We start from the raw sequence: 115343 nt of genomic DNA on the forward strand, positions 1-115343 counted from the left end.
TTGTTTAACCAATGAAACTTGAGGTTTTACAAGTCGAGGAATAACTCGTTCGGGTTTAGGTAAAGGCTCAGGTTTGAGTACCTCTTCAAGTGATTTTCCAAACTGTAGCTTTCCCAGTACATTTTCTGCAGCTGCACGACTAAATTCGTGATGGATTAACTCATCATTTTGAAAAATGCCGTAATGCGTCCCAAGACTATTATTGCTAATTCTATTAATTTTGAAACTCATTCTTTAAACCGGCCTTTTAAACACCTAACTTTCCAATAACGGGCGCAGACATGTGGGGCATAATGGCGAAGCTGCCCCGCATAACACAAACATGCCTGTCTTGTTAAGTAAGTACTCAGCCACTACGTTTTGAATAGTGCCAGCGTCAGGTTAACCGATGAATGTCTAGTGCCCCTGTTCACGCCATGGAATGCACGGCAACAGGCAGCGATGAGATCGTACTAAGAGAGCCTCTATATGTGTTTGCCGCAGGTGATACCTGACGATGACCATGACAGATGAAGTTAGGAGGTTTAGCTTAGGGAGTTGGACTGACTGCTAGCGCAGCCAGCGAATAACTATTACCTATTGACAGGAGTTGGGCTCATATGTGTTAGCCACGTTTTTCGACTTTCCACGGCGGTGACAAGCGGTTCTCGCCAGCCCAGAACAGTTTAATTTTGTTGCCTGAAGGGTCTTTTAACACAGCCTCTTTCCATAAATACCGCTGTTCTGTAGGTAGTTGCTCGAAAATAACTCCCTTTGCAACTAATGATTCTGCGAGCATATCTAGTTTTTCGGTCTCGAAGTATATGATAGCACCATTTTTAAACTCTTCTAATTCCAGAGAAAGAGAAAAAGTCGAGTTACCTTTAGGGCAGGAAAACCTCGCATAGTGCGGTGTATCTACGATTTGAATAAAACCAAGAACCAGATAAAACTTTACGGCTTCTTCCATATTTTTTACTGGAAGAGTGACTTGGTTCATTTCCATTTAAACCTCCAAGTGGCTAAACCCCCACTAAGGGGCGAGAATACATGGGCTAAAATTAGGAACGAAGTGACGCAGCCCATGGGTTAGCGTCCCAGCGAGATAATTGGAGTCCCCAACCCAAAGTACCGCAAACATGCCTGTCTTGTTTAGTCTTTTTGCAAACGTAATAATGACTGTCTTGTTTAGTACGTTTGGAGCCTAAAATATGCGAGCTCTCCGTTACTGCATTCTTTCGCATCTTGGTCTGTTGTATAAACACAAATTTGCGATTAGTCTGCGTAAGTCTGTTGGCTGCCCCCATTCAAAAGAATATATTATATGGCTATGGATAGTAATTTCTTCATCTGACTTCCTTGTTTCATTTTAGACTGTTTGCTCGTGACTAAAAGGCGTGTATTCGAACTGAAATATGCCTGTCTTGTTTAGTCATTCTTATTCATGTTCATCTGCCTATCCTTAACTCTCTATAGAGTAAATTGAGATAGGCAGTTACACAAAATTAGTTACAGTCTCCTGTCTTTTTTTAGTCATTTTAGTCACCGATTCGTATTGATACTCCCAAAGATGCCTGTCTTATTTAGTCTTATCGTAATTAGATGCTTGCTGTATGGGATTCATATTTAGTCCTGTGCGTAACTCTAAGATATGGGGGCGCAGACACGCGTGCAATGGACATAAACGTGCCTGTCTTGTTTAGTCTTCAAGGCTGTCCAAACCACGAAGTGGTTGATGTTGCTTGGCCTTGTTAGGTGCTTGCTCTACCCTGATTTTGATTTATACGGGGGTGTTTTGGTCGCCACTCTTTTTCTCTTTTTTGAAAAGAACCTTGAACTTCAATTCACCGATTATTTTTAATTCTACCATCAGTGAACACTACGATTCACTTCATTCTTGTTTGCTAAATCAACGAGGCCAACCATCAAAGTTTTCCGCTTGGAATAAGCCAAAATTTATAGTTAATGGAACATGCTTCGACTTAGTATTCCCTCTAATTCGTGCGACATTATTGTACAATTTACGAAGCAGAACAAACCATTGATTTTAAAGACTTTTATTACACCTAACGCCGTTATAACCCGCCGGAACGGAGTTGGTTTGTTTGCGCTAGCGTAGCGTTTAAGCGCAAACGAAGCAACGCAGTGGAGGTCGGGTTGATAACTTTGTTATGTCTTTCTTATCTTCTCGTATGTCGTTTAACGGCTACTAATGTTTGCCATATTAAACTTGCAAAAATTATATAGAAAAGGAGACTAACAAAATCCATTCCAGCTTTAAGTATCTTACTAAAGGGTAATATATTTTTAGATACGTTATTTACGAAGCTAGATATGTTCTCCAAAACCCCATTAATGCTTGGATGCATTTCATATAAAATATTATTTTCGTAGCCTAATATCAAGAGATAGTAAATAATTGATATTGCAATCAAATAAAGAATCGGCTTAACATAGCTTTGCCCATAATTTGATATTTTTTCATTCAAAAAAAGTATCACTTTTTCTTGAGTTTTATTTGTGCCTTTAAGTTCTTCTTTGTACTTTTTCATTTCATAAGAAAAATACTTATTAGCTTCGATATAGTTATGAATTTTATCAAATGAACTTTTTACAATCCTGAACGTTTCTCTATTAGAATTCTTTTCGTTAATGTTGGTGTTCAAGAAGTTTGGAGCTTCTTTTAGGTTTATATTTTCAATGTCTAACCCAGTATAAAAATTTGTATTCCTAAAGTTTACAAAACTAAGAAATGTAGCATAAGTAAATTTGGCTGCATCTTCATTTTCAGAGTCAACACTGTCACCAAAAGAGCATTTTTCAAATCCGACAAAATCATCGAATATACTTTTCTTGATATTGAAATTTCCAAACTTGGTTTCAAATGTATCAACAACTTTAACAAAATTTGTATTGAAAATTTCAAAATCTGAAACAATGTTTTGCTTAAATTCGAACTTTGATTCAAAGACAGTATCTTCCATGAAAAATGATTGAATATTGCACCGATTAAGAATGAATTTATCTTTCAAAATACAATCCATTAAATGGAGCGATTCAATATTTAAATCAATATCATAAGTATTGTTAAAAATTGGAGATTTAAATTCAACACTTCCGAATTTTATGCCCTTTTCAAATCCACAGTCATTAAAAAGCGGACTATCTATTACATATTTCCCATCATCTTCGGAACATGAGCTGACCTCTTCATGAAAAATACAGTTTTGATAAAGCACTCCATTAACATTCTTTAGAACTGGAGCATTAAAAACACTCCACCGCTCATGAAATATGCAATCCTGAAAAAAGAACTCTGGCTCACTCAATTTAATATAACTTGTAAAAAAATGACAGCTATCAAAATGTATTTGTTTTAAGGCATTTAATATCTTTGCATAATTTATCGATGATTGGATGTCAGGTTTAGGGAATGCAACTCCAGAAAAATGACAAAAACCATTACTATCAATTGTATTCTCGGCAACATATTTTTCTAATGCATTATAGAAAACTGATCGAATTTTGAAAAAGTCTAATTTCTGCTTAGAGCAATGCAATATACATTTATCATTATCTTTATAACTGCTTAGATTGCACTCATGGTGACTGCATTCGCTCATTGCTGAACCTCATTGGAATCTATATTTTCTCTTTTAAACATAACGCCACGCTAAGCGGCAAAAAATTGTTGGCTAAAATTAGCGAGGAACGAGCAAAAGCCAACTGTTGTTTGTCCGTTCTTGAGCGCCTTGTTAGGCATACTTTAAACCGATTTTCTAACAATGATTGGGCAACCACCACCTTGAGGCTCCCAATAAATAGTAATATGTGCGTTTAACCCGTTATTCTCAGTTACATTAATGTGAGCCATAGCCAAGTCATTGTTTATTGTAGTGCGTAGCTCCCCTTGGATTAAAGGACCCTTATTTTTGTTTTCGATAACTAAATACATAGTTTGAAATGGCTTTGACTCTAATTCAATTGGCGCTGTTACAATAAAATTGCCATAGCCCTGTTCTACGAGTTTAACTTGGTTAGCAAACTTAGCCTCATCAACTTTGCATTCGCTCGCAAAAGTTGTTGAACTGAGCATCAAAAATATAATTCCGCAGATAGATTTCATTGTATGCCTAACGGCCCGCATAACGGGCAAAAATACGTAGGCTATAATACCGAGCGAAGCGAAGGGAGCCTACGTGTTTTTGTCCCAGCGAGCCCGCGAGCGAGTTTATGCGTTTGTTAGCTTTCATGCTTTTTCAAACCAGAAGTGCATGCTTTTCAGAGCCGCCGATTCACGTTCAGATAGTGGAAAGGATTTAAGTCTCTCTAGTACTATTCCGATTTCTTCTTTTCCACACTTTTCTACGAAGTAGAATACTAGCTCCTCTACGCTTACGTCCCAAGTCGGGAGACAAACTCTAAGCATTTCCAATGGTTCTAGTTTAACTTTAGGTTTGATTTTAAAAAGCATTAAACCAGCATTATTTTGACGCGCAAATGATTCCGGACATGACTCCATGAGGAATATTGAGAATAGCCCGTCAAAAAGAGCTTTAGACTTCGCTTTTCTGAGTTTGTTTTGCAGCTCTCTTCTCTCTGGTTTGTTGGTTGAACCATATTTGTCAGAGTAGGAAATAACTAGTTCTGAAACTTCCGTTTTGTTCAATATTACTCCTGAAAGCTAACGCTAAGCTAAGCGGCGCAGTTGCGTGGGGCATAATGGCGAAGCCGCCCCGCGTAACTGCGTCCGAACGACCGAAGGGAGTGACTTGAGCGCCTTGTTAGGCATGTCCAGATAATACCTTGATTTGCGATATGTCCGTTACCCGAATGTGAGTTTGATAATAGTACTTACCTGAAGGTCTACCTTGAGACATAAAATTGATTCTAATCTGTTTAGCTTGTCCAGTTACTGAGATGGATTTGTTTATGAAATATTCCTGCGGCTCTCTTCCATATTTTGCAACGAATTCCGGGACAATACTGGGGTGAATAGCGACGGTTACTGCACGCGGGTCACGGTAATCCAATTCTGTATTTAGGTAAATAAATGGTCCTTGGTTACCAGCAGCCTTGATATTAAGAACATACTCTCCTTTAACTCCATTTGGCGCTGACTCCGCAGCACTTCTGATAATTTCCATTGTGTCGGAGTAACCAGATTGGGTTGTTTGTTGCTGTGCAGGTTGAGTTGAACTGCAGCCAGTTAAAACCAAAATAAATGCTATTAAAACTACTCTCATATTTATCTCCTTATAAATGCCTAACTTTTAAATAAGGGGCGCAGGCACGTGGGGTATAATGGCGAAGCCGCCCCGCGTGTATGCGTCCCAGCGAACGAAGTGAGTGACTTAATTTTTTTGTTATACACGTGCCAAATCAACCTTTCTTTGAGAGATTATGAATAAAATTATTGGTGCATACATCGCAAATGCTAAAAAAATAGCCTTTGGATTCCAGAGTACGAAAAAAGGCATGTATAAATGATAAAGGGGATAATTAAGACTAAATGCAACGATTTCCGCCCCACTAAAGCCTTGGCACTCGAAGCCCATCAATAAAGCATCTGTGGCATAACAACCAACAAAGTGAGATGGTTTTCCGCCATACTCCAAAAGCGTAAAGACTAAAACTTCACAGGCTATTAGAAAAGCAACGAACGCAAAATAGCATAAGCAGAGTTTTCTAATGAGTAACCAATATTTGATATTCATCTAAGTTTATAACAGTTTACTCGTCCCCAAACCGTCATGCTAATCCACACCATTTTGGGGCACTTCTCCTTTTTTCTTCTTACAACTCTAAACCATAACCAACAGAGAAATAAAGAAAAATCCGTAATGTCGTTTTTAGCTCATTTATTAAAAACACCAAATCGGCGATCAGGTGCTTTTGGTGTATTCACGCAAGCCCAGAAAAGAGATATGCCTGTCTTGTTTAGTCATTACTAGTGGGCGTAAAGTTCTTGCCTAAAATTAGTGGATTAAAAACATGCCTGTCTTATTTAGCCACATTAACCACGCAGTTTGAAACCTACTTTAAGCAGGCCGCTGGCAAAGTGATTCACCTAGAGCAATACGCACACAATCAACACCAGCAACGGGTTCAAGGCCGACAAAGTGCAATGCGATTATTAGGTTAGCCTTGCAGTTTAATAGAGAGTAAGATGGCCACAAAATATATACATCTGTACACAAACATGCCTGCCTTGTTTAGTCTACCAATCCAAAGTACCGCAAACATGCCTGTCTTATTTAGTCCTAGAGCAATACGCACACAATCAACACCAGCAACGGGTTCAAGGCCGACAAAGTGCAATGCGATTACTCGGTTAGCTTTATAGCTTGCAAGACAAGCACAAAATATAGACATCTGTACACAAACATGCCTGTCTTGTTTAGTATGGTAGGGTGAAACATCAGAGTTTCCGAAAGTTATTATAAGCTTTGGCTTAACAACGCTTAAAATTGCCTCATGTACTGGCCAACATATTTCAGCTAATGAAAAGTTAATATCTGTAGCTTCGCGGCTCTGTAAGAATATTAAATTACTCGCACACACATCTCTGGTGTTGATCCCAAGGCTTTCAAATATCCATTGAACTCTTTTTTGAAGAGGGGCTTCGCCACTTGCCCACACACCTTTATGATTCTCCCAACTCTCATCCAAGTAGGCGTTAGTGGTATTTGCAAGCATTGAACTAATACTTTGTTCAACTGGCTTTCCGTTTGCGCCACCTGGATTGAAACCGAGCAAGTAAACATCACTAGGCTTTAGTGTTTCATGACTACTATAGAGAACGCTTCCTGGTTCCTCTAGATATTCAGACAGCGCTTGTTTAGCAATAATAGGTATTTCATTTTTGGTCATTTTTGCCTCGAAAAAAAGTAGAAAAATTTAAGCAGTACAAAAACGCTATCGCAGCACGTTCTTCTTCGCTCCAACTAACTAGCCACACGGTTATCGTATGTCTTTATATTCATTTTTAGTTGCTGCGAATATGTTTTGAGTTTTGCCGCGTTGCCACTTGGTATTAAAGACAAGACGAACGAGTCTGATCCATCGTCAATGCCAATAATTTCTAACACCATGCTTTTTGCACAGGTTGAGAATAAAAAGCCAGATTCACAGACACAAACATGCCTGTCTTTTTTAGTCGCTGGAATATAGCCTTTCTATAAGAGACTCTGACAGGTGGGCATGACGACGCAATGTGCCTAGAGAAATGAACAAATGAGCCTGTCTTGTTTAGTACCGATTCGTATTGATACTCCCAAAGATGCCTGTCTTATTTAGTCTTTGCACAGGTTGAGAATAAAAAGCCAGATTCACAGACACAAACATGCCTGTCTTTTTTAGTCGAATTTGGAGCGCAGCGGAAAATTTGTCCGACAGCAGCGCATTGTTATGTGAGTTCTTCACTGTCAATCTCCTGCGCTAGAAAGGCTTTTTCAACCTCAATTAATAAGTCTGTCATTTGTTCAAGAATGCTATCAAACGCTTTGATCAGCTCGTCGTCTTTTATTCCAAGGCGTGCAATCGTTTTCTCATACTTTGAACCACGCCTATGTGCTACACCTGTCGATCGAACGCCTTGCAACCCTCCCAAGAAGGTTGCTGCGTCAAATCTCACACCACCATTATTTAGAAACTCCGCAAGTAGCTTAATAGATCCATTTTCATCAATAGAAACATGCTTTTTAAGCTCTTTAACATTAATGGAGTCAATTGTAACTTTTACCAGTGATAGTATCTGTGTATCAAATTCTGACTGTTCATTTTTAGTTAAGGAATGCAGGGTTTTTAAACAGTGTGCATCAGCTTCGGCGAGCGGCAAAAAAAGTGGCCAGCCTTTATCTCTTGACCAATGATTCTGAAACCTTTCAAAATATGATTTGAAAACCAAATCTGGGCTTTCCGCATCAGCAAAGGCTCCGAGCATACTTCTTTTAAAATAGGTACCACTCATAGCTCGCCCTTCTGGAGCAAGATTAAAGCTTTTCCAGTAAATCTGCTCGGAGTGAGGTATATCTCGGCCAAGATCACCTAAAAAAACACAAACGTGTCCCGGCGAGTTATTGTCAAAGCGCAATCTCCAATACCCATGCTTATGGATTGCACTATCTTGTACCTCATACTCTGATGAAGACCCAAAATACTTTTGAAGCACTGCTTTATCGAAGTAAACCGGAGTTAAATAATGAGGCGCACCTTTATTTTTTCCGAAATAGTCGGCTAACAAAGAAGGATCACAGGAGTGGAGATGATGATCATGAGCATCACCTTCGATAATGAATGATTCATAGCTCTTCTCTACATCGAATGGGCTGTAGTACTCTTCTTTTCTTGGAGAGCAATAAAAAAGTTTTTTTCCTAGCACTCTAGTGAAAGTGCTATAGCCCTCTACGTACGAGCTATCCCAAAACCTAGTGTATGAAACGAAAGGATCATTCACATGCTCATCCGGCAACCGTTCACTTGTAACTTTGTGGCGCGAATTCTCAAAAAATAACAACAGGTTCATTTGCCTAGCAGACATAAATGCTTTCAAGAATGATTTTCTTATAAGAATTTCATCATCTGAATACCTTACAACCTGAATTTCAGTTCCATTGTCATCATAAACAACATATTTATGATTAACCGTGTCATGGTAAAGCTCGAGGTATAATACTAATTCTTGTAATATTTCTCTGTACGGCTTTCTTGTGCCATGAAAATCTCTATAGATAACAAGCGGTAGATATTCGGAACTATTTGGCTCATACCAGATATTATCTTTGCCACTCGATACTATTGACGGGCCTCCACTACCAGGAAGCAAATCCCACCCATAGCCTTCCATTGCTTTTTGGGTATTATCTGGTGAAACTAAGCAGGAGTATAGCGAGCCATCCTCAGATTTATCTTCTTTATTTAGGTTCTTATAAAGCGGAACCCAAGTGCCCTCACCCAATTCATTAAGTATGAAATCTAAGAAATCGTCCATATCTTTAGGCATTCTAATTATTTTTCCATTCTTGATGGTTACTTTTCACATAACTTTTAAATAAGGGGCGCAGGCATGTGGGGCATAATGGCGAAGCCGCCCTGCGTGTATGCGTCCCAGCGACCGAAGGGAGTGGCTTGAGCGTTTTGTTATAAGGCGATGTTTCTACGAATATAATGCCAAGACCACAAAGAACCGACCACACCTAGCCCACCATAAATACTTAAAAACAAAAATGATTGAATGTCTATTGATGCCAAGTTTTTGCTAAACAATACGATTGGTGTTGCGCAACCAAGAATGAATCCAATACATAAAAATACTAGAAAACTAAACTTACTTGACCAAGCGTTTTTAAGCCATAGCTTTATGAGTGGATAAGCTAATATTGAGCCCATAACAAATGCAATGGGAAATGCTAAAGCTCCAAAGATGAAGGCGGCACTGCCATATGGCAAGCTTAAAATAGTCAAACTTAATGTGACAAATAGAGAAGACTGGAAACTACAGATTAGTATGTGTCTGAACATCCTTCTAGCCTTATAACTTTAAGCTAAGCGGCGCAGTTGCGTGGGGCATAATGGCGAAGCCGCCCCGCGTAAATGCGTCCGAACGACCGAAGGGAGTGACTTCAGCGCTTTGTTAGAAGCAGAGCCTATTCCCTTGGCATTTTTAAAAACTGATAAAGCCAGCATACGATTGATTATTAACACAAACAAGTGAAACAACAGCGCAGAGATGGTTTTGATTTGACTGAAGCAAGCCGCCATTTGAACTGTCGGACGCATTGGCGCTTGCTGACGTTGAATAAGAACTTGGCGATAAAGCGCCTAATGCGCAACCTTTGAAGTTAGTGCGGCGAAGTTAAAACCACCAAAAGCCAGAGCGATTTTTAAAACAACAGGTGAGGGTAGTTGAACTGATTTTTTATTAAGCCAAACGTAGTTTAGGCTGACGCCTTCTAACAGCTTACTCATCCCCGAACCGACATGCTTTTCCATACCACTTTGGGACAATTTCTCCTTGTATTTAAAACTACTTTAACCACAACCAACAGAGAAATAAAGAAAAAAACGTAATGTCGTTTTTCGCTCATTTATTAAAAACACCAAATCATCGTGCAGATGATTTTGGTGTTTTTCACGCAAGCCAAACAAAAAAGCCAGCATAAGCTGGCTTTCAAAACACAAAAAAACTTTCGTCCTAACTAAAAACTACTTCCCTTGCCTAGCAGCCAGCTTCTCCAACTGCTCATCAGTAGCAGGAAGCTGGTGCTTCTCTTTCCACTCTGAATACGGCATTTTGTATACCACTTCACGTGCGGCTTCGTAGTCGATATCAGCGCCCTGCTCGCTCGCAGCGGCCGAATACCATTTTGCCAAGCAGTTACGGCAGAAATCGGCCAAAATCATCAGGTCGATGTTCTGAACGTCTTTATTTGCGTCTAAGTGTTCTACTAAGCGGCGGAATACCGCTGCTTCTACTTCGGTTTGCGTTTGCTTATCCATTATCCAATACCTCTAAAAAAGCGTTTTTCGTTATGGCCTAAATGTATGGCTTAAACGTGTGGGTTAAAGAGTAAAACCCAACCCGTTACAGTCTTTAAAACCTAAAACGAAAAAAGGGAGCCAAGCTCCCTTTTTACTTAAACATAACTAACTAGGTTTAAAACCTAATTGATATTACTCTGCGTCGTCAGACTTAGGCGCAGGCTTTTCTAGAAGCTCTTTAATGCTTAAACGTACACGGTTCTGGCGATCGATTTCCATAACCTTAACGTCAACCATTTCACCTTCTTTAAGGTAGTCTGTAACCTTGTTCACACGCTCGTGAGCGATTTGTGAAATGTGAACAAGACCTTCTTTACCTGGAAGTACTTCTACAAACGCTCCGAAGTCTACAATACGTGTAATCTTACCGTTGTAAGTCTTACCAACTTCAATTTCAGCCGTTACTTGCTCAATCTTGCTAATAGCGATGTCTGCTTTCGCACGCTCTGTCGCGAAGATTTTGATAGTACCGTCGTCTTCAATCTCGATGTTAGTGTCAGACTCTTCAGTAATTTGACGGATCATTGCGCCGCCTTTACCGATAACGTCACGAATCTTGTCTTGGTCAATCTTCATTGTGTAAATGCGTGGAGCAAATTCACTTAGCTCTTCACGGTGACCGCCAATCGCTTCGTCCATTACGTTAAGAATGTGCAAACGTGCTTCTTTTGCTTGTTTAAGCGCAATTTGCATGATTTCTTTAGTAATACCTTCAATCTTAATGTCCATTTGAAGTGCAGTAATACCGTCGGTAGTACCCGCTACTTTAAAGTCCATGTCGCCAAGGTGATCTTCGTCACCAAGGATGTCTGAAAGTACAACAAAGTTGTCGTCACTCTTAACTAGGCCCATTGCGATACCCGCAACAGACGCTTTAATTGGAACACCTGCATCCATAAGCGCTAGTGAAGTACCACATACCGACGCCATTGAAGATGAACCGTTTGATTCTGTGATTTCAGAAACCACACGTACTACGTACGGGAATTCTTCTTCACTTGGCATTACTGCTTGAATACCACGCTTCGCTAGACGACCGTGACCAATTTCACGGCGCTTAGGCGAACCAATCATTCCGGTTTCACCAACACAGTATGGAGGGAAGTTGTAGTGAAGCATGAAACGGCTGTCGCGCTTACCTTGAAGCTCGTCAATCATCTGTGCGTCACGCTCTGTACCAAGAGTCGCTGCAACAATTGCCTGAGTCTCACCACGAGTAAATAGTGCAGAGCCGTGAGTACGAGGAAGAATACCTGTTGCTACGTCTAGTGCACGAATCATTGCAGGCTCACGACCGTCGATACGTGGCGCGCCAGAAAGGATGCGTGAACGTACAACGTCAGATTCAAGATCGTGAAGAAGATCTAGTACTTCTTTCTTGTCTTGTTCTTCGTCTTCAGCAAGGATAGCTTCAAGTGCTTTCTCAGTTACTGCCGTTACTGCGTCTTTACGCTCTAACTTGTCAGAAATCTGGTAAGCCGCTGTCATTTCAGCTTCAGCTAGTGCTTTAACTTTGTCTTTAAGCGCAGTGTTTTCTGCTTCTGGTGCCCAGTCCCACTTCTCAGTGCCAACTTCAGCAGCAAATTCGTTAACCGCGCTAACCACGGTTTGAAGTTGCTCGTGACCGAACATTACCGCACCTAGCATAGTTTCTTCAGAAAGCACGTCAGCTTCTGATTCAACCATAAGTACTGCACCTTCAGTACCCGCAACAACAAGGTCAAGCTGGCTTTCAGCTTGCTCTTCTGCGCGTGTATTTAGAATGTATTCGCCGTTGCTGAAACCAACACGTGCCGCACCAATTGGGCCGTTGAATGGAATACCAGAGATAGCAAGGGCTGCAGAAGTACCAATCATAGAGATGATGTCTGTAGGGATATCTGGGTTAGCAGACATTACAGTAACAACAACTTGTACTTCGTTTTTGAAGCCTTCTGGGAATAATGGGCGAATTGGGCGGTCGATAAGACGCGCAGTCAATGTTTCGCCTTCAGATGGACGACCTTCACGCTTGAAGAAACCACCTGGGATTTTACCCGCAGCGTATGCTTTTTCTTGGTAGTTAACTGTTAGAGGGAAGAAGTCTTGATCTGGCTTGGCTTCTTTTTTACCAACTACTGTTACCAGTACAGACGTGTCGTCCATGCTCGCAAGAACCGCAGCTGTCGCCTGACGAGCAATTACACCCGTCTCTAGAGTTACAGTATGCTGTCCATACTGAAATGATTTAGTAATAGGAGTCACTATTTGTCCTTTAATTTCAATCTTTATTTTATCGCTTTTAAACGCGGCGCATAGTATAACTTTGAAGTGGCGTTAATGCCATTCCCAAATGCAGCCCCACGTGGAATTTGTCGCATTATTTTGTAATCAACTCGGTAATTTACCGCTACCACCTATAGCACCATGACTATATGAAATATCTGTGAAATTTCAAATATTGACTATATTTTCATCATACTGACATAAAACAGCGTATGCTAGAACAAAACGTAAGCTAAACAAGAACGCACATGTCATCTTACATAAAGGTTACAGTAAGTGTATTTATCACAATAAGAACGTCTAATATTAAGGCTTGTTGACCCTTGCACTAGATTAATGGTCACCAGCCTCAAGTGTGCTAAAGGAGATAACCATGTTGGTACTTCGACTTAACAAAGCAGGCATGCCACAAGAGTGGATAGATGTTGAACAAGCCGCAAAGCTTTACAGTCAAGATAAGGTGTTGTTTGAACTAGGTAGTGATGGGATAACGCTTAAAGGGGGGTGGAATCACCAAGGGTTGCAAAGTCAACTAACCCTTTCAAGCATTATTGCCTGTGATGGAAAAGTTACTGACCTGTCGGGTAAAGTGGCGCTCACTAATCGGTATTTGTTCCGCCGCGACAGTTATCTATGTATGTACTGTGGCCAAACATTCACGCCCAAACAGCTAACTCGCGACCATATTATCCCCCGCTCTCGCGGCGGGAAAGACGTGTGGACAAATGTAGCTACCGCTTGCCAGCGCTGTAACCATGCCAAAGGGGCTAAAACGCCTGAAGAGGCCAATATGCCGCTTTTAGCCGTGCCATTTAGACCTAACGTTTACGAGCGTTTCTATTTGATGAACAGGCGCATATTAGCCGACCAAATGGCATTTTTAGAAGGGCACTTTTCTCATCAACGAAATTGGACATGCCACGAATAACAGGCAGCGGCCGAAGTTGATCAACCGACCGCCCTCAAATGCGTTTTTATAAGCCTGTACTTGACGTCGTTTGTTGGTCTGTTGTCGTCGCAGACGGGGAAATGTTGGTGTTAAATTCGCTTTGTTGTTGCATTAACATCGCTTGTTCTTCCTTTTGCGCTCTAAACCACAGGCTTAGCCAATCTGAACACATCTTGTGTTCAAGTTCATGAGCTTCCACAGTTGGGCAAAACAAACTCACCTTTACCACTACTTTGGCTAGTTCGTTCGTTTTGATTTCCACTTCTGGGGCAATACGAATAAACTCTTGTTCTAAATGACGTTCAATCAGGCCTTTATAGCGCTCTGCTACGTCGCGAAAGTATTCGCAATGAGCTTGTGCGCGAGCGTGAAACGCCGGTAACAAGCTATAGGCATTGACTGTAGGCTCATTCACTATTTCAAAAGAGTGCAGACGATAACGACGCATAAAGTTAAGGTTGCGTACGGTTTGGGTTACGAGCTGGCTATTAGGCACATACACGTGCTTTCCTGTGTAGTTGAAGGTCTCGGGATCAACTTCTAACAACGCCGTTTTAGCCCAGTCCATTTCCACCACTTCACCAATAATTTTATTCATTTGGATCCAGTCCCCTACTCTAAAGGGCCGGGCGCCAAGGTAATAAATGAAACCCATGAAGCACTGAATAAACTCGCGGGTAGCAAGCACAATTGCAACCATGAATGCAGCGATAGATATAGCAAGCGTTTGTATTTCAGAGCTCCACACCATCATCAATACAATGATGATAAAGGCGTTCCCTAACTGCTCTAAAATATTAATCTGGTTTCTTCTATCTTCCCCGCGCTGAGAGCTGATGCGCCTTATCAGCAACAGCATACCTTTTTTGATGAAGTGCAATACAATTAAAAGTAGTAGTGATGTTAGCAGTTTATACTCATTGGCAAACGCAATAAGCTGATTCCATAACTGCGTGGGGTCTATCACAATCTCCATGTATGCTCCGTCTGTGCTACGAGGGTAAATCTTTGAATAAAAATAAAAAAGCGCCGACGAATGTCAGCGCTTTTTATTATGAAGCATGTAAACTCGTGGCACAATGCCGACCAGTTATAACTGCAGTCATTTAGTCACGAATTTGACCTTCACCGTTCACAAGGTACTTCTCTGAAGTCAGTGACTCTAAGCCCATTGGGCCGTAAGCATGCAGTTTGGTTGTAGCGATACCAATTTCCGCACCTAAACCAAGCTGGCTACCGTCAGAGAAACGAGAAGAAGCGTTTACCATTACCACACTCGCGTCTACCGCGCGCTGGAATAGCTTACCTTTCTCGGCATCTTCGGTAATGATAACCTCGGTGTGGTTACTACCGAACTGAGCAATATGGTCTACTGCCCCTTCGAAGTCATCAACAACGCGAATTGCGATTTCTAAACCTAGGTACTCTTCACCGTATGCGTCTTCTGCAATTACGTCAGCGCCATCGAAATATTGGCTACCTTTTTGGTTAACGTGAACCTTCACGCCTTTTTCTTTGAAGGCATCTGCCACTTTAGGTAAGAAATCACCCGCTACCGCTTGGTGAACGACTAAACCTTCTAGAGCATTACACACACCAGTACGCTGTGTTTTACCGTTTAGAAGAATGGCTAACGCCTTTTCTAAATCAGCGTCTTTATCCACGTATAAATGACACACGCCTTTAAAGTGCTGAATTACTGGTACTTTTGCGTTATCAGTAACGTAATTAATAAGACCTTCACCACCACGAGGGATAATTACGTCAATGTAATCACGCTGCTCCATCAACTCTTGCATAAGCGCACGATCTGGATTTGGAACCACGGTTACCAAAGCTTTCGGCAAGTTGTGCTTTTCGAGTACGTCTTGCATTAACTCAGCAATGGCTAAGCTGGTATCAAGCGCTTCTTTACCACCACGTAATATAACTGCATTACCCGATTTGAAGCACAGCGCTCCTGCATCGGCAGTAACATTAGGTCGTGCTTCGTAAATCATGCACACAACGCCAAGAGGAATACGCATCTTTTTGATTTCGATACCGTTTGGACGTGTACCGATAACGCGCTCTTTACCTACCGGATCGTCAAGCTCTACAATAACTTCAATCCCTTCTGCCATAGATTCGATACGCTCTTCATTAAGAATTAAGCGGTCGATCATTGCAGCGTCTAAATTGTTGTCTTTCGCTCGCGCTACTTCTTTTTCGTTTACTTCAATTATTTTGCTTTTATTTTCACGAATAGCCGCGGCCATATCAGTTAACACCGCGTTTTTCTGGCTCTCACTTAAAATCGCCAGTGTACGTGCAGCTTTTTTCGCCTGTTGTGCTAACTCTGTAATAATACTCATTCTTTCTCCAGATTTGCTATGTGCTGATCAGAAATAATTGGCCCCGTTTTTTCTTCAAACTCGTGGGCAAATTCGTCGTTTTCCTGATTCGCAATGAAATTCAATAAACAGCTACTGTAATTCGATTTCGCTTTCACCAGCTTAGTACCGTCTTCTTTACGTACTAATATGGTGTCGCCGACCGAGAACTCACCTTTCACGTCAATAATTTCGCTGCTGGTAAGCTGCTCTGCGTCGCTGTGTAGAGAGTCATCGAAATCTCCCTCTACTATAACCTCGCCCTGCGCGTTTGACGTATGGCGCATCCAATGCACGTTTTCTTGCATTGGCTTGGCGTGAGGTTTGAAATGCGTACCCGGGTTTTCACCCGACAACAGCATATTAAACGACAGCTCAGTAAAGCCGTTAATAATATATGTATCTATACCATGCGAAACGGCTTTTTCCGCCGCTTCAATTTTTGTGCGCATGCCGCCGGTGCCTACACCGCCTTTAACCGCACCACCAGCCATGTCATAAATGCTTTGGTCGATGGTATCAACCGACTTGAGCATTTTTGCGTCGTCATGTTCGTGGGGGTTCTTATCGTACAACCCATCGATGTCTGAACAGATAATCAGTGCGTCTGCTTCAGCTGCCGACGCTACCATGGCTGACAAGTTATCGTTGTCACCTACTTTCAATTTATCAGTAGTGACCGTGTCGTTCTCGTTCACGATAGGTAGAATATTGTTATCCAATAAGCTAAATATCGTTTCACGGATACTCACGTACCGCTCTCTGTCGCGCAAGTCGGCGTGAGTTAGAAGCATCTGTGCCGAAGGGAAGTCAAACAGTCTGTCCCATGTGGCAATCATTTCGGTTTGGCCTGCAGCTGCCATTGCTTTTTTAACCGCAATATCAGATTTTTCTTGCTCTGGAAACAAATGCGCGCCAGCTGCGACTGAGCCAGAAGACACCAATACTACCTGTGTGCCGTTGGCTCTGCATCGCACGATAAACTGTGCAATACTCAGCAAATAGTGACTGCTACAACCTTGCTGGTTGGGCGATATTAATGCACTACCTACTTTGATGACTACGCGTTTCCAATTAGGATGACTCATAATAAACTTTTTAACCTTAAGATTGTTGATTCGCTAATTCTTCACTGGCTTGCGCAAACGTTGCCTGTACGTTTTTCGATGGGTTCTCGCCGAAACGGCTTACCCCATAAAGTGTTAACGTACTTACCGCAAACCCTGGAATAATTTCATAAATAACGCTGCTTAACGTTTTACCGTCAGCTAAAACCGGGGCATAAATCCAAAACAGCACGGTTACCGCACCACTCACCATACCTGCCATGGCCGCTTTCGCTGTTAGGTCCTTTTTATACAGACAAAACAGGACTAATGGACCAAATGCAGCACCAAAACCGGCCCAAGCGTTACTTACTAAAGATAAAATTGTATTTGACGCGTCCATAGCTAGCAGTAGCGCAACAACTGCAACCCCCGCTACACCATAACGCCCGATTGTTACCGTTTGCTTTTCGCTAAGTGTTTTTTGTGGTGACTTTTTATTCACCAATACGCGATAAATGTCTTCCGTTAATGAACTCGCACTAACAAGTAACTGTGACGAAATTGTACTCATAATCGCTGCCAAAATAGCGGCCATCAAAAAACCACTAATAAGTGGATGAAACAGCAATTGAGAAAAAATAATAAAAATTGTTTCAGGGTCGTCTACCGCTAAGCCAAACTGATTGGCATAAGCAATACCGACAAACCCGGTCGCTAAAGCGCCTATGATTGTCACTGTCATCCACGACATGCCAATGTTGCGCGCAGTGCTAATAGCGTTAACTGAACGAATAGCCATAAAGCGAACAATAATGTGTGGCTGACCGAAATAACCTAAGCCCCACCCTAAACTTGATAACAAACCTACGATGGTCAGTGTTTCAAGAGACGCCGAAAAATCCGGTACAGATTGATAAGCTGCACTTGTCATCTGCGAAACACTATCGAATTCAGTAAAAGCAACAATTGGCACCAGTACCAGTGCAACGAACATGATACAGCCTTGAACGAAGTCGGTAAGACTCACCGCTAGGAAGCCGCCTAGCAATGTGTAAGACACCACCACACCCAGCGTGATAAACAAGCCAAGTTGATAGTCTACTGAAAATGCACTTTCAAAAAGCTTCCCACCCGCTACAAGTCCTGCTGACGTGTACAGTGTAAAAAACAGTACAATAATTACCGCAGACACAATACGTAAGCTCGCGTTGGGCGTATTAAAGCGTTTTGCAAAAAACTCAGGCACGGTTAACGAGTCGTCAGCTACTTCGGTATAAACACGAAGTTTGGGCGCGACTAAAAGATAATTGGCTAATGCACCCGCTACTAACCCTATTGCAATGTATACGGCATCGAAACCGGTTAAATACATTGCGCCAGGAAGGCCCATTAACATCCAACCTGACATGTCAGATGCACCCGCTGATAGCGCGGTAACTTGAGGGCTTACTTGTCGCCCTCCTAAGATGTAACCAGAAATATCACTGGTAGATTGTCGGTAAGCAAACAACCCTATCCCTAGCATTGCGATAAAATATACTGCTAGTGACAGGTAACTTTCCATTGGCATAACGTGGGTTATTTCCTCTATTGCTCTCGAAAACTCTATATTGATTATTGCGAGAGGTCGCTAAAGACCTTTAAATGAAATTAGTGCGTTTGCCTGTGTGAGTAACAAAGGCGCCTTTCAAAAACGCTTTAGTAAAAAACCATTTTAGAAATTTTTAAACGCAAAATTCAATCGAGCAATAATCATTAGAGTTCAAACAATATAAGGATTTGAAAAAATATTTCAAGTTTAATTTTTATACAACTTGATTTAAAACACATTCATAGGCTTTTCTGTACCAACAATGTTTCACATAACATTTCACTTTTTTAAAATTAAATAACCCTTATTATTCAACAAGCTACAGAGTTGGCGTAATGCATGAAACATTTTAACTTTGCGCAAAATGGTTATAAATCACCCCACTTTACTTCTAGCTAAAACATTTTTAGGGTAAACCCATCACTCATTGCTCTTAGTAGAAATAACATCCAAAAGAAGCTTTTCTACAGGCAGTAAGTGCGTGATATGTGTACAATCTTCACCGGCCAGCGATCGCACACGATTTAGCGTGTTTTCGAAAGCTTCCCCCTGGTTTTTAATAGCAAATAGTTTCGGGTGAATATAATATTTTCTGCAAACCGCTGGCGTATTGCCTAGTTCAGCTGATACGGTTTTACTTAATGTGCTTTCCCACTTTTTAGTTTTTGAACTTGCTACACGTTCATATACGTTGGGCATCACCGTTAGGGCAAAACGGCTCGACGCCCAAGTCCTAAAGTCCTTACAACTAAATTGTTCGCTCAGCTTCTCATGTATAAACGCGTTCACATCTTCGCTCGTTACATCGTGCCATTGTTTACGGTTATCTTGATAGCGAAATAAGCAATAACCTTGTTGTTGTGCGCAATCACATATTAAAGACGCCAATTCTGGGTCATTCACTTTCAGGGTTCGCGGTTTGCCATGTTTTCCTATGTACGCAAGTTCTACACTGTCGTCGCACTGCGCCTGAACGTGTTTGCGTCGCAGCGTCGTAAGCCCATAGGTGTTGTTCTCTTTACTGTATTGCGTATTCCCTACCCTAGCGCCGGTGTAGTCTAATAAAAGACAAACAAGCGCGCATGCGCGCTCTAGCGTCCAGGAAGATTGAGAAATGAGAGAAATGCAATGCTCTCGAAACGTTGGAAGGGCATTGCCAAAAGCAATCAACCGCTCAAACTTTTGTACCTGCTGTTGCTCATGCCACTTCTCATGATAAATGTATTGCTTACGGCCTTTTTCATCGTACCCAATCGCCTGAACACTCGCCTTACTGTCGCGGCTGATAAAGGTATCGCGCCAATTCGGTGGGATAACTAGTTTCTTTATGCGGTTTATCACACGTTGACCGGTAACTTTCTTACCACTGGCGTACCGATAGTAAAGACGTTTATTTCCGCACGCAATGCGCTTAATTGATAGGTGGCTATCATCTTCATGCACATTACAATAGCCTTTTATCCGGTTCTTCAAAGCATTCTCCCTTTTAGCGCGTTCCGTATTAATACAGGTTTATGGTTTTATGAACCGCCTGACTGTGAATACAAATTACAAGTTATACAGAAGAATTGATCACATCATCTTTTAATAGTGCGCCTGCTTTCGATTATTACTCGCTAAATACGCTGTAACGTTTTTTCACTGCCCGTGTAAAATAATCTCAATAAGGTAATGTTAACATTAGCACCCGCATGGCTTAGCGGGTAAATCTCTGTGCTTCCCACCTAAACTTATACCTAAAAACCTTCTTTAACCCCTTTTAGCAATGCAATTAAAGTCGTTATAAAACAATCTGTTAAAAGATTAAAATAACTGATTTAAACTAAAGTATAAAGCGCACAATACGTTCATAGGAATGCAACTTGTATAGATAGATACATTAGAGAAAACTGTTAGCTGTTACCGTGTAACGTAAGTCTTTTTACCACTGTGAAACGTTTAGCGAAGAGACGTTGAAACTAGGGTTTGCTAGGCACACGGTTTAAATTGAAGTAAGGATTTAATAATGAGTATTCAAAATTCAGACAATGAAAATTTCAGAGCCAGCGTTGTTTCTAACGATGAACTACAAGTAGTAGCGGTGTTCACTTCTAAACAAAAAGTGAACGAAGTTATCAATCTTGTACAAGATGAAACATCAGTGGAAACCTCTCAAATTGAAGTGGTGGAAGCGGGCGATGCAAAAATGAGTGAAAAGCTTGAGCGCAACAGTGCATCTATCGGTAAGAGTATGTGGTCGTCTCATTTACTGCTTGGTGCTGTAGGCTTAGTTGTCGGGCTAATTGCTGCGTTTCTGCTTACGCAGTTTGGCCCTGCTTTAACGCAGCTAAACCCTCTGTTTACCTATATCGCACTAATAAGTCCGGGCTTATTCATCGGTTTGTTTGTGGCCGGTTTGATTGGACTGCGCCCTGACAGAAATGAAGTAATACAGACAGTTCGTCATGCGGTTAGATATGGTAAGGTTGCACTTGTTATTAACTTAAAGAAAACGCAATCGGCTTCGCAAGTCACTAAGCTACTTAAGCAACATTCAGATAATGTTGTCGAGTCTATTCGCTAGTCGGGTTTGTCAGCCACGCATCACCTTGGTAAAGCAAAGGAGCGATTATGCTAAACCATGCTTATCATGTATTGGATGATAGATGATAGATGATAGATGTTAGGTGTTAGATGTTGGGTGTAGTGTACGCTACTTAGCAATTATCTTAAGAGGCAATATACGAACCATTGGCGTATATTGCCTTTCGCGTTATTCAAAACCTTATTATTACTGTTGTAGAAACTGGGCATCAATTGTATGGATTTAATATTTTTTGATTTAGACGGGACATTATTGAACAAGTCCTCTCAAATCTCATCGTTTACCAAAGAGACCTTAGCACTACTCGGTGAAAAAGATATCGCCTTTACCGTCGCGACAGGGCGCACTATGCATTCTGCTCAGTTCGTATTAGAGGGGCAGTCTTTCTTGCTGCCTCATATTTACAACAATGGTGTCGCAATTTGGGACCCGTCGGGCAATGCCCTTACGTTAGAAAACCTTTTAGCGCCAAGTGAAGTTAACCTTATTATTGAGCATGCAGTCAAAAACAATATTACGCCATTTATCAATACGGTGAATATGGACAGCCCTAATCACGAACATGTGATTTATCATTCGACACCTAAATACCAAGTAGAGCGTGATTTAATTGAAAAATATTTTTCTAGAACTAAGGCGAAACTTGCCACTATTGAATCACTTCCGGCAACCGCGCATATAACCAATATCAGCATGATTGGAGATGCAGCGCTTGTATACGATATGTATCAACAATTAAACATGCATGATGAACTTATCGCCTACTCTGGCCCAGCAATAGAGGGTGACGAGTACCGTTGGATGGATGTGCACCACAAGCTAGCGAGTAAAGGCAGTGCCGTTGAGCTTTTGAGAAACCAGCTTGGCGCCAGCAATGTGATTTGCTTTGGAGATAGTGACAACGACTTAAGTATGTTTGAACTTGCGGATGAAGCCTACGCGCCATCGAATGCTAAACCTTATATCAAAGACGCAGCAACATCCGTTATTGGCCACCACGATGAAGACGGCATAGCTCGCTTTTTAAGAGAGCGTTTTTCACTCTAGGTAGTGATAGAACGTAAAAGCACCGCTTAGGCGTAAAGTAACGAACACGCTACGCAACTTTCGTTATACCGGCCCAGTCGAGATTCTCTAACTGGGCCACTAGCATGAATAATTACCAGTCGATAGGCTCTCGGTCTTTTAGAAATTGACCGTGCGGGCCGCCCTCCTCGATGGTCGCTAACCAAATAGCAGTGTCAGCCCCTTCCTTAGGTGTCTTAGGCGCATCGCTGCCACCCATTCTGGTGTGTACCCAACCTGGTGTCATACTATTAACTTTGACATTGAGCGAGCCGCTATCGGATGCTTCGTCTACCACTGCTGCCATCTTCACTGTTAACGCGTTCAACGCGGCTTTCGACACCGCATAGCTAAGTGGCCCCTTTAACCCTTCAGCAAAACTACCGTAGCTTGAACTCACGTTAATAATTCTACCAAACCCACGGTCGATCATTTGGGGAAGGGTTTGCTGAATAAGGGTAAGCGGCGCATTCACATTAACTTGCATAGACTTGGCAAGCGTCTCTGCGTTAACCTCATCCCAGGGTGTATCATCTAACACCCCAGCGTTATTGATTAAAATATCTATGGGGCCATACACGGCTTCTGTACGAACGAGGGCGTCTACAATAGCCGTTTCGTTGTCTAAGGGCATTTCTATAATATGAAGGTCTCCGCCAACGGTATCTTTTTTCGCTTCAAGACCTGATTCTTCGTCTCTACACCCCATTAGCACTTTGTAGCCTTTCGAGAGCATTCCCTTTACTATTTCCAAACCTATTCCGCGATTGCCACCGGTAATTAAAACGTTCTTCGTCATTGCCAATACACTCCTTGCTTTCACGCTTGGGGCAGTTTTGCCTCAAAACGATTGGATAGATAAAAACAAAGTGGGAACACCACGCTCCACACTAGGGCGATGAAAATATAAGAAAACAGTATGCTCGCACCAAGCTCAACGGCACCAAATTTAGCGCCGGCAATGTAACTAAGTGGAGCGAATACAGCGCCTGCGATAGAAGCAAGAACAGGGCGGCCTTTGAACACGGTCAAACTGTGATATACGGTGCCGGCAAACGCAACCCAAAGCAAACTCAGCCAAATAGGAATGGGCCAAAAAGAAAGCAGCGCCTTTGTCTCGTTGAAAATGAAAAGACCACTGTAAGTGAGCAGTGCGTCAACTAGCGTGCCTAACACAAATACCGCGCTCATCAGCTTAATATCTTCTATGCGTTTTGAAGACAAAAAGAGCCAAAGCGCAATCAAGCCCAAAACAGGTATCACGGCTTGGTTCTGAAATAGAATAACGAGCCACCAAATCCCCTGAAACCAGGCGAAGTTTACTACTTTAATTACTGCACTATCTTTCATTTAAAACACTCATATTTTCATTATCAAAGCATACGTTAGCCAGAACGTGTTAGTTCAAACCTATTACCTTAAAAAGTAAACGAAAACACTGTTAGGCAAGTATAGATGCATAGGCTATTTACTTTTTCCAATTACAAAGGATGTGTCTAACGTGAAAATGGTGAAGTATTACGTACTAGGTGCAATTGCAGCCTTAGTATTAACGTTTATCTTACCGATAATCGTATTGAAATTGCTGTTTGGATGGGTTGCTTTTTCACTAATAGCAGTCAGTAGCGCATACTTGCTGAACTACCCTAGCCTCTTTCGTAAACGCGAAGACGGCTCTATTCCATTTTATATTCGCTGGGTTTTCATTCCTTTTCTATTAGGTACTGGGCTTTACAATGCGTATGCGCGCCGAACAGATAAAGTACCGCCGCTTCAAAAAATCGAGCCCAATTTGTTTTTGGGCTGTCGAATGTCAAGTAAACACGTTCCTTTGCTTAACAAAAATAATATCGACGCTATTTTAGACGTGACAGCTGAATTTGATGGCCTTGACTGGACGGCCTACCAAGAAGATTATCGCTATTTAAATATTCCCGTGCTGGATCATACAAGCCCCACACCTGAACAGTTAGTATTGGCCATTAACTGGCTAAACCAACAAATATCGGCAAACAAAAATGTGGTTGTTCATTGTGCGCTTGGTCGTGGCCGCTCTGTATTAGTCGTTGCCGCCTATTTGCTTGCGAAGAATCCAGACTTGACCGTAGAGCAAGCACTTTCACAAATAAATCAAATCCGTCAAACGGCAAGGTTGAATAAACGCCAATTGGCATCGCTTCAAAAAGTAAGAGACGGCGGGTTGTTGTCACTTCAAAAGAAACTAACGCTTATCGTCAACCCCGTATCAGGTGGTGGAAAATGGGCGCAGTATAAAGAAGATGTATTATCTCGGCTTAACGAAAAATTTGAAGTTACCGTAAAAGAAACCACACCGGACGTTGACGGAAAAGCTCTAGCAGAAGCGGCAAGAGATGACGGCGCTGACATTGTAATAGCGTGTGGTGGAGACGGTACCTTAACCGAGGTGGCATCGGCGCTAGTTAATACAAACGTTACCATGGGCATCATCCCTTTTGGTACTGCGAATGCGTTAAGCCAGGTATTGCACGGCTATATCAGTAAAGTAATGCCTGTTAGTACCGCTTGCGACATCATCATCGAAGGGAATACGCTTAACATTGATACCGCCACATGCAACGACCGTGTAATGCTGTTGGTAGCAGCGGTAGGCTTTGAAGAAAAAATGATTTCATCTGCCGACCGTGAAGAAAAAGATATGGGTGGGCAATTCGCCTATTTAAAAGGTTTATGGAACGCCATATCCAACAACGAAAACATGACTTTTAGCGTTGAAATAGAAGGTCGCGAAGCCGAGAATTTTGAAACTCCAAGCTTTGTTATTGCTAATGCAGCGCCGATGACTACAGCACTCGCCCAAGGTGCAGAGCAACCTAATATTACAGATGGCAAGTTAGACTTAACATGGCTTGAGCCACAAACCACATCCGACAAACAATTTTTGTCGCTAGCAGAGCTTGTGTTAAGCCCTGCTGATGCAAAAAAACAATCAGATTCTATACGTCATGAACGCGCAGCAACTATCACTTTAACGTTTGATAAACCGACAGCCTATGCCGTAGACGGCGAAATTTATGAAGGGAACTCACTTACAATAAAAACCGTTCCTCGCAGTCTTACAGTGCTGACAAATTTTAGCAATAAGGATTAAGTAGTCCATGGCAGAACAAAGTAATTTGGATGAAATAACCACGTTTCTTAACGATAAATTTTCTGGCGAAACTGAATACCTTCAAGCCACTCACGAAGTACTTCAAGATATTGTTCCTATATACAATGCCAATGCGCACTACAAAGCGTTTGATATTGTTAGACGCCTCTGCCTTGCGGAGCGAATTATTAACTTTACTGTCTCGTGGATGAATAGCGAAGGTAACATTGAAGTAAATCAGGGGTGGCGTGTACAACACAACTCAGCGATGGGGCCATATAAAGGCGGTCTACGCTTTCACCCTACCGTAAATTTATCCGTGCTTAAATTCCTAGCGTTTGAACAGTGCTTTAAAAATGCATTGACCGGGCTGCCAATGGGTGGAGGAAAAGGCGGCTCAGATTTTAACCCTAAGGGGCGTTCAGATCGTGACATCATGTTGTTTTGCCAAGCATTTATGCGTGAGTTGCAACGACATATAGGCGCAAATACCGATGTACCCGCAGGCGACATTAATGTGGGGGCAAGAGAAATCGGGTATTTATATGGTGAATACCGCAGGTTAAATAATAAGTTTGAAGGCGTACTCACCGGCAAAGGCTTAGAGTTTGGTGGTAGCTATGTTCGAACCGAAGCAACAGGTTTTGGCCTCATCTACTTTTTAAATGCGGTGTGCCAGTATAAAAAGACCGACCTTAAGGGCAAAACAGTGACAGTATCTGGAGCCGGAAATGTCGCCCTTCATGCCGCCTTAAAAGCCGTTGAAAAAGGCGCTAAGGTAATTTCACTATCTAACAGCCGAGGGCTTTTACATAGTGAGAGCGGATTAAGTGATAAAAACCTGAGGTGGGCAATTGAAAATCATGCTTCAAGTGAAAACATACTCTATGACATGGCTGAACAAAATATGGGGGCGTGGGTAGCGGATAAAAAACCTTGGCACCTTAAATGCGACATAGCGCTCCCCTGTGCCACGCAAAACGAACTGCAAGAAGAAGATGCCAACGCACTGCTTAACAACGGATGTAAAATGGTATTAGAAGGTGCCAATATGCCTTGCACTACCGACGCGCAAAAACAGTTTTTTGACGCCAAAATAACCTACGTACCGGGCAAGGCATCTAATGCTGGAGGCGTTGCACTTTCAGGCTTAGAAATGGGTCAAAATGCTATGTTCAATCAGCGTGACGCCAGCGCGTTAGACGAACAGCTTTGCTCGATTATGAACAGTATTCACGAACGCTGTGTAATCGAAGGTAAGCGTGAAGATGGCTATGTCGATTATATGAAGGGGGCGAATATTGCGGCTTTCAGGCGGCTCGCCGATGCCATGCTAGCGCAAGGTGTTTAAGTCTCGCTATGAACAAATGGTTCGGAATATAAACCGTTGAGAATATATTGGTAACGCGCTATGTAAATCTTGCGCTGTTGTTTAATGCCTAGGCATTATTCAACAGCATTAAAATTAAAAAGCGTTTTAAATCAATTACAAAGAATAGCGGAAAGCATGGAACAAAAATCGCATTGGTTAGTAAGTATTTAACCATTTGAGGGATCTTCCATGAAAATATTTGAAGCACTGCGCCAAGACCATGAAAAGCAACGTTTACTGCTTAAGATTCTCGCCGAAACAAGCGGCAACACTGCGGCACGTCGCGAGTACTATGAAGCACTAAAAACTCAGCTAGAGAGTCATGCTATCGCTGAAGAGCGACATTTTTATACCCATCTGCTAGAAAAGGATGCCACTGTCGACTTAACTCGTCATGGCATTGCAGAACATCATGAAATTGATGAACTGCTAGGTAAACTCGACGAAACTGATATGAGCTCGCCCGCTTGGCTACGTCATTTAAAAACGTTACAAGAAAAAGTTGAACACCACCTCGCGGATGAGGAACAAGAGTTCTTTCAAGTTGCGGGGAATGTACTAAACGATAGTCAGAAAACCAAGCTTGCTAACGCCTATCGCGAAGAAATGAAAAAAGAGCTAGACGAAGAAAAAGTTACAGCCTAGTACTAGATAGCCTCACTGACTAAAGTGAGGCTATCGTTTTACGGTAACCCAAAACAAAAGCCAGCTTCTATAGCTGGCTTTTTTAATTTTTCGCTTTGTACCACGTTTGCTAGAAAAGGCGCGAGATTAACGTCCCCTTCCTACGCTGGTATGCGCTACTTTTTAGCGATAATGTAAATGGCGTGAATAACCCCTGGAAAGTAGCCCAAAATAGTTAGCAGAATATTAATCCAGAAATGAGCGCCTAGCCCAACTTGAAGAAACACGCCCAGCGGTGGTAGTAAAATCGATAGTAGTATACGAATGATGTCCATAATAAATTCCTTGTTTTTGAATTAATTTCACAACTCAATGGGCAAAATACTCACAGTTTAGCGAAGAATGAGCCCGCAGAGCGTTATACACGCTTCATTATTGTTTGTTGCATTTACAATGCCATGTCGCTACTTTTAACGACAATAAATATTGAGTCTTCGTTTAAAAAAATAAAATTTAATTAATAAAATAGCTATTCTCCGAAAGGCGTATTTTGAAGCCAACTTTCTAAGTCAGCGCAACTCAATGGGCGGCTGATGTAGTAGCCTTGTACTATGTCACATCCCCATTCTTTAAGAATGTCTAACGATGCGGCATCTTCTACACCTTCGGCAACTACTTTCAAGTTAAAGACACTGGCTAAGCTAAGAACCGTGCGGACAATTTGCTGGTCGTTTTCATCACTGGCAAGCGACAGTATAAAACTCTTATCTATTTTAATTGTTTTTACTGGCAAGTTTTTCAAATAAGCCAGTGAAGAGTAACCCGTACCAAAGTCATCGATGGCAAAATGAAAACCACGGGCGGTTAACTCGTTTAAGTTCTCAATCGCAAGTGATGCGTCTGCCACCAGATCGCTTTCGGTTATCTCAAGCTCAAGGGCTTCAGGCGACAAGCCCTCTTCGGTAAGTAGCGAGACAAGTTTAGTTAACAGCACCTTATTTTGAATGTCTTGGGTAGATAAATTCATAGCTACTGTAAAGCCATAGCCCTTCTCTCTGAAGTAAACCAAGTCAGAAATGGTTCGCTTCATCACCCACGATGTAACCTGCTCTATCAAACCTGCTTGTTCAGCAATGGTAATAAACTCATCGGGAGGAACAAACCCAAGTACGCTGTTGTTCCAACGAATGAGCGCTTCCATACTGCATACTTTCATGGTTTGTAAATCAATTTTAGGCTGATAAACCATAGATAATTCATTTTGCTCACTGATTAACGCGCGCTTTAACTCAGTAGTAATAGACAGCCTTCTGGTGTATTTATCTTCCAGATCGGCTCTGTAACGAACACACCAACTGTCGCTGTGTATCGCTTCATCTGTCACGATATTCATTTTTCTAAACAATTCTTCAGAAGACGAGGCATCTTTAGGGCAATCAATTACAGCCATAGCTACCTTTACCGGAATAGCGATTAAATTACTTTCTACCGGCTGCTCTAAAATATGCTTGAGGGTTTCAAGCTGATCATCATTGAGTGCATCGTGTGTAATGTAAAGAATTTCTCCGCCAGCGAGACGGGCTGAAGTTCCGGGCCAACGCAGTAACCTTTCAGCAAGGACTTTTAATGTGTTATCACCATTAGAATAGCCATAAAGATCGTTAATGGTTCTAAAACCAATAACCGTGATTGCCACAACTTGAACCGGGTGCCCACTTCTTAGCTCAGATTCAAAATAGCCTTCGACATAGTTACGATTAAAAAGCCCTGTCAATACATCGTGTTCTGCCTGATAGCGAATGTGTTTTTCTCGGCTCTTAATACTGGCCTGCATGCTGTCTACTGCATTGGCGAGTTCGGTAATTTCTTTAAGCTTTGAGGGGTTTTTTAGTGTGGCACCATATTTACCCGAGGCCACTTTATTAACCGCTTTTACTAACGTAGATACCGGCTGACTCACGCTTCGTGCAAGCAATAGTGACAAACCAAGTGCAATCAATACCGCTAAAATAGAGAAGGCGAATATAGTGAGCTGCACGCTGGTGAAGGCCTCAAAAGAGGATGTGGTATCTACGGCTAGAGTAATGGTAACCGGTAAGCTTTCTTCGCTGCCTATATTGACTTGACGCGTTACATAAGTAAGTTGATTTTTGAACGTTACATCGACCCAAGATGGATCTTGTTGTGATGCAAGGACTCGCTTAGCCTCGCGTTCCTCTAATGTGGTTTTAAGTATACGATTTGAATCGAGCTGCGATATTATGATCTCTGCATCCACGAGTTCTTTCAGTTCTTGTAGCAATACACTGTCGAATTCAACACCGATAAGCATGTAGTATCTAAGTGTAGGGATTTCTACACGAATGAGATTAAGCTGAACTAATTTATCATCTACAACAAAAAAACCGCTATCTTTACCCTTGGCAACCAAGGCTAAGCTACTTTGAACATTTTGCCCTTCTTTGAAAAGCTCGGTGTGTGAAGCAACAACCTGATGGTCTAAACTGACTAGTGCAATAATGTCGGTATTTAGCCTGTCTGCATAACTGGTAAAAGCGGCTTCAATTGAGGGAATGCTACCTGTTCCCACGGCCCGTCTGAAATCAAATGAACGAGAAAGCACTTTTGACACACTTTTAATTACGGTTTGCCTGTCAGAAACAACTTTATCAAAGACCTTTTCTGCTAACTGGATATCGTGTTCGATATTTTTAACCACAAGTGTATTAGCAGAGCGCCAGACAGCGCCAATTATCAGAAGTGATGCTATTACAACTCCTATAAATAAGGTTTGGAATAAACTCTGACTAAGTGTCTTTTGCACTACAGTGCCCCGTCGTGTGAATATTTCAATTTTGTGGAATGCCAGAACGGCTAGTTACAGAAGAATAGCTGAATAACAAAGATAGTAACAGGCATAACATCCTGTTAATTTTGGAATTTAACGCTTTGTTACAATTAAGAGCGCTGGGCTTAGCCTTGGTAATATTTGATGTCGTCATAAAGAAGTCCTCTTTATGTCAACGTATTTCAGGTGTAGATGTCAGAGAAGTATGTCAATTAAGTGGGATCCAGTAATATTTGGCGGGAATAAGTGGGAAGCCTTGTAACATAAGGGTTTGAGCCACTTGAGTAGTGTCAAAAAATTAGGCGAGTAACACAGAGTAGTTTGGCGAAAGTAAGGAATTGTTTAAAAACTAAGGTGTAGTTTGGCAACTGGTAATCTTATATCCCCTTCACAATGTCCAAAATCATTCAAAGTCAGTTTAAATAAAGGCTCAGAAGCAGGTTGGTTGTAACTTAGTGAGCTTTTAAACAGCAAATCATTTCGCACTTTCCAAATTGTAAGTGCGATCCTAAATTAGCGCGTTTTTGTGTATAAGTGCGATCCTAAAAAGCATTTAAAAGACGTTTAAAAGGAATTAGAAGCTTCGGTGACTCTGCCGACTATATTTAGTAGTTCTCTATAATCTTCAGTGAAACCCAATGGAATGAATGCGTCGTTCTCAGCTTGAAGAATAAGATCGCCCAAAAGGGTTTTATGGACCTTTCGACAAGTAAAATTGTCTTCTATTTTAAAGCAGTAGATATTACCAGGGTGCAAGGCCTTGTCACTCTCGTCTATTAAACATCGAGCGCCCTGTTGAATATGTGGTTCCATCGCGTCATCGTCAATAACGATAAATTGTTTTCCTTCGTCGCCTATGACCCCCTGAGCTAATGCGATTGCATTATCAATTTCTTCTGAAGTAGCAACACCCTCTAAAACGACCCTGGTACGTGCCTCAACAAGATCTTTAAAGTTGAACCCGGTTTCTTTGTGTAGCAAATACAGATAATCAACATCTGGCAGCCGGTCTTTCTCATAAGACTTAAGCGTATTTTCATGCCACTGGTCGTTACGCCTGGCAAACTCTTTTCTGCTCATTTTTTCTTCACGAATGCTTTTTATCAAACTGCAAAATTCGTTCACGTTCATAAAAAGTCCAACTTTTTGTTTTTAGTTTTCAATGGCATAAACAACTTAAGACACTTTTGTGTCTTACCCGTCTTTACATGAGACATTTTTGTGTCCTATGATTCAAAAAAAGAAACACTAAATGGATCTAAAAATGTACCAAAAAGATTGGCACCCGGCAGATATCGTCGCTGCAATACGTAAAAAAGAGCTCACTTTAAAGGAGCTCTCCATTCAAAACGGTCTAGCTGCAAGGGCGTGTAGTACAGCAATGCACAGACCCTATGCAAAACCCGAAGCTGTTATAGCAAAAGCCTTAGGGCTTCACCCGAAAGAAATTTGGCCTTCTCGTTATCACGCTAATGGCACACGCCGCAGATTTCTGCATAGCAAGATTGTAGCAAAGGACGCTGTAAAAGAAACTCACGGCGTAAAAAGCGCATAAGACACTTTTATGTCTCAAGATAACTAGAGAACCCCTTATGAAACTATTTACTGCCAAGGAAATTGCTGAAGCGCTCAACATCTCAAAGCGCAATGTTAGCTTGCGTGCTAAGAATGAGGACTGGCCATTTCAACTGCTTGCCGGCTTGGGCGGCAGAGTCCCTCACTACTTGATTGAAGGGCTTCCTGTAGACGTAGCGAATGCCGTCGAGACAAAATTTCATCCCAGTTCGCTTGCGGCGAAAGCGAAAAATAAGAAGGCCGTTGAAAGCACCGTTAATGAAGTAGAAAAGAGCATTACTTCAGACGCCAGGAAGAGCGGTCTACTAGATGCTTCATACCAAGACGAGAATGCCAAGCGTGCCAGTACCTCTCTTTTCATACTAAAGCTGGCTCAAAGTTTTGCTGCTGAAATGAGCAGTAAAGTCTCAGCTTGGAACACTTTTATTGGTCTATATAACAACCGAGAACTTGAGATAAATGAAGCTCATTATCGCATTAAGCCAACCCTAAGTTACCGCACACTTCTTCGTTGGGAAAAAAGCTACACAAAGCATGGCTTTCAAGGGCTAGTTACAGGTTACGGCAAAACCAAGGGCAAGAGCATCATTGAAACCACGCCGGAAATGAAGCGGTATTCCGTTGCGTTAATCCATCAGTTTCCACACATAAAGGGCCAGCGCTTATCTGAACTTCTTAAGATGGAGTTTGAGGGAAAATACTCAACGCCTTCACCATCGACTTGCAGAGATTGGCTCCGCAAGTGGAAAGACGAGAACAAAACCACTTTCTTATCTCTTATGGATGCAAGTGGCTGGCAGAATAAACACATGGCCGCATTCGGCAGTCGCAGTGCAGGTGTCGAGCGCATCAACCAGCTATGGGAATTTGATAGCACACCAGCCGACGTAATGCTTACCGATGGTAGATACTCAATTATTGGTGTAATTGACGTGTTTACACGACGTGTAAAAGTCGTTTTAAAACCTACATCGAATGCCGAAGGTATTGCACTTTTAATTCGCAATACGATCCTTGATTGGGGTATTCCAGAAGTCGCGCGAACGGATAATGGAGCTGACTATTGCTCTGCGCATATCTTCGCGATATGGGATGCGCTTGGAATACACAACCAAATTACCAATCCTTACAGCGGCTGGGAAAAACCCTTCATAGAACGTTTCTTCAGAACGTTTAGCCACGGTATTGCCGAGATGCTATCGGGCTACATCGGTCATAACGTTAGTGATCGTGAAAAGATAAATGCCCGTCTGACTTTCGCGCAGCGCTTAATAGAACGCAGGGAGAAAGGCGCAGATAGAGTTGCTCTCGATGTATCTATTTCGTCAACTGACTTCGAAAAGTTCATTAACTCTTGGCTTGATTACCACTACGACCACACCGAGCACAGTGAGCTTAAGTGCACACCATTTGAGAAATTCACTCAGCATCAGCAAACGATTAAGCGTTTAGATAACGAAAGGCTTTTAGACGTTTTACTTGCGCCGGTACCTAGTCAAAAAGGATTCAGAACCGTTGGTAAAGAAGGCATTAGCGTTGAGGGTGTTGAGTACATTCACGCTGAACTTGGCGCTTACATCGGTGAGCGTGTCCACTGTCGATTTAACCCCGATGACATTGGCAAGATTTATGTTTTCGACCCGATAAAACGCGAGTTTATCTGCGAGGCATTTAACCCTGAGCTGGTCGATAACGAAATCACGATGACGCACGCTCAAGAAGCTAAGCGAATTCAACGCGCCAGGCTTCGCAATGAGCGGGAGGCAATCAAGCAAGCCTCGAAGGAATTCGATGTATCAGACGTTGCTCAAAAGTTCTTGGCGTATCGCGAATCGCAGACCCAGGGCCTTAAGTCCTTCCCTAAACCATCGAAGCAAGTTTCATCTGGGATCATAAATTCTATTTCGCATGCAGAGCCGAAAAAAGAAGGCTATTCAGCTGAACGCAAAGACGAACTGGCACAACGCAGAGACGAGCTCAATGCTATCGAAACCATTCAAAACAGCGGTGAGCCCATTTATCAAAATGAACACCACAAGGCTCGTCATTACACACAACTTAATATTGATGGCCGCTTAGGCCCAACCGAAAAAGCGTGGCTACATCAATACCGACGCGACAACCGACGTTCGGCGCAAATGTTAGACAAACTTTTCACATCAGAAAGCAAAGGAAATAAACGATGAAGGCAATCACAGCAAAAACTAAAAACGTCATGGCCGCATTTGACGCCTACCAGACCGTTGAGCAAGCAGCGCAAGAAGGCTCACCCGCCATGGCCTTATTCTCTGGCCAAGCTGGGTTAGGCAAAACTACTGCAGGTGCGTTTCTGTTTGTTCAAGCTGACGGCATTTTAGTGCGCTGCTTAAAAAGCGACACAATGGGCACGCTACTAGAGCGACTAGCACAAGACTTAGGGCTAGATAAACGTCAGCGCAAGGCAGACATGATTAATTTCATTGTTAGAGAACTGGCGCTCACGGGCAAGCCGCTCTTTATAGATGAAGCGGACTACCTAGCTGACAAAACTGAAGTTCTAGAAACCATCCGTGACATTTACGACTTGTCAGGCGTGCCCATTGTTTTAATTGGGTATGAACACCTTCCTAAAAAGATAAAGCGTCTTCCGCAACTGTTCGGACGCATCAGCCAGCACGTGCAGTTTCAAAAGGCTGACGAGGAAGACATTTCAATTATGGCGAGCGAGCTGGTCGAGCACACAGTAATTGCCCCCGACTTACTGCAAGAACTGTTAGATGCCTCAAAAGGTAACTTTCGTCGCATCACCACGGGCCTTGCGAGCATTGAGAAGTTCGCTAAGTCGAACAGCTTAAAAACCATTGATGCTGATCAATGGGCGGGCCGTCAATTCTTCCCCGTCGCGGAGTTGTAAATATGCGAGAGACCCTCAGCCAGCGTAGCTGGGAGTGGATAAAGAAACAGCCTGATTTCCACAGTACCGACTTAGCGAGAGCAATGAAAGTACCGATGCCAAAAATCAAGACTGTCATGGATGAGTTTGTAAGAAATAAATACGTTAAAGCGGTAAATAAATCGGCAAAACCGTATGTCTATGAGGCAACAGGTAAGGAGCCTAGTTTTAACAGAAGTAGGCCTAACCCGCACCCTAAGGCAAACGCAAGACAAAGAATATGGCAAGCCATTCGGTTTCTAAACAGCCAGTTTACCGTTGAAGAAGTGCAGGCAGCTGCAAGTACTAGCCGCCAAAACGTCACTCGATTTATCAGTGACTTAGTTAAATACAGATACGTAGTAAAGACACGCAACCAGCGGAGCAAAGGGCAGCAAACAGGTCCGCGCGTCTGCAAGTATCTTCTTATAGAAAATACTGGGCATAAATATCCAGTGATCAAAAAGTCGGGGCTTTGGGACCAGAACCTTAAACAACTTGTTAAGCCCGACAAGGAGAGATGAGCATGGAGTGGTTCGCATTATTGTTGAAAAAAGTCAAGGAGCTTGGCCGACGTCAGGTTGAATTAGATACGGGCATGAGTAAGACCACGCTTTCGCAGGTACTCAATGAGAAGTATCCAGGAAGCATTAGCAACATTGAAAAGAAAGTACTGGCAGCGTACGCAAATTTAACAGTGACCTGTCCAGTGCTTGGTTCAATAGCGGTTAAACGCTGTTTAAACGAACAGATAAGACCGTTTTCGGCAAGTAACCCGCAGCGCGTCAGGCTTTTTAGAGCGTGTCAAAACTGCATACATAGGAGCAAGCAATGAACGCTTATAACACTGCTTTTAAGAAAAGAGTGGATAAGGCGAGCCTGGCGATGACGCACCTCATCAAACAAGGGTGTGCCATCACTGGCCTGTCTATCAAAGACACATCCACCGTTATCAATATCCTTCCGCCAAGAGACAAGCGGGTAAAAGGAACATTGATTTCAATTACGGGAACGCACACTGGCCGCTGTCACATGATGGCTACACGACTATACGGCTGCACGGTGCAATGGCACTTAACCAATGAAGAACCACAACAGGAACTAAACGCATGACATCTATCGACAAGCTTTATCAAATTGCCCAACCAGAAGCCCCGCAAGGTTTTATGGAAGATGGTGAGGGCAACCTACGCCGCAAAGACCGCATCAAGCCGCTTGAGATTGAGCGCGACAAATTGACAAGAGAGCTCTTTCTTAACGCAATTTTGGTGCATGACGAACTACAAGCGTTCACCAAAAAGTTGAAACGAGACGTTGCTGAGTTTGTAAGTCACGCAATGAAGAATTATGACAAACGCCTGGGCGGCACCAAGGGCAATGTCACGCTTTATAGCTTTGACCGTCGCATAAAGATTGAGCGCAGCCGTCAAGACAGATTGTGTTTCAACGAAAACCTTGTTGCCGCAAAAGCAATGATTGACGAGTGCATCAAACGCTGGTCGAAAGGCAGCAACAAGAATCTCCAAGCCATTGTGCAAGGCGCATTTAAAACCGATAAGCACGGGCGCTTTAGCGCTGCCAAGGTACTAAGCCTTCGCCAACACAACATTCAAGACGAGCAATGGCAACTGGCCATGACCGCACTGGCTGACGCCATTGAGGTTGATAGCAGTGCTGAGTACTTCCGCATTTATTTCCGTCTCGAAGATGGCACGTATCGCCAGCTTGCACTGGATATCTCAGACATTACTACTGACACCAACAAGGAATTGAAAAATGAGCAATCAACCGAAAGTGCTTAGCCGAACCCACATTGGCTCGAAACGAGAGCTAGCCGAAGCCGTTGCGCAGCTGCCGTCAGACGTTGATGGAGTAGAAGAAACTTACGTGATGAACGTGTATCACGACGAAAGCAACAACGAAAAGTGGCTAGAAATAATGCCAGCTAAATAACGAGCGGCCCTTCGGGGCCCTTAACCAAAGTCTTGAACGTTCAGGGCTTTGTTTAGGGAAAGGAGAAAACCATGCTACGTCTTTGTTTATTTATGATGTTTCTTTACGCCACGGCGTATTGCTTTTACTTCGGATACAACTGGGGAGGTGCGTTTTCTCTTTTAGTTGCAGCGTTGCTGTTTGCTCAAGCGTTTTTTCAAGGCGCGGCTGACAGCTTGCCAATCGGAGACGAATAAATGTCTATCAAGCGCGGGTTAATTACCAAAATTCATGTCGCAAAAGCGCAGCTCAAAATGGATGAGGACAGTTACCGCAACTTGCTTCAACGCGTAACGGGTACCAACTCGTGCACAAGCATGAGCGTGCAACAGCTAGAAAGCGTTATGGATGAAATGAAGGCGAAAGGGTTCAAAACCCGAAAAGCGCCATCAGGCCGCAGACTGTCACCAAAATCCAAAGGCACAGAAATAGACAAAGTACGCGCCATTTGGATAACCATGTTCCAGCAAGGCTTTGTGCGCGATGGTTCTGAAAGTGCGCTGGATGCCTATGTATCGCGCATGGTGAACATATCGCACGTGGGCTGGCTGAAAGATGAGAGCTTGGCACAAGTACTGGAGTCACTTAAGAACTGGCACCGACGTGAGATGGCAATAAAGCTCGTTGCTGAAGGGCACACCGTGTTGAAAGGGCACAGAAAGGTGTGGAGTACAGAAAAAGCGCCTTACGAGTATGTAAAAAGCGCTTTTGAGGAGCTGATGCCGTGAGCAATCAAGAGCAGTTCGATTTTGACGATGACTTTGACTCACTATTGGAGCACCTGCCGGATTTAGCTGACGACAAAGCACTAGCCATGGCCAGATACAAAGAGCACTTGTGGGCATTGGTTTTAATTTGTGAGCGCCGCCTTAAAAAGGCAAATATCGAAGATAACAAGGCGTACAAGCTTAGCTGCCAACTTATCGCAGAAATAGCGCATTACCAAGGTGGTGAGTGTAGATACTTACCACGCGGTGAGCGCCTTCAACAAGAACTACGAGACATTCAAATGTTTCGTTTGTGGCACAACCACAACTGGCCAGTAGAAAAGATACGAAAAGAATACTGCCCTGAACTCAATCAAATTCGTGTTTACGAGATTCTGCGCACCAAGCGTGAAGAATATCGCAACAAAATTCAACCACAGCTTTTGTAGGTGAAACGATGACTCTACAAGTACTCGGCCACACCATTACACAATTACAGCTCAATGCCATTTTAGATGGCAGAGGAATTGAAAGCACTCGCGAGTTGGCGATTAGAAGCAAGTTACCCGCAACTGTCGTCAAAGAAGTGGTGCGACGTGTTCAGGTGGAGGGCTTAAGAGTAACGCCAGTATTAAACAAACTGCTTTACGGCGGTAACAACAAATTATCAGGAGAAATACCAGTGATAGAAAAAGAAACCGAGTCTGAAGAGATTCCAATGGATGAGTTGTTTGGCTGTGTGGAGCTTTCTAAACGCGGCTCTAAGCTTTTATTCAAACTGTTTGAAAGTTTAACCAAAGACCATTTGATTGCTGCTGGCTTTACAGATGAAGACATTGAACATTTTGGTGGCGTGTATCACACCATCAAATACCAAGCATTGGGAGAGGTTTAATGAAGTACAGTAAAGTTTTGGGGGTAGGGTCAATCATTCTTATGATTTCTGCGGTAACTATCGAACAAGAAACACTGTGTATATGGCTTGCGATGATGCAATGTTCGATAGGCGCAATGATATGCAAGTTAATTGAAACAAAATAAGGCAACGAATAAATGCTCCAAATACTCACACAAGCAAGCCTGTGCGAAGCTGATTTTAATCAAAAGATAGATTTCGTTATTGAAGGCTTCATCACTAAGCGCATGATGACCATGGTGTATGCCGATGGCGGGAACGGCAAAAGCTGGTTAGCATTTGCGCTGGCAAAGTACTGTGCTCCCCGTATGAAACAAGTGTTCTACTTAGATTTTGACAACCCACTAAGTGTATTGAAAGAGCGCAAGGTACACGAACTGCTTATCGCACCTCATGCAAACTTGCACTATGTGCAACGTAGCAAAAGCCCCCTGCCCCCGTTCGAACTTTTAAGAACGTTGGCAGAAAACGCTACTGCTAATCAATTTGAAAACATGATCTTCTTTGTGGACAGTCTTCGAGACTTTGCCGATGTAAACAACGAAGCCAAAATTGGACTGGTAATGAACCTGCTAAAAGATATTCGAGAAGCGGGCGGTACCATTCTTATACTCGGTCACAGCAATAAAGACGGGCGCAATTACCAGGGTAGTAATGCAATTAGAAATAGCCTAGACAATATGTATCAGCTTAAGAAGCGAGAGCTTGCTGAAGGCGTAGGTGTAATTCTTGAGGTAAGAAAAGAGCGTGCAGCCATCGTCGACAAAGCATTTGATATCGACCCGAATACGCTAGAGCTAGAAGAGGTAGACTTAATTGAAGCGCAAGCCTCAGAGCAAGACCTTGAGTTCGTAAACCAAGTTAAGCATGTACTAGTTCGAGAAGGCCAAGTGGGAAAAGGCGACCTGCTTAACGCCGCTGGATATGCTAAAGATGATAAAACCGCGCGCGCTCGACTAGAAAAATACGACGGTATTTACTGGAAAAGCTCTAAACGCCACACCCGCATATTTTACCAATTGTTGTAGTTGTAGCTGTTGTAGACCTTCTACACGTTTTGCACAAATACCCAATCATTTGCATAAGGAAACATTGACACGCCGCACGCACGGGATTAAGGTTGCCGCACTAGAAATCTATACGCGGTTAACCGCACCCGTTAGCCTTGCGGCCTTTTTATGCCTGTAAGTTTGGCATAAATCCGTCCATTTTCAATGGTCGGGTGGAGAGGCGTTAATACAAAACCCGCAAGGGAAATAGGCCCGGAGCCCTCGTATAGTGCTCTAGTTGACACCCGGCTACCAGCTACTAACTGGTAGTCGTGAACTTAAAACTATACGGAGGCCAATATGGTCAATCAATTACCAAACGTGGACTTGCGCCACTACATATCGATAAAAGACAATCAACTGTACACCCCATCAACGCGTATCGCAGAAGTATTTAGCAGGCAACATAAAGATATTCTGAGAGCAATTAGAAACCTTGATAGCTCTGCATATTTTAACGCGCGCAATTTTGCGCTCGTTGACTACAAAGATGCCAAAGGCGAGAGACGGCAAATGTATAACGTCACTAAAGACGGTTTCATGTTCTTGGTGATGGGTTTTACAGGCAAGCAAGCCGCCGCCATAAAAGAAGCGTATATCAATGCGTTCAATCAAATGGCCGATACACTACAAAGCAGTCAGTACGGCAACAGTGCAGTACAAGCATTACAGGCTACCAATCAAGACTTGCAAGGCGAGTTGTTGCAGCTCTACCGCGACAAAGCCCAGTTGTTAGAACAGCAGCTGTCGCACACTAAAAAGGCCAGCACAAGAAAATCACCCAGCAATAAATACTTCGAGCATAAAAAACACCAGTTCATACAAAACGTTGTCCAGTACCTTCGTCAACACCCGGGGGCGAATAAAACAAATGTAATGGCGGCTGCTGGTTTCAAAAAGGATGATAAAACAGCCCGCAAATGGCTGGCAGATTATGAAGGCATCCACTGGGAGAGCGAAATTATCGGTATCTCTCACGCTTATTTTTGCAAGGAGTAATGCAAATGGATAATACAGACTTTTTAGAAGAGCTAAACACGCTTACAACATGCCAAGAGGCGCTCGCCGAATTGTTAGGTGCAGTACCCGAGGGACTATGTTCTACGCGTAAACTCGCTGTTTTACTCGACTACCTTCAGTCGCAGCAAGGAAAGCTAATCGATACGCTAAGTCGATAAGCGCCAGCCCGCCATGTGCGGGCTTTTTATTGAAAGGTGGTGTTTAAATTTGACTGAATTCAAAATGCGATCCATTCTACTGGGTTTTAAAAGGAGTCTAATATGTTTAGAACTGTAGTGTTTCTTTCTGCTTTAGCCATTGGCGCTTGTTCGAATACGTCTGGGCTAGCCCCAAAAGTCAGTCATTCTGGTTTTGATAATTCAAAAGTCGTTAATATTGCGCCCCACGGTAACGCTTGCACTGACATGACTTGCACTGGCTTCGGTCTTCAATGGAATAGTAAGTATCCAGATGATGCTTTTATGATCGTGCAAGTATTCAATGACGTTACCCCAATTTTTGGTGCGCAGTTAAATATTGATGGTGACATTATCACGCTTAAAGAAAGCCAACTTGTTTCAAGTTACGACGTCGATGGCTACACGCGAAACAGTTCGAAAGCTTTTTCAGTGAGTCTAGAAACCCTTGAAAACATTGAAAACGCCAATAGAGTATGGATGCGAGTTGAAACGCCCGACGGTACAATAGAGGACGCTATCATAGACAATGGTAAAGATAGTAAGTCATACCATGCGCTCAAACGTTTTTTAGCCGAAGTTAAAAGTTAACCTAAACCCAGACTAATCCCACCTATCTCACCGCCATCGCTACGATGGCGGCATGAACCAAGAAAATCCCACTTACCACTACGGCCTAACGTCGAAAATCAAAGCCATTACACTAGCGCGTCAAGCATGTGATGTGTTGGGCCATGGCGCGACTGGCTGTGCTACGAACCTGCTGCTTGAAACTGCAGCAGCTGAAACGTGTCTTGGCCTTTATGAAGACCCTACCCCAGGCGGCGCAGGTATGGGGCTTTGTCAGCACGACCTCATTGCATTTCAAGACATTATTCAGCGCACCCCCATGCGAATAGTGAAAACCATTCACATGGAATTCGGTTATGACATTAGAAAGCTGGTGCACACCAACTTGGCGGATGACCCGCTTTTAAGCTTCATATTCTGTCGTCTGCACTACCGTTTACGTCCAGAGCCAATCCCTTCGTCACTGCGAGGTCGCGCCGAGTACTGGAAACAGTTTTACAACTCAATGGCAGGCAAAGGCACCGTGAAGCATTACATGGATAATGCCAATGCGTATTTGTATAACCTTACTCCATTAGACTTAAGTGTGCCGCCATGCCCGTAAGCAAATTTAACCAAGAATGGTTTAACACGGGTCGCCGTGCACGCTTTAAAGCCGAAAGAGTAGCGAGACTTTCAGGAGCCCTTACGATACTGCCTGAAAGCAGCTATCGCGCTACTGCTCATTGGTACTGGCGGCAGGGCTGGAATAGTGTGACGCGCCAAGAGCTGGAAGCTTACCTAGACAATGGTGAGACACCTCAGCGACTGAATGCCGAGCAACACATCACTAAAATACGTAAACAACTTGGAGCACATGCTTAATGTCTGTATTAGCCACTGCAGGAATTTCAGCCCTCATTAAATATGGTCCGTCACTGATTCGTCTCTTTGGTGAGCGTAAAGGTGGTGCGACGGAAAAGGTGGCACACACCATTGCCGATGTCGTAGAGGCAGTTAACGGCGACACATCGCCTAGTAGCGTAGCCAAGGTAAAGGCCACCGTAGACAGCTTACCGCCCGAGGTTGTAGGCGAAATTGAGCTAGGGCTAGCACAAATTGAAGCCGAGCGAGAGAAAGCCAGGCTAACTCATGATTTGGGGATGCATACTCAGCAGCAAGAAACCTTGCGTTCGGGCAAAGAAATTAAAACATTTCGCCCTGAAATTGCGCGGCGGCACAGCTGGTTCACAGCCGCGTATATCTTTGTAATGGAATTGCTCAATGCCTTCGACCATGGCAACGGTGCTAACTGGGAGATAGCGCTACTTATCGCTTCGCCAGTGCTTGCTTGGTTTGGCTTTAGAACATGGGATAAGTTCAGCAAGCAGGGAGCCAGCTGATGGATGCAGCGGATATGGCAGATAAAGCCAGCGCCCCTTTTAAACGAATGGCCACGCGCTTTAGGCCTAACCAAGTAACACCTACACCACCCATTAAAACTGATGAGCATGGCGCACCTTTATGCGTGCGCTGTGATGCCGATATAACTCAACGCCGCAGAATAATAGTCGATGCTCAGCGCTGCGCCGATTGCCAACAAGATGTAGAGAACGGGAATCGATAGCATGGAAAATGTAGTAAGCCACCTTAACGACAACTGGAAAATTTATTCGTTCTTTGTATCGGTAATGCTGATGGCTGGATTGTATTGGCTGAGCAAGTATTTCGCGACAAAGACAGAGTTAGCAGCGCACGTTAATAGCCAGGAAGAGCGCTTAAAACTAAACGAACTGAAGTTCAAAGACCATCAGATTGAGCACTACAAGCTACGCGATAAGGTGCATGAAATTGATAGCCACGTTAAACACCTTCCCAGCGCCGGAGAAAGCGCCGCCCTTCGAGAAGAAATCGCCCGTTTAAATGGACGATTAGAAGGCATGGAACCTGTGTTTAAACAGGTGTTAAACAACGTAAACATACTTTTTGAAAACGAGTTGCGCGGAGACAAGAACTAATGGCCATCGCAATTATAGTAAACGAACACGAACGCTTGAGTATTCTGCACTGCCTAGCAGCTATGGAAAACTACGCCGCCAATAACAGCATAATCCAGGGTGTGTGCGCCAGTTACGGCAACACAATGACCATTGATAAGCTAGGCACACAGCTACATTGGCTGAAAGAGCAAGGCTTAGTCACCTTGGAACATCATGAGAGTTACACCATAGCCCGCATTACACAGCGCGGCCTAGACGTTGAACGAGGCCTTGCCACCACACCCGGTGTTAAACGCCCAGGGCCGAGGTAACAACGATGAGCGATAAGCGCACCCGTGGCAAGCCCAGCAAAATAGACCAGCTTCCCGACGACATAAAGTCTGAGCTGATTGAGCTATTGCGCGATAAATCCGTTACACAAACCGAAGTGCTTGATCGCGTAAACACCCTTATTCGCGACGCGGGCTTGCCTGAAGAAGAACATATCTCACGTAGCGGTCTTAACCGCTATGCCACGCGCATGGCCACAGTGGGCAGTCGCATTCAGGAAGCCCGTGAAGTGTCTAAACAATGGGTAGACCAGCTGGGCGGTAAGCCAACAGGTGAAGTCTCGAAAGTGCTCATTGAGATGGTTCGCACCCTAGCGTTCGACCAAGTGCTAAAAATGTCTGAGTCAGGGAAAATTGTTGAGCCTAAGTTCATTAAAGACCTAGCCGTTGGAGTAGAGAAACTTGAGAAAGCCGCTACTGAAAGTACCAAGCGTGAAAAAGAAATCCGCAAGGCCATGGCGGAAGAAGCCGCAGAGCGTGCCGCAGAGGTAGCCAAAGCAGCGGGACTAACCGCAGATGGTGCTGCGCAAATTAAGCGTGAGATTTTGGGGATTGCCTAATGAAGCTGCCACCACAGCCTGCCCCTACACCTAAGGAAATCAGGCCCAGTAAAACACAATATCAAAAAGCCATTGAACAATGCGACAGGCTTGAAACGCGGTTCGGCCTCCCTACCTTCATTCCCTTCGATGAGAACGAACTTTTACTTGGGTACCAGAAACGCTGGGTAGCCGATGACTCACCGCTGAAGATTGCTGAGAAGTCCCGTCGAACAGGTATAACGTGGGCCGAAGCGTCAGACGCTGTGCTTACCGCCAGTAGAACCAAAAGCGCACACGGTACCAACCACTTTTATGTGGGCTCGAATAAGGAAATGGCTCGCGAGTTTATTGATGCCGCGGCCATGTGGGCAAAGGCCTTTGATAAAGCTGCAGGTGACATAGAAGAAGAGCTGTTCATTGATGACGGCCAAGAAGGCAAAGAAATTCTTACCTTCGTTATTCATTTTGCCAGTGGGTTTAAAATACAAGCGCTAAGCTCGAAGCCGTCTAACCTGCGTGGTATGCAGGGTAACGTAACGATTGATGAAGCCGCCTTTCACGACCAATTAGCGGAAGTACTCAAGGCTGCACTTGCGCTTACCATGTGGGGCGCAAAGGTGCGCCTTATCAGTACTCACAATGGCGCTGAGAACCTTTTTAACCAGCTAATACAAGACAGCCGAGCAGGCAAAAAGCGTTACAGCATTCATCGTATTACACTAGATGATGCGTGCGATGAAGGCTTGTACCAGCGCATATGCCAGGTTAAAGGGAATGACTGGAGCCAAGAGGCCGAACAAAAGTGGAAGGACGATTTACTTAACGATACCGCCAGCCAAGAGGATGCACTAGAAGAGTATTTCTGTGTGCCTAAATCGGGCGGTGGGGCTTACATTAGCCGTGCCCTAATCGATAAGGCTATGGTGCAACCCGACGAAAGTGGCCAGCCCACCGTTATCCACTATGCACAAAGTGCTGAGTGGAACCAGATGCGCCCCGACCTGCGCGCAGCCGACATTAAAGACTGGTGCAAAGAGGTATTACTGCCTCAGCTGGAGAAGTTAAACCCAGAGCAGCGCCACTGCTTAGGGGAAGACTTCGCGCGTTCTGGCGACTTAACGTGTTTATGGGTTGGTGCAATACAGCAAGACTTAAGCCTTCGTGTACCGCTTGTGGTGGAGCTTAAAAACATTCCCTACAAGCAGCAAGAACAAATTCTATTTTTCATCATTGACAGGCTACCGCGCTTTATTGGCGCGCAATTGGATGCCACGGGTAACGGTGAATACTTAGCAGAGCAAGCAGTTGACCATTACGGCGCGGGGCTTATCGAGTCGGTCAAGATTACCGAGAACTGGTATCGAGAAAGCATGCCGCCTATGAAAGCCCACTTTGAGGACTTCACCATTATCATACCGAGTGACGCTGACATCTTGGATGACCTGCGCTCTATTCAAATTAACAACCGGGGCGTGCCTCGCATACCCGATGCGAAAACCGACAGCAAAAAACAGCGACACGGCGACGGCGCTATTGCCTGCTGCATGATGGTTGCGGCCAGTAAAATGGAGGGCGGTGAAATTGACTACATGAGCCTGCCTTCCAAAGCCGAAAGGCGCGACAACCGCAACAATGACGACAACTACTCAATCCAACAAAGTGGGTGTTACTAATGGAAACCTACGAGCAAAACGGTACGCGCTTTCGCATTCGCGAGCGCGGCCTTAAAACCAAACAAACCGACAATTCAGCACGCGTGGCGCAAATGCGGCGCGAGTTTGCTGAGCATCCTAGTTCTGGGCTAACGCCTGCCACGTTGGCGGTCATTCTTAAAAATGCTGAACAAGGTAGCTTGTTAGAGCAATGCTACCTTGCTGAAGACATCGAAGAGAAAGACGGCCATATCCAGGCTGAAATATTCAAGCGTAAAATGGCGCTGACCGATATCGATTGGCAGATAGAGCCGCCTGTGAATGCCACCGCCCAGGAACAAAAAGATGCAGCCAATATAGAGCAAATGCTGAAAGATGTGGAAGACTGGCACAACATCATATTTGGTATGGGTGACGGCATTTTAAAAGGCTTTTCAAACATTGAGTATGAATGGGGCTTTTACAATAACTTCCGTATTCCTGAGGCATTCGTGCACCGCCCCGCTACGTGGTTTCAGCTACACCACGACGACCAGGACTGCATTGCCCTTCGTGACCAAACGGGTAAAGGCGAGAAGCTACGCCCGCTTAACTGGCTGCAGCACCGCCATCCTGCAAAGAGCGGTTATGCCGCACGCATTGGCTTAATTCGTCAGCTGGCATGGCCCTTTATATTCAAAAACTATTCTGTACGCGACCTAGCCGAGTTTCTAGAGATTTACGGTATTCCAATTAAATTGGGTAAATACCCAAGTGGCGCCACTGATACTGAAAAGAGCCGCTTGCTTCAAGCCGTACTCGGCATTGGCCACAACGCTGGGGGCATAATCCCCAAAGGCATGGAAATTGAATTTCACGAAGCAGCGAAAGGCGGCGGCAGCGACCCCTTCATGACCATGATGAGCTGGTGTGAGCGCATCCAATCCAAAGTCATTTTGGGTCAAACCCTCACATCACAGGTAGACAGCACGGGGAGCCAAGCGCTAGGCAACGTGCACAATGAAGTACGACAAGACATTCGCGACCATGACTTACGCCAAATTGCTAACACGCTAAATCGTGACCTTGTGTTGCCGATGCACGCGCTTAACAGCCTAAGCTACCGAGGCGACCCAAGACGTAAGCCGCGCATTATATTTGACACACAAGAGCCCGAAGACATCAGCCAATACGCTGATAGCTTACCCAAGCTGGTCGACATTGGTTTTCGTATTCCGGCCAGCTGGGCGCAAGATAAGCTGCGCATTCCGGAGCCTGAAGGCGAAGAGGCTATCTTGGCTCGCGCTGCCGCCACGCCTGCTGTTAAAGAGCCAGAGGAAAAAGGTGCGGATAAGGACGACCCAAAACAAGAGCCGCAAACCGCTGCATTGCGTTTAGCGCTCGCTGCACTTAAAGCACAACAGCCGAAAGACGACGGCGCGGATGTGCTTACCAAGCGCTTGGCACAACAGGCTGGCGAATCGTTCAGTCAGTTAATGCAACCCATTGAGTCGCTAGTAGCTAATGCTGATTCATTGGAGGCGCTATTAGAGCAGCTGCTGGAATTAGAAGACCAACTGCCCATTGAAGATTATCAACTACTTTTGGGCCAAGCTTTTACCGCAGCTGAGTTAAGCGGACGATTTGATGTAAATGAGGGGAGATAACAATAATGCCTTGCGATCATCACACACCATGCCCTTCTGGTTACATTAGCTGGCACAGCTGGGCAAGAAAAATGCTTAAAACTCATCGCCAAACTAAATGTCCTGACTGTGGCCTATTCAAAATTTGGGTACCGAAACGGAAGGGTAATAAATAATGCCTGTCCAGTACGGCCCTCAGAAGTTTTCTGAAGCCATTACCCACTTTAGAAACAAGTTAAACATGCCCAGCGAACGTTGGGCTGACGTGTGGCGCGAGCAGCACAACAACGCCTTTATGGTGGCAGGGGCAACCAAAACCGAATTGCTGGCCGACATTCGCCAAATGGTAGACAGCGCAATAGCCGAGGGTAAAAGTTTAAGCTGGTTTCAAAAAGAGTTTAAACACCTGGTTAAAAAGCATGGATGGGAACACACAGGCAGTGCCGCATGGCGAGCTAACATCATTTATGACACGAACATGCGCCAAGCTTATAATGCGGGCCGCTTCCAGCAGCTGCAGAACTTTCCTTACTGGCGCTATGCGCACGGCGATAGTCGCTACCCTCGCCCACATCACCAAAGTAAAGACGGTACCATTTTACCTAAAGAGTCGCCGTTCTGGCTTACCTGGTTTCCCCAAAACGGTTGGGGCTGTAAATGCAAAGTGTTTGGTGAGACAGAGCGCAGTATTAAGCGCAAGAACATGACGTTAAGCAAAGAGCCTGTTATTGAAACGCGCGAATGGGTAGATAAGAAAACAGGTGAAGCGCACCAAGTGCCTGTAGGTATCGACCCTGGTTTCGATTATTCGCCGGGCTCAAAATCGCAAGCCGATGTATTGCGCCAGCAGCAAATTTCAAAGCCGCCACTAAAAAACCGCCTTCCTGAACGTGCGGTACCTAGCGCTTACTCAACCAATAAGAATGTAACCATTCATGGGCTAAACAAGGTCATTTCAGAATTGAGCCAAGCGCAACCACAAATGCGCCAAGTGACCGAATTCATTACTACCTACGGTATGAAGACCTTGTTTCTTAAACCAACTGAAATGGTGCGTGGAAGCAAGAAAGCCAAAGAGTTGGAAGAGGACATTACCAGTTATTTAAATGTCCCAATATCAAAAGCCAATGGCCATTGGCCTGTACCCAGTAACACCGCACGACGTGCAAATGGTTACACAGCACTTGCTTGGAAACACGTCGTCGTAAAAGCCAAAACAGGTGTAAACTTAAATAAAATTGCCGACATTACCGACTTAACCAATGCGGTAGAGGCGGCAATACTCGCTTTACAGGCTGGCAAGCGGCAATGGTCGCTGTCGCATATTGTAAGGCACTATACAGACAGTGGTGATCATGGTGGCGCAATAATCACATGGCTTCATGAAATGGGACACCAAGTTCAATTTCAGGCCATGCGCATGGAAATTCCTACACCGGGCTTAAATGAGAGTATTACCACTTACAGTATGCAAGACACCATGGAATGGCATGCCGAGCACTTTGCCGCATGGGCGCTTAATCGCGCCATGCTTGAAACGCACTATCCAGCGATAGTCGCATACTTCGACGAACTAATGGGGGAACTACTGTAATGAGTATTTTCGATAAAATTAACGATGGCCATAAAGAAGAAAGCGAGCAGCTGCGTGACGCACAGCAAGTGCTTCAATCGTCGGTACCAACTGCAGAAAAGCAAGCACGTATTGAAGCGCTAATGAAAAAAGCCCCTGAACATGAAAAAGCCATGTTTGGTGATCTTCTTTCTAACCTAGTGCTGCAGGCAGATTAATATGGCTGGCAGCTTCATTACCGTTCGTGCTTATGGCAGTGGTGAGATAAATGCGTTGCTTTCTCGCATTGCTAGGGCAGGAACTGACTTAGAGCCAGCGTTCGCGGAAATCGGTGACTATCTGATAGAAGCAACCCAAGAACGTTTTAAGCTTGAGCTAGCGCCCAACGGGGAGCAATGGGAACCGCTAGCGCCAGAGACGTTAGCACGAAAAGGTGGCGAAGATAGGATACTGCAGCAATCCGGTACCATGCGTGATTTGTTAACCTATCAGATAACGGGAAGAGTACTCACATTCGGAAGCAACCAAGAATACGCCGCTACACACCAATTCGGTAGAGAAGAAGACGGCATACCTGCCCGACCATTCTTAGGTCTCACAACTGGGCCGTGGAGCGACGAGGATAAAATCATAGAATTACTGCAAGGGCACCTAAAAGATGCAATCTTGTAAAACGCGATGTAAGCCACCCTACGAAGACTTTGTTAAAAAGGTGAGCAAAGTTACCAATTAAAAAACTTAAACACTTCTAGTGAGATTTAAACAGCAATGAGAGAGAGCGTAACCTCTACCGAAAGAGAAAACTCGGTTTTATGAAGGATTATTCCAATTTTCTTAAATGGAGAGAACCTTTTAAGGTCTTGGCAAATAACTTTCGATCTCGTAATCTGACATCGAAACAAATATACAAGGAAACGTATGAAAAACATTTTAGCCGCAATTTTGCTTCTAACCCTTTTCGCCTGCCAATCGACGCAAAATCAAATTGAAGATGGATATAGGTTAACTCAGGACGAGTTCAAAGATTTTAAACGATACTCTATGCCCAGCGCAGGCGAATTGGATGGCGCACCCATGCTGTCACTAAGTCAAGCGTTTATCGAAGTATTTACTGACGTCAAAAAGGAAAGCGTTGGAACTACGCTTGCTGTAATACTTCATTACGAAGGATGGGTGTTTATAAACCCTGGCGAATCACTTGTATTATTAGTTGATGGCGAGAAAATGCCATTCGTTAGCCCCAGTGGTTCCGCATACAACCGGGGCGTACTTAAAGGGTTGGCTGGCGCGGTGGGTGGTATAAGAGTGAGAGAAGAAGCGCATTACCCAATCACTGTAGAACAAATAAAGAAGCTTGCTTACGCACAAGATGTGAAAGTTAGGATTTATGGCAGTCAGGGAAATGTTACTCGTGAGTTTAACGAAGACTATTTTGAATCGCTGAGGGCCTACTATGAAAAATTTATTCTTCCCAACGGTATTGTTTCGATATAGCCCAAACCTAGACTAATCCCCATCCTTCCCTATAGCCCGACATACTGGTCGGGCTATGAAAAAACAATTAACCACACTTACATCTTCAGTACTTGGAGGCCGCCATGTAGCGACAACGCTAGCAGCAGCCGTGTCCTTTGCTGCCCTATCGAACCAGTCGAACAACGCTGAGTCTCCACTTGGCGTTGCTGCCTGTACCTTTTCAATTGATATAGAACAGCCCTGGCAACAAATACTCCCGGGAGCTGACTTCGCTGCCTATGATGGCCGCCCTACTGAAGTGCCTGGTAATAAGTGGCGCATCGATAATGCTAAAGGCGAAGCCCTCGCCGCCAAACTAAATGCGCGAGCTGATGCGGGCGAGCAGCTGCTTGTCGACTATGACCACCAAACCCTACTTGCCAAAGAAAACGGTTCTAAAGCCCCTGCCAGTGCATGGGGTAATAAATTCGAATGGCGAGAAGACAAAGGCTTATTTGCTCAGCTTAATTTCACGCCCACCGCGCGAAAGCACATCAAAGACGGTGAGTACAAGTACTACTCCCCCGTCGTCATTTACAACAAACACACAGGTGAAGTGTTAGACCTTCACAGCGCCGCTCTCACTAATGACCCAGCAGTAAAGGGCATGAGTCAAGCTGCCGCCCTTCATGCAAACGTTAATAACCAACCATCGGAGCCTACGCCCATGAACGAAGCATTAGCCCTGCTATTTAACCTGCTGGGGATTACTACCCCATCTACCGACATTGATGCTGCTGCATTACATGCACAGTTAACTAAGCCAGGCGTGAAAGCCAAGCTTGACGAAATTAAGTCCAAGTTAGACGGCGCAGCACAAAGCGACGAACAAATTGCCGCACTTACGGCAAAAGTAGAGCAAGCAAAAGAAGGCATTAACCCAGCCGAGTATGTGCCTATCGAAACCTATAACGGCGTGGTAGCAGAGCTAGCAGCGTTATCGGCAAACCACAGCGCAGTGACTGTCGACCAGCTTATTGAGCAGGCCCAAAAAGACGGCAAGTTCGTGGCGCAAGCGGAGCTGCCTTACTTACGTAGCCTAGGCAAAAGTAGCATGGCAGCGCTTAAAGCACAGCTTGATGGCCGCGCAAGCGTGGAAGCCTTTGGTGGGAAACAAACCAAAGAAAAGAAACCAGACGGTGAAGACCAAAACGGCGTTGCGGCCCTTACCGCTGACCAAAAGCTTGTAGCAGACCAACTGGGTATTTCCCACGAGGACTACGCCACCGAGCTTAAGAAAGACTAGCTCTGCCTAACCACACACTTAATTTGGAGAAATAAAGCACATGGCTATTATTACCTCACCTGTATTAAACGCAATCCGCACTGGGTTTCGTAAAAACTTTGAAGACGGTAAAACCCGTGGCATGCCGATGTTCAATGCCGTCGCTACCGTCGTTCCATCCTCAACCAAATCGAATACCTATGGCTGGTTAGGGCAATGGCCAGGCTTCAGCGAATGGGTTGGCGAGCGTCAGCTTAAGTCAATCAAAGAGCATGGCTACTCAATTACCAATAAGGACTTTGAATCGACGGTAGCGGTAGATAGAAACGATATCGAAGATGATAACTTAGGCGTGTACTCGCCCATGATGGATGAGATGGGTTACGCGGCGTCTGTATTCCCAGACGAACTGGTATTCCCTTTGTTGGGTGCTGGCTTCACGTCTACCTGTTACGACGGGCAGTACTTCTTTGACACCGACCACCCAGTCAATGCTGAAGTAGATGGCAGCGGCGCAGATACCTCGTTCTCTAACGCAATCATTGATGCAGGCTACACAGGCGATGCCTGGTATCTGTTAGACACCTCGCGAAGCTTAAAACCGCTTATCTTCCAAGAGCGCAAGGGTATGCAATTTGTCGCCATGGATAACCCTAACGACGAACAAGTGTTCATGAATAAGGTTTTCCGCTACGGCGTAGATTGCCGCTGTAATGTGGGCTACGGCTTCTGGCAAATGGCAGTAGGCGTTAAGAAAGAACTAACATCTGAAACGCTTTGGGAAGCTATTAATTTATTCCGCAGCTTTAAGGCAGACGGTGGTCGCTCATTGGGCTTAGGCAAGAACAAGTTAACGCTAGTCGTACCATCCTCACTGCACAAACTTGCTACGCAAATTAACGAGCGTGAGCAAATTGACGACGGCGGCGTGACGGTAAGCAACGAGCTTAAAGGCAAGTTTACAGTCCTAAGTCCCGACTTCCTATAAGCCTGTATACCTAGAACCTTAACAATCACTACAACTACTACAACTGGCTTTTAGATAAAGGCCAGTTGTTTTGGAGAAACGTTATGTCAAAACTCGCTATTGTCTCATTAATTATTACCGCAAGTGTGCCTTCCTTTCGTCGTGCCGGCACAACCTTTACTGACGCCGGAAAAGCCTTCCCTGAAGGTTACTTTACAGAAGAGCAACTCAACGCTATTCACAAAGAGAAAAAGCTGTCTGTCCGTGAAGTGCAGTCCGATGCCATCCCAGAAGGCGTTGATACCTCACTTATCTCTGCCGCGCTCACCGCTTCCGCCGCTGAAGAAAAGACGAAAGAGAAAAAGACTGCTTCGCAAGCCGCACCTACCAAGTCGACGGGAGCGAAAGCAACGGGTAAAGCCAGCACAACCAACGACACGGGTGCTAGCGCCTAATTAGCGCTAGTCGGAGCATCACTATGGCGTATTGCACAACTGACAACTTAATTGACCGTTACGGAGCCGATGAACTGTTACGTCTTACTGACCGCGACAATAACGGCTTTATTGACGAGCAAGCAGTGAGTGCAGCCATAGAGGATGCCAGTGATTTGATTGATGGCTATTTGGGTGGGCGTTACACCCTGCCCCTTAATGTTGTGCCTAGCGTGCTAATTAAAATATGCGCTGACATCGCCAGGTTCAATATGTACGACCACACCGTTCCTGAAACCGTCGATAAGAACAACAAGGCGGCAATGGACTTTTTGAAGTCGGTGGGAAAAGGCGAAGTGCGGTTAGGTCTATCAGATAGCAACGAGTCGCCCGCATCTGACGACCAGATACAAATTCAGAGTGAGGAAGGCGTGTTTAGCCGTCGCAACTCAAAGGGGTTTATTTGATGCTGAATTTGGTTAAACCCCGTATTGCCAGCCTGTTCGACGAGGTTGGCACCGCCGCCAACGTGCGAAAAGCAATGAGCCAACCTCTGCATCGCAATAGCGCCGCGTTTGTCGTGCCAGTCAGCAATCGACCCATGACAAATAGCCGTGATGTCGATATGGGCCGTCCGCTACAAGAGTTTATCGTGACGTTTGGTGTAGTCATTGGATTACGTGCCATTAACGACCCTACAGGCGAGCGAACGCTTGCAGAACTTGAAAGCCTGCGCAATACACTGCGTGACTCGCTGTTCGGTTGGAAACCTAATGATGAGCATGAACGCGTTATTTTGGGGAATGGCGACCTTATCGGTTTCACCAACGACGGCCTTTGGTGGATAGACAGATTTTCAACCAATACCTGGTACAGAGGAAATGCAACATGATCATAGTGACCAACGCCAGCGACAACGATATTACGCGTGCAGCCGTAACGTTTAAGCCTGGTGAAAACAAGTTTAAAACGGGTGAGCTAAGCGACGGCAAACGCGCGCAAATTAGTGCACATCCAAAGCTAAAAGTCGTGGTTGTTGAAGACCGCCCAATTGAAACCAAAGCGCAGCCAAAAGCACAGGAGAAGAAATCATGAGTATCACTCCAGGGTTTAGACACGACAAAAAATTTGTGGTGATGGCGCTTCGCAGAGACAGCGACACAAAAGGCGCTGACTATATCGCTGCTGGCGCACAACCTCTTGCGATACTCACCAAAGGGTTGGCGGTTGATCCTTATCAGAGCGAACAAATTACACGCGATTTAGATACGGGTGAGCAAGGTGGAGAGAAGGCCATTCACGCAGGTGAAATGATGACACTTACTATCCCTGTAGAAATCGCGGGCTCTGGTGATGCATCAAGCGCAGCTGCATACAGTGCAATCCTGCAAACGGCAATGCGTGACGAAAAAGCCGATGTTGCAAATGAAGTGACCCATAACCGGGTTCTTAATGCATCGGAAGAGCAAGACGGTACGTTCTATTTTTACTGGGAAGGGATGTATCACATTTTGCTTGCAGGAAAATCATCCCTTACCGTCGCAGGAAAAATAAACGAACTGGGATACCTCACTTTTGAAGTGAAAGGAATCTACGGCGACACCGTCGAGGGCCTGCCACCTCAACCAGATTTCAGCGGATTTCAGGATCCTCTCCCACTAAGTAATTCCAACACCAAATTTACTTTGGATGCTCAAGCTCTCAACCTCTATGAGTATGAGCTTGCCGACAATCACAACGTTGAACATGACGAGGGAACTGAGCAAAACCAAGTGTTTATTGAAAGTTGGAGCGAAGAAGGAAAGTTCATTATTGAAAGCCCAGCACTGTCAACTTTCGACCCCTTCGCCTTAATGAGAACTTCAACACTTGTTCCATTTACATTCACCCACGGCGTAGCCAATGGAGAAGTGTTTGAACAGTCGAGTTCAGGTATTCAAATCTTAACGGTTAAGCCTACCGCTATTAAAGGCAAGCAAGCGTGGGATTGTGGTTTCAGGGTTATCAAAGGCCATCACAGTATTATCAAGACCAGCTAATACAACGTGCCCCGTAGGGCGATAAAAGCGCTGAGCAAAGGAGTCAGCGATTTACTCACCGCCAGGGATGGCACCTCTATTTGAGAATCAACCATGCCATTTATCTTAGCGAAAAAACGTGAAATCGAATGGCCTGTATCAATTGAAGTGCCAATTGATGGCGGCCATACCGAATCTCAAAAATGCACTGCAAGTTTTGAGGTTTTAAATCAAGACGAGTACGACAAGCTCATTGGCGATGACGTTAAATTCTGTGTTCGTGTCGTCACTGCATTTGGTAGTGACATTCAAGATGAAGACGGAAAACCACTCCCCTGTACCGCAAAAACAAAAGAAGCTTTATTTAAAAGTGCAGCATATGTGCGAATGGGCTTCATTAACGCATACCACGAAGCAGCCACGGGAATCGTAGCAAAAAACTTGAAGGGGCAGCCAGGCACTGGGCAGTCGGGCCGCAAAACCCGCAAAAAGAGATAGATGCCCTAACTGAGCAAATGCAGGAGCTCGGATTATCGAGCCATTTAGGAGAGTTGAACAAAGTAATGCGCTCGGACGAGCGTTATGAAGTTCTAGAGGAAAACTGGCCTATCGTCGAATGGTTCATTGAGACAGAAGACCTGTATTTGTGGAATCAAAATGTTTGCCTTGGCCTTGATGTTAAAGCCGTCCGCGATGATGCGTTTATGTCGGGTCGCGAATTTACGAGTCAACAATACAAAGGACTTCGAATAATGGGTCGAACATTCGCAGATGAAATCACAAAAATTTGCACGATGAGTAAGTAATGAGTGAAATAGTAACTGGTATTCGGCTAAGGGGTGACGCAAGTGGCTTAGTAAGTGAGACACAACGTGCTCGCACAGCTCAAGAAAAATTCACTAACACGACTCGCCAGTCTGGCAATCAAGCCCAGCGAACAAGCGCGCAGGTTGCAGGTCTCTCTGCTGCAAAAGGTCAACTTACTGCGAATATTAGGACAATGTTTTCACCTGTTAACCTTTTAACAGGTGGTATCGCAGGATTAATCGCTGCAATGGGAATTGGGGATGTCATCCGCTTCTCGGATGAAATGAAACGTCTTGATAACCAAGTGAGGTTGATAACTAAATCGGAAAAAGAAAGAGTTGCAGTTCAAAAGGAGCTGCTGCAACTATCCAACAGAACATTTTCAGATATTGCTGCAACCACTGAGCTCTTTGCAAAAATGACGAGAGCCACAAAAGACTTAAACGTAAGCCAAAATCAATTGCTAGCAGTCACACGAGCGGTGAACCAGTCTTTTGTTATAAGTGGAGCATCAACTCAAGAGGCTGAGGGATCTACTCGGCAATTAGCTCAAGCACTGGCTTCAGGCGCTTTCAGAGGTGATGAGTTTAATAGTGTTGCTGAGCAAGCTCCACGACTTATGGAGGCGCTCTCCACGCAGTTAGGTGTTACAACTGGCGATTTAAGGGAGATGGCTGCTAATGGCGAGCTAACTAGCCAGAAACTCATTGCTGCGTTGATTAACCAGTCTGACGCCATTAATGCTGAGTTTGGAAAGATGGCACCTACCGCCAGTCAAGCAATGACTGTTGTTTCAAACAACTTTAAGACACTGGTATCAGAAGTAAACAAAGCATCAAACGATTTTGGCGGACTAACAAATACTATTTCTGGCATTGGTGAAGCACTTGGGAGTTTAACTTCTATCGTAGCCAGCGGAGAGATGGTCGCCTATTTGTCAGCTTACGCTGGAGCATGGTCGGGCTGGGCAGATTCTGTTTTTGATTCGATTGACTTGGCTATAGGTGCAGTTAATCAATTCCCACTACAAGTTTTAGCAGCAAAAGCGATCACTGAAGAAACGCTTGGGTTGCTTGCTGATGCATTTAAGTATTTCCCTCAGAACATTAAAGGAATGGTTCAGATACTAACTGTCGAGTTAGCCAATCTGGAAAGAGTAGCCAAAACTTACACTGGCCTATTTAGAGACACGGTTTTATTAGAGTTACAACGACTTATAAAAAAGGCTGGCGCATATGCGAGCGAGCTAGTGGATGTACTCAACCCCTTTGATGGAGATTCATTTAATTTAGATGGTGAGCTGTCCCGCATTGATGGGACCTATGACAGGGTAACTGAAAAAGCAAAAGAGACTGCAAAGGCTCGAATTGCTGCTTCAAACCAAGCGAGAGACCAAGTTCTACAGGATGTTTTTGCAGAGCGAGATGGCGCAATTAACGCAATGAATGAGCAGCTGGCAGCTGCTAGGTCTCTCGCAGAGTTCAGGCTTCAAAGGCCAGCGGCCAACGATAACAGCTTCAACGCACCAGAACCTTTCGTTCCTGAAGAAAGAACATCAACGCCTGAAGAGCAAAACAGTGAGTATGAGAAGCTTAGGCTTAAGTTCGCCACTCGTGAAGAAGCACTTCGCATCAACGCGCAGAATGAAATGGCGATCATTGCTGAAGCGATGGAACAAAAGAAAATCACCGAGCAGCAAGGGTTAGACTTAATTTTCGCGGCTCGTAAAAAGCATCTTAGCCAAGTACAGGCGCTAGAAGCTCAAAAATCTAATTTAATACTAAGTAGCTCAGCACAAATATTTGACGGCCTCGCAAGTCTCGCAGGGTCTTTCGCGGGTGAGCAATCAAAAGCCTATAAAGTTCTTTTTGCCATTAGTAAAGGTTTTGCTATTGCGCAAGGCGTCATGAATTTATCTACCGCTATCAGTAATGCCATGGCGTTGCCATTTCCCGCCAACCTTCCCGCAATGGCCAACGCCGCAGCAACTGGAGCAAGCCTAATTGCGAATATTAAAGGCGTCACAATGCAAGGCCAAGCGCACGGCGGCTTAGATAAGAATGTCAGAGAGGGAACCTGGTGGCTTAGAAACGACGAGATGGTACTCAACCCTCAACAACGTCGTAGTTTTGAAAGCATGGTCGCCTCAAATGATTCACGAGCACCGGGCGGAAGGAGTGGCGGTTCACGAGTGTTCTATATCACCAACAACATAGACGCAACAAATGCGGTACCAGGCATGGAAGAAAAAATACGCGAGAGCGTGGAAATGGCGCAGCTGCAGTGGCAAGCCCAGCTGCGAGAAGACTTTTCTAATGGTGGAGAATTATCGCAAAGCTTAAGTGGGACGATGGCCGCATGAATGAGATTTTTGATTTCCCTGAACTTCCCGTTAGCCGTTGCCTGTTCGTTCCTCAGTTCAATACCAAGATGAACAGAAGTTCATTTAATGGATTTGAGCATATTGTCGAGAACCCAGGCGAACGATGGATTGTTTCATACAAGTTTTCAGTGCTGACATTTGAAGAATGTAAGGTGCTGAAGGCGCACTTAGCTCACTTGCGCGGCCCTGTTAATAAAACGCGTTTGTACGACACAACCTTTAACCAACAAAGCGGATTGTGGGCAGGCGTTCCTAGAGTAAATGGTGCAGGCCAGTACGGCATGATGTTAAACGCCGATGGGTTTGTACCAAACCTTTTGGTTGCAAGTGCAATGGACCGCTGTGTGATTGGCGAGCAGCTGCTTGAGATTAGGCAAGACTGCTATGCCGATGAGTTTGGTCGTACCACGCTTTACTTTACAAACGAATTACGCGAGCCCGCCGCAGACAACAGTGTTATCCAAAGCGATGTTTCTTCGCTTAAAACCATCGCGCGATGGATTAAACCAGAACAAATACAGCAGCTGTCTGGCAACCGCCGTTTGTACCGCAATATTACGCTTGATTTTGAAGAGGCATTTACATGATTGAGAGCGCTATTTCACCCACTATGTTAGAAGCGGCGCAAGCCAGCCCGTCGCGCTTGCTCGCCTTTGCAGAATTAAACTTTAAGTCTGGCTGGGTAAGAGTTCACACAGGTGTGGGCTCCCGCGTTTATAACGGGCAGACCTATCTAGGCATTGGTGAGCTTGGCAGCATTGGCAGAGTTAGAGAGAACGCGAGCCAAAGTGGTAACAGAACTACGCTTTCACTTGTTGTGCGTGACCCATCGTTGCTTAGTGAAGTCATGAACGAAGACCCCAACGGTCGCGAGTGTTTCATCCATCTAGTGGCGTTCGATGAGAACCGCCAAATAACAGAAGGCGCTGACTATTTTATCGATGCAGAAATGGTTGACCTGAAAGTTATCACAGGTAAACGCGCAGCGAACAAACCTGCGGTTATCAAAATCACTATCAATGACTGGTTCGAGCGATGGGCTCAACCTGTCGAAGTGGTAAAAACCACCGATGCAGCGCAACAAGAACTTCACCCGGGAGACCGATTTTTTGACCTTGTAGAAGTGATCGCAGGCTCCCCTCTTTCCAGCCTTCCAGTTAAGACAAATTACGGCGGTGGCGGTAGACGTTCAACGCGCGGTAGAAGCGGAGCCCACCAACGATGAGAAATAAGAATTGGCCAGAAAAGCTTGTCACTTACCTGCAAGAGAATTTAGACACCCCGTTTAAGTGGGGCACGTTTGATTGCTGCTTGTTCGCTGCAAATGCTGTTCACGCGATGACAGGAAAAGATTTTGCCGAACCGTTTAGAGGAAAATACACCACTGAAAAAGGGGCAGCCAAGGCATTAATTAAATATGGCCATGGCGATATTAAAAGTACGTTAAATGCCATATTTGGTCCGCTTAAACCCCGTTTAAACGCAGGTCGCGGTGACTTGGTGCTTGTTGAAACCGTCACGGGTGATGCCTTAGGGGTTGTTGCTAGCGGAAAAATTTGGGTGGCGACACTAAATGGCCTTGCCACTATGCCATTGAATCGCGCATTAGGTTGTTGGAGTGTGCCATGCCACCAGTAGCTGTCGGTGTTGCATTAGGGTTGGGAGCCGCAGCGGTAGGCGCTTCGGTTACGGTTTTAGGTGTTGGTCTTTCAGCTGCACTAAGTGCAGTGGCAATTGGCGTTGGCGGAGCTGCAGTAACGCATTTTCTGGGTGATGCCCTTACACCCGATATGGGCGACTATGCATCTGACCCTGCCACTGACCAGTCGTTAAATACCAACGCTAACGATGTAAGAAAAATAGTGTATGGCGAGGCGCTAGTAGGCGGCAAAATCGTCGGCTATGCCAAGCCCACTATCGGTGGTGATGACTACCACATAATGGTGCTTCACCTTATTGGCCATCCGTGTGAGAGCGTAGATATTTATGAAATAGAGGGGAAAACCAAGAGTGAGCTTTCAGGTTTAGTTTCCAGCCGAATCTATTTAGGCGACCAAACCACAGTGTGCCCACTTGCTAACCAATATATCAGTGGGTGGACATCGGAACATATAGGCGTAAACCAAACCTATGTGACGTTAAAAATTAAAGTTGATGATGAAGCGTTCCCGAGCGGGCTAAACGAAATTAAATTCGTTGTTCGTGGCCACAAGGTTTACGACCCCAGAAAAGACACGACGCAAGGTGGTGATGGTGAGCAGCGTTTCGATGATGAATCAACATGGGAGTGGTCAAGCAACCCAGCGCTATGTAGTTACGACTGCTTACGCCGTTACGGCGCAAAGCCCGTTCCTCGTCGACGCCTTCCTATGGACTTTATTGCTGTTACCGCCAACTACTGCGATGAACAGGCTATCTATAGAGACGCAGAGGGCAATGAGCAAACAGGAACGCGCTTTGAGGTAAATGGCGTTTTAAATAACGGCATGCGTCAGCAAGACATGCTTAACCAAATTATGGCGTGCATGGGAGGCAAACACTATCGTGTAGGTGGTGTCGTCTACTTTAAGCCCGCTATGTATGCTGGCCCAGCAACAATAGTCATTGACGTAGATAACGACTCAATGACGTTTCCAGAGTACCGTCCTCATCGCCCTTACAAAGAAAAAATTAACACGGTCAAAACCGAGTTTGTTAGCCCAAATCACAAGTGGCAAATGACCAATGCCCCTGTGGTAAAGAGCGCCGAGTACCGCGAAAACGACGGTGCTTACTTAGAGTCAAACCTGCGCTTCACGCTAATAACCCGCGACCATCAAGCGCAGCGAATAGGCAAACTGGCAATGGAGCGTAGCCGCGCGGGTTTTATGGCTACACACATTGTCCCGGGTGTTAGGCTAGATATCATTCCTGGTACATGTATAAAGTTTGTTGATGTCGAAACAGGCGTGAGTAAAGAATTTACCGTTGAAGACAGAGACTTTGATACTGAAAAACATCAGACCAAACTGCAGCTAATAGAAGATGGCCCGCAGATTTACCCTGACAGCTTTGAAGCTGCTGAAGGCGACTTAACGCCAAACACATCTTTGCCAGATGCTACCGTTGTCCAGGCTCCTGAAAATTTACAGTGGACAACCACCCCAAATGACAGCTGGCGACAAGGTGTTTTAACGTGGGACCATCCATCACCGGCTAACGTGATCAGCTATGTTGTTTCAGTCAGCAACAAAGACAGCCAAACACCTGAGACTCAACTAACATTTACGCCTGCAAACAGAGCTCAGAGCTTAGCGCACTTGCCTGTTGGAGATTATACCGTAGCAGTATCTGCACGAAACCGATTTAGAACCAGTCCAGGCATCGGAAGAGACATTACTATTGGAGTACCGTCGACGCCCACGCAAGGTGTGGTAGTAAATGTGTTGCCTGGTCGCATTGTGATTAACGGCCCTACTCTTCCCCATAACAACGCAACATATGAATGGAAGTACTCCTATGATGGCGATGAGCAGGAACATTTCGATAGCGCCATTTATATGGGTAAAGGCGACACCGTCACTATTACAAACACCCCACACGACGGCATTATCTATGTTTGGTATCGGCTTGTTGATGGCGACCAAGTAGACCCGAATTGGCTAAGCTTCAGTGTTGCCGATTTGATAGGTACCACGTTCGACAGAGTAGACCCAGAAATCATATCTCGAATTCAATGGCCTGGCTTACCTGCAGCGCTGGGTGATCATATCGATGCTATCACTAATGATGTGGAGTATTGGAGCACGCAAACCAGCGAACAAGGCGACGACTACCAGCAACTTATATACAACGTTACCGAGGCGGTAAGCGCCAACCAGATAAACAGCACAGAGATAATCGGCCTTAAACAAAAAGTAGGTACCAAAACCGTAGCGGCACAATTTACCGAGTTCAAGCAGGTGAATATCGGTTATGAAGATGAAAACGGCGATTGGATAGTGGGTGCGCCCCTTGTTCGTGCTTTTGACGAAGTAAAGGTCGTGAACAAAGATGGTGACGAACTCTCAGTCATCAACTTCATGCAAGCACTTGAGACTCAACTGGGCGAATTGGGCGGCACTTATTACCTTGGCGTTGTAGATGAAAACGAAAATTTCACCGGGCTAAGTATACAGGGCGGTAATGGCGACAGTGACATACACCTTTATATGGACCGCTTGAAGTTCGCCAGCAAAGCCGGCGTGGTTTTCTTCTCGCTCAATACGATAACGGGCAAGTTGGAAATAGGCGCTGATACAGAGTTCAAAGGCACGCTGAGAACAGCCAGGGAAATCAACATAGTTTCAAATGTAATGTACGTCAGAGATTACGCTGGGTTTGGCCCCGATAACCTGCATGAATGGAAAGGGCCACCCATTCTAGACGCTAACGGCGAACCAGACTGGAATAATTTAACAAAAGCGAATGCGACCATGCGCTGGGCAGACGCAATCAGCGATTATTTCGGTGGCACCATTTCATCAGGAATACTAAAAAACTCCGGTACTTCAACATTACTCACCCTTGACCCAAGTGTGACGGTCGGACCATTCACAACGAATGGCAATCCCAAAGTTGTCAATATCAGCTTTATATGGGGCGGTTTGTGGAATTCAGATGACGAGTGCCCTACTAGCGATCAGGTAACACCATCAGCCACCGTAAAACTAGAACGTTCACTGGGCGGGGGAAGCTGGACAACCCTACAGACGCTACAGGTTGTAGGTGAAATGACCTACACCGAGCTCAACGAGCCAGAAGTGAGCACTCAATGCGTAGTCAAAGAAACCACAAACTACGGGAGCACCTTTACTGATACTCATGCAAGCACGGGAACCTTTAGCTATCGCCTTGTTGTATCTAACCAGCAACGGTATTTACACCCGAACTTCATTACACATCAATCACTATCGCTAGTGATCACCGAGGAGCCTCAGTAGTGAGCAATTATGCGCGAGACTTCAGTGACGTAACAATCACAGCCGGCAGTGACACACTGCAGATAAATAGCAATGATTCAAATTTTGCGATAGCACCAGGTAGTCGACTTTTTCTAAATGGCTTTTTGCCAGTGACCGTGACTGCAGGTGACACAATAAACCGCACGCTAACGCTAGCAGCGCCGTGGCCACACGCAGACCAAGTGAATGTGCCAGCTTCGCTCATTCCTATTGGCCTAGGCGATTGGCTATTACAGGCCCTAGAGAACAACCGTGCAGCCTATGAAGCATTTGTAGCAACGATAGAAGGGCAGGAAGAACCGTTAACAGAGGTAGAGTGGGGCAATATAGTCGCATCAACGCTACCGGAGTTCGTGAAGCGATGGGCGAGCTTTGAAGAAATAACCGATAAACCCGAGCATGTGTTGGGTTACCCGAGCTTCGATAAAGTTACCGGTAAAGTCTCTACGGAGCAATTGCCCGACTCGATTGAAACGGATAGCAAGCGCACTCAGGCATTAAGCCCACCGGTTAAAATTGAGCCCTCACTTTCTCACCGATTAATCGACTACCCCAGGTTAAAGAAAACAGTTGATATTCCTGCACACTCGCCAAACAACCGCAGAGAAATGTTATTTGATGATGTGCGTCAAGCTGCTTACATAGCGCTAACAGAAGAATGGTTGAAAATTCCAAACGTTGTAGCTACCCGCGAATTTTTAGTGAAACCCGAAGGCACTCGCCTTTACTTTGATAATAACTACACAGGCTCACTCACCCTGCGCGTATACCCGATGGGTGAAGGTGGTACCGGCCTTCCTGATAACCCCACGCTCACTAATTTTGAATGGCACACAGTAACAAGCACGGTGACGGATTTGGGGCAGTTTGCTAGTGGGTTTGTAGGCATTATTGACTACATAGAAACAACCAACGGATTTGAAACCCTATCGACTGCAAAAAGTCACTTTCAATCAGTTGGGGTTTACCACGGCAATAGCGATGGCAGCGTGGCAAACAACCGGTTTAGGGAGTTCTCATTACGTCAAGATGGTTACTGGTATAGCGCCGATGTTATGCCAGAAACGCCTTATTCAATGGGGGGGAGTTGGGCGCAGGATACCACAGATTACCGTCTGTTTTCGGTGGCTGGCGCGGATGGCGGTAGTGATGCCTTACGGCTTTTCGGTGATTCTTGGGATGAATACGAATTCGAAATAGTTGTGGTTACAGATATACCAAACCCTATGGCGCTAACAGTAGGAAATAACGCAGATTACACCACGTATTTTGAAGGAACTTACCGCTTCATTGTTGAGCAAGACCGCTTTTATTTTAAAAGACAAGCCAGCTTTGCCCCGCTCACCGGCAGCGTTCGCATTGAGTCATTACGTTTGCGAGTAGCCCATTATGAATAGACTTTTTGATATTAACTTGCTCACGGATGCAGGCTGGACTGAGGGTGAAGAGTGGGCCGATTGTAACCCAGCCCAAGATTTTAACGGGGTATTTCATAGAATTTATGGTGAAAGTGAGGAGGATGATGTACCGACTTACAGAATAGAGCCGGGGGATAAATTCTATATCGCTTCAGATAAAAATGTAATTCGTGACTGGCATCCCATACGTGACCCTTGGTATTTGGATATTAGCGGGAGTGAAGCTGCACCGTACTCCATTTACTTCGGGATTCAAAAGGGTACAGCGGATATTGATACAAATATCGAGAATCACGCCCCTTTTATAGTCGGTAACGCCAATTCTCTATTTGATATTAGTGCTAATCATTTCCGCTTCTTCGGCCTGAAAATGAAAGACTCAGACCCTGCGATAACCCTTTCAGGGCAAGTGGAAGGGATAAACGTTCAAGACGCGGTGTTGATTAATACACCGCTTATTAAAACGGAAGGCTACCGCATGATTGGCTGGGTATTGAGAAATATAACCTTTATCGATGTTGTAGCAAAACTGCTTGATGTGCCGCTATCTTCCAGCAACGTGTCACTTCAAGATATTAACGCCACTGGTGAAGGCGATTGCGGCCTATCCGTGGAGAATTGGCACAGCGAAGTAGAAGTTATTGCGCTGACTATCAATAACGAATACCACCAATACGATGAAGATGGCGTTATTTACCACGGGTTAACGTTTGGTTTCGGCTCACTCGCAACAGTTAGATACAACACCATTAATGGATTTAGCGGCAATGCGTTTAAATTCTATTGCGAAGCTGACGTTAAAGGACTGGTATCTGATAAGTGTGGCGCGGGTATCTACTTTGCTGAGTACGCAACAGCGCGTGATTGTATGATCACGTTCTTACGCCAGATAGAAGGTGATAGTTATGCTTACTATTTTGAAAAAGACGGGGAGCTTAATAACTGCGGCTGTAACTTGGATGAAACTGGTGGGTTAGGTGTAGTTGTCATGGAAGAAGGTTCAACGGTTACTGTGAACGGCGGGGATTACCAGATAAACCCACCCTTGCCGTTTGTTACTGGCATTGGCAACTCAACCATCATTCTAAACAACGTTACCATTAACGGGGTTCTTTATAATGAAACGATAAACTTAGGTTTTGGTGACAGTTGGCGCGGTGAGAAAGCATCCACCACACTTGAAACTATTCCCACATATAACAACGCCATTCACTTTCAGCCATTTGAGCACATACCCGCTTTACGTGATGCAGTTTCAATACAAGGTAATACTGAGCCGTTTGACAGCGTGGTGGTTTTGCCAAGTGGCGCAAAAGTGGCCTCAACGACTGCGGGTTCAGTGAGGTTTGACCCCGCTGAAGCTTATTTGCATTTAGACCCAGGCGAAACCGCAGTAGATTATTTCCGCTACTCAACAGCGGAGAATATTTACGTGCACCAATTTACAGTACAAGCCTCACCGGAAGTAGGCGCAAAGGTTGTGCAGCCTGATGCGTTTAGCGGTTCGGGTTGGGCAAAAGATGGTGAACGTTACACAGCGAATAACACAAGCACCTCGCTAAGCGCAAATTATGCTTTTGAAGAAGGTGAGATTTATCAAATATCGTTGAAGCTTGAAGGTCGCACTTCCGGCGGGGTAATACCGTCAATAGGTAACGCACAAGGCCAGTACAGTCACAACGTAGAAGGTACCGAAGTTTGGCTAATTAGAGCACCAGCTAATGCAGCAGCCATTACAATAGCGGGGCAAGGCTACACCGGTGCGTTACTGAATGTTTATGTCCGTAAATTGGTACGAACAGAAAACCCCTCAATACCCGAACTGGAAGCTACGGTAAGCGGCAGTGATGTTGAACTTGAATGGTACTTGACGCCTATCGAACGCATTACCGATACGGTTACACCTAGAGTGACAAAAACAGGTGAGTTAGCCGAAAGTGCTAGAAACGGTTACTACGACCGAAACGGCGGCACGTATCTTTTCGAGGATGCTTACAGTGTGGGTAGAAAATCCACAATTAACTTACGCGGTGGTGATAACTTAGAAGTTTTCAAGCTTAAAGTGACAGGTGGTTACAGGGGTGAATATGAAAAGTGGCAAAACGCTATATCTCCTGAAATGAATGGAGGCCCATACTTTGAGAATATCCAAGCATGTTACATCGATTGCGATTTGTTGTTGGAGTCGTCACGAGGGGTATACAGCAGTCAGTTCGGCAACTCTGACGTTATTGTATTTAACGGGTTAACCAACGCTGAAACATTTGATGCTCGCGGTTGGGTATTAGGTATGCGCGGCAAAGGTAGTTCTGATGGTGTTATTGATAGTAAAAAAAGGACAGAAGTAAATCATTCAACGTTCATCGGTGGCTATCGCCAATTCAGGTTGAACCGAAACGGTACCGGCCTTGTTGCAAATTGTGACTTCATCACGGAATGGGGTACTAAAGAATCGTTTGCACCCTCTCAGTCTTACACCCTTATTCATATATGGAATAGCTACGTTGATGGCGTTAGATGCGTAACTATCGACCAAATGAAATCACTAGTAAGGCCGGATGATCACTTCTCAGACGTAGGCGCTGTGCGTCTTAACGCTGGCAGTATCGGCGTTTTAAAAACTTACCCAACGATTAATGACCATTGCCGTGTTGCTATGACTGATATGGAGTTTGAAGTATCTAGTAATGGTGGTTCAAGTTGGTCAGATTTAGACGTTCCCAACACTGGGTTGCCTGGTGTAGTTGGTTGTTTCAAACGTTCACTTAATTTTACTTCAGGCACATACCAGATCAGATGCCGATGCCTTAACGGTGCGCTTGTTGGCGCGTGGTCTAACACAATTTCAATTACAGTATAGAGAGATAGAGAATGGCTACAAAACGAAAGCTTAGATTAGATAAGACGCTTAATCAATCAATTAAAGCGTATATCCCCACTCTACCTACAACAGAAAATTGGTCTGTTAGGCTTAGATTTGATTGCGATTCTAGCGTGAATACTGCTCTATTTTCAAGGTTCGAGAGCAATTCAAATTTCTACAGGCCGTTTATGGTTATGAGAACTGATACCACAGTTCTTTACGTTACCTATGGAGGGCAAGATCAAATACACGCCAACGGCTTTACTTACGTAGATGAAAACGAAGTCATAATTTCCCACGCTGCTAATAGCGGCGAAACCACAATATCGATCAATGGTGTTGACTACACAACAACATCGATACTGTATTTTGATAGCGTTGACACACTTTTTGCACTAACAAGAGAAGTTGGCGGCAGTTCCTATTACTACAACGTTGATGTGTACGAAGTAGAGGTGATAAGTGATAGCTTCACCGAAACATGGGATGCAAATTTGGTTGGCTCATCGGGTAGTGTCACCACTTTACCGTCACTAAGTGGTACGAGAGACGCGCAATTGCCCAACGGAGGTGAATCAATAGCTTACGATGATGGTACAGGCGGCGGCACTAACACTAAACCAGTAGCATCACTAGGCGCAGATACAGCAATAAACACTGGCGCTACTTTCACAGCAGATGCAAGCACTTCTTACGATGACGATAACGACACGCTAAGTTATTTAACCACGCTATCAGCCCCAGCGGGTTCAAGTGCGACGTTATCAGACGCAACAACAAGCGCACCTTACTTCACAGCGGATATAGATGGCTCATACACGTTAACGCTCGTTGTGAATGATGGGACAGAGGATTCGGACCCCGTAACCCAAACGCTTACAGCAACTACGCCTAGTGGCTCGGTGTCGGACAGCGGTAACGATAGTGTTTCTTATATCGGTTCACCTGCAACGCTTGATGGTAGCGCTTCAGTCGGTAGTGTTTTTTCTTGGTCATTTACGCAAAGACCCACAGGTTCTAGCGCAGTAATATCAAATGCCGCGAGCCAAAGCGCATCTTTTATCCCCGATGTTTTCGGCCTTTATAAAATACAGTTAGACGTTGATGGTGTCACCAGCGAGGTTAATGTAAGGGCGAAAGAAAACCCTCCCGTCAGGACTATATCTACATCTATAAAGAATGTAGGCGAGTTCACTTTAGGTAGAAAAATCACACTAATTGCAGAGGGCGAATACGATGCTTAAATATGAATTTACGGACCGAGGAATAATAATAAACAAACCTTCTAGCCAAGGTTCAAATCGCGGCGTTTATTACCCGACGCTAGTAGAAACAAAAGATATAACAAACTGGCAAGCCCCGTATGCGTGGATTATCTATTTCTCGACTGACCATGATACGGGAGATGGCGGTATATGGGCTTTTGTTGGCAATGGTGATCCTACGAACCCTTCAAATTGGGTGGATTACGATGTTGCGTTAGCTAACGGTGATTTCGATTACCTACCCACTAAGCCTAGCGGCAACCCAATATATATTGATACTGTTTCACCAGCAGCGCAAACAGAAACACCGTGCGCAAGAGTGATTGAAGGGACTGTATATATGACTACCCACAATAACGGCGGTAGGCCTTACGCTGGTGTTGGAAGTAATCAAAATACATCGATGAACACATCAACTGATGGCATTAACTTTACAGGCTTAGGCGTAAAGGTCACTTTTAATTGGGATGAGTGGGCAGGCGGCGGCCATACAGGTTACTTTAAGTGGGATGTAAACCCGTTGACCGCTTACGACTTTGATTACTTAGGTTATAGTACAAGCGGTGGCGGTTTCTGCTTATGGGGTACGGATGACTTAACGGCAGACTGGGCATTAATAAAAGTATGGAATCAGGCTAAGGGCAGGATATTCGATAACGACTCAACTTTGCCAGACCAATCGCTTCTTTACAGGATGAACCCAAGCGACTTTATTATTCAAGACGATGGTTCAGTTTTGGCGCTCAGTACTATTCGCACTGAAGGTGGTGGTGGCGCAGGGCTTGTGCCTAACCTAACCGTCCAAGTCCTGCTTGATGCTGATGGCGTAAGGCCACTAAGCGAAGTAGAGTTAGCCATACCGAGAGTATCATATAACCAAAACTACGCCGAAATAGGGGATTCCCTAGAGTTTGAAGGCAAGAAGTATATGCTCTACCGCGCCGTTGATGATAACGGTGCAGCAGCCGTAGGTATCACTGAATATGAAGTGGTAGATGGGTCGCTGCCTATGCTAGACCCTTACTTTCCTAAGTCAGACGACATTAACTTTGTTGGTGCAGGAACGCTACCAAATGGTGTATCTACAATGACGGGTGAGGGTTCTCTAGCATTCACTTCTAACGGCTTAGAAATAACAATTCCAGCAGGGAAAAAAGAAGGGCTTTACTTAAAAGACATTCAAACAACGCTGAAAATGGTTGATGTCTCTTGGGTTAACATGCGCTTAAAAGAGGCGTATGAGTGGCTACCGAGAGTAGGTTTTGTAAAAGATTACATAACAGGTTCAGCACTTGATTTTGATGACTTAATTGTTACCGGTTACGAAGATACAACCGACAGCAATTGGCATAAGCAAATGACGCTAGAGCGATACTTGTCAGGGAATTTGGCAAGCAAAGCTTCTTATTCTTCTAACGTTATTGGTTCAAGGGCTAGTAACTACGAGAGTTCATTAGCGCCATCCAACTACGGTATCAGGTGGATGCCGGTTGCACAGCAAGCAGCGCTAATAAACTCACAAATAGAACAGTCGTATGTGGCAGCGCCCTCGATGCCAGCCGGGGATTATGTTCCTTTTATTGAGATAGAAAATTTAGTAGGCTCGGAAGATATAACAGTAATTATTGAGGGCATTCACTTCGGGGTTGCGGGAGATATTGATTACACATGGTCATTAGACAGCAAACCAGCAAGCTCGACAGCAACTATAAGCGACATAAGCACTAAAAACTTTGACTTCGAGCCTGATACTGGTGGCATGTATGAGTTTTCTTTGACAGCAACGGACGGTAGTAACAGCAACACAGCTAGTCGTTCTTATAGCATTGAAATACCAAACCAACCCCCAACCGCAAACGCAGGCCCAGACCAGTCAGTAGCGGCAGCTACGCAATTTACGCTCGACGGTACCGGTTCGCAAGATACCGACGGCACAATAGTAGAATGGCGCTGGACGCAGACTGCCGGCGATACAGTAACACTCGATTTGTCAGACCCTGCACGGCCTACGGCAACGTCTCCTAGCAAAACAACGTCGCAGCGCTTAACGTTTCAGCTGGTTACTGTTGACGATGAAGGTGCTGCTAGCTCCCCTTCCCTGGTTAACATTGACGTTGCTGCAGTAGTACAAAATGATGTACTCAACATTATCGACAAAATTTCATTCATGTTTGAATCAGATGGAATGATTACGGCATTTCCAGGGCGAGCAAATAGAGAAACATTCAGACTTAAGCCTAGCGATCCTACTGGCCTTGTTCTCGAGGACGGATGGTTCGATTTCGAGGCAAATGATGTAAGGAGAGTAGAAATCTCTATGCTCGAAACCACTGGCGTTAAAATCATATCTAGTGATACGGATTCAATCACTAGAGAAAGAAGTAAATTGCACGTAAGAATGGGAGATATGCCAATCAAGTCATCAACAAAAGAGTTCGAACCGACTGTCTCTGTTTTTGTTGGCGATGATGAGAGAGGTGTTGTTATGACTGCACCAGGGCTATCAGGCGCACCTAAAGTAAAATACTACTCAACAACCGCAAGAGCTGTTTAAAAGGGGTTTAAAGATGCCTTATACAGTAGAAATGTATGGTCAGGTAAAAGTCGAAGAATTTGTCACCGGATGGATTCTGCGGCTCACCTTTCCCGGAGGCACATTTAAGTTCTACGCTCACTCACAAGGTGAAGACAACATAGTCATTTACATTGGACACGGGAGTGTCACCAAGGAAATGAAAATAGCGGTAAGAGAGTGGGCAAGCAGTAGAGGTATTAAGCGCATTACGTGGGGTAGAGACAAGGGGATAAATAAGGCTATAAATGTCGGCTAGTGTCGCCAAACTACTCCGCGCTATTCGCCAAACTACATCGGCGGCTACATCAGGACGGGACATTTAAAGAAAAAAAGGCCAGCATGCATGCTGGCCTTTCTTCAAAGTTGGTGCGGAAAGCGGGACTTGAACCCGCACGAGCTATGCTCACCACCCCCTCAAGATGGCGTGTCTACCAATTCCACCACTTCCGCAAATTTACTTTAGTTTTAACTTTCAGTATCGTCAGACACCGGCACGTCTGTCGCGTCACCTTCAACCGCTGGTACGTCACCTTGCGCTGCACCATCAACAACAGGAACGTCGCTCTGTGCTGCGCCTTCGATAACAGGTACGTCTTGGTCTGCAGGTCGTTCTACTTGCTGCTCAACAGCCGCTGGTATTTCTAGATTGTCCCACTCGTCCTCAGCACTTTCACGGTTAGCCGTCATAGCGCCTAGTGATAGGCTGATAAAAAAGAAAAGACCCGCTAAAATTGCCGTTGTGCGCGTCATGAAGTTTCCAGAACCCGATGAGCCAAACACTGTGTTTGAACCGCCTGAGCCAAATGAAGCGCCCATATCTGCACCCTTACCTTGCTGGATTAAAACAAATCCAATAAGCAAAAGCGCCACAATTAGGTATGCTACTAATAGCACTTCGTAAATCATAAATACCTCGTCAGTTTGCCGCTTGGCAAATTGAAATAAAATCTTCAGCTTTTAAGCTGGCTCCGCCAATTAACCCACCATCTACATCATTTTGTGCAAATAGGGTTTTAGCATTATCTGGCTTCACACTACCACCGTATACAATACGAAGGCCTTGGGCCAGTTGCGAATCTACTTTAGAAAAGTAACCGCGTATAAATTCGTGTACTTCTTGCGCTTGTTCTGGGCTGGCAGTCTTACCCGTGCCTATTGCCCAAATTGGCTCGTAAGCTATAACTGTTTTGCTTAGCTCACCCACAGACATTGCATTAATAAGAGCGTCAAGCTGTTCACCGACAAACGACTCTACGTTGTCAGCTTCTCTTATTTCAAGAGATTCACCCACACAAATAATGGGGGTAACACCTGCAGCCACGCATTTTTTAGCTTTTAATGCGACAACCTCGCTCGACTCGCCTTGGTCTTCTCGTCGTTCAGAGTGCCCTACTATAGCGTATTTACAACCCGCTTCTTTGAGCATATCAACCGAGAGCTCACCGGTATGAGCACCGTTATCTAAATGACTAACGTTTTGAGTACCCACTGAAAACGAATCTTTATCAAATGCGTGTAAGAATAAAGAAGGAGCGCAAACCACTACTTCCGCACTCGCGTTTACATCCGCTAACTTTTGATTAAATTCAGCAACAAGTGCCAAATTTCCGTTCATTTTCCAATTACCAGCCACGAATGGCTTTCTTAGATTTTCACTCACAACGCAGACCTTAGCCCTGTCTTTAAAGCGGGCGTGATATTAACTATTTAATTAAGAATATACAAGCACAAAAAGCAAAATTTCCAGCTACGCCAACTAATTGGCGAGATTACGAACAGTTTCAGCAATATGCTCTGCCCATTTGTGAGATTGGGCTTCATCATTTGATTCCACCATCACACGAATGAGGGGTTCAGTACCACTTTTACGTAGTAATACCCTACCCGTTTTACCCAGTGCTAATTCGGCTTCTTGTTTAGCATTTTGTACATCAGCATGAGCGAGGTAGTCTAGGTCTTGATTTGTGTAACGCACATTGACTAGCGTTTGAGGGTACATGTCGAAACCGCTCGCTAAATCGTGCAAGTCCATATGCGAGCGAAGCATTGCTGCTAAAACTTGCAATCCAGCCACGATACCGTCACCCGTAGAACTCATATTCAGATTAAGGACATGGCCTGAATTTTCGCCCCCAATAGACCAACCTTTTTGCTGTAAAAGTTCCATAACGTAACGGTCGCCAACATTACTTCTGGCAAAAGGCACGCCTAATTTAGATAGCGCGTTTTCAAGGCCTAGGTTGCTCATAAGCGTACCCACAACGCCGCCTTGCATTTTACCATTTTTAAGTGCGTCTCGTGCAATAATGTAGACAATTTGGTCTCCGTCTAAAACGTTACCAAGGTGGTCTACCATCATAATGCGATCACCATCACCGTCTAAAGCAAAACCTAGGTCAGCACCGCTCTCTTTTACCTTTTCAACAATCGCTTTCATCGACGTTGCACCAACACCGTCGTTGATGTTTAAACCATCGGGTGTTGTGCCAAGTTCAATAACCGTAGCGCCCAGCTCTCGTAATACATTAGGTGCAATGTGATAGGTAGCCCCATGTGCGCAGTCAACGACGATTTTTAAACCTGTCAGTGAAAGTTCAGAGGGAAATGTGCCTTTACAAAATTCAATATAACGACCAGCAGCATCATTAATTCGCGTAGCCTTACCTAGCTTATCAGACGCCACACAGGTCATCGGTTGCTCAAGCATAGCTTCAATGGCAAGTTCGATATCATCATCAAGTTTAAACCCTTGGGCAGAGAAAAACTTAATACCATTATCATAAAAAGGGTTATGCGATGCGCTGATAACAATGCCCGCTTCAGAGCGAAATGTTTTTGTTAAGTACGCAATGGCTGGCGTTGGCATTGGCCCTAAAAGGCCAATATTAATACCTGCGGCAGACAGCCCTGCTTCTAATGAAGATTCAAGCATATAGCCTGAAATGCGGGTGTCTTTGCCTATAAGAACCTTATTCGTACCACGTCCAGCTAATACCTTACCGGCCGCCCATCCAAGCTTTGTTACAAACTCTGGGTTGATATTACTTTCACCAACCTTGCCGCGAATGCCGTCGGTACCGAAATATTTGCGCTGCGTCATTATTATTCCTTATTCGATTTTATTCAGCATGTTCACGATATTAACTGCATCTGCAGTTTCTTTTACGTCGTGTACCCGAATAATCTGTGCGCCCATTTGGGCAACAATTGTAGCGAGGCTTATGCTTCCCGCCAAGCGCTCATCCACTTTTCTATTAAGCAAATTACCAATCATTGACTTTCTAGACATACCAACAAGCACTGGATAACCGAGGTCCATCAACTTAGGTAAATGCTTAACCAATGCATAATTGTGCTCTAACGATTTACCAAACCCATATCCAGGGTCAAACAAAATATGCTCTTTAGCGATACCCGCTTTCTCACACACCTCTGCCCGTTCAAGCAAAAACTGAGTGACGTCTTCTACCACGTCTTGATAAGTTGGATGATTTTGCATAGTGCGAGGCTGTCCTTGCATGTGCATTAAACATACAGGAACACCCGTTTCGCTTGCCGCGATTAATGCGCCGGGCTCTTGTAACGCACGAACGTCGTTGATGAGTCCTGCGCCTGCTTTTACCGCCTCGCGCATAACCTCAGCTTTACTGGTGTCGATAGAGATTACGCACTGTGCATTTTTTGCGACCGCCTCTATTACCGGAATGGTTCTGTCTAGCTCTTCTTGCAGCGAAACCTCGGGCGCACCGGGACGTGTAGACTCGCCGCCAATGTCGATAAACCTAGCCCCTTCATCAATCATGCGAAGCGCGTGATCCAAGGCTTGTTTTACATCAGCGTGCTTACCGCCGTCAGAAAAAGAGTCAGGCGTGACGTTTAAAATACCCATCACCTGTGGCTGTGATAAACCAGTAAAATGATTTCCAAACTGCATGATTTACCTGCGTTATCGTTTTTATAAAATGGAATTGAAAAGCGAACTGATTTTAAGCGGCACATCGCAGAGTTGGCACCTGCGAATTATAATACGTGAGTGTGAAATATGTGGCCGATGAAAATCAGTACGCTCTAATAAAAAACGCCAGTAGAACTGGCGTTTTTTTATATTAACGTTTGCGCTTAGCTAGGAATGTCACCCGGCTTTCCCACTGAAGGCTTATCAACACCGTCATTCTTGATTTCACCTTCGCGAACCGGCGCTCCGCCACTTGGCTTGTCGCCACCCGATGGTTTACTGTCATCCCAATCCGCAGGAGGACGAACATCAGTTCGATTCATTAGGTCATCAATTTGCTTAGCATCAATGGTTTCGTACTTCATAAGTGCGTCTTTCATTGAATGTAAGATATCAATGTTGTCTTCAAGGATCTTCTGAGCACGTTCGTAGTTACGGTCGATTAATGACTTAATTTCCGCATCAATCGCACGCGCCGTGTCGTCAGACATATTAGTAGCCTTAGACATAGACTTGCCTAGGAACACTTCGCCTTCGTCTTCAGCGTATAGCATTGGGCCCATTTTGCTCGACAAGCCCCACTGGGTAACCATCTTACGTGCAATTTCAGTTGCGCGCTCGATATCGTTCGACGCACCTGTGGTTACTTTGTCGTCGCCGTAAATGATGGCTTCAGCAATACGACCACCGAACAGGCTAGAAATCATGCTTTCTAAGTGCTGTTTAGAATGACTTACACGGTCTTGCTCAGGCAAGTACATAGTCACACCCAGCGCGCGACCGCGCGGAATGATTGACACCTTATAAACCGGGTCGTGCTCTGGCACTAAGCGACCAACGATGGCGTGACCCGCTTCGTGGTACGCTGTCATCTCTTTTTCAGGCTCAGACATCACCATAGACTTACGTTCAGAGCCCATCATGATTTTGTCTTTCGCTTTCTCAAACTCTTCCATAGAAACAAGGCGCTTGTTACCGCGTGCAGCGAACAATGCAGCTTCGTTTACTAGGTTTGCCAAGTCGGCACCTGAAAAGCCTGGCGTACCGCGGGCAATTACCGACGGGTCAACATTGTCGGCCACCGGTACTTTACGCACATGTACTTTAAGAATCTGCTCACGACCGCGGATGTCTGGTAAACCTACAACCACTTGACGGTCAAAACGACCAGGACGAAGCAACGCAGGGTCAAGTACGTCAGGACGGTTAGTTGCCGCAATGACGATAATACCCTCGTGACCTTCAAAACCATCCATTTCAACTAGCATTTGGTTTAACGTCTGCTCACGCTCATCGTGACCACCGCCTAAGCCTGCGCCACGTTGTCGACCTACGGCATCAATCTCATCAATGAAGATAATGCATGGCGCTGCTTTTTTAGCTTGTTCAAACATATCGCGCACACGAGATGCACCAACACCCACGAACATTTCAACGAAGTCAGAACCTGAGATAGTGAAAAATGGTACTTTTGCTTCACCAGCAATTGCTTTAGCAAGTAACGTCTTACCTGTACCAGGAGGACCTACCATCAAAACGCCTTTCGGAATTTTACCGCCAAGCTTTTGGAACTTAGATGGGTCGCGTAGGAAATCAACCAGCTCAGAGACATCTTCTTTTGCTTCATCACAACCAGCCACGTCAGCAAATGTCGTCTTAATTTGGTCTTCACCAAGCAAGCGCGCTTTACTCTTACCGAACGACATAGCGCCACGGCCACCGCCACCTTGCATTTGACGCATGAAGAATATCCACACACCAATAAGCAACAACATGGGGAACCATGAAATAAAGATAGACGTCAAAAGAGACTGCTCTTCTGGTGGTTCACCGTAAACTCTTACGTCGTTTTTAACCAAGTCAGATACTAACTTGTCATCGAAGTAAGGTACGAAAGTTTGGAAAGTTTCGCCTGAACGCTTTGTACCGCGAATTTCGCCATCATTATTAATGCGAACTTCACGAATATTTCCCTGTTCTGCTTCTCTCAAAAACGTTGTGTAGTCGGTTTGTGAACGAGACGATTCACTCGGTGAAAAGCTCTGAAAAACCGACATTAAAACAACGGCGATGACTAACCATAAGATTAAATTTTTTGCCATATCGCTCAATGCTACTAACCTCTATAAACCCGAATTGCTTGCATATTCAACAAGTTGATTATTGAATAAGCGACACAACTCGCAACGAAAACCGCTTAACCCAAAGCGTACTACACTTTATAGCCACAAGCCACCAAATACACCTCACGAGAACGTGATCTGGACGAGTCAGGCTTACGCGTCTTAATGGTGGTGAAAGATTGTTTGAGTGCGTTCATAAACTCTACAAAGCCTTCACCTTGGAACACCTTAATAACAAATGAACCACCGGGCTTTAATACTTGGTGACACATATCCAGCGCTAGTTCACAAAGATACATAGAGCGAGATTGGTCAACCGAAGCATTACCTGCAAGGTTCGGTGCCATATCAGACAACACTATATCTACGGTGTTCCCGCCAATTCTGTTCAATAGTGCGTCGAGAACTGCATCTTCTCGAAAATCACCTTGTAAAAAGTCGACGCCTACAATGGGATCCATAGGCAAAATATCGCACGCGATAACTTGACCATTTTCACCAACGAGCTGTGCGGCTAGCTGTGACCAGCCACCAGGCGCAGCCCCAAGGTCTACAAGTGTCATTCCGGGCTTTATAAGCTTATCTTTTTTCTGGATTTCTTCCAGTTTGTAGATAGCTCGCGATCGCCAACCTTCCTTATTTGCTTTTTGCACATAATGGTCGTTAACGTGTTCTTGAAGCCAGCGCTTACTGCTGGCGGAGTGTTTCTTTTTTGTCATTCCATCACAATGTAATTAGGATTGTAGAGAAGATGGCGTTAGAATACGTTATTTCAAGCTTAAACTAACAGATTAATTGTAAGAAATATTAATACATGAAACTTTCAAATAAACAGAAACAATTTCTAAAAGGCCTTGCACACCCGCTAAAACCTGTTGTGCAGCTAGGCGGCAACGGCCTAACCGAAGGGGTGGTTGCAGAAATTGACAACGCTCTTAACCACCACGAATTAATTAAAGTTAAGGTGCCTACCGATGACCGTGAAGAAAAAGCGCTTATCATGGACGCCATTGTTCGTGAAACCAACGCTGTAAAGCTTCAGGTAATTGGTCACACACTTATTATCTACCGTCAAAGCGAAGACTGTAAAATTCAGTTGCCAAAATAAGCGTTTTAATGGTGCCGATCTTCTCGGCACCGTAGTTTTTCTTCTTACTTCTCGTTAACATCACATTAATAATAGTGATAAAACGGGTTTAAAGGAAATCTATGACGCTAAAAAATCTCACTGCTATAGTCACAGGCGGTTGTTCAGGTCTTGGTCACGCTACTGCTATTGCGCTTCGTGAAGCAGGTGCCAACGTAAGCCTTTTCGATTTAAACGAGGAACTTGGCGCAACACGCGTTGAAGAACTAGGTAGTGACAATACCCTTTTCACCAAAGTGGATGTGCGCGATGAAGCTTCTGTTCAAGACGCTATTGACGCTACAACGCACAAATTCGGCGCTATCTCTTTAGTGGTCAACTGCGCAGGTATTGCTCCCGCAAAGCGCTTACTTGATAAAGAAGGCAACCCTGCACCACTTGGTGATTTCCAAAAAACTATCGATATCAATTTAGTTGGCAGCTTTAATGTATCTCGCTTGGTGGCTGCGGCCATGGCAAAACAAGCACCTATTAACGATGAAGGCGAACGGGGCCTTATTGTTAATACTGCTTCAGTAGCGGGTTACGAAGGTCAAATAGGCCAAACAGCCTATGCAGCAAGTAAAGGCGGTATTATTGGTCTTACCCTGCCAATGGCTCGAGATTTAGCACCACTGGGCATTCGAGTTAACACTATCGCGCCGGGGGTAATGGGTACGCCAATGCTGCTTGCTATGCCTGAAAAAGTGCAGGATGCCCTTTCTGCCAACGTGCAGTTTCCTAAGCGCCTTGGCCTACCTGAAGAATTTGCGAAATTAGTTATTCATATGGCAAACAACAGTTATCTAAATGGTGAGACAATCCGCTTAGATGGCGGGCTGCGCATGCCGCCTAAATAGCCAAAGAAAGTTAGTCAACGAGGCAACCGACAACGCCTCGTTGAATATTAAACGCCTAGGGTAGTTAATGCCAATAACGCCAATCAATACCTAGTGATAATTGGCATTATTTAAATCTTAACAATCCCGTGAACACTATCATAAATTCGAGTATGGGCTCTTTTATTGGCTTTTGCTTCATAAAGTGCCTTATCCGCTTTTAGCAATTGCTGGGCAATCAGATTTGGTTGAGCAAGGTCACCTTTTTCTAACACAGTACCACCAATACTTGCCGTTAAAGGCTTACCGCTGGGTAAACTAATTTCGCGTATGGCATTGTGCAGCCGTTCGCTAAAGAGCTTTATGTCTTTTATATCTGTGTTAAAAAGCACCATTAAAAACTCTTCGCCGCCCCATCTCGCCACAACATCTGTCTCGCGCACTTGCTCCAGCAACACGTGTGATAACTTTATAAGTATTCTATCGCCTTCTTCATGCCCAAAGGCGTCGTTAATCTTTTTAAAAAAGTCGATGTCCAAAAGCAGAAAAGATAGGGGGACAAAGGCGCGACGCGATTGAGATATCATTTTTAGCACATCGTCATTTGCCGCGCGACGATTAAGTAAAGGCGTCAATGTATCTCGACGGCTTACAGCCGTAAGCTCTTCGGTCTTCTTTTCAAGTTGATCTTTTGCTTCTATCAACTCCTGATAAAGCTTATCTCGTTCTTTTGCAACGTATATCGCCCAGTACAGTATGTGACCTGAAACCGTGATATTGGCCACAGCGGGCACTCTTTGGCCCGAGCCCGATAACAAGGTGATTTGAACTTCTAAATATTCACCATTGGCTAGGAGTATAGGTTTTATATAACTTTCGTAAAATATCGAACTTGCCTTAGAGACGATATCGATTATTTTCTTCTCAGAAGTCCACTCTACCCCAAGAAACGACTTGGCATAGGGATTTAACCATTTTATTTCTGTCGTTTCTAAATCCGATTTAAGTAACAAACAGGGGAAGTCTTCCTCTACTGCTTCTTTCAAGCTGCGAAATCCTCGAATAAGGTAAACACAGTAGCCGGGTTAGTCATGTGTAAACAATGTCCATAGGCATCAACGATATGCATTTTAGCGTCCGGAATAGCGTTATTCATGTATTCCCCCACATTTGTTGACGCTAAATTATCGTGCTTGCTTTGTAAAATAAGTGTAGGAAGCATGAGCTTTGCAAGCTGGGCTCTGTCGTCAGAAAAAAACGTAGTTTTGGCAAACGGCTTGGCGAACTTAGGGTCCGTAGAGCAGAAACTTGTTTCAAGTTCTTGAATTAAGTCTGCGCTATTGTCTTGCCCCATGACCAAGGGCGCTAAATAATTTGCCCACCCCACATAGTTCTTGTCCATAAGGTTTAATAGTTCTTCTAAATCTGCTTTGTCGAAGCCTCCCATGTAGTCAGGGGGGAAATTTAGAAAGCAGGGAGACGGACATACCATGACAAGCTTAGAAAAAATGTGAGGTAATTGGATAGCCGCGCGCATGCCAATCATACTGCTAACCGAGTGCCCGACGAAGATTACATCCTTAAGGTTTAACGCCTCGCAAATATCTAGGACGTCCTGAGCGTATCCATCGAGTGTCGCATAGCGATTAGTATCGTAGGCTGAATAATCAGAAGCGCCGCATCCTACATAGTCAAATAACACTACTTTGTACTTTTCTACAAGGTAGGGTAATAGGTGGCACCACATCTGCTGATCACAGCCGAAACCGTGAGCTAACATTATTACGGTACTTCCTGAACCATGGATGGTGACGTTATTCCTCGCTACTACACTGCAATTCGGTTGCATGGTTTACCTTCTTATTTTTTTAAACGGCAGCACGACTATCTCTATGATTTATGAAGATAATAATGTTATGAATGCCAATGTTGCCTAATATATTTTTTATTACTTATATTTTACACCAAATTGCCATTATTATTTCACGAAAAAGATTAGCTTTTTGTCTACTCTCCATCTCCACCGTTTACAATAAGCGCAATGTTGTATAGACGATTCACTGCGTGGTAGTTTATAGAATTTTTGGGATAGCGGCCTTTACTGCTAATTTTACCCGCTTCCTGTTCCATCAAAATAGTAAGCGCGTCGTCTACGGTTTCAACAGTGTAAATATGGAACAGCCCTTTTTTCACTGCATCGATAACGGTGGCATCTAACACCAGATTAATCGCATTCGATTTAGGAATAATTACGCCCTGTGTACCGGTAAGCCCGCGGTGCTGACACAAGTCGAAAAAGCCTTCTATCTTTTCATTAACACCGCCAACCGCTTGCACTTCGCCATACTGGTTAATCGAACCTGTGATGGCCAAAGTTTGTAAGCATGGGATTTCAGTAAGCGCAGAAATAAGTGCAACCAGTTCACCAAGAGAGGCACTGTCGCCATCAATATGCCCATAAGATTGCTCGAGGGCGATATTCGCGGAAAGCGTTAAAGGGAAATGTTGCGCATACTTGTTGCCTAAATAACCGTTGAGCAACATAACGCCCTTAGAGTGAATAGGCTGTCCAAGCTCTACTTCACGCTCGATATCAACTACACCACTTGCCCCAGCAAACACGGTAGATGTAATGCGCGCAGGTGTACCAAACGCCGTGTCACCGATATCCAAAACCGTAAGCCCGTTTACCTTACCTACCGCTTTACCTTCAGTGGCAATAAGTACATGCCCTTCTTTAATATCGTTTAGTAGCGTTTGACTAACGCGGCCGGTACGGCGCTTTTTCGCACTTAACGCCGTCTTCAAATGATCAAGCTCTAGGGTGTCGGCATTCGATTTTTGACAGAAATAATAAGCTTCATTAACCAGCTCAATGACTTCGGCAAAATGCGCAGAAAGCTTCTCTTTGTGCTCGGCCATTCGTAGCGAATACTCTACTAGCCTGCACATGGCATTAGCCGTTATACCTTTAAGCCCCAGGTGAATGAGATGGGCACGTACTTTGCCCACAAAATCGAAAAGTGCCTGCCGCGTAACAGGTATTTCCAAGTCAAAATCTACGAGCACTCGGAACAATTCGTCAAACTCGTCATCGTAATCTTGTAGCGTGTAGTAAAGGTCGCGAGAACCAAGCAAAACAATTTTTACGTTTAAATCGATAGGCTGAGGATTAAGCGTGATGTTGTTAACCATTCCCACGTCTTGCTGGGGTAAGTCCATGCGCAAGCGCTGGGACTTAATGGCAAGTTTCAGGGTATCCCACACAAAAGGCTGTTCAATGACTTGGTCGACATCCAACAAAAGATAGCCACCATTTGCGCGGTGCAGTGCACCAGGCTGTATCATTCGGTAATTGGTAAATACACTGCCGTGGATATTTGTGTACTCTATTTTACCGAATAAGTTCTGGTAGGTAGGGTTTGGCTCGTATATAACAGGTGCCGCATCGTCTAATTTATTCGAAACCAATACATTGGGAAGAAACTGCTCTTCTAAAAATACTTTTTTATCAAAGTCGTCACTCTTCTCTTCTTTTTGTTCTTCGCCGTGTATAACCAAAATAGCACTAACCAAAGCGTTTTTAAGCTGTTTGAGGTATTTCATTACCCCAAGCTCAGAGGCGTATTTGTGTTCAAACACCTTAATAAGCGGCTTAATTACGTGCTCTGCGGTCTTTTTGTCAAGCTCACGCAGACGTTCTGAGTTTTCGCGTTTCCACGTAGGTAAACTCAACAAACTTTCACTCAGTCTGTTTTCTAAATCGTCAATTAGCGTGTAAAAGCCCTCTCGCTGATCGTCAGTGAGCGATGCAAAATCAGTATCTCTGATAGGCTTGCCGTTAATAATGGGTGAAAAGGTAATTGAACCACCCTCTTCATAAAGCGCAACGTCGTTGGCTTGAGCATAACGCTCTACAGCATCAATAGCAGCATCGTACTTTTGCTCAAACTCTCTAGAGATAGAGGCACGGCGGCGCTGATAACCAGGGTTATCAAATGCGATAGGCAGTGAGTCCAAGACATCATCGATAAGTGCAGCCATATCTTTTTGAAATGCCTTGCCGCCACTTGGCGGAAATTTTAGCGCTACGGGTTGGCGTTCATCGTCGAAATTATTGATATAACACCAATCGTCGGGTGCGGGAAGCTGTGCAACTTGGCGTTCAATGTAATCTTTTACCAGCGTAAAACGGCCTGTGGCAGGTTCACCCATCACGTAAAGGTTGTAACCTCTGGTGCTAATGCCTAACCCGAATGTGAGTGCTTCGCGCGCACGCTCTTGCCCAATAAAGGTCGCATTTAGCGCTTCATCATCTTTTAAAGCACTGTTAATCGCTCGGCGATTGATGGTAGGTGAAAGCGCATCTACATCTAACGCATATAAATTAGTGTCTACAGACATGTCTGTTCTATTTTTCGTTTCTTTACTTAAGTGAAACCCTAATTAACAGTAGTGTCAAACGGTTAACTCTAATAAGGCAGCTTTACGTTGTTAATTGAACAACAAACAACCATCTTAGTGCCTTAATGAGTACGTTGAGGCATATTACTAAGGCACGTACTAATAACACAAAAAATAGGTCGTTAAGTGAAAATTAAAAAAGTGGCTCTACAAGCTATCTTCTTTAACGGGCCTAAACTGCTGCATTAATGCTCACTTTTCATGCAAGCAGAAATAAATATTGCCTAGTTCAGTGTTAAGCTATTGAGGCATGGCTTAGCGCTGGGTTATTCTATTGGGCTATATGTATGTAAAGTGGGAATATCCCACGTGCGGTTAAATGGCAATAATGCAGGAGAGGTTACAAATTCTCTTGTAAATCGTTCGCCTTATGCCGCCCCATAAACGTTTTAACTTTTAATGCGGAAGCCTAAGTTTCATGGCCGATAATCAGTACAATCCGAAAGACATTGAACAACGCGTTCAGCAATACTGGGAAGAGAACCAATCTTTTAAAGCAAACGACGACGTAGAAAAAGAAAAATTCTACTGCCTGTCTATGTTCCCCTACCCTAGTGGCCGACTTCACATGGGTCACGTGCGCAACTACACCATTGGTGACGTGATCAGCCGTTTCCAGCGCATGCAGGGTAAAAATGTATTGCAGCCTATGGGTTGGGATGCTTTTGGTCTACCGGCGGAAAATGCAGCGATTAACAACAACACTGCACCGGCGAAATGGACATACTCCAACATCGATTACATGAAGAACCAGCTTCGCTCGTTGGGTTTTGGTTACGACTGGGATCGCGAAGTAACAACATGTAAATCTGATTACTACCGCTGGGAACAATGGTTCTTCACTCGCCTTTATGAAAAAGGCCTAGTGTACAAGAAAAACTCTACTGTGAACTGGGACCCTGTAGATCAAACCGTTCTGGCTAACGAACAGGTAATTGACGGTCGCGGATGGCGTTCAGGTGCCCTTGTTGAACAAAAAGAAATTCCACAGTGGTTTATTAAAATTACTGACTACGCCGAAGAGCTTTTACAAGATTTAGAACAGCTTGAAGAGTGGCCAGACCAAGTACGCGCTATGCAGGCAAACTGGATAGGCCGCTCTGAAGGCGTGGAAATTACGTTTGACCTAGCGTCAGCGGTTAACGACATTGCCGATTTAACGGTATATACCACCCGTCCGGATACTTTCTACGGGGTTACCTACGTTGCAGTGGCAGCGCAGCACCCATTAGCGGAATTTGCAGCACAGTCTAATCCAGATTTAGCGGCATTTATCGAGGAATGCAAAAACACCAAAGTTGCTGAAGCTGAATTAGCTACGATGGAGAAGAAAGGCTTTGCCACAGGTTTTGAGGTTATCCACCCACTAACGGGTGAAAAGCTTCCAATCTGGGTGGCTAACTTCGTATTGATGGATTACGGTTCAGGCGCAGTTATGGCCGTACCGGGTCACGACCAGCGCGACTGGGAGTTTGCAACAAAGTACGACCTGCCAATTACGCAAGTTATTGCACCAAATGCCGGTGATGAAGATAAGTGCGACCTTTCTGCCTCTGCGTATACCGAGAAAGGCAGCTTGATCAATTCGGATAAATTCAATGGTCTTGAGTTTGATGCTGCATTTAACGGTATTGCCGATGAACTTGAGGGCAAAGGCTGCGGTAAGCGTAAGGTTAACTATCGCTTACGCGACTGGGGTGTAAGCCGTCAACGTTACTGGGGCGCGCCTATTCCAATGCTAAATTTGGAAAATGGCGAGTCGGTACCTGTTCCGGCAGACCAGCTACCTGTTGTGCTACCAGAAGACGTAGAAATGAATGGTGTAACGTCGCCAATTAAAGCTGACCCTGAGTGGGCAAAGACCACATATAACGGCGAAGCTGCGCTGCGTGAAACTGATACTTTCGATACCTTTATGGAGTCGTCGTGGTACTACGCGCGCTACGCAAGTGCCACAAACAACGATGCTATGCTTGACCCAACGTCTGCCAACTATTGGCTACCGGTAGATCAATATATTGGTGGTATTGAGCATGCTATCTTGCACCTGCTTTACTCACGTTTCTTCCACAAGCTGCTTCGTGATGAAGGCCTAGTAAACTCTGATGAGCCGTTTAAGCGCCTGTTGTGTCAGGGTATGGTTTTGGCTGATTCTTACTACCGTGAAGACAAAGCTGGTAAGAAAACTTGGTTCTCGCCTACTGAAGTAAGCACAGAGAAAGACGACAAAGGCCGTATTGTTAAAGCGTGGCTTACCGCCGATGGCGAAGAAGTTATTCATGGCGGCATGACCAAAATGTCTAAGTCTAAGAATAACGGTATCGACCCGCAGGAAGTTATCGACCTGTACGGTGCCGATACAGTACGTCTATTTACTATGTTCGCAGCGCCACCAGAGCAAACTCTTGAATGGGTTGATTCTGGCGTTGAAGGTGCAAACCGTTTCTTACGTCGTATCTGGAAGCTTGTTACTGAGCATGTGGAAAAAGGTACGCCAGAAGCCATCGACGTTAAGTCACTTTCGAAAGACCAACAGGCACTTCGCCGTGAAGTACACAAGACAATTGAAAAAGTGTCTGATGACTTAGGCCGTCGTCAAACCTTCAACACGGCCGTTGCTGCGGTAATGGAACTACTAAATCACCTTCAAAAGGCGCCGCAAGAAAGCGCCCAGGACATCGCTATTATGCGCGAAGCCTGTGAGTCAATCTTGTTGCTACTTAACCCTATTACCCCGCACATCGCTCACGAGCTTTGGAAAGTACTAGGTCACAGTGAAGATATCGATTCAGCGCCATGGCCACAGGCAGATAAAGCGGCATTGGTTGAAGACGAAAAGCTTATCATTGTTCAGGTTAACGGTAAGGTTCGCGCTAAGATGACCATTGCCGCAGACGCGAGCAAAGAGGCAATTGAAGCGTCAGCAAAAGAGCAGCCAAACGTACAGCAATTTATCGAAGGTAAAACCATTCGTAAGGTAATTGTTGTACCTGGTAAGCTTGTAAATATCGTAGCTAACTAGGTCTGCTTATACTATGAAAAAGCACTTACAATTCGCAGTCGCTGTATTGGTTACGGTTCTGGTAACAGGCTGTGGTTTCCATTTACGAAGTAGCCCTAGTCTACCGGACAACATTAATACAGTTGCCATTGAAAGTGCTCGAGCACACGCGCCCCTTGCGCGTGCGCTCGATAAACGCTTAAATGTTTACGGCTTAAGCAGTATAGACACGGTTTCTGCACAAAGCGTGAGCATTTATTTACTTCCTGAAAAACTAGAACGTCAACTGTTATCTGTTTATCCTTCAGGTCAAGTCGCAGAATACGAGCTTATTTACGTTGTTCGCTATCGCGTGCAGTTTCCCGACAAAGAAGCGGTAATGGCGCAGTTTGAAGTGGTCCGCGACTATCAAGATGATCCAGACCAAGTGTTGGCCAAATCTCGTGAACTCGAATTAATGTTAAGCGAAATGCGCGATGAAGCCGCCGACATCATGATTAGACGCCTTTCTAGTCAAGCTGTCGCTGCGCCTGTCAGCGCCGATAAATAGCGCTTCGTCCATGCAAATATACCCAAACCAATTTAGTCAAGATATCACGAAGGCATTGCGCCCATGCTATCTTGTGTTTGGTGACGAACCTCAACAAAAGTTTGATGTCATTGAGCAAATACGTGCTAAAGCAAAGGCCAATGGTTTTGAAGAACGCACGGTCTTGGTGGCTGAAACAGGTTTTAATTGGAACCAGTTGATTGAAGCCACGCAAAGCATGTCGCTGTTTTCTAGCCAGCAGTTTATTGAACTTGAGTTACCTACCGGTAAGCCGGGTACTGAGGGCAGTAAAATGCTGCAAGAAGTCGCAGCGTCGCTAAGCCCCGATATCTTGTTATTGGTTCACGGCCCCAAAATCGGCAAAGATGTACAGCGCGGAAAGTGGTTTAAAGTTTTAGATGACATTGGCGCCTCTGTGCTTTGCTATCCATTAGAAGGGAAACAGCTTAGCGCTTGGTTAAATCAACAACTCAAAGCCCACCAATTATCTGTGTCCGCTGCTGGGGTTAAAATGATTGCCGATTTTTGTGAAGGCAACATGCTGGCCGCTAAACAGGAAATTGATAAACTAGCCCTACTCTACCCCCAGCAATCTATTTCAGAAGCGCAAATAGAGCAGGCTATGGTAGACCAGTCACGTTTTAACGTGTTTCAGCTGGTCGATGTCATGCTAAGCGGGGATAGCATCCGCTGTATTAAGATGCTTTACCGGCTGGAAAGTGAAGGCTTAGAGCCGAATATTATTATTTGGGCATTAATTCGAGAATGGGAGCAACTTTGGAAGTTAAAGCTTGCTGAGCAAAGCGGTCCCATTCAGTGGCAAAAGTTTGGAATTTGGCGTAACCGTCAGGGTTACTACCAGAGTGCGTTAAGTCGCCTTAGCTTCGCTCAATTAGAAGATATTCAACACGCCCTTACCCAATCAGATCATGCCTTTAAGCAAAACGTAATCGCTCGCCCTTATGTTGAAATGTGTCACCTTTGTATGATGTTCATGGGGTTCGATTTACGCGAAACACCGCTATTACAAGCATAAAGGACGTCACGTAGTGAGTTTACCTCCCACGTTTACAACACGCCCAACAGTTAAAGCCATTTTAGGGGGAACCTTTAACCCTCCACATAAGGGGCATATTGAAGCGGCGCTTAGCGCTGCTGATGAATTAGGCGTACACGAAGTTCACCTTATGCCCTGCAAATTAGCTCCACATAAGGCAGTCGGCGTGTCAGAAACCCATCGCGTGAGAATGATTGAGCTTTGCGCACAAACCAATGACAGACTTATTCCAGAGCTAATTGAACTTACGTTGCCGTCGCCGTCTTATACAGTAAAAACACTGCGCGCATTAAAAGAAAACAGTGATGACACAATCTGTTTTTTCATTGGTGCAGATTCGCTGTATAATCTGGATAAATGGTACGAGTGGGAGCACCTACTCGATTATTGTCACTTAGTGGTTATGCGTAGAGACGATGAAGAATTCTCGCCTGCTTGCGCAATACAAGCCTGGTTAGATACTCATGTGAGCGACGACAAAAACGTGATTCACACAGAACCTGCAGGTAAAGTAGTGTTAACCAACACACCGCTTTATAATGTTTCATCTACTGAGATTCGTGAAGTACTCGCTAGTGCTACTCCAGCTGATAAAGGTCACGTACTAGAGGGTTCGCCCGCTGAATTGTGGTTAGAAAATGCGGTACTTGAGTACATAAACGAACATCAGTTATATAAAAGTTAAGTAAGTGAGGAAAACTCTTGGAGAGTCAACAGCTCAAACAGTTTGTTAAAGACAAAATCGACGATATGAAAGCCCGTGATGTCATTGAACTAGACGTTCGCGGCAAATCAAGTATTACAGATACCATGATCATTTGCTCGGGTAACTCTAAGCGTCATGTATCTTCTATTGCTGAAAACGTAATGGTAGAAGCGAAAAACGCGGGCCATGCGCCTGGAAGCGTTGAAGGCAAGGAATCTGGTGAATGGGTGCTGGTAGACTTTGGCGATGTTATTTTGCATGTTATGCAAGACGAAACCCGTGATTTCTATCAGCTAGAAAAGCTTTGGTCGTAATCACTACACAACGCGATTAAAACTTAAAGCAATCTTGCCTTATGGATGGCCGTGCTGGCTAAAGTACGGTCTTCATAGCCACTATAACTATTACAACCTGCGGTAAGGGTCGAAAGTGCGTATACAAATTGTTGCGGTTGGTACGAAAATGCCAAACTGGGTGAATACAGGCGTTGACGAATTCATTCGCCGCTTCCCCAGCGACATGCCCGTTTCATTTACCGAGATTGCTGCCGGAAAGCGCGGAAAAAACGCCGATATAAAACGTATTTTAGAAAAAGAAGGCGAGCAGATGCTTGCTGCTATTCCTAAAGGAAACCGCATTGTTACCTTAGAAGTAACGGGCAAACCTTGGGACACGCCAACCCTAGCCAAGCAGTTGGATAACTGGAAAATGGATGGGCGCGACGTGAGCTTACTTATCGGCGGCCCTGAAGGATTAGCCCCAGACTGTATTGCCGCCTCTGAACAAAAATGGTCATTGTCAGCGCTTACGTTACCCCACCCTCTGGTGAGAATTATTCTTACCGAAAGCCTCTACCGCGCGTGGTCGGTAACACAGAATCACCCTTATCATCGTGAGTAAGGCGGCTTTACGCTAATGCAAAGGAAGTCAATGCACCGAAAACGTCAAGCGATACGCGATCATTCAGCTGAAGCGAACTTGTTCGCTCGTCGGGCGACGATTGCTTTTATCATTGTTATAGCCATGTTGGGCATTGTGCTAAACAACCTTTATTCTTTGCAGGTTACACAGTTTGAAGATTATCAGACCCGTTCTAACGGTAACCGAATTAACGTGCTGCCGATAGCGCCCAACCGCGGGCTTATCTACGATCGTAACGGTGTGCTTTTAGCAGAAAATCGCCCCGTTTTTAGTTTGGAAGTCATTCCGGAACAGGTCGATGATATTGATGCCACCCTTCTCGAACTGACTGAACTGATGGGTATTACTAACGATGAACTTGAACGCTTTCAGTCAACGCTTAAAGGTACCCGCCGATTTAAACCGGTAGCACTTCGTACACAGCTTAGCGAAGAGGAAGTTGCGCTATTTTCCGCCAGCAAACATAAGTTTCCCGGCGTACAAATTGAGGCTCGTCTGGCCCGTCATTACCCCTACAAAGAAACCCTTACGCATGCCCTTGGTTACGTTGCCCGAATTAATAAACGAGACTTACAAAAGCTTGTTGAGGCGGGCCAAGAAGATAACTATGCGGCTACGCATGACATTGGTAAGTTGGGTATTGAAAAATATCATGAAGAACTCCTGCACGGAAAGGTTGGTTACCAACAGGTGGAAGTCAATAATCAAGGCCGAATTATTCGCGTTCTTAGTGTTGAACCGCCAACCCCAGGCAAAGACATCGTACTTAATTTAGATCTAAAACTTCAGCTAGAAGCCCAGCGCATTATCGATGGCATGCGTGGAGCAATTGTTGTTACCGACGTGAAAACCGGTGGAGTGCTGGCACTTTATTCAAACCCCAGTTACGACCCCAACTTGTTTGTTCACGGCATTAGCAGTAAGAACTATTCAGCACTGTTAAATTCTCCCGACCGCCCGCTTATTAATCGAGCGACCCAGGGGCAATACCCGCCAGCGTCGACGATTAAGCCCCACCTAGGCTTAGTAGGCTTAGAAGAAGGTGTGATCACGAAAGACTACACCATTACTGATACGGGCCGTTATAAACTGCCAAACGTATCACACGTGTGGCGTGATTGGCGTCGCTGGGGTCATGGCAAAGTTGATGTTTCTAAAGCGATAGAGGTGTCCTGCGATACCTATTATTACGAGTTAGCCTATAAACTGGGTATCGATAAAATAAGCGACGCCATGTATAAATTTGGGTTCGGTGATTTTACCGGCATCGACTTATATGAAGAATCTGATGCCAATATGCCTAGCCGTGGCTGGAAGCGCGCTCGATTTAATCAGCCTTGGTATATAGGCGATACCATTCCGGTAGGCATTGGTCAAAGCTATTGGACCACCACTCCTGTGCAGCTCAATACCTCAGTGAATACGCTGATAAACGCGGGGGAACGCTACATTCCGCAAATTATTCGCGGCTATATGAAAACGGATAGCTCGGTAGACCTCATTCCCCTTAAATCGTTACGTCCTATCGAAATTAAAAATCGCGACAACTTAGATGTTGTATTGAACGCGATGCGCGATGTTGTTAGCGGTGAAGAAGGCGGCGCTAGGCATGCCTTTGCCGATACTCCTTACGATTCAGCGGGTAAAACAGGAACGGCTCAGCTGTTTACTGTAGGACAAAATGAAAAGTATGATGCCAGCAAAATAGATGAGCGCCTTCGCGATAACGCCATGTATGTTGGCTTTGCACCTTTCGATGACCCGGAAATTTCGGTAACAGTAGTGCTAGAGAACGTGGGAGGCGGAAGTAAAAATGCTGCGCCCGTAGCCCGTCAAATTATGGACTTTTACTTCAAAGATCGGGTGTTCGACACCGTCAATACAGCACAATCAAACAATACCAATAAGTTAGGGGCGAATTAGTGAAACGAACCACCATAAACCCGAACAAAATTAGTTTATTGCAGCGAATTCATATCGACGGCTGGTTGTTAATTGGCCTACTCGTACTAAGCGCAGTGGGACTGGTCACGTTGTTTTCGGCTTCTGGTCAAGATATGGGGCAAATGGAGCGTCAGTTCATTCGACTTGGATTTAGTTTCATTGTTATGTTCGGCTTAGCGCAACTGCCTCTTGGGTTCTACCGGTTTCTATCGCCTTACGCTTTTGTCGGTGGGCTCCTCATGCTTATCGCCGTGTTGCTTTTCGGCGATATGGGGAAAGGTGCTCAGCGCTGGCTAGATCTAGGCTTTATTCGCTTTCAGCCCTCCGAGTTAATGAAGCTTGCAGTACCTATGATGGTGGCTTGGTATATCAGTAAGTTTACGCTGCCCCCCCGTACCACACATATCGTTGTTGGGTTTGCTTTAGTGGTGGTGCCAACCATTCTTATAGCAAAACAGCCTGACTTAGGCACGTCACTTCTCATTGCAAGCTCGGGCATCTTTGCCATATTTCTGGCGGGAATGAGCTGGCGTTTAATCTCTGTAGTGGGCGCGTTAATCGGCGCTTTTGCACCTGTCATGTGGTTCTTTCTTATGAAAGATTATCAAAAGCAACGCGTACTTACGTTCCTCAACCCAGAGAGCGATCCCTTAGGGTCAGGCTATCACATCATTCAATCGAAGATTGCCATTGGTTCAGGCGGGGTAGATGGCAAAGGTTGGCTGCAAGGTACTCAGTCTCAGTTAGAATTCTTGCCCGAGCGCCATACCGACTTTATCTTCTCTGTGTTCAGTGAAGAATTTGGCCTCACTGGGGTGATGTGTTTAATGGCGATTTATATATTTATTATATTAAGGGGCCTTATTATTTCTAGCCGCGCGCAAGACGCATACGCTAAGCTGCTTGGTGGCAGTATCACCCTCACCTTTTTTGTCTATGTGTTTGTAAACATGGGCATGGTATCGGGGTTACTTCCCGTTGTTGGCGTCCCCTTGCCTTTAGTCAGCTTTGGCGGCACATCCATGGTGACTTTGATGGCGGGATTTGGCATTCTTATGGCAATCGCCACTCAAAAACGTTTAATGTCTAGATAACCCGTATGTTGCGACATCTTATTTCGGTACTTGAGATACACAATGTAAATCGCGTAAACAAGCGATGCTATCGTTATTTGGCTATATTTGTTGTCGGTGCGTTTTTGGTAGGCTGCCAAAGTGCACCAAAACAATCTGGACGCTACACCCAGCACCAAGACTCTGCGCCAAAGTATGTTGCAAAAACGCCGGAAACGCTAGACGCTGTTCCTAAATACGAAGCTTATAGAATGTTTAACAGTCGGCCCTACAAGGTGCTCGGAAAACATTATACGCCAATGCAAAATGGCAAGGGCTACGAAGAAGTCGGTTTTGCAAGTTGGTATGGGCAAAAATTCCATGGCCATCTAACGTCAAATGGTGAAACCTATAATATGTTCGCTATGAGCGCGGCGCACAAAACCCTGCCCCTGCCGTCTTACGTTCGCGTAACCAATTTAGAGAATAATAAACAAGCCATTGTTCGCGTGAATGACCGAGGGCCATTTCACGAAAACCGAATTATAGACTTATCTTATGCTGCGGCAGTTAAACTAGGTTATCACAGTAAAGGCACAGCGAAGGTTAAACTCGAAGTTATCCATTTCGACGAACAAAATAATGTCACTGTAGGCAATGGCCCCACGGTATCTTATGACGAATACCTCGGTATTGCTGTTGAACCTTCAACGCAGGTAGCCAGTGCATCCCCGTCAAATAATGCACAGGAAGAAGCGGCGCCAGAGAAAGGCGATGGCTTATCAAAAGACGCTATTTACATTCAAGTTGCCGCATTGTCTAACGCAGCAAAGGCAAAATCTATATCTAACGTACTATCAGCGCTATACCAAATACCTGCCCACCTACCCGTTGATAATAACATCTATAAACTTCAACTTGGCCCGATTCACGATGAAGCGGTTGTGGCCGAAGTACTTCAGCAATTAAAACAAAATGGCTACCCTAACGCGTATGCTATAACACAGACTTTATAACCTAGGCTCTAAAACGCAAACCCTATACCGCAATACGGACCCGCTTTTATATCCACCTGTTGTGTTAGCGCCCTTTTTATTTACCCTACTTTTACTGTCTATGCCTATCGTAAAAAAAAGAGCAAAGATGGGCTTTTCTACTTTACTGATGCATAACCCGTAACGCCCCATCGCCCATAAATCCACCGAGAATGTGTCAGCATTGTGTCATTCAACAGGCAATATCACGGTTTCTTCGCCTTAGACCTACTAAGACGTAAACTTTTTTGATAAAACCTAGTCTTATAAGCAGCCTTTCGTTAAGATCTCACGTTGCCTCTGCGATACAATGAGGCTGCAAAGACAGGATTCAGTTTCGAACTGAACTAAAGCTAAAAATGGGTAGTCTTGTTTCGCGGTCTTCGCGTTAATAAGGTAAGCTTTAACTCACACGGATATAACGGTCAAAGAAATTAGAACCATGCTCAGAATAATTCAACGCGCTAAACCGTCATTACTTTCATTTGCCTTTTTGGTGTTAGGGACATTGTTACATACAGCCAGTGCTGCTGTAGTCACTCCGCCTGCTCCATCAGTCGCTGCAGAAGGTTTCTTACTTACCGACTATGAAACAGGTCACGTCATCGCGTCGAAAAACGCAGATATGCAGCTTGCACCAGCAAGTTTAACAAAGATCATGACCATTTATGTGATTGGTAAAGAACTTCAAGCGGGCAATATTAGCCTAGATGATGAAGTTACCATTTCTGAAAATGCATGGGCTAAGAAATTCCCAGATTCTTCAAAAATGTTTATTGAAGTGGGCACGCAAGTTTCCGTTAGCGACCTACTGCGCGGCATTGTAGTGCAATCAGGTAACGATGCCTGCGTTGCTATGGCTGAACATGTTGCAGGTTCGGAATCTGCATTTGCAAGCATGATGAACGCTCACAGCGCCTCGTTGGGTATGACAGCCTCTCATTGGGTAAATGCTCACGGATTACATGATCCTGACCACTACACCACCCCTCGTGACATGGCTATTCTTTCTCGTGCACTTATTGCCGAGACACCTGAAATGTACAAAATTTACAGTGAAAAAGAATTTACCTACAACGGTATTAAACAGTACAACCGCAATAGCTTACTGTGGGATAAAAGCTTAAATGTTGACGGTATCAAGACGGGCCACACCTCAGATGCAGGCTACAGCCTAATTACATCTGCTGAGCAAGGCGGCATGCGCCTAATTTCTGTGGTAATGGGTACTGATAGCGAACGTGCACGTAAAGTAGAAAACAAAAAACTACTTAAATACGGCTTCCGCTTTTACGAAACGCTTACCCCTTATCAAGCGGGACACAGTTTTGTCGCCCACCGCATTTACATGGGTGATAGAGAAACGGTAGACCTTGGAATTAATCAATCTACCCCCATTACTATTCCTCGCGGTCAAGCGGCGAATTTGGAAGCTAACTTTGAGTTAGACGACAAACTGGAAGCCCCGCTAGCTAAAGGTCAAGTAGTCGGTAAGCTATACCTACAGCTAGAAGGTGAAGACGTGGCAAGTTACCCACTGGTAACCCTTCAAGAAGTAAAAGAAGGTAGCTTCTTCAACCGCGCCAAAGACTACATTATGCTTCAGCTAGGCTTTGACGACGAGTAAAAGCAAATAGATGACTACGCTTTAAAAAGCGAGTGATTAAAAAGCTAGTTGTGAAGCGGCCAGATTTGTTACAATCTGGCCGTTTTTTTATATGATATTTTAAGTACCAAGGATATCGCATGGATACCCGTTTCGACGAACTACTAGATTTTCCAACAAACCAAACATTTAAAGTAATGGGCGTAGCACACGAAGACCTACCAGAACAGGTAGTAAGCTGTCTTCAACAGCACGCGCCTGGCGATTATTCCCCGGCAGTTAAACCAAGTAGTAAAGGTACTTACCACTCGGTTTCAATAAGTGTACGTGTAACTAGTAAAGAGCATATGGAAACCATCTACACAGAATTAGCCAAACTTGAGCTTGTTAGGGTTGTACTATAAGTGAGTGACCAGCCGATTCAGCCTGAAGCGAATGGTGTTGTAGTACGCCAACTAGGCCGTCAGCCATATGAGCCTGTTTTCGAGGCAATGAAACGCTTTACCGATGAGCGTGACCAGCACACCCAAGACGAGATTTGGCTAGTCGAGCATGACGCTGTTTTTACCCAAGGACAAGCGGGGAAAGCTGAGCATATCCTTATGCCCGGCGATATTCCCGTTGTGCAAGTAGACCGTGGCGGCCAAGTCACCTATCACGGCCCGGGCCAACAAGTCATTTATTTATTGCTTAATATCAAGCGAAGAAAACTTGGCGTTCGTCACCTCGTTACAGCGATGGAAGAATCTGTGGTCGGACTTCTCGCAAAGTACGGTGTAAAAGCCTATCCAAAGCCCGATGCGCCTGGCGTGTACGTGGACGAAAAGAAAGTGTGCTCTCTTGGTTTAAGAATACGTAATGGCTGCTCGTTTCACGGGTTGGCTTTAAATGTTAGTATGGACCTATCACCGTTTCAACGTATTAACCCATGTGGTTATGCCGGTATGGAAATGATAGATACCGCGCGCCTTAACGGCCCAAATACGCTTGAAACCGCTGGTAATGAATTAACGCATTTGTTGCTAGAAGCGCTTTCCATTGCACAGCCAATATATAAAGAAGGTTTTGATGAGTAACGCACGACCTCAAGCGGGGGTAAAACTCCGTGATGATGAAAAAGTAAAACATATTCCCGTCACCATTATTCCTACAGAAAAGGAAGAAATGCTGCGCAAGCCGGAGTGGATAAAAATCAAATTGCCTCGTACTACCGAGAAAATTGATCACATCAAGAAAACACTTCGCAAAAATAATCTTCACTCGGTATGTGAAGAAGCAAGTTGCCCTAACCTAGCCGAGTGTTTCAACCACGGTACCGCCACCTTTATGATATTAGGTGATATTTGTACCCGCCGTTGTCCTTTCTGTGACGTAGCTCACGGTAAGCCTTTGCCTCCAAGTGCAGAGGAGCCAGAGAAGCTCGCTAAAACGATTGCAGAAATGAACTTGCGCTACGTGGTTATTACGTCTGTTGACCGCGATGATCTTCGCGACGGTGGAGCCCAGCACTTCGTAGATTGCATTAATGCTATTCGCGAACACAGCCCAACGACAACCATTGAAGTATTAGTGCCAGACTTCCGTGGCCGTATGGACCGAGCGTTGGAGATTTTCAAAAACGGCGTACCTGATGTGTTTAACCACAACCTTGAGACCATTCCTCGCCTATACCGAGAATGTCGTCCAGGTGCAAATTACCAGTGGTCATTAGACTTGCTTAAGAAGTTTAAAGCGCAACATCCTGACGTAATGACAAAGTCGGGCTTAATGATGGGCATGGGTGAAGAGAACGAAGAGATTCAAGGGGTACTTGATGATCTGCGCGCTCATGATGTTGATATGCTGACACTCGGTCAGTACCTTCAGCCTAGCCGCCACCACTACCCAGTAAAACGCTATGTGCACCCTAAAGAGTTTGATGCGCTAGGCGATTACGCCAAAGAGATCGGCTTTACTCATGCAGCGTGCGGCCCCATGGTTCGTTCAAGTTACCATGCTGACCAACAGGCGGCGGGTAAAGAAGTTAAATAATGTCAACGCCATTTCATTAATTGAAATACGTTACCAATACGCACTGCAGATTTTAAAAAGCGATGATTTCATCGCTTTTTTTGTGCTCATTTTCCGCCTTTTAACGTTTTATCGTGCACTTATAAAACGACATCGGCAGTAGAATTCGCTAGCCGTTATATTTATAAGCAGCAATTCTTGCTATGCCCTTTGCTTGCTAAATAATTACGGGTGACAAACCCGTAGGTATTGTTAGAATGCGCGAATTGTAGCTTAACTCCTTAAACGCCCCCCAAAAAACAGGGGTGAGGTCATTTCATGCGCAAACATATTTACATTGCCTATACAGGCGGCACCATTGGTATGAAACCCTCTAAACAAGGTTACGTACCCGCTGCTGGCTTCTTAACTGAAACACTAAAAAAGATGCCTGAGTTTCACCGCTCTGAAATGCCCCTTTTTACCTTGCATGAATATGATAATTTAATCGATTCATCAGATATGGATCCGTCAGATTGGCAGCGTATTGCCGATGACATTGCCGATAACTACGACAAGTATGATGGCTTCATTATTTTGCACGGTACAGATACCATGGCATACACGGCTTCAGCGCTAAGTTTTATGTTAGAAGACTTAACGAAGCCTGTGATTGTTACCGGTTCACAAATTCCGTTAGCAGAACTGCGTTCAGATGGTCAGGTAAACCTGTTAAATGCCTTATTTGTGGCGGCAAACTACCCGATTGCAGAAGTAGGACTGTTTTTTAATAACCGTTTGCTTCGAGGTAATCGCAGCCGAAAAGTTGATGCCGACGGATTTAGTGCTTTTGATTCCCCTAACTTCCCTCCGTTACTTGAAGCGGGGATCAATATTCGCATTAAAGCAGGTACCTTGGCAGAAACACCTAACAATACCTTAACGGTATCTAGCGTAAAGGCCCAGCCTATTGGCATGGTAAGCTTATACCCAGGTATTGCCCCTGAGGTAATTAAAAACACGCTTCAGCAACCCGTAAACGCGCTTATATTGCTAAGTTATGGTGTAGGCAATGCGCCGCAAAACCCTGAACTTATCGCGCAACTTAAATACGCGAAAGCCCGTGAAATCCCTGTTTTAAACTGTACGCAATGCATGCGCGGGCGCGTAAACATGGGCGGCTATGCGACCGGGCACGGCCTACAAGAAGTTGGCGTATTATCGGGTAGTGATATGACGCCAGAAGCCGCACTCGCTAAATTACATTACTTGTTAAGCAAAGGGCTGGCGTTTGAAAGAATCAGTCAACTGCTTACACAAAACTTGCGCGGCGAGTTAAGCGATTAACATAAAACACCTGCAACGTTTGCGTTAGCAGGCAATAAAACGACAACGTTTTAAAAATAAGGTTTTAAAAGTGACAACAACATATTCAGGTATGCTGCGAAAAATGCGCACCGCTGCCGATGAAGACAATACAGTACGCTATACACTCCCTATCGGTGACGAGTTTTTAGATATTAACAGCCTAATAGGTAAAGAAGTAACAGTAACCTTCTCGGGTGACATTAACTGTGTGCACTGTAATCGTAAAACCAAGAAAAGTTTTAACCAAGGTTATTGCTACCCTTGCTTAATTTCCTTGGCGCAGTGCGACAGTTGTATTATCAAGCCTGAGAAATGCCACTATCACGAAGGTACATGTAGAGAACCCGAGTGGGGAGAAGAACACTGCTTCAGCGACCATTTTGTTTATCTTGCTAATACCGGTACGGTGAAAGTTGGAATTACCCGAATGGTAACTGATGGCGTGTCGACGCGATGGATGGATCAAGGCGCTACCCAGGCAACCGTTATGTTACGCGTGCCAGATAGACTAACAAGTGGGCAAGTTGAAACCTTGTGTAAAGACCACATTGCCGATAAAACAAACTGGCGCACTATGCTAAAGGGGAAACCAGAAGAGGTGGACCTTGAGCAAGTCAAAACGGAGCTAATGGAAAAGATTGAAAACGACTTAGCGGCGTTGAAACAAGAAAAAGGACTGCAAGCGGTGTCGGAAGTGAGTACGCCTATTCACGATATTCATTACCCTGTAGAAGACTACCCGGTGAAAATTAAGTCGTTAAACTTAGATAAGACACCGTCGTTTTCTGGCGTACTAACAGGTATTAAAGGCCAATATTGGATGTTAGATGGCGACCGCGTTATCAATATCAGAAAGTTCGCAGGCTATAACGTAGACGTCACATATTAGAATTATGTGACGTCTAAAGGTCTACTCGCATTTGCTTTTGCGTAAACGCTTGTAGACCTTTTAGCGTTTAGCAACCCACGAACGCGCCAATTTACTGCCAAAATTCGAAATAGTCGCCACTATTTCTCTGCGGCTTAGGCGCAGGTTCGAAGGCCGGCGTGCCAAGATACAAGAATCCAACCAGCTCATCGTCTTCGCTAAGACCTAAACCATTCCTTACCGTTTCGCATTGCGCATAATTGCCTGTGCGCCACATACCGTTAAAGCCCTGCGCAACTGCCGCCATTTGCATGGCCATAACGCCACAGCTGGCCGAAGCGATTTGCTCAACTCTTGGCACTTTTTCATGTTCAATATGCTTTGCAATTGCAACAACGACCATGGGCGCGCGATGCGGAAGCTGCACTGCCCTTTCTATGTCTTTTTGTGACTTACCGTTTTCGATAGCCGACTTTTCATACAATGCACCTAGCTTATCTAACCCCTTTCCCGTACATACAATAAAACGCCATGGTGTTAGACACGCATGATCAGGTGCGCGCAGAGCAGCCTGCATAATATTTTCAAGTGCATCACCACTTGGTGCTGGCGCTTCTAAACGCGGCTGAGAACTTCTGTTAAGTAACAATGTTAAAGCGTCCATCTACGTCCCTACATATCAAATTCGTGCGTAATCTAGAGCGTTAAAAGTCTCTAGTTACCTAAAAGCATACCCGTAAAAGCGGTATGGTTGGTTGTATGCTAGATCCTACGGTCCATAAACAAAAAAGACCAGAAATATCCGGTCTTTTAGCGCGTTAATCCAGCGCTGTATTGCTTGTACTATGAAGGCATTTTAGGCGCAAAAAATTGTTTAAAGTAATAATCGACGCTTAAAAACCGTCCTCCGCCATATACAAACAGAACCAATAGCATAATGAAATACGTCGCAGCAAATTCAATACCGTTATTCAGCACCACAAAGTTGCCGCTTGACGTTAACCATTCGTAATGGCCATGGTTTTGTAATAGTGATTTCGCAGCCGATAGTTTTTCGGGCGCAGCCATAACACTTTCATTAAGCACGATAGTACCGTCAGCAAGCCAAGAAGACGCGTCAGCAATAGCCAACCAGCCATTATCAGCATGTACACTAACCATAGCAACGACCATAGTGATCATTAACGGGATACTGACTAAGCGAGTTAATGCCCCAAATAATAACAGTACACCCCCAACCAGTTCAGCGGCGGTGGCCAAAAATGCCATTACAAATGGTATAGGCAAGCCTAAACCGTAATCCTCATTTCCAAACCAGTCTACTATGCTGTCAAAACTAGATGCTTTATTCCAACCAGCTTGTATCATTACCGGTGCTAAATATAAGCGTAACAAAAATAGCGGAATGCCGTTGGCTAACTGTAGTCGTGCTACAAACTGTTGGTAAATTTTTATCATCGTTTTGCCTTTTTCAATATTTCAGAATAAGAACGGAGCAGTATGAAAAAAATTTCATCGCACAAGAATACGCCTTCACCGTTCTCACGAATAATGCAAAAAGGCCAGCAAAAAGCCCGGTACAAGGAGCGCAACGGCAAGTTTTTAATGAGTATGAGTGAAGACGATCACACGCGTATAGCGCATCTTATTAAAAGGTGGCTAGAGGAAGACACTAAAACGCGTTAACGGCAATTTAATAGCGAAATTATTGTTCTCGTGGCTAATTGTCCCTATTGATTAAAGTAAATCGAATGGCTGCACACAAAAAATTACAATTAAGTTCGCGATCTTATACGTTTTAGGTAACATAATGTAATGCAGTATATTGAGCAAGATACCCCTGACTGGTCTTGCTCTGATTAGTTAATTCAAAAAAGGTAGTGATCAAATGGCAGCCAAAGGAAATTGGACCAAATCCTTGTTTATTGGCTTGTGGACGGTGCTTAACTTCACCCGCAAACTTTTCTTTAATCTTATTTTCATTGTTATTTTTGTTGGATTGATTGTTGCTATAGCGGGTCAGGACAACGAGCAACTAACGGTAAATAAAGGCAGTGCACTTTTTCTAACGCTTAACGGCAAGTTGGTCATTGAAAAAGAAAGCGTTGATCCCTTCGAGCAGTTTTTACAGGAATCGCTAGGCAGTGAACCTGAAAACCCAGAAGTGCTTGTTCGCGACGTGGTAAAAGTGCTAGAGAACGCCCAAAAAGATCGCCGTATTAAAGCTCTGGTGTTAGATTTGCAAGGCTTTACAGGCGGTGGTTTAGATAAACTTCGCGCCGTAGCGAAAGCTATTGACGGGTTTAAAGAATCGGAAAAGCCGGTATACGCTATTGGCGATTACTTCTCACAGGACCAGTATTACTTAGCAGCCCATGCTGACAACATTTATCTAAACCCAATGGGAGGGTTGATGTTTGAAGGGTATGGTCGCTTCGGTATGTACTTTAAAGACATGCTGGAAAAGCTGAAGGTTACCACACATATTTTCCGTGTGGGCACCTATAAATCAGCGGTTGAGCCACTCATGCGCAACGACATGTCACAGGAAGCCAAAGAAGCAGAAAAGCAGTGGTTAGATGGCTATTGGGCTCAATACAAGGCTGACGTTTCAGCAGCCCGCGGCATTGATGAAGCTAATTTTGATGAAACCCTTGAAGGGCTTTTGGCTAAGTTTGAAGCCGCCGGCGGCGACTTTGCTCAATATGCCCTGCAAAACAATTGGGTAGATGCGTTAAAAACACGAGAAGAAGTCAGGCTTGAACTTATCGACATAGTGGGCGAAGACGACAATAAACTCGGCGTGAATTTAACGTCATTTAATACCTACCTTAAGGTGATTAATCCGCCCATGCCGGCCATTGAATCTGATATGGATAAAGTCGCTATTGTTGTTGCCAAAGGAACGATTTTAGATGGCGATCAAAAAGCTGGCACTATAGGCGGCGACAGCACAGCGCGTCTGTTAAGAAAAGCGCGATTAAATGACAACGTAAAAGCAGTGGTACTACAGATAGACTCTCCTGGCGGTAGTGCATTTGCATCTGAGGTTATCCGTCAAGAAGTACTTCAGCTTCAACAGGCGGGCAAGCCGGTTATTGCATCAATGAGCACTTACGCGGCGTCTGGTGGTTATTGGATTGCGGCAAGTGCAGATAAAATTATCGCAAGCCCGAGCACAATAACGGGCTCTATCGGTGTATTTGGTATGTTTATGACCTACGAAAATTCACTGGATTATTTAGGCATTCATAGCGATGGCGTCGCATCCACTGAGCTTGCTGGTTTTTCAACGGTTCGCCCGTTAGCACCAGAGTTTGGTCAGATTCTTCAGCGCAATGTGGAAAACACCTATGGTAACTTTCTGTCGCTTGTCTCTAACGCACGTGATATGCCAATCGATCAAGTAGACAGTGTAGCGCAAGGTCGCGTGTGGATTGGTGACGATGCGATTAACTTGGGGCTAGTTGATGAATTAGGTACCCTTGACGATGCGGTTGTTGCTGCTGCCGAAATGGCTGAACTAGAAAATTACGATACGTTTTACGTAAAGCGTACATTAACCGCTCAGGAAATATTCTGGAAAGAATTTTTTGGACAAACAATGACATTTGTCGGCAAATGGCAGTTTGCGAATGCAGATACTGCACTGGTTAACGAGTTTAAGCGTGTACTGAAAGAGTTTAACTTGGTAAACCAACTTAACGATCCGAAAGGCACTTATGTTCTTTGCTTACCCTGCGACGTTGAATAACGGGCAAGCAAGAAAACTTTCTTAACAAAGAGGCAGTAAGATCGCTTCAAATGACTTAACCCAAGAACAGCGTCGTGTGATTACCGACGCTGTTTTTCGTTGCTATGATAAAGCGGAGCACTATTTTTCTCGTTCTTTCGAACGCCCCGCCATTACATTCAGACGTTCCGGTAAAAACGCGGGTACCGCATTTTTGCAACAAAACCGCCTTAACTTCCACCCTATTTTATACAAAGAAAATAGCGAGGTATTTATACGGGAGGTGGTGCCACACGAAGTGAGTCACCTGCTAGTATGGATATTGTTCGGAAGGGTTCAACCCCACGGGAAAGAATGGCAATCGGTGATGCGGGGGGTGTTTGACTGCTCCCCAAGTGCAACGCATCAGTTTGATGTAAAGCGCGTAAGCCGCTCTTTTAGCTATAAATGTGATGGTGACACTTATGCGTTAAGTACGCGCAGGCATAATAATATTTTAAAAGGTGCCCAGTATAAGTGTAAGAAATGCAGCGCCTTGCTTAGGGCAGCCTAATTGGTATAAATATGGAAACACAAGGCTATTAATATTGCTTTGTCATTACGTGCTTTCGACTAATTGAACCAATGTTTAGTAAATACGCTGTCTAAATCGTCAAATGCTGTCTTGAGAAGTTGCGCTAGCTCTTTGTATTTTGGTTTAGCCTTAGCACTAGCAATATTCACCCCTTGGGCGCGCATTTTAGCGTGAATCTCTTGATACCAACTTTTTAGCTGCGGCGGAAGGTATTGATCTGAACGATGACCAAGCCAAAGTAACCCTTGCATGGGTAAACTTAGAAAAAATGCACCTATAGCGATGGTCTGGGGTAAATAGTCAGCGCCTAAATTCTGAAATAAAAGTGCACAGGAAACCATAGCAACCGGAGGCATGGTCTTAATCGCAAATTTGGTTGCAGCAACCACACGGCACTCTGGGAAAAAAGCGTAAAGCTCTTTTCTAACAGGCCACGTCTTCATGTACTGCTGACCGTTTTTCAACATTGTCACTACTGATTGAGACATGGCCCACCTCTTTCATCTAACTATTTGACTAACTCTAGCGTTTTCATATTAACTTGCTGCACCGTATAGCTGATTGCTCATATACATTGGCATTTGGTTACGCTAAGCCTTCACACTACGTCAAGTATATACGATGTAGCAGCAAATTTGGTCGCATCTTTAGTTTAGTTGCCTCAATTTAACGTCATGGAAGATAGAAAAGCCTGAGAAAAAATAACCAAGGTTTACCCCTTTTTGAGTGGCTTATTTCCCAATATATATGGGCGCTAGCGCCTTGGATTCAAGCGTTATCTCATTCATTTAATAATTAAATGGTATAAGCATTGGCTATCTTTAAGTGACATTTTCTCAGCTTACGGGCATCATACGCATTAGAGTCCTAGCGATGTGCAGTACTACGTTCTTATCACGGCCTTTAAACTTTTGATGTGATAGTTCACTGCAATTTCCCGCTGGCTAACAACCATAATAAAAAGTAACTAGGTGTTGTGCTTGATTTAAAAATTTTCGCCCCTACCTAGCTTTCTAAGAGAATTTGTATAAGTAGCCCGATTCGGGCGAAATATTTGGAGAGGAAAATGGCAGAAAGCAGACACGTCCGTCTACTTATCTTGGGTTCTGGCCCAGCAGGTTACTCAGCGGCGGTTTATGCTGCACGCGCTAACCTAGAACCTGTACTTTTAACTGGTATTCAACAAGGCGGACAGCTTACTACCACAACAGAAGTAGAAAACTGGCCTGGCGACCCTGAAGGTCTTACTGGCCCAGATCTCATGGTTCGTATGCAAAAGCACGCGGAAAAGTTTGATACCGAGATTATTTTTGATCATATCAACAAAACAGATCTGACTAAGCGCCCTTATACCCTTTACGGCGATAGCGGCACCTACACTTGTGATGCACTAATTATTGCAACAGGTGCCTCTGCGAAATACCTGGGCTTAGAGTCAGAGCAAGCGTTTATGGGTAAAGGCGTATCAGCGTGTGCAACATGTGATGGTTTCTTCTACCGCAATCAAAAAGTAGCGGTTGTTGGCGGCGGTAACACGGCCGTTGAAGAAGCGCTTTATCTTTCTAATATTGCCTCTGAAGTTCACGTTATTCATAGAAGAGACAGCTTTAGAAGTGAAAAAATACTTGAGCAACGTCTTCGTGAGAAAGCAGAGAACGGTAATGTTGTGTTACACCTAAATCGTACCCTTGATGAAGTGCTAGGCGACGAAATGGGCGTTACCAAGATACGTATCAAGGAAACCGAAGGTGATGCAACCGAAGAGCTAGACGTAATGGGTCTGTTCATTGCTATCGGTCACAAACCAAATACCGATATTTTTGATGGTCAGCTTGAAATGAAAGATGGCTACATTACAGTGAACAGCGGTACGAATGGTAACGCGACACAAACCAGCGTTGAAGGTGTATTCGCAGCGGGTGACGTAAGCGATCACATCTACCGTCAGGCAATCACTTCAGCGGGCACAGGCTGCATGGCCGCCCTTGATGCTGAAAAATACCTTGACGGTATTATGCCAGAACAAGGTTAAGTACCTTATTTGAAAGCCCTACGTTACTGTGGGGCTTTTTTACTTATGATAGCGTTACATTATATTGAAGAAGGCGCGCCCTTCCCGCCTGTTGATACCGCGTTAGAAGACCCAAACGGTTTACTTGCCTTCGGCGGCGATTTAAGTCCTGCTCGCTTATTTTCCGCATACTCCCAAGGCATATTTCCGTGGTTTAGTGATGATGAACCGCTCCTTTGGTGGTCACCGAACCCTCGGGCAATCATCGAGCTTAACGAGTTTGTTCCGTCAAAAAGCCTTAAAAAATTGGCTCGCAAACAGAAATACACGGTAACGATAAATCACGCATTTGACCGCGTTATAAACGCCTGCTCCACAATACCTCGCAAGAACCCGAACACGGGTGATTTTTCAGATGAGACTTGGATAACTGAAGATATGATAGCCGCATACAAGCAGCTTAATGGTTTAGGTCTTGCCCATTCTGTTGAGGTATGGCATGACGACGAGTTAGTAGGCGGCTTATACGGCGTTGGTATTGGTAAAGTTTATTGCGGCGAATCTATGTTTCACCGTGAAAGTAACACGTCAAAGCTAGCTATGCTGGCGCTAGTTGAGCATATGAAAGCTTACGATATGGCGTTTATCGATTGCCAATTGCCCACTGACCACCTTTCTTCATTAGGTGCTAAAACCCTCTCAAGGGAAGACTTTATTGAAAAATTGGAAAACAACAACCACACTTTAACAGATGACGGTAGGCTTCGCGAAGACTACCTAGCCCGTTGGAAGCCAAGAGTGATTACACCGTGAAGTTTGGTATAACCCAATCGTTTTCATGTAGCTATTTGCCTGAACAGCAGGAGCAACTGTTAGTTTATGCTGAAAATAACAATTCTCAGCAGTGGCATTATTCGCAGCTTATTCAAGTAGGGTTCAGACGCAGTGGTGAACAAATATATCGCCCTCACTGCCCTGCCTGTAAAGCGTGCAAATCGGTAAGGATCCCCGTTTACGAGTTTACCCCCTCTCGCAGTCAAAAGCGTCTGCTAAAAAGTAATCAGAACTTTAGCGTCAGGCTAGTCGATAAAACCCGTGACGATTACTATCCGCTGTACGAGCGCTATATTACTGAGCGTCATGCTGATGGCAGCATGTACCCCCCGTCGAAAACCCAGTTCGATAACTTCGTACAAAGCGAATGGATGACTACCCATTATCTTGAGGCCTACCACGGCGAAAAACTTATTGCTGTGGCTGTCACTGATATTATTGATGCCAATAAAAACATGAGCGCGCTTTCGGCGCTGTATACATTTTTTGACCCTGACTATAGTCCAGCGTCTTTAGGCACATGGATGATTTTGATGCAGATTGAACAGGCTAAGCGTTTAGGTCACCGCTACGTGTATTTGGGATATTACGTTGATGGTTGTCAAAAAATGTCTTACAAGCATAAATTCCTGCCGTTTGAGCAGTTTAGTGACAATGAATGGCATCTATTTAGTAAAAGTAGTAAAATACACACTTAATTGCTTTACACCGTACCCAAGATTGGGTAAGGTCTGCGCGGCAAAAATTTTGAATTACTGAGGTAACTGCTTTACATGGCAAAAGAAGATTGTATTGAAATGGAAGGTACTGTGTTAGACACACTACCTAACACTATGTTCCGCGTTGAACTAGAAAACGGTCACGTAGTGACTGCACACATCTCTGGTAAAATGCGCAAGAACTATATCCGTATTCTTACTGGCGATAAGGTCACCGTTGAGATGACTCCATACGATTTGACTAAAGGTCGAATCATTTATCGCGCAAGATAATGAGCCATTTAAGCGGTAACGCATAAAAAAAGCCCGATATAATCGGGCTTTTTCATATCTGTTGCTAACTCATTAATGCTGTTTCGCATTTACTTACAATGCTTCGCTATTGTAGATAAACGCCAAAGCACTCCGAAGGCGACCTACCGCCATCCTTCGGGCACTTTTCTAAAGCAATCGCTAACTAGGCTCAGCTTCTTCAGACGTGGCGCCTACACCTGTGTATTCGAAGGTTAATTTATCTTCTACACAGTCTACTTTCACATTGCCGCCTTTAGACAACTCACCAAATAACAGCTCATTAGCCAACTCTTTCTTCAGATCGTCTTTGATGACACGTGCCATTGGTCGTGCACCCATCGCTTTGTCATAACCCTTGTCGGCCATGTAAGCACGAGCATCACTGGTTACCTCAAGTGAAACACCTTTCACGTCAAGCTGCGCTTGAAGCTCAATGATAAACTTATCTACCACTTGCAAGATGATTTCAGGGTCCAGATGATTAAACCAAATAATGCCATCTAAACGGTTTCTGAATTCAGGGGTAAATACCTTATTAATTTCCGACAATGCATCATGGCTGTGGTCTTGCTGCTTAAAGCCAATAGACTTGCGCACCGTTTCCTGCACACCAGCGTTGGTGGTCATTACAAGTACAACATTTCTAAAGTCCACTTTGCGGCCGTTGTTATCAGTTAACGTACCATGATCCATCACTTGAAGAAGAATATTGTAGATGTCGCTATGCGCCTTCTCAATTTCATCTAGAAGCACCACAGAGTATGGGTTTTTAATCACCGCGTCTGTTAATAAACCGCCTTGGTCGAAGCCCACATAACCAGGAGGAGCACCAATTAAGCGGCTTACCGCATGACGTTCCATGTATTCAGACATGTCGAAGCGCACTAATTCAACGCCCATAATCTTCGCCAGTTGCTGAGTTACTTCAGTTTTACCGACACCCGTAGGGCCAGCAAACAAGAAACTACCAATTGGTTTGGCTTCGGCCCCTAGGCCTGAACGCGACAGCAAAATAGCGTCGTTAAGCGTCTCTATCGCCTTGTCTTGGCCAAAAACAACCATTTTAAGGTTGCGACCTAGGTTCTTAAGCACTTCTTTGTCAGAGGCTGACACAGACTTCTCAGGAATACGCGCCATTTTTGCAATGATTTGCTCAATGTCACCTACATTGATGGTCTTTTTACGTTTTGAAGGCGGTAGCAAGCGTTGACTTGCACCGGCTTCGTCCATCACGTCAATAGCCTTATCTGGAAGGTGACGTTCATTAATGTATTTGGCCGACAGTTCAGCTGCCGCCTGAATCGCTTTTTGCGTAAAGCGCACGTTGTGGTGCTCTTCATAGCGACTCTTAAGCCCAAGCAAGATTTTGGTCGTGTCGCTTACACTCGGTTCTGTGACATCAACTTTTTGGAAGCGACGGGCCAGCGCACGGTCTTTTTCGAAAATACCTTGGTATTCTTGATATGTGGTAGACCCTATACAGCGAAGTTCACCGCTAGAAAGCTTAGGCTTAAGCAAGTTAGACGCGTCCATTACACCGCCAGACGCCGCACCTGCGCCAATAATAGTGTGGATTTCATCAATAAATAAAATCGCGTGCTTGTCTTTGCCTAATTCTTTTAAAATTGCTTTTAAACGCTTTTCGAAGTCACCGCGGTACTTAGTCCCCGCCAGCAGCCCACCTAAGTCCAGTGAATACACCGTACTTTCCGCAATAACATCAGGCACGTCTTCGTTCACGATGCGATAAGCTAACCCTTCGGCAATAGCGGTTTTACCCACGCCGGCCTCACCCACAAGTAACGGGTTATTTTTACGACGACGGCATAGGATTTGAATAGTTCGCTCTACTTCAGAATCGCGGCCAATGAGTGGGTCAATTTTTCCATCTTTGGCATGTTTGTTCAGGTCAGTCGCGTACTTACTTAACGCCGAACCGCCCTCTTCTCCCGACTCGCTCTCTTCTGCAGTTTCCGGGTTAACTGGATCATCGTCATCGGCTTTACTCACGCCATGACTAATAAAGTTCACTACGTCTAACCGGGTAACATCCGCTTTTTTGAGGATATATACCGCCTGAGACTCTTGCTCACTGAAGATTGCAACCAACACATTTGCGCCCGTTACTTCGTCTTTACCCGACGACTGTACGTGGAAGACCGCCCGTTGTAACACACGTTGAAAACCTAACGTAGGCTGGGTTTCCCGCTCGTTCAACTGGTCGTCTAAAATGAGTGGTGTGGTATCTTTCACGAAAGACAACAATTCGCTTTTAATTGCCTCTATATCGGCACCACATGCCTTGAGCGCATCGCGAGCAGCTGAGTTATCAAGCAATGCCAACAACAAGTGCTCAACCGTCATAAACTCATGACGGTGCTCTCTGGCAAATACAAACGCGTCATTCAACGTTTGTTCTAATTCTTTATTTAACATATCGCTCGCCCTCTACAAAAAACCTTATGCTTGCTCCATCGTGCACATCAACGGGTGTTGATGCTTGCGTGCGTACTGATTAACCTGCATCACTTTTGTCTCTGCTATCTCAGCAGTAAAAATGCCACACACGGCTTTTCCTTGATAATGAACGGTTAGCATAAGTTGGTTGGCTTTCTCAGCGTCCATATTGAAAAACTGCATGAGTACTTCAATGACAAAATCCATTGGCGTGTAGTCGTCATTGTTCAACAACACTTTATACATGGGAGGCGGCTGCGGCTTTTGTCGCTGCGCGTCTTTTTGTTTTTCCTTTTCGATACTAATAGCGTTGTCTTTACTCATAACTTAATAATAGTGGTTATCTGGGATATATGTGTACAAACTTTTGGATAAATTTATTCACATTATCCCTTGACATAATATGGTTAAAAAATCTACATTTTGTATTGTGGTGTTGGGTATTGCACTGTGATAACTATTTATAACTTCATATTAGTTACATTCAATACTCTTTCCACCCTGTCTCCGGATCTATAATGGGGGCATATACTCGTGAGTTCAAGGATTAAGAGGAAGTCGAAGTATGGCGGTTGGCAAAGTTAAATGGTTTAACAACGCAAAGGGTTTTGGATTTATCGTTCCTGAGGACGGCGGCGAAGATATTTTCGCGCATTACTCTACGATTCAAATGGAAGGCTACCGTTCGCTAAAAGCGGGACAAGAAGTGACGTTCGAAGTACAGCAAGGCCCTAAAGGGCTACACGCTGAGAACATTGGCTTCAAAGAAGAACCAGAGCGTTAGTAAAAAGAATTTATAAAGCCTGACCTTGCCGTCAGGCTTTTGCTTTTTATGCCATTTATAAAACGCAAAGGCGTACATTCGCGCCTGTGTGGATAATTGTGTCGATTATTATCTGAGCTTTTGTGTTAACTTCTATGTGAGCACGTTTTTCAATTTTTGCGTTAGCATTTGAGTAATTAGCGGCGCGCTACGTTATCTGCACGCTTACCCAAACGATACCTTCAAAGTAATACCCTGCTTAGTACAAGCACTCAAGCCCAATTCCTTAAACCCAGCCCTTTAAAAACAACTCCCTTAAAATCAACTTCTTAAAAACAATTCCTTTAAAAAATAGCCTTCCCTTTTCGATACATGTAAGCAACGCCAAGTTTTACCATTTGTATGCTAAACACGTAAGCACGTTAACGTGCCTTTGAAGGTTAAAAAAAAGCCCGCTCACTTCAGTGAACGGGCTTTTTAATGTTCATATAACGCTATTTATTACGTCATCACAGTTAAACGTTAAGACGTCATACGATCAACTGAGAAAATTGTAATTAAGCGCCAAGAATAGTTTTAAGTGTCTTACTTGGAGACATCGTTGCAAAAAGCTTATCTTCGTCTGGGTAGTAGTAACCGCCAATTTCTTGTGCACTGCCTTGAGTCGCATCAATCTCAGCCAAGATATCATCAATTTTCGCTGATAGCTCTTCATAAACTGGCTTAAACTGCGCTGCAAGATCTGCATCTTCAGTTTGGTTCGCTACTTCTTCAGCCCAGTATAGACCCAGGTAAACATGGCTACCACGGTTGTCTAGCTGGCCCGCTTTACGTAGCGGAGACTTACCATTGTTAAGCAACTTCTCCGTCGCTTTATCAAGGGCTGTAGCAATAACTTTTGCTTTGGTGTTACTGTGCTTGATAGCAACATCTTCTAGCGATACCGCTAGTGCCAGAAATTCACCTAGCGAGTCCCAGCGCAAGTGACCTTCTTCAACAAACTGCTGAACGTGCTTAGGCGCACTACCACCCGCACCAGTTTCGTAAAGACCGCCGCCCGCCATCAATGGAACAATTGATAGCATTTTTGCACTAGTACCAAGCTCGAGAATTGGGAATAGGTCAGTTAGGTAATCACGAAGTACGTTACCTGTTACTGAAATAGTGTCTAAACCGCGAAGCGCACGTTCCATGCTGTAGCGAATAGCGCGTACAGGAGACATAATTTGAATGTCTAAACCGTTCGTATCATGGTCTTGAAGGTACTTTTCAACTTTCTTGATAAGTTGCGCATCGTGAGCACGCTCGTCATCTAGCCAGAATACTGCAGGCATACCCGATTGACGTGAACGAGTCACCGCTAGCTTAACCCAATCCTGAATAGGTGCATCTTTCACCTGACACATACGCCAGATATCGCCTTCTTCAACATCGTGAGAGATAAGAACGTTACCGTCTTGGTCAACAATAGACACAGTGCCGTCAGCTTCTAGTTCAAACGTTTTGTCGTGCGAACCGTACTCTTCTGCTTTTTGCGCCATCAAACCAACGTTAGGTACCGTACCCATTGTTGTTGGATCGAATGCACCGTGTGTCTTACAGAAGTTGATAACTTCTTGGTAAATAGTGGCGTAAGTACTTTCAGGGATAACCGCTTTAGTGTCGTGCTCCTTTCCATCTGGACCCCACATTTGGCCAGAGTTACGGATCATTGCAGGCATAGACGCATCTACAATTACGTCACTTGGGACGTGAAGGTTCGAAATACCTTTGTCAGAGTTAACCATCGCAATTGGCGGACGGTCGGCGTAACACGCGTTGATGTCTTTTTGGATTTCAGAGCGCTGGCTCTCAGGTAGGTTTGCGATTTTATCGTAAACGCTACCAAGACCATTGTTAGGGTTAACACCTAGCTCTTCAAACAGGTCGCCCCATTTGTTGAATAGGTCTTTATAGAATACTTTTACACAGTGACCGAACACAATGGGGTGAGACACCTTCATCATGGTCGCTTTTACGTGTAGTGAGAATAGAATGCCAGTGTTCTTCGCATCTTCAATTTGCTCTTCGAAAAATTCGCAAAGCGCCTTTTTGCTCATGAACATGCCGTCGATCACTTCGCCAGCAAGCAAATCTACACGAGGCTTAAGGGTTTTCTTGCTGCCATCTTTGCCGGTGAACTCAATGCTCACGTGGCCGTCTTTTTCTACTGTTACTGACTTCTCACCAGAGTAGAAGTCACCGCCGCGCATGTGCGCAACGTGTGAACGCGATGCTTGAGACCACTCACCCATTGAATGCGGGTGTTTACGCGCATAATTTTTAACAGCAGTAGGCGCACGACGGTCAGAGTTACCTTCACGCAATACTGGGTTAACCGCACTACCTAATACTTTACCATAACGCTCACGAATCTTTTCTTCTTCAGCATTTTTAGGTGAATCAGGGAACGCTGGTACATTGAAGCCTTTGTCGTTTAATTCTTTAATCGTTGCACGAAGCTGAGGAATTGAGGCACTGATGTTTGGAAGCTTGATGATGTTAACGTTCGGGTCTTGGGTCATCTCACCCAGTTCAGCTAACGCGTCTGGCACTCTTTGTTCTTCAGAAAGGTACTCTGGGAAATTTGCCAAAACACGCGCAGCAAGTGAAATATCGCTTAGTTCTACGTCGATATCTGCCGCTGCAGCAAACTTCTGGATAATAGGAAGAAGTGAATACGTCGCCAACATTGGCGCTTCATCAGTCTTCGTGTAGATGATCTTAGACTTGGTCATTATATACCTCAATTTTCTCGACAGGGTACTGTCGTTTTTAGTCCATTAGGTCGCACTAACCCGCAATATTTGTATTGCGCCCACAGTCAATGCGATACGTATTTGATGTTTTCCACCACATGCTAAATCAGCATGTAGTCACTTGCTGTTTTCTTCCCCACATATTATTCAATTCCTTATGTTGGCAATATGTACCTCAAACACTAGCAACGTTTACGCTAATTAGAGATACGATGTATAAGCAAGCCGGCTTATCACTGCCAAAACTGTCTAATAATTATGCAGATGCACTCTCTTATAAAAATGGGAGCGTCCATTAGTATAGGGTCGAAAGTTTGAGTTACAAGTCATACCATTGTCTTAACACATCAGATCAATGATTTTATCGACAAAGTTAATAGCAAATGAAATTAACTGAACGTTTTTTTCTAAAGCCAAACAACGCCATTTAACGTAGAATTGCCGCGTATTTTTCAATAACAATCAAGCGAACCAGTCATGTCTTCAAACTCTCAAGTGGTGCTGTTCAATAAGCCCTTTCAAGTTCTATCCCAGTTTACAGACGCTGATGGCAGAGAAACCCTGAAAGACTATATAGATATTCCCGATGTCTACGCCGCAGGACGGTTAGACCGTGATTCAGAAGGTCTATTAGTGCTTACCAATGACGGTAAACTTCAACACAAGCTTGCCAACCCAAAAGCTAAAACCAGCAAAACGTACTGGGTTCAAGTAGAGGGTATCATGCATGAGAAAGCCATGCAGGCGCTAAGGGATGGCGTAGAACTGAAAGACGGTATGACCCTCCCAGCCAAAGTGAAAGCAATGGACGAGCCTCAAGTTTGGCCAAGAACCCCACCCGTGCGATTTAGGCAGTCGATCCCTACTAGTTGGGTATCGATTACTATTACCGAAGGGCGTAACCGCCAAGTTCGACGAATGACTGCACATGTGGGCTACCCTACACTACGCTTAATAAGATATCGCGTGGGCAGTTGGACCATTGACGGCATAGAAAACGGTAAGTACGTCTGTTTTTAGCGCCTTATTTTTGGTGTAACTCAGTTGGTTTCCCCTGCTTGCTTAACCTTGAATTTAGTAGCCTTGGCCACACTATTTAAGCGCGAACGAGGTACGCGA

The 115343-nt window shown here is 44.7% G+C and carries 118 protein-coding genes and 1 tRNA gene; 82 read left to right on the plus strand and 37 right to left on the minus strand.

What is annotated here, in order from left to right; translation table 11 throughout:
* The 6 genes from ACTRWF_RS00005 to ACTRWF_RS00030 all read right to left on the minus strand — a co-directional run.
* Positions 1-231, minus strand: a 231-nt coding sequence (locus tag ACTRWF_RS00005) for a hypothetical protein (RefSeq protein WP_462834875.1), incomplete at its 3' end; no start/stop codon positions are given.
* 373 nt (positions 232-604) lie between these two features.
* On the minus strand, positions 605-985 hold the full coding sequence (locus ACTRWF_RS00010; protein ID WP_012518321.1) for a VOC family protein: 381 nt from the start codon (positions 983-985) through the stop codon (positions 605-607).
* A 1174-nt stretch (positions 986-2159) separates the two neighbouring features.
* Positions 2160-3602, minus strand: a complete 1443-nt coding sequence (locus ACTRWF_RS00015; RefSeq protein ID WP_462834876.1) for a hypothetical protein — start codon at positions 3600-3602, stop codon at positions 2160-2162.
* 143 nt (positions 3603-3745) lie between these two features.
* A complete protein-coding gene (locus tag ACTRWF_RS00020; protein WP_462834877.1) occupies positions 3746-4105 on the minus strand; it encodes a hypothetical protein in 360 nt (119 codons plus the stop codon).
* 123 nt (positions 4106-4228) lie between these two features.
* On the minus strand, positions 4229-4648 hold the full coding sequence (locus ACTRWF_RS00025; protein ID WP_390374734.1) for a hypothetical protein: 420 nt from the start codon (positions 4646-4648) through the stop codon (positions 4229-4231).
* Positions 4649-4763: 115 nt separating this feature from the next.
* Positions 4764-5225: a hypothetical protein gene (locus ACTRWF_RS00030; RefSeq protein WP_462834878.1), complete on the minus strand. Its 462-nt coding sequence runs from the start codon at positions 5223-5225 to the stop codon at positions 4764-4766.
* Between the two features lie 722 nt (positions 5226-5947).
* On the opposite strand from ACTRWF_RS00030, the gene ACTRWF_RS00035 reads away from it, so the two are divergent.
* Positions 5948-6124 carry a hypothetical protein gene (locus ACTRWF_RS00035; RefSeq protein ID WP_462834879.1) on the plus strand — a complete coding sequence of 59 codons (177 nt, stop codon included), beginning with the start codon at positions 5948-5950 and terminating at the stop codon, positions 6122-6124.
* Here the strand turns inward: ACTRWF_RS00035 and ACTRWF_RS00040 are convergent.
* The 5 genes from ACTRWF_RS00040 to pnp all read right to left on the minus strand — a co-directional run bounded on the left by ACTRWF_RS00040 (position 6121) and on the right by pnp (position 12765).
* Positions 6121-6852 carry a uracil-DNA glycosylase family protein gene (locus ACTRWF_RS00040; RefSeq protein WP_462834880.1) on the minus strand — a complete coding sequence of 244 codons (732 nt, stop codon included), beginning with the start codon at positions 6850-6852 and terminating at the stop codon, positions 6121-6123. The two genes, ACTRWF_RS00035 and ACTRWF_RS00040, sit on opposite strands and share 4 nt — an antisense overlap.
* Positions 6853-7387: 535 nt before the next feature.
* Positions 7388-8983, minus strand: a complete 1596-nt coding sequence (locus tag ACTRWF_RS00045; RefSeq protein WP_462834881.1) for a hypothetical protein — start codon at positions 8981-8983, stop codon at positions 7388-7390.
* 818 nt (positions 8984-9801) lie between these two features.
* Entirely contained in the window at positions 9802-9987 is a 186-nt protein-coding gene (locus tag ACTRWF_RS00050) for a hypothetical protein (protein ID WP_462834882.1), read from the minus strand.
* A 198-nt stretch (positions 9988-10185) separates the two neighbouring features.
* The gene (locus ACTRWF_RS00055; RefSeq protein WP_012518312.1) at positions 10186-10479 is read right to left on the minus strand and encodes a DUF1244 domain-containing protein; all 294 of its coding nucleotides are present in this window, start codon (positions 10477-10479) and stop codon (positions 10186-10188) included.
* Between the two features lie 174 nt (positions 10480-10653).
* Positions 10654-12765, minus strand: coding sequence for a polyribonucleotide nucleotidyltransferase (gene pnp / locus ACTRWF_RS00060; protein WP_278383442.1), 2112 nt, complete (start codon positions 12763-12765; stop codon positions 10654-10656).
* Positions 12766-13159: 394 nt separating this feature from the next.
* Here pnp and ACTRWF_RS00065 point away from each other — a divergent pair, with 394 nt between their 5' ends.
* Positions 13160-13714, plus strand: coding sequence for an HNH endonuclease (locus ACTRWF_RS00065; RefSeq protein ID WP_015067154.1), 555 nt, complete (start codon positions 13160-13162; stop codon positions 13712-13714).
* Between the two features lie 46 nt (positions 13715-13760).
* On the opposite strand, the gene ACTRWF_RS00070 is transcribed toward ACTRWF_RS00065, so the two are convergent.
* The 5 genes from ACTRWF_RS00070 to ACTRWF_RS00090 all read right to left on the minus strand — a co-directional run bounded on the left by ACTRWF_RS00070 (position 13761) and on the right by ACTRWF_RS00090 (position 20220).
* Positions 13761-14711 carry a mechanosensitive ion channel domain-containing protein gene (locus ACTRWF_RS00070; protein WP_462834883.1) on the minus strand — a complete coding sequence of 317 codons (951 nt, stop codon included), beginning with the start codon at positions 14709-14711 and terminating at the stop codon, positions 13761-13763.
* A gap of 130 nt (positions 14712-14841) precedes the next feature.
* Positions 14842-16089 carry a glutamate-5-semialdehyde dehydrogenase gene (locus ACTRWF_RS00075; protein WP_020743512.1) on the minus strand — a complete coding sequence of 416 codons (1248 nt, stop codon included), beginning with the start codon at positions 16087-16089 and terminating at the stop codon, positions 14842-14844.
* Positions 16086-17195, minus strand: coding sequence for a glutamate 5-kinase (gene proB / locus ACTRWF_RS00080; RefSeq protein ID WP_015067151.1), 1110 nt, complete (start codon positions 17193-17195; stop codon positions 16086-16088). Before proB ends, ACTRWF_RS00075 begins: the two co-directional genes overlap by 4 nt.
* Before the next feature lie 16 nt (positions 17196-17211).
* On the minus strand, positions 17212-18726 hold the full coding sequence (gene putP, locus ACTRWF_RS00085; RefSeq protein ID WP_020743511.1) for a sodium/proline symporter PutP: 1515 nt from the start codon (positions 18724-18726) through the stop codon (positions 17212-17214).
* 441 nt (positions 18727-19167) lie between these two features.
* Positions 19168-20220 (minus strand): DNA topoisomerase IB, encoded by a 1053-nt coding sequence (locus ACTRWF_RS00090; RefSeq protein WP_462834884.1) that lies wholly within the window; start codon positions 20218-20220, stop codon positions 19168-19170.
* A gap of 532 nt (positions 20221-20752) precedes the next feature.
* Here ACTRWF_RS00090 and ACTRWF_RS00095 point away from each other — a divergent pair.
* On the plus strand, positions 20753-21310 hold the full coding sequence (locus tag ACTRWF_RS00095; RefSeq protein WP_462834885.1) for a hypothetical protein: 558 nt from the start codon (positions 20753-20755) through the stop codon (positions 21308-21310).
* A 237-nt stretch (positions 21311-21547) separates the two neighbouring features.
* On the plus strand, positions 21548-22378 hold the full coding sequence (locus tag ACTRWF_RS00100) for an HAD family hydrolase (protein WP_015067147.1): 831 nt from the start codon (positions 21548-21550) through the stop codon (positions 22376-22378).
* A gap of 112 nt (positions 22379-22490) precedes the next feature.
* On the opposite strand, the gene ACTRWF_RS00105 is transcribed toward ACTRWF_RS00100, so the two are convergent.
* Both ACTRWF_RS00105 and ACTRWF_RS00110 read right to left on the minus strand, forming a co-directional pair.
* Positions 22491-23195: an SDR family NAD(P)-dependent oxidoreductase gene (locus ACTRWF_RS00105; protein WP_024016265.1), complete on the minus strand. Its 705-nt coding sequence runs from the start codon at positions 23193-23195 to the stop codon at positions 22491-22493.
* 20 nt (positions 23196-23215) lie between these two features.
* The gene (locus tag ACTRWF_RS00110; protein ID WP_462834886.1) at positions 23216-23746 is read right to left on the minus strand and encodes a DUF2878 family protein; all 531 of its coding nucleotides are present in this window, start codon (positions 23744-23746) and stop codon (positions 23216-23218) included.
* A gap of 151 nt (positions 23747-23897) precedes the next feature.
* Between ACTRWF_RS00110 and ACTRWF_RS00115 the strand changes: the two genes are divergently transcribed.
* The 3 genes from ACTRWF_RS00115 to ACTRWF_RS00125 all read left to right on the plus strand — a co-directional run bounded on the left by ACTRWF_RS00115 (position 23898) and on the right by ACTRWF_RS00125 (position 27543).
* Positions 23898-25526: a diacylglycerol kinase family protein gene (locus tag ACTRWF_RS00115; protein WP_015067144.1), complete on the plus strand. Its 1629-nt coding sequence runs from the start codon at positions 23898-23900 to the stop codon at positions 25524-25526.
* Positions 25527-25533: 7 nt separating this feature from the next.
* On the plus strand, positions 25534-26877 hold the full coding sequence (gene gdhA, locus ACTRWF_RS00120; RefSeq protein ID WP_023559688.1) for an NADP-specific glutamate dehydrogenase: 1344 nt from the start codon (positions 25534-25536) through the stop codon (positions 26875-26877).
* Between the two features lie 210 nt (positions 26878-27087).
* A complete protein-coding gene (locus ACTRWF_RS00125) occupies positions 27088-27543 on the plus strand; it encodes a hemerythrin domain-containing protein (protein WP_015067142.1) in 456 nt (151 codons plus the stop codon).
* 155 nt (positions 27544-27698) lie between these two features.
* On the opposite strand, the gene ACTRWF_RS00130 is transcribed toward ACTRWF_RS00125, so the two are convergent.
* The 3 genes from ACTRWF_RS00130 to ACTRWF_RS00140 form a co-directional block, all read right to left on the minus strand.
* A complete protein-coding gene (locus tag ACTRWF_RS00130; RefSeq protein ID WP_015067141.1) occupies positions 27699-27857 on the minus strand; it encodes a YqaE/Pmp3 family membrane protein in 159 nt (52 codons plus the stop codon).
* Positions 27858-28051: 194 nt separating this feature from the next.
* Positions 28052-30346, minus strand: coding sequence for an EAL domain-containing protein (locus tag ACTRWF_RS00135; protein WP_462834887.1), 2295 nt, complete (start codon positions 30344-30346; stop codon positions 28052-28054).
* Between the two features lie 588 nt (positions 30347-30934).
* Positions 30935-31501 carry a S24 family peptidase gene (locus tag ACTRWF_RS00140; RefSeq protein ID WP_462834888.1) on the minus strand — a complete coding sequence of 189 codons (567 nt, stop codon included), beginning with the start codon at positions 31499-31501 and terminating at the stop codon, positions 30935-30937.
* Between the two features lie 121 nt (positions 31502-31622).
* Between ACTRWF_RS00140 and ACTRWF_RS00145 the strand changes: the two genes are divergently transcribed.
* From ACTRWF_RS00145 to ACTRWF_RS00385, 49 genes are all read left to right on the plus strand, one after another.
* The gene (locus ACTRWF_RS00145; RefSeq protein WP_427269828.1) at positions 31623-31925 is read left to right on the plus strand and encodes a helix-turn-helix domain-containing protein; all 303 of its coding nucleotides are present in this window, start codon (positions 31623-31625) and stop codon (positions 31923-31925) included.
* A 37-nt stretch (positions 31926-31962) separates the two neighbouring features.
* Complete coding sequence (locus tag ACTRWF_RS00150) at positions 31963-34131, plus strand: Mu transposase C-terminal domain-containing protein (RefSeq protein ID WP_462834889.1); 2169 nt, start codon at positions 31963-31965, stop codon at positions 34129-34131.
* Positions 34128-34838, plus strand: coding sequence for an AAA family ATPase (locus ACTRWF_RS00155; protein WP_462834890.1), 711 nt, complete (start codon positions 34128-34130; stop codon positions 34836-34838). Before ACTRWF_RS00150 ends, ACTRWF_RS00155 begins: the two co-directional genes overlap by 4 nt.
* 2 nt (positions 34839-34840) lie before the next feature.
* Positions 34841-35380: a hypothetical protein gene (locus ACTRWF_RS00160; RefSeq protein WP_435787235.1), complete on the plus strand. Its 540-nt coding sequence runs from the start codon at positions 34841-34843 to the stop codon at positions 35378-35380.
* A 2-nt stretch (positions 35381-35382) separates the two neighbouring features.
* On the plus strand, positions 35383-35691 hold the full coding sequence (locus ACTRWF_RS00165) for a hypothetical protein (RefSeq protein WP_014976465.1): 309 nt from the start codon (positions 35383-35385) through the stop codon (positions 35689-35691).
* Positions 35688-35969: a hypothetical protein gene (locus ACTRWF_RS00170; protein ID WP_159117997.1), complete on the plus strand. Its 282-nt coding sequence runs from the start codon at positions 35688-35690 to the stop codon at positions 35967-35969. The genes ACTRWF_RS00165 and ACTRWF_RS00170 overlap by 4 nt, the downstream gene beginning before the upstream one ends.
* Entirely contained in the window at positions 35966-36658 is a 693-nt protein-coding gene (locus tag ACTRWF_RS00175) for a DUF3164 family protein (RefSeq protein WP_462834891.1), read from the plus strand. The genes ACTRWF_RS00170 and ACTRWF_RS00175 overlap by 4 nt, the downstream gene beginning before the upstream one ends.
* Complete coding sequence (locus ACTRWF_RS00180) at positions 36633-36809, plus strand: hypothetical protein (protein ID WP_462834892.1); 177 nt, start codon at positions 36633-36635, stop codon at positions 36807-36809. Before ACTRWF_RS00175 ends, ACTRWF_RS00180 begins: the two co-directional genes overlap by 26 nt.
* 71 nt (positions 36810-36880) lie before the next feature.
* On the plus strand, positions 36881-37045 hold the full coding sequence (locus tag ACTRWF_RS00185; protein WP_171337120.1) for a hypothetical protein: 165 nt from the start codon (positions 36881-36883) through the stop codon (positions 37043-37045).
* Positions 37046-37576 (plus strand): phage protein GemA/Gp16 family protein, encoded by a 531-nt coding sequence (locus tag ACTRWF_RS00190; RefSeq protein ID WP_462834893.1) that lies wholly within the window; start codon positions 37046-37048, stop codon positions 37574-37576. It abuts the gene before it with no gap.
* Positions 37573-38004, plus strand: coding sequence for a Mor transcription activator family protein (locus tag ACTRWF_RS00195; RefSeq protein WP_171337122.1), 432 nt, complete (start codon positions 37573-37575; stop codon positions 38002-38004). Before ACTRWF_RS00190 ends, ACTRWF_RS00195 begins: the two co-directional genes overlap by 4 nt.
* Before the next feature lie 8 nt (positions 38005-38012).
* A complete protein-coding gene (locus ACTRWF_RS00200; RefSeq protein ID WP_462834894.1) occupies positions 38013-38450 on the plus strand; it encodes a hypothetical protein in 438 nt (145 codons plus the stop codon).
* Positions 38450-38596: a hypothetical protein gene (locus ACTRWF_RS00205; protein WP_462834895.1), complete on the plus strand. Its 147-nt coding sequence runs from the start codon at positions 38450-38452 to the stop codon at positions 38594-38596. The genes ACTRWF_RS00200 and ACTRWF_RS00205 overlap by 1 nt, the downstream gene beginning before the upstream one ends.
* 12 nt (positions 38597-38608) lie before the next feature.
* The gene (locus ACTRWF_RS00210; protein WP_462834896.1) at positions 38609-39499 is read left to right on the plus strand and encodes an AAA family ATPase; all 891 of its coding nucleotides are present in this window, start codon (positions 38609-38611) and stop codon (positions 39497-39499) included.
* A 321-nt stretch (positions 39500-39820) separates the two neighbouring features.
* Positions 39821-40519 (plus strand): Rha family transcriptional regulator, encoded by a 699-nt coding sequence (locus tag ACTRWF_RS00215; protein WP_462834897.1) that lies wholly within the window; start codon positions 39821-39823, stop codon positions 40517-40519.
* Positions 40520-40524: 5 nt separating this feature from the next.
* A complete protein-coding gene (locus tag ACTRWF_RS00220; protein ID WP_427269816.1) occupies positions 40525-40698 on the plus strand; it encodes a hypothetical protein in 174 nt (57 codons plus the stop codon).
* Between the two features lie 102 nt (positions 40699-40800).
* Complete coding sequence (locus ACTRWF_RS00225) at positions 40801-41307, plus strand: hypothetical protein (protein ID WP_462834898.1); 507 nt, start codon at positions 40801-40803, stop codon at positions 41305-41307.
* 52 nt (positions 41308-41359) lie between these two features.
* Positions 41360-41890, plus strand: coding sequence for a hypothetical protein (locus ACTRWF_RS00230; protein WP_462834899.1), 531 nt, complete (start codon positions 41360-41362; stop codon positions 41888-41890).
* The gene (locus ACTRWF_RS00235; RefSeq protein WP_282763523.1) at positions 41881-42150 is read left to right on the plus strand and encodes a hypothetical protein; all 270 of its coding nucleotides are present in this window, start codon (positions 41881-41883) and stop codon (positions 42148-42150) included. The genes ACTRWF_RS00230 and ACTRWF_RS00235 overlap by 10 nt, the downstream gene beginning before the upstream one ends.
* Positions 42150-42668 carry a hypothetical protein gene (locus ACTRWF_RS00240; protein WP_427269813.1) on the plus strand — a complete coding sequence of 173 codons (519 nt, stop codon included), beginning with the start codon at positions 42150-42152 and terminating at the stop codon, positions 42666-42668. Before ACTRWF_RS00235 ends, ACTRWF_RS00240 begins: the two co-directional genes overlap by 1 nt.
* Positions 42668-42892: a TraR/DksA C4-type zinc finger protein gene (locus ACTRWF_RS00245; protein ID WP_014976453.1), complete on the plus strand. Its 225-nt coding sequence runs from the start codon at positions 42668-42670 to the stop codon at positions 42890-42892. Before ACTRWF_RS00240 ends, ACTRWF_RS00245 begins: the two co-directional genes overlap by 1 nt.
* Position 42893: 1 nt before the next feature.
* The gene (locus tag ACTRWF_RS00250; RefSeq protein WP_462834900.1) at positions 42894-43283 is read left to right on the plus strand and encodes a DUF2730 family protein; all 390 of its coding nucleotides are present in this window, start codon (positions 42894-42896) and stop codon (positions 43281-43283) included.
* Positions 43283-43576, plus strand: a complete 294-nt coding sequence (locus ACTRWF_RS00255; RefSeq protein WP_462834901.1) for a VpaChn25_0724 family phage protein — start codon at positions 43283-43285, stop codon at positions 43574-43576. The genes ACTRWF_RS00250 and ACTRWF_RS00255 overlap by 1 nt, the downstream gene beginning before the upstream one ends.
* 5 nt (positions 43577-43581) lie before the next feature.
* Positions 43582-44154, plus strand: a complete 573-nt coding sequence (locus ACTRWF_RS00260; RefSeq protein WP_462834902.1) for a phage protein Gp27 family protein — start codon at positions 43582-43584, stop codon at positions 44152-44154.
* Complete coding sequence (locus ACTRWF_RS00265; RefSeq protein ID WP_462834903.1) at positions 44154-45809, plus strand: terminase large subunit domain-containing protein; 1656 nt, start codon at positions 44154-44156, stop codon at positions 45807-45809. The genes ACTRWF_RS00260 and ACTRWF_RS00265 overlap by 1 nt, the downstream gene beginning before the upstream one ends.
* A complete protein-coding gene (locus ACTRWF_RS00270; RefSeq protein WP_462834904.1) occupies positions 45809-47434 on the plus strand; it encodes a phage portal protein family protein in 1626 nt (541 codons plus the stop codon). Before ACTRWF_RS00265 ends, ACTRWF_RS00270 begins: the two co-directional genes overlap by 1 nt.
* 154 nt (positions 47435-47588) lie before the next feature.
* On the plus strand, positions 47589-49007 hold the full coding sequence (locus ACTRWF_RS00275) for a phage minor head protein (protein WP_462834905.1): 1419 nt from the start codon (positions 47589-47591) through the stop codon (positions 49005-49007).
* Positions 49007-49204 carry a hypothetical protein gene (locus ACTRWF_RS00280; RefSeq protein WP_272966984.1) on the plus strand — a complete coding sequence of 66 codons (198 nt, stop codon included), beginning with the start codon at positions 49007-49009 and terminating at the stop codon, positions 49202-49204. The genes ACTRWF_RS00275 and ACTRWF_RS00280 overlap by 1 nt, the downstream gene beginning before the upstream one ends.
* 1 nt (position 49205) lies before the next feature.
* Positions 49206-49658: a phage virion morphogenesis protein gene (locus ACTRWF_RS00285; RefSeq protein WP_462834906.1), complete on the plus strand. Its 453-nt coding sequence runs from the start codon at positions 49206-49208 to the stop codon at positions 49656-49658.
* A gap of 246 nt (positions 49659-49904) precedes the next feature.
* Entirely contained in the window at positions 49905-50480 is a 576-nt protein-coding gene (locus ACTRWF_RS00290) for a hypothetical protein (RefSeq protein ID WP_462834907.1), read from the plus strand.
* A 55-nt stretch (positions 50481-50535) separates the two neighbouring features.
* On the plus strand, positions 50536-51747 hold the full coding sequence (locus ACTRWF_RS00295; RefSeq protein WP_462834908.1) for a phage protease: 1212 nt from the start codon (positions 50536-50538) through the stop codon (positions 51745-51747).
* Positions 51748-51787: 40 nt separating this feature from the next.
* Positions 51788-52714 carry a Mu-like prophage major head subunit gpT family protein gene (locus ACTRWF_RS00300; RefSeq protein ID WP_014976441.1) on the plus strand — a complete coding sequence of 309 codons (927 nt, stop codon included), beginning with the start codon at positions 51788-51790 and terminating at the stop codon, positions 52712-52714.
* A gap of 83 nt (positions 52715-52797) precedes the next feature.
* Positions 52798-53148 (plus strand): HI1506-related protein, encoded by a 351-nt coding sequence (locus tag ACTRWF_RS00305; protein ID WP_462834909.1) that lies wholly within the window; start codon positions 52798-52800, stop codon positions 53146-53148.
* A gap of 23 nt (positions 53149-53171) precedes the next feature.
* Positions 53172-53594 (plus strand): gp436 family protein, encoded by a 423-nt coding sequence (locus tag ACTRWF_RS00310; protein ID WP_014976439.1) that lies wholly within the window; start codon positions 53172-53174, stop codon positions 53592-53594.
* Positions 53594-54019 (plus strand): phage tail terminator protein, encoded by a 426-nt coding sequence (locus ACTRWF_RS00315; protein WP_348667931.1) that lies wholly within the window; start codon positions 53594-53596, stop codon positions 54017-54019. The genes ACTRWF_RS00310 and ACTRWF_RS00315 overlap by 1 nt, the downstream gene beginning before the upstream one ends.
* Positions 54016-54222, plus strand: coding sequence for a hypothetical protein (locus ACTRWF_RS00320; RefSeq protein ID WP_171337140.1), 207 nt, complete (start codon positions 54016-54018; stop codon positions 54220-54222). The genes ACTRWF_RS00315 and ACTRWF_RS00320 overlap by 4 nt, the downstream gene beginning before the upstream one ends.
* Complete coding sequence (locus tag ACTRWF_RS00325; protein ID WP_427269790.1) at positions 54219-55166, plus strand: hypothetical protein; 948 nt, start codon at positions 54219-54221, stop codon at positions 55164-55166. Before ACTRWF_RS00320 ends, ACTRWF_RS00325 begins: the two co-directional genes overlap by 4 nt.
* A gap of 93 nt (positions 55167-55259) precedes the next feature.
* A complete protein-coding gene (locus ACTRWF_RS00330) occupies positions 55260-55643 on the plus strand; it encodes a hypothetical protein (RefSeq protein ID WP_014976435.1) in 384 nt (127 codons plus the stop codon).
* Positions 55644-55708: 65 nt separating this feature from the next.
* Entirely contained in the window at positions 55709-55951 is a 243-nt protein-coding gene (locus tag ACTRWF_RS00335) for a hypothetical protein (RefSeq protein ID WP_272967462.1), read from the plus strand.
* On the plus strand, positions 55951-58314 hold the full coding sequence (locus ACTRWF_RS00340; RefSeq protein ID WP_462834910.1) for a tape measure protein: 2364 nt from the start codon (positions 55951-55953) through the stop codon (positions 58312-58314). The genes ACTRWF_RS00335 and ACTRWF_RS00340 overlap by 1 nt, the downstream gene beginning before the upstream one ends.
* Positions 58311-58922 carry a hypothetical protein gene (locus tag ACTRWF_RS00345; RefSeq protein ID WP_462834911.1) on the plus strand — a complete coding sequence of 204 codons (612 nt, stop codon included), beginning with the start codon at positions 58311-58313 and terminating at the stop codon, positions 58920-58922. The genes ACTRWF_RS00340 and ACTRWF_RS00345 overlap by 4 nt, the downstream gene beginning before the upstream one ends.
* On the plus strand, positions 58919-59560 hold the full coding sequence (locus ACTRWF_RS00350) for a hypothetical protein (RefSeq protein ID WP_171337144.1): 642 nt from the start codon (positions 58919-58921) through the stop codon (positions 59558-59560). Before ACTRWF_RS00345 ends, ACTRWF_RS00350 begins: the two co-directional genes overlap by 4 nt.
* Positions 59557-59973, plus strand: coding sequence for a DUF6950 family protein (locus ACTRWF_RS00355; protein WP_462834912.1), 417 nt, complete (start codon positions 59557-59559; stop codon positions 59971-59973). Before ACTRWF_RS00350 ends, ACTRWF_RS00355 begins: the two co-directional genes overlap by 4 nt.
* Entirely contained in the window at positions 59961-63296 is a 3336-nt protein-coding gene (locus ACTRWF_RS00360) for a phage tail protein (protein ID WP_462834913.1), read from the plus strand. The genes ACTRWF_RS00355 and ACTRWF_RS00360 overlap by 13 nt, the downstream gene beginning before the upstream one ends.
* Complete coding sequence (locus ACTRWF_RS00365) at positions 63296-64714, plus strand: hypothetical protein (RefSeq protein ID WP_462834914.1); 1419 nt, start codon at positions 63296-63298, stop codon at positions 64712-64714. The genes ACTRWF_RS00360 and ACTRWF_RS00365 overlap by 1 nt, the downstream gene beginning before the upstream one ends.
* Positions 64707-67595 carry a hypothetical protein gene (locus tag ACTRWF_RS00370; protein WP_462834915.1) on the plus strand — a complete coding sequence of 963 codons (2889 nt, stop codon included), beginning with the start codon at positions 64707-64709 and terminating at the stop codon, positions 67593-67595. Before ACTRWF_RS00365 ends, ACTRWF_RS00370 begins: the two co-directional genes overlap by 8 nt.
* 197 nt (positions 67596-67792) lie before the next feature.
* Positions 67793-68842, plus strand: a complete 1050-nt coding sequence (locus ACTRWF_RS00375) for a hypothetical protein (protein ID WP_462834916.1) — start codon at positions 67793-67795, stop codon at positions 68840-68842.
* Positions 68835-71417: a PKD domain-containing protein gene (locus tag ACTRWF_RS00380; protein WP_462834917.1), complete on the plus strand. Its 2583-nt coding sequence runs from the start codon at positions 68835-68837 to the stop codon at positions 71415-71417. The genes ACTRWF_RS00375 and ACTRWF_RS00380 overlap by 8 nt, the downstream gene beginning before the upstream one ends.
* Positions 71418-71430: 13 nt before the next feature.
* Positions 71431-71694, plus strand: a complete 264-nt coding sequence (locus ACTRWF_RS00385; protein WP_462834918.1) for a hypothetical protein — start codon at positions 71431-71433, stop codon at positions 71692-71694.
* Between the two features lie 108 nt (positions 71695-71802).
* Here the strand turns inward: ACTRWF_RS00385 and ACTRWF_RS00390 are convergent.
* From ACTRWF_RS00390 to rlmE, 7 genes are all read right to left on the minus strand, one after another.
* Positions 71803-71888 (minus strand) — tRNA-Leu (locus tag ACTRWF_RS00390).
* A gap of 15 nt (positions 71889-71903) precedes the next feature.
* Complete coding sequence (gene secG / locus ACTRWF_RS00395) at positions 71904-72344, minus strand: preprotein translocase subunit SecG (RefSeq protein ID WP_462834919.1); 441 nt, start codon at positions 72342-72344, stop codon at positions 71904-71906.
* Between the two features lie 10 nt (positions 72345-72354).
* On the minus strand, positions 72355-73098 hold the full coding sequence (tpiA, locus tag ACTRWF_RS00400; RefSeq protein ID WP_462834920.1) for a triose-phosphate isomerase: 744 nt from the start codon (positions 73096-73098) through the stop codon (positions 72355-72357).
* 96 nt (positions 73099-73194) lie between these two features.
* The gene (gene glmM, locus ACTRWF_RS00405) at positions 73195-74538 is read right to left on the minus strand and encodes a phosphoglucosamine mutase (RefSeq protein WP_462834921.1); all 1344 of its coding nucleotides are present in this window, start codon (positions 74536-74538) and stop codon (positions 73195-73197) included.
* A gap of 9 nt (positions 74539-74547) precedes the next feature.
* Positions 74548-75372: a dihydropteroate synthase gene (folP, locus tag ACTRWF_RS00410; RefSeq protein WP_278385493.1), complete on the minus strand. Its 825-nt coding sequence runs from the start codon at positions 75370-75372 to the stop codon at positions 74548-74550.
* Between the two features lie 185 nt (positions 75373-75557).
* On the minus strand, positions 75558-77504 hold the full coding sequence (gene ftsH / locus ACTRWF_RS00415; RefSeq protein WP_141152024.1) for an ATP-dependent zinc metalloprotease FtsH: 1947 nt from the start codon (positions 77502-77504) through the stop codon (positions 75558-75560).
* Positions 77505-77605: 101 nt separating this feature from the next.
* A complete protein-coding gene (gene rlmE, locus ACTRWF_RS00420; RefSeq protein ID WP_015067134.1) occupies positions 77606-78235 on the minus strand; it encodes a 23S rRNA (uridine(2552)-2'-O)-methyltransferase RlmE in 630 nt (209 codons plus the stop codon).
* A gap of 95 nt (positions 78236-78330) precedes the next feature.
* On the opposite strand from rlmE, the gene yhbY reads away from it, so the two are divergent.
* Complete coding sequence (gene yhbY, locus ACTRWF_RS00425) at positions 78331-78624, plus strand: ribosome assembly RNA-binding protein YhbY (RefSeq protein WP_015067133.1); 294 nt, start codon at positions 78331-78333, stop codon at positions 78622-78624.
* Positions 78625-78725: 101 nt separating this feature from the next.
* A complete protein-coding gene (locus ACTRWF_RS00430) occupies positions 78726-79502 on the plus strand; it encodes a 3-hydroxyacyl-CoA dehydrogenase (protein ID WP_023559684.1) in 777 nt (258 codons plus the stop codon).
* Between the two features lie 110 nt (positions 79503-79612).
* On the opposite strand, the gene ACTRWF_RS00435 is transcribed toward ACTRWF_RS00430, so the two are convergent.
* The 3 genes from ACTRWF_RS00435 to ACTRWF_RS00445 form a co-directional block, all read right to left on the minus strand.
* On the minus strand, positions 79613-80527 hold the full coding sequence (locus ACTRWF_RS00435) for a diguanylate cyclase (protein ID WP_462834922.1): 915 nt from the start codon (positions 80525-80527) through the stop codon (positions 79613-79615).
* Positions 80524-81330 (minus strand): alpha/beta fold hydrolase, encoded by an 807-nt coding sequence (locus ACTRWF_RS00440; RefSeq protein ID WP_333970244.1) that lies wholly within the window; start codon positions 81328-81330, stop codon positions 80524-80526. The genes ACTRWF_RS00435 and ACTRWF_RS00440 overlap by 4 nt, the downstream gene beginning before the upstream one ends.
* 158 nt (positions 81331-81488) lie before the next feature.
* The gene (locus tag ACTRWF_RS00445; protein ID WP_462834923.1) at positions 81489-83885 is read right to left on the minus strand and encodes a Lon protease family protein; all 2397 of its coding nucleotides are present in this window, start codon (positions 83883-83885) and stop codon (positions 81489-81491) included.
* Between the two features lie 478 nt (positions 83886-84363).
* On the opposite strand from ACTRWF_RS00445, the gene leuS reads away from it, so the two are divergent.
* The 15 genes from leuS (at position 84364) to ACTRWF_RS00520 (ending at position 100062) form a co-directional block, all read left to right on the plus strand.
* Complete coding sequence (gene leuS, locus ACTRWF_RS00450; RefSeq protein WP_278385505.1) at positions 84364-86967, plus strand: leucine--tRNA ligase; 2604 nt, start codon at positions 84364-84366, stop codon at positions 86965-86967.
* A gap of 13 nt (positions 86968-86980) precedes the next feature.
* Positions 86981-87496, plus strand: a complete 516-nt coding sequence (locus ACTRWF_RS00455) for an LPS-assembly lipoprotein LptE (protein WP_015067125.1) — start codon at positions 86981-86983, stop codon at positions 87494-87496.
* A 10-nt stretch (positions 87497-87506) separates the two neighbouring features.
* Complete coding sequence (holA, locus tag ACTRWF_RS00460) at positions 87507-88532, plus strand: DNA polymerase III subunit delta (RefSeq protein WP_023559678.1); 1026 nt, start codon at positions 87507-87509, stop codon at positions 88530-88532.
* Between the two features lie 13 nt (positions 88533-88545).
* A complete protein-coding gene (gene nadD, locus ACTRWF_RS00465; RefSeq protein WP_462834924.1) occupies positions 88546-89238 on the plus strand; it encodes a nicotinate (nicotinamide) nucleotide adenylyltransferase in 693 nt (230 codons plus the stop codon).
* Positions 89239-89255: 17 nt separating this feature from the next.
* Positions 89256-89573 (plus strand): ribosome silencing factor, encoded by a 318-nt coding sequence (gene rsfS / locus ACTRWF_RS00470; protein ID WP_015067122.1) that lies wholly within the window; start codon positions 89256-89258, stop codon positions 89571-89573.
* A 115-nt stretch (positions 89574-89688) separates the two neighbouring features.
* Complete coding sequence (gene rlmH, locus ACTRWF_RS00475) at positions 89689-90159, plus strand: 23S rRNA (pseudouridine(1915)-N(3))-methyltransferase RlmH (protein ID WP_015067121.1); 471 nt, start codon at positions 89689-89691, stop codon at positions 90157-90159.
* Positions 90160-90189: 30 nt separating this feature from the next.
* Positions 90190-92103: a penicillin-binding protein 2 gene (gene mrdA / locus ACTRWF_RS00480; protein ID WP_462834925.1), complete on the plus strand. Its 1914-nt coding sequence runs from the start codon at positions 90190-90192 to the stop codon at positions 92101-92103.
* On the plus strand, positions 92103-93218 hold the full coding sequence (gene rodA / locus ACTRWF_RS00485) for a rod shape-determining protein RodA (RefSeq protein WP_015067119.1): 1116 nt from the start codon (positions 92103-92105) through the stop codon (positions 93216-93218). The genes mrdA and rodA overlap by 1 nt, the downstream gene beginning before the upstream one ends.
* A gap of 5 nt (positions 93219-93223) precedes the next feature.
* Positions 93224-94192 carry a septal ring lytic transglycosylase RlpA family protein gene (locus tag ACTRWF_RS00490; RefSeq protein WP_462834926.1) on the plus strand — a complete coding sequence of 323 codons (969 nt, stop codon included), beginning with the start codon at positions 93224-93226 and terminating at the stop codon, positions 94190-94192.
* Positions 94193-94652: 460 nt separating this feature from the next.
* Positions 94653-95837 (plus strand): D-alanyl-D-alanine carboxypeptidase family protein, encoded by a 1185-nt coding sequence (locus ACTRWF_RS00495; protein WP_015067117.1) that lies wholly within the window; start codon positions 94653-94655, stop codon positions 95835-95837.
* A 119-nt stretch (positions 95838-95956) separates the two neighbouring features.
* Positions 95957-96220, plus strand: coding sequence for a DUF493 family protein YbeD (gene ybeD, locus ACTRWF_RS00500; protein WP_015067116.1), 264 nt, complete (start codon positions 95957-95959; stop codon positions 96218-96220).
* Between the two features lie 87 nt (positions 96221-96307).
* Complete coding sequence (gene lipB, locus ACTRWF_RS00505) at positions 96308-96892, plus strand: lipoyl(octanoyl) transferase LipB (protein WP_408607843.1); 585 nt, start codon at positions 96308-96310, stop codon at positions 96890-96892.
* Positions 96885-97847: a lipoyl synthase gene (lipA, locus tag ACTRWF_RS00510; RefSeq protein WP_015067114.1), complete on the plus strand. Its 963-nt coding sequence runs from the start codon at positions 96885-96887 to the stop codon at positions 97845-97847. Before lipB ends, lipA begins: the two co-directional genes overlap by 8 nt.
* A gap of 297 nt (positions 97848-98144) precedes the next feature.
* Positions 98145-99152, plus strand: a complete 1008-nt coding sequence (gene ansA, locus ACTRWF_RS00515) for an asparaginase (protein WP_462834927.1) — start codon at positions 98145-98147, stop codon at positions 99150-99152.
* A 70-nt stretch (positions 99153-99222) separates the two neighbouring features.
* On the plus strand, positions 99223-100062 hold the full coding sequence (locus ACTRWF_RS00520) for a DUF2797 domain-containing protein (protein ID WP_020744731.1): 840 nt from the start codon (positions 99223-99225) through the stop codon (positions 100060-100062).
* A 91-nt stretch (positions 100063-100153) separates the two neighbouring features.
* Here the strand turns inward: ACTRWF_RS00520 and ACTRWF_RS00525 are convergent, their stop codons facing one another.
* Together ACTRWF_RS00525 and ACTRWF_RS00530 are read right to left on the minus strand one after the other, a co-directional pair.
* On the minus strand, positions 100154-100705 hold the full coding sequence (locus ACTRWF_RS00525; RefSeq protein ID WP_462834928.1) for an NAD(P)H nitroreductase: 552 nt from the start codon (positions 100703-100705) through the stop codon (positions 100154-100156).
* Between the two features lie 179 nt (positions 100706-100884).
* A complete protein-coding gene (locus tag ACTRWF_RS00530) occupies positions 100885-101499 on the minus strand; it encodes an HvfX family Cu-binding RiPP maturation protein (RefSeq protein WP_287148864.1) in 615 nt (204 codons plus the stop codon).
* 42 nt (positions 101500-101541) lie between these two features.
* On the opposite strand from ACTRWF_RS00530, the gene ACTRWF_RS00535 reads away from it, so the two are divergent.
* From ACTRWF_RS00535 to ACTRWF_RS00545, 3 genes are all read left to right on the plus strand, one after another.
* Positions 101542-101727: a hypothetical protein gene (locus ACTRWF_RS00535; protein ID WP_020745904.1), complete on the plus strand. Its 186-nt coding sequence runs from the start codon at positions 101542-101544 to the stop codon at positions 101725-101727.
* A gap of 202 nt (positions 101728-101929) precedes the next feature.
* Complete coding sequence (gene sppA / locus ACTRWF_RS00540) at positions 101930-103795, plus strand: signal peptide peptidase SppA (protein ID WP_462834929.1); 1866 nt, start codon at positions 101930-101932, stop codon at positions 103793-103795.
* Between the two features lie 76 nt (positions 103796-103871).
* Positions 103872-104327 (plus strand): SprT family zinc-dependent metalloprotease, encoded by a 456-nt coding sequence (locus tag ACTRWF_RS00545; RefSeq protein WP_462834930.1) that lies wholly within the window; start codon positions 103872-103874, stop codon positions 104325-104327.
* Between the two features lie 59 nt (positions 104328-104386).
* Here ACTRWF_RS00545 and yfbV read toward each other — a convergent pair whose 3' ends face one another.
* A complete protein-coding gene (gene yfbV / locus ACTRWF_RS00550; protein WP_020743482.1) occupies positions 104387-104836 on the minus strand; it encodes a terminus macrodomain insulation protein YfbV in 450 nt (149 codons plus the stop codon).
* Between the two features lie 578 nt (positions 104837-105414).
* Between yfbV and trxB the strand changes: the two genes are divergently transcribed.
* From trxB to infA, 4 genes are all read left to right on the plus strand, one after another.
* On the plus strand, positions 105415-106380 hold the full coding sequence (trxB, locus tag ACTRWF_RS00555; protein ID WP_020743481.1) for a thioredoxin-disulfide reductase: 966 nt from the start codon (positions 105415-105417) through the stop codon (positions 106378-106380).
* Between the two features lie 45 nt (positions 106381-106425).
* Complete coding sequence (aat, locus tag ACTRWF_RS00560; RefSeq protein ID WP_278385525.1) at positions 106426-107172, plus strand: leucyl/phenylalanyl-tRNA--protein transferase; 747 nt, start codon at positions 106426-106428, stop codon at positions 107170-107172.
* Positions 107169-107891 (plus strand): arginyltransferase, encoded by a 723-nt coding sequence (locus ACTRWF_RS00565; protein ID WP_020743479.1) that lies wholly within the window; start codon positions 107169-107171, stop codon positions 107889-107891. Before aat ends, ACTRWF_RS00565 begins: the two co-directional genes overlap by 4 nt.
* 75 nt (positions 107892-107966) lie before the next feature.
* The gene (gene infA, locus ACTRWF_RS00570) at positions 107967-108185 is read left to right on the plus strand and encodes a translation initiation factor IF-1 (protein ID WP_008844395.1); all 219 of its coding nucleotides are present in this window, start codon (positions 107967-107969) and stop codon (positions 108183-108185) included.
* 180 nt (positions 108186-108365) lie between these two features.
* On the opposite strand, the gene clpA is transcribed toward infA, so the two are convergent.
* A complete protein-coding gene (clpA, locus tag ACTRWF_RS00575; protein ID WP_020743478.1) occupies positions 108366-110642 on the minus strand; it encodes an ATP-dependent Clp protease ATP-binding subunit ClpA in 2277 nt (758 codons plus the stop codon).
* A 24-nt stretch (positions 110643-110666) separates the two neighbouring features.
* The gene (gene clpS, locus ACTRWF_RS00580; protein ID WP_014949331.1) at positions 110667-110987 is read right to left on the minus strand and encodes an ATP-dependent Clp protease adapter ClpS; all 321 of its coding nucleotides are present in this window, start codon (positions 110985-110987) and stop codon (positions 110667-110669) included.
* A gap of 241 nt (positions 110988-111228) precedes the next feature.
* On the opposite strand from clpS, the gene cspD reads away from it, so the two are divergent.
* Positions 111229-111447 (plus strand): cold shock domain-containing protein CspD, encoded by a 219-nt coding sequence (gene cspD, locus ACTRWF_RS00585; RefSeq protein ID WP_014949330.1) that lies wholly within the window; start codon positions 111229-111231, stop codon positions 111445-111447.
* A gap of 536 nt (positions 111448-111983) precedes the next feature.
* Here cspD and ACTRWF_RS00590 read toward each other — a convergent pair.
* On the minus strand, positions 111984-114203 hold the full coding sequence (locus ACTRWF_RS00590) for an NADP-dependent isocitrate dehydrogenase (protein ID WP_015067101.1): 2220 nt from the start codon (positions 114201-114203) through the stop codon (positions 111984-111986).
* Positions 114204-114701: 498 nt separating this feature from the next.
* Between ACTRWF_RS00590 and ACTRWF_RS00595 the strand changes: the two genes are divergently transcribed.
* Positions 114702-115244, plus strand: coding sequence for a pseudouridine synthase (locus tag ACTRWF_RS00595; RefSeq protein WP_462834931.1), 543 nt, complete (start codon positions 114702-114704; stop codon positions 115242-115244).
* Positions 115245-115343: the final 99 nt, after the last annotated feature.

The organism is Alteromonas sp. G5_S2_22_S1, assembly GCF_054968525.1.

What these genes read in the sequence shown, in the direction of transcription:
- ACTRWF_RS00490 (WP_462834926.1), top strand. Translation starts at nt 93,224, where the DNA reads ATGTTGCGACATCTTATTTCGGTACTTGAGATACACAATGTAAATCGC.
- ACTRWF_RS00255 (WP_462834901.1), top strand. Translation starts at nt 43,283, where the DNA reads ATGGCCATCGCAATTATAGTAAACGAACACGAACGCTTGAGTATTCTG.
- ACTRWF_RS00350 (WP_171337144.1), top strand. Translation starts at nt 58,919, where the DNA reads ATGATTGAGAGCGCTATTTCACCCACTATGTTAGAAGCGGCGCAAGCC.
- ACTRWF_RS00360 (WP_462834913.1), top strand. Translation starts at nt 59,961, where the DNA reads ATGCCACCAGTAGCTGTCGGTGTTGCATTAGGGTTGGGAGCCGCAGCG.
- ACTRWF_RS00180 (WP_462834892.1), top strand. Translation starts at nt 36,633, where the DNA reads ATGAGCAATCAACCGAAAGTGCTTAGCCGAACCCACATTGGCTCGAAA.
- ACTRWF_RS00125 (WP_015067142.1), top strand. Translation starts at nt 27,088, where the DNA reads ATGAAAATATTTGAAGCACTGCGCCAAGACCATGAAAAGCAACGTTTA.
- ACTRWF_RS00015 (WP_462834876.1), bottom strand. Translation starts at nt 3,602, where the DNA reads ATGAGCGAATGCAGTCACCATGAGTGCAATCTAAGCAGTTATAAAGAT.
- ACTRWF_RS00250 (WP_462834900.1), top strand. Translation starts at nt 42,894, where the DNA reads ATGGAAAATGTAGTAAGCCACCTTAACGACAACTGGAAAATTTATTCG.
- ACTRWF_RS00495 (WP_015067117.1), top strand. Translation starts at nt 94,653, where the DNA reads ATGCTCAGAATAATTCAACGCGCTAAACCGTCATTACTTTCATTTGCC.
- ACTRWF_RS00595 (WP_462834931.1), top strand. Translation starts at nt 114,702, where the DNA reads ATGTCTTCAAACTCTCAAGTGGTGCTGTTCAATAAGCCCTTTCAAGTT.
- cspD (WP_014949330.1), top strand. Translation starts at nt 111,229, where the DNA reads ATGGCGGTTGGCAAAGTTAAATGGTTTAACAACGCAAAGGGTTTTGGA.
- secG (WP_462834919.1), bottom strand. Translation starts at nt 72,344, where the DNA reads ATGATTTACGAAGTGCTATTAGTAGCATACCTAATTGTGGCGCTTTTG.
- lipB (WP_408607843.1), top strand. Translation starts at nt 96,308, where the DNA reads ATGAAACGCTTTACCGATGAGCGTGACCAGCACACCCAAGACGAGATT.
- ACTRWF_RS00230 (WP_462834899.1), top strand. Translation starts at nt 41,360, where the DNA reads ATGAACCAAGAAAATCCCACTTACCACTACGGCCTAACGTCGAAAATC.
- ACTRWF_RS00455 (WP_015067125.1), top strand. Translation starts at nt 86,981, where the DNA reads ATGAAAAAGCACTTACAATTCGCAGTCGCTGTATTGGTTACGGTTCTG.
- gdhA (WP_023559688.1), top strand. Translation starts at nt 25,534, where the DNA reads ATGGCAGAACAAAGTAATTTGGATGAAATAACCACGTTTCTTAACGAT.
- yfbV (WP_020743482.1), bottom strand. Translation starts at nt 104,836, where the DNA reads ATGTCTCAATCAGTAGTGACAATGTTGAAAAACGGTCAGCAGTACATG.
- rlmE (WP_015067134.1), bottom strand. Translation starts at nt 78,235, where the DNA reads ATGACAAAAAAGAAACACTCCGCCAGCAGTAAGCGCTGGCTTCAAGAA.
- trxB (WP_020743481.1), top strand. Translation starts at nt 105,415, where the DNA reads ATGGCAGAAAGCAGACACGTCCGTCTACTTATCTTGGGTTCTGGCCCA.
- ACTRWF_RS00240 (WP_427269813.1), top strand. Translation starts at nt 42,150, where the DNA reads ATGTCTGTATTAGCCACTGCAGGAATTTCAGCCCTCATTAAATATGGT.
- aat (WP_278385525.1), top strand. Translation starts at nt 106,426, where the DNA reads ATGATAGCGTTACATTATATTGAAGAAGGCGCGCCCTTCCCGCCTGTT.
- ACTRWF_RS00030 (WP_462834878.1), bottom strand. Translation starts at nt 5,225, where the DNA reads ATGAGAGTAGTTTTAATAGCATTTATTTTGGTTTTAACTGGCTGCAGT.
- ACTRWF_RS00385 (WP_462834918.1), top strand. Translation starts at nt 71,431, where the DNA reads ATGCCTTATACAGTAGAAATGTATGGTCAGGTAAAAGTCGAAGAATTT.
- ACTRWF_RS00530 (WP_287148864.1), bottom strand. Translation starts at nt 101,499, where the DNA reads ATGATAAAAATTTACCAACAGTTTGTAGCACGACTACAGTTAGCCAAC.
- ACTRWF_RS00430 (WP_023559684.1), top strand. Translation starts at nt 78,726, where the DNA reads ATGACGCTAAAAAATCTCACTGCTATAGTCACAGGCGGTTGTTCAGGT.
- yhbY (WP_015067133.1), top strand. Translation starts at nt 78,331, where the DNA reads ATGAAACTTTCAAATAAACAGAAACAATTTCTAAAAGGCCTTGCACAC.
- ACTRWF_RS00300 (WP_014976441.1), top strand. Translation starts at nt 51,788, where the DNA reads ATGGCTATTATTACCTCACCTGTATTAAACGCAATCCGCACTGGGTTT.
- clpA (WP_020743478.1), bottom strand. Translation starts at nt 110,642, where the DNA reads ATGTTAAATAAAGAATTAGAACAAACGTTGAATGACGCGTTTGTATTT.
- ACTRWF_RS00200 (WP_462834894.1), top strand. Translation starts at nt 38,013, where the DNA reads ATGACTCTACAAGTACTCGGCCACACCATTACACAATTACAGCTCAAT.
- ACTRWF_RS00070 (WP_462834883.1), bottom strand. Translation starts at nt 14,711, where the DNA reads ATGGAGATTGTGATAGACCCCACGCAGTTATGGAATCAGCTTATTGCG.
- ACTRWF_RS00010 (WP_012518321.1), bottom strand. Translation starts at nt 985, where the DNA reads ATGGAAATGAACCAAGTCACTCTTCCAGTAAAAAATATGGAAGAAGCC.
- leuS (WP_278385505.1), top strand. Translation starts at nt 84,364, where the DNA reads ATGGCCGATAATCAGTACAATCCGAAAGACATTGAACAACGCGTTCAG.
- ACTRWF_RS00045 (WP_462834881.1), bottom strand. Translation starts at nt 8,983, where the DNA reads ATGCCTAAAGATATGGACGATTTCTTAGATTTCATACTTAATGAATTG.
- ACTRWF_RS00145 (WP_427269828.1), top strand. Translation starts at nt 31,623, where the DNA reads ATGGATCTAAAAATGTACCAAAAAGATTGGCACCCGGCAGATATCGTC.
- ACTRWF_RS00290 (WP_462834907.1), top strand. Translation starts at nt 49,905, where the DNA reads ATGAAAAACATTTTAGCCGCAATTTTGCTTCTAACCCTTTTCGCCTGC.
- ACTRWF_RS00440 (WP_333970244.1), bottom strand. Translation starts at nt 81,330, where the DNA reads ATGCAACCGAATTGCAGTGTAGTAGCGAGGAATAACGTCACCATCCAT.
- ACTRWF_RS00375 (WP_462834916.1), top strand. Translation starts at nt 67,793, where the DNA reads ATGAGAACTGATACCACAGTTCTTTACGTTACCTATGGAGGGCAAGAT.
- ACTRWF_RS00140 (WP_462834888.1), bottom strand. Translation starts at nt 31,501, where the DNA reads ATGAACGTGAACGAATTTTGCAGTTTGATAAAAAGCATTCGTGAAGAA.
- ACTRWF_RS00445 (WP_462834923.1), bottom strand. Translation starts at nt 83,885, where the DNA reads ATGTCTGTAGACACTAATTTATATGCGTTAGATGTAGATGCGCTTTCA.
- ACTRWF_RS00215 (WP_462834897.1), top strand. Translation starts at nt 39,821, where the DNA reads ATGGTCAATCAATTACCAAACGTGGACTTGCGCCACTACATATCGATA.
- folP (WP_278385493.1), bottom strand. Translation starts at nt 75,372, where the DNA reads ATGCAGTTTGGAAATCATTTTACTGGTTTATCACAGCCACAGGTGATG.
- ACTRWF_RS00330 (WP_014976435.1), top strand. Translation starts at nt 55,260, where the DNA reads ATGCCATTTATCTTAGCGAAAAAACGTGAAATCGAATGGCCTGTATCA.
- glmM (WP_462834921.1), bottom strand. Translation starts at nt 74,538, where the DNA reads ATGACGCAGCGCAAATATTTCGGTACCGACGGCATTCGCGGCAAGGTT.
- ACTRWF_RS00185 (WP_171337120.1), top strand. Translation starts at nt 36,881, where the DNA reads ATGCTACGTCTTTGTTTATTTATGATGTTTCTTTACGCCACGGCGTAT.
- ACTRWF_RS00165 (WP_014976465.1), top strand. Translation starts at nt 35,383, where the DNA reads ATGGAGTGGTTCGCATTATTGTTGAAAAAAGTCAAGGAGCTTGGCCGA.
- ACTRWF_RS00055 (WP_012518312.1), bottom strand. Translation starts at nt 10,479, where the DNA reads ATGGATAAGCAAACGCAAACCGAAGTAGAAGCAGCGGTATTCCGCCGC.
- ACTRWF_RS00525 (WP_462834928.1), bottom strand. Translation starts at nt 100,705, where the DNA reads ATGGACGCTTTAACATTGTTACTTAACAGAAGTTCTCAGCCGCGTTTA.
- ACTRWF_RS00110 (WP_462834886.1), bottom strand. Translation starts at nt 23,746, where the DNA reads ATGAAAGATAGTGCAGTAATTAAAGTAGTAAACTTCGCCTGGTTTCAG.
- ACTRWF_RS00175 (WP_462834891.1), top strand. Translation starts at nt 35,966, where the DNA reads ATGACATCTATCGACAAGCTTTATCAAATTGCCCAACCAGAAGCCCCG.
- proB (WP_015067151.1), bottom strand. Translation starts at nt 17,195, where the DNA reads ATGAGTCATCCTAATTGGAAACGCGTAGTCATCAAAGTAGGTAGTGCA.
- ACTRWF_RS00210 (WP_462834896.1), top strand. Translation starts at nt 38,609, where the DNA reads ATGCTCCAAATACTCACACAAGCAAGCCTGTGCGAAGCTGATTTTAAT.
- ACTRWF_RS00130 (WP_015067141.1), bottom strand. Translation starts at nt 27,857, where the DNA reads ATGGACATCATTCGTATACTACTATCGATTTTACTACCACCGCTGGGC.
- ACTRWF_RS00270 (WP_462834904.1), top strand. Translation starts at nt 45,809, where the DNA reads ATGGAAACCTACGAGCAAAACGGTACGCGCTTTCGCATTCGCGAGCGC.
- ACTRWF_RS00170 (WP_159117997.1), top strand. Translation starts at nt 35,688, where the DNA reads ATGAACGCTTATAACACTGCTTTTAAGAAAAGAGTGGATAAGGCGAGC.
- ACTRWF_RS00315 (WP_348667931.1), top strand. Translation starts at nt 53,594, where the DNA reads ATGCTGAATTTGGTTAAACCCCGTATTGCCAGCCTGTTCGACGAGGTT.
- ACTRWF_RS00320 (WP_171337140.1), top strand. Translation starts at nt 54,016, where the DNA reads ATGATCATAGTGACCAACGCCAGCGACAACGATATTACGCGTGCAGCC.
- ACTRWF_RS00380 (WP_462834917.1), top strand. Translation starts at nt 68,835, where the DNA reads ATGCTTAAATATGAATTTACGGACCGAGGAATAATAATAAACAAACCT.
- ACTRWF_RS00095 (WP_462834885.1), top strand. Translation starts at nt 20,753, where the DNA reads ATGAGTATTCAAAATTCAGACAATGAAAATTTCAGAGCCAGCGTTGTT.
- ybeD (WP_015067116.1), top strand. Translation starts at nt 95,957, where the DNA reads ATGGATACCCGTTTCGACGAACTACTAGATTTTCCAACAAACCAAACA.
- clpS (WP_014949331.1), bottom strand. Translation starts at nt 110,987, where the DNA reads ATGAGTAAAGACAACGCTATTAGTATCGAAAAGGAAAAACAAAAAGAC.
- ACTRWF_RS00105 (WP_024016265.1), bottom strand. Translation starts at nt 23,195, where the DNA reads ATGACGAAGAACGTTTTAATTACCGGTGGCAATCGCGGAATAGGTTTG.
- ACTRWF_RS00305 (WP_462834909.1), top strand. Translation starts at nt 52,798, where the DNA reads ATGTCAAAACTCGCTATTGTCTCATTAATTATTACCGCAAGTGTGCCT.
- ACTRWF_RS00280 (WP_272966984.1), top strand. Translation starts at nt 49,007, where the DNA reads ATGAGTATTTTCGATAAAATTAACGATGGCCATAAAGAAGAAAGCGAG.
- sppA (WP_462834929.1), top strand. Translation starts at nt 101,930, where the DNA reads ATGGCAGCCAAAGGAAATTGGACCAAATCCTTGTTTATTGGCTTGTGG.
- ACTRWF_RS00235 (WP_282763523.1), top strand. Translation starts at nt 41,881, where the DNA reads ATGCCCGTAAGCAAATTTAACCAAGAATGGTTTAACACGGGTCGCCGT.
- ACTRWF_RS00040 (WP_462834880.1), bottom strand. Translation starts at nt 6,852, where the DNA reads ATGACCAAAAATGAAATACCTATTATTGCTAAACAAGCGCTGTCTGAA.
- ACTRWF_RS00190 (WP_462834893.1), top strand. Translation starts at nt 37,046, where the DNA reads ATGTCTATCAAGCGCGGGTTAATTACCAAAATTCATGTCGCAAAAGCG.
- ACTRWF_RS00275 (WP_462834905.1), top strand. Translation starts at nt 47,589, where the DNA reads ATGCCTGTCCAGTACGGCCCTCAGAAGTTTTCTGAAGCCATTACCCAC.
- infA (WP_008844395.1), top strand. Translation starts at nt 107,967, where the DNA reads ATGGCAAAAGAAGATTGTATTGAAATGGAAGGTACTGTGTTAGACACA.
- ACTRWF_RS00265 (WP_462834903.1), top strand. Translation starts at nt 44,154, where the DNA reads ATGAAGCTGCCACCACAGCCTGCCCCTACACCTAAGGAAATCAGGCCC.
- ACTRWF_RS00100 (WP_015067147.1), top strand. Translation starts at nt 21,548, where the DNA reads ATGGATTTAATATTTTTTGATTTAGACGGGACATTATTGAACAAGTCC.
- ACTRWF_RS00225 (WP_462834898.1), top strand. Translation starts at nt 40,801, where the DNA reads ATGTTTAGAACTGTAGTGTTTCTTTCTGCTTTAGCCATTGGCGCTTGT.
- ACTRWF_RS00065 (WP_015067154.1), top strand. Translation starts at nt 13,160, where the DNA reads ATGTTGGTACTTCGACTTAACAAAGCAGGCATGCCACAAGAGTGGATA.
- putP (WP_020743511.1), bottom strand. Translation starts at nt 18,726, where the DNA reads ATGCCAATGGAAAGTTACCTGTCACTAGCAGTATATTTTATCGCAATG.
- ACTRWF_RS00220 (WP_427269816.1), top strand. Translation starts at nt 40,525, where the DNA reads ATGGATAATACAGACTTTTTAGAAGAGCTAAACACGCTTACAACATGC.
- ACTRWF_RS00340 (WP_462834910.1), top strand. Translation starts at nt 55,951, where the DNA reads ATGAGTGAAATAGTAACTGGTATTCGGCTAAGGGGTGACGCAAGTGGC.
- ACTRWF_RS00075 (WP_020743512.1), bottom strand. Translation starts at nt 16,089, where the DNA reads ATGAGTATTATTACAGAGTTAGCACAACAGGCGAAAAAAGCTGCACGT.
- ACTRWF_RS00150 (WP_462834889.1), top strand. Translation starts at nt 31,963, where the DNA reads ATGAAACTATTTACTGCCAAGGAAATTGCTGAAGCGCTCAACATCTCA.
- lipA (WP_015067114.1), top strand. Translation starts at nt 96,885, where the DNA reads ATGAGTAACGCACGACCTCAAGCGGGGGTAAAACTCCGTGATGATGAA.
- ACTRWF_RS00295 (WP_462834908.1), top strand. Translation starts at nt 50,536, where the DNA reads ATGAAAAAACAATTAACCACACTTACATCTTCAGTACTTGGAGGCCGC.
- ACTRWF_RS00590 (WP_015067101.1), bottom strand. Translation starts at nt 114,203, where the DNA reads ATGACCAAGTCTAAGATCATCTACACGAAGACTGATGAAGCGCCAATG.
- ACTRWF_RS00245 (WP_014976453.1), top strand. Translation starts at nt 42,668, where the DNA reads ATGGATGCAGCGGATATGGCAGATAAAGCCAGCGCCCCTTTTAAACGA.
- ACTRWF_RS00355 (WP_462834912.1), top strand. Translation starts at nt 59,557, where the DNA reads ATGAGAAATAAGAATTGGCCAGAAAAGCTTGTCACTTACCTGCAAGAG.
- ansA (WP_462834927.1), top strand. Translation starts at nt 98,145, where the DNA reads ATGCGCAAACATATTTACATTGCCTATACAGGCGGCACCATTGGTATG.
- ACTRWF_RS00155 (WP_462834890.1), top strand. Translation starts at nt 34,128, where the DNA reads ATGAAGGCAATCACAGCAAAAACTAAAAACGTCATGGCCGCATTTGAC.
- ACTRWF_RS00370 (WP_462834915.1), top strand. Translation starts at nt 64,707, where the DNA reads ATGAATAGACTTTTTGATATTAACTTGCTCACGGATGCAGGCTGGACT.
- ACTRWF_RS00345 (WP_462834911.1), top strand. Translation starts at nt 58,311, where the DNA reads ATGAATGAGATTTTTGATTTCCCTGAACTTCCCGTTAGCCGTTGCCTG.
- ACTRWF_RS00535 (WP_020745904.1), top strand. Translation starts at nt 101,542, where the DNA reads ATGAAAAAAATTTCATCGCACAAGAATACGCCTTCACCGTTCTCACGA.
- holA (WP_023559678.1), top strand. Translation starts at nt 87,507, where the DNA reads ATGCAAATATACCCAAACCAATTTAGTCAAGATATCACGAAGGCATTG.
- ACTRWF_RS00020 (WP_462834877.1), bottom strand. Translation starts at nt 4,105, where the DNA reads ATGAAATCTATCTGCGGAATTATATTTTTGATGCTCAGTTCAACAACT.
- ACTRWF_RS00335 (WP_272967462.1), top strand. Translation starts at nt 55,709, where the DNA reads ATGCGCTCGGACGAGCGTTATGAAGTTCTAGAGGAAAACTGGCCTATC.
- ACTRWF_RS00205 (WP_462834895.1), top strand. Translation starts at nt 38,450, where the DNA reads ATGAAGTACAGTAAAGTTTTGGGGGTAGGGTCAATCATTCTTATGATT.
- ACTRWF_RS00325 (WP_427269790.1), top strand. Translation starts at nt 54,219, where the DNA reads ATGAGTATCACTCCAGGGTTTAGACACGACAAAAAATTTGTGGTGATG.
- ACTRWF_RS00285 (WP_462834906.1), top strand. Translation starts at nt 49,206, where the DNA reads ATGGCTGGCAGCTTCATTACCGTTCGTGCTTATGGCAGTGGTGAGATA.
- ACTRWF_RS00260 (WP_462834902.1), top strand. Translation starts at nt 43,582, where the DNA reads ATGAGCGATAAGCGCACCCGTGGCAAGCCCAGCAAAATAGACCAGCTT.
- ACTRWF_RS00160 (WP_435787235.1), top strand. Translation starts at nt 34,841, where the DNA reads ATGCGAGAGACCCTCAGCCAGCGTAGCTGGGAGTGGATAAAGAAACAG.
- mrdA (WP_462834925.1), top strand. Translation starts at nt 90,190, where the DNA reads ATGCACCGAAAACGTCAAGCGATACGCGATCATTCAGCTGAAGCGAAC.
- ACTRWF_RS00310 (WP_014976439.1), top strand. Translation starts at nt 53,172, where the DNA reads ATGGCGTATTGCACAACTGACAACTTAATTGACCGTTACGGAGCCGAT.